Here is an 89,504-nt window from a genome sequence, read left to right as displayed (position 1 = left end):
ATACTAATTGCCCGTAAGGCTTGTCCCTATAACCTTGACGGTTATAGTCAATAACAAGCATTTACCTGTGTTTGAGATACCCCACTTTACTTCTTCCAGATTCAGCAGTGTCGTTGCCCCATCGGGAACGAGACTGTGTACAAGTCATGCCTGATGACCATAGCAAGTCGGTCCCACCCCTTCCCATCCCGAACAGGACCGTGAAACGACTTTGCGCCGATGATAGTGCTGCAACCAGTGTGAAAGTAGGTTATCGTCAGGCTGTTATATAGAGAAACCCCCGTCAGTGATCTGGCGGGGGTTTTTCGCATTCTGAAGGGTTATTCGGTTGCCGGGCCGGCCATTTGCCGACCTCACCTCCGCCAGGGATCTGGGGGTTAGCAGGATTTCCTCCTTCGGCTTCCAGACATGCACCCGTTTTCGAATAATCTCTCCCGACTATCGGCGTGCCAGTCCGGTTCCTCCCGCCAGATATTCTCCCCATCCGGTCTGCCTCATTGCTGGAGATCAATTTTAAAAAATCCGGCCCCGCTAAGCTCCCATTCTTTATCGTTTATCGGGACTGGGGGCTCAGCATGCTTGGAAAATTTCTGGCCGCAGCTGCGGCCTTCGTTGCATTCATCTCGACGGATTGCGTCGCAGAGGCGGCTGCCGGCAAAGCTCCCGCCGGGCTGAAGGGCGCCCTGGAACAGGAGGCGATCGGCCTCTTGCCTGCGGACGGCATGCGGCTCGTCTCCGGGAAGTGCCGCGACTGCAGGATGCTGAAGCAGGGCCTGTGGTACTTCGAAACCGAGGCCATCGCCGTGCCCCGCGACGGGGTACCGGTGTCGGGCTACACGAATGGCGTCGACCGACAGGCAGATGTGGCGAACTGGGCCGCAGCGTCCGGCGGGGAGAAGCTGGCCTATCCAATGCTCGCATGGATCGGCGCTCCGGCCATTTTCGAACACGCTGCGATGCTGCCGAGCGGCACCAGAGTGCAGACTGCCGACCAAACCGAACTCGATATCCGGCTGGCACCCAGGCTGGCCACCAACCGCTCCTATGCCAACGAGGCGACCGCCGCTTTCTTCTCGGGCCGTGAAGTGCGGATGCGCGGCGCCATCGACAGCAGCAGCGGGAACGACGTATTTGTCGCCCGCACGATCTGGCCGGCCGATTTCGCGTTCGATCCCGCGCGGCTGGCAGCCAGACCGCTGCAATCGCCGGCCGACCTCGCCGCATTCGTGCGCGCGCCGGTCAAGCCCGCGCGCGGCATCGAAACGCGTCTGCTGTGGGAGCGGCATCCGGGCCAGCCCCGCAACTGGCAGCGCAAGCCGGTACTGGGTTTTCTCCTGAATGGCGCACAGGGTGACGACGACGAGTCGCTGGGTGGTCATTTCGCCGTCGCCACAGGCCGGATCGGTGTGCACGGCGAATGGTTCGACTGGGCCGTCAACAATTTCTACAATCTTGACGCCGTCAGCGAGAAGGGCATCGTCGCGGCCACGCTGCCGATGGATAACTACCTGATGGACCTGAACAGCGGCCAGCAGTACTACCGCCCGTCGACGATGCTGGTGGCGGTCCTGAATCACGAGCGTACCGCCGCTGCATTCCAGGGCGGCGTGCAGCGCGTGTTCAACCACCTGTACCGCCATGATTTCCAGTACCGCCATGCCACTGCCAACTGCGCCGGCATCAGCCTGGACGTGTTCGATGCGCTCGGCTGGCGGATTCCCCGCCGCGGGCCCACGGCGCCGCTGAAATCGCTGGGCGCCTATGCCTACATCGCAGCGAAGGACGTCAGCTTGCAAAGCGGCCGCAGGATCTACGATTACCTGAACGAGGAGCAGACGCGGCTCCTGCCAGCCGTGGCTTTCGAGGCCGCCGGCCTGGATCTGCTGTCGATGGTCGGCGCATCGGGCACCGGCCGTCCTCTGAGCGGCTACGAGCGCCTGCTGGCCGGCGATGTCGAGGCCATTTTCCTCGTGCGGATTCCACAGGTGCCCTCCAGCCGCGCGACGGGTTCGGCGCCGGTCTTCTCCTTCGACGAATTTCGCGCGCGGGTACCGGCCGACCAGGCGGACTGGAAGACCGTGCCGGCCGCGGTCCGTCCTTTCCCGGCAGCGTTGCGCGATGCCCGCAGTGTGCCGGAGCAGGAGCCATCGCCTGTTCCGTTGCCGATCGCCGTCATCGTCGCGGGCATCGGCCTGGCCGGTTGGCTCTTCTGGCGCCGCAGGGCAGCGCCGCGCGCCGTCAGCAAACAACCTGCGCCGCAGCCGGAGGAAATGACGCAGTAAGTCCACGGAGCTGCACGCGCGCATACCTGTTGCGCGCGGTTGAAAAAGTTCCTACCGCGCAATTAAATAATGATAAAATTAGTAATAACTAATTAATAAGTTTATTCACGGAAGCGCGGGATGAATAAAAAAACGCTGGGGAAGGTGGCTGCCGGCATGGCAATCGTGGCGGTCGCAGTCGTGGGATATCGGACATGGGGTTGGGGGCATCTGTCGGGGAACGTCAATGCGCTTCACCTCGACCTGTCGAAGCCGGATGCGCTGATCGTCACGAAAAGCCTGTCGACGCTGCCGCGGGACCTGCTGACGATTCCCCTCGCGCGCGACGTGCTGCGCGAGGACTTCCTGTTCTACTACGAGCAGAACGACGACCGGCTGGGCCTGAAGGGCAGCCTGCGCCGCATCGCCTACGAGCACGAGCTGAACTGGGGCGACCAGCTGATCCGCACGGTCCTCGACCAGCCTGCGGACGTGGCGCTGTGGCGCGATGCAGACGGACGGCTGCAGCATTTCGCGATCGCCGTCTCGCGCAACGGGCTGACGAAGGTGCTGGAAGAAGCCGGCAAGGTCGCGCTGAAAGATTCGCAGCTGAAGATCGCCGGCGAACTGGGTGTCGACGGCGATGACGTAAAGGTCTTCGCGCTCGAATATGCCCAGGGCCGCACGCTGCTGTTTGCCGCCCATGGCGAGCGCCTGGTGATCCTGTCGCACGCCGGCATGCTGTACGGCGGCGAGGACGGCAAGAAAACCGATCGCGCAGCCGAGAAGGCCGTCATCGCGCTGCTGGCGAAAGACCCGGCGGGCCAGCGCGCTTTCCATGACCAGTTCCATCTGGCGAAAGGCCCCGTCGACGGCCACAGCGTCGCCGTGAAGGCCGACTTCCTCTCCTTCGGCTACCAGCCGTTCTTCGGCGCGCTGGAAGCCCTGCGCTTCGACTTCAGCAAGGGCGCGTGGCGCTCGCAGGCGCTGCTCGACGCGACCAGGCTGCAGAAGGGCGGCTACGACAGCACGGCGCTGTGGTCGTCGCTCCCGCACAATCCGAGCGCCTGCTTTACCGTCCCGGCGGACTGGAAATCGATGGAGCCGGTCCTCCAGCGCATCGACAGCAAGGAACCGTTGCAGCCATTGGCCGCACAGATGACCGGCCCTGCAGCGGCCTGCTGGTACGGCGATTCGCGCCTGCACACGCCGGTGTTCGTTGCAACGCGCGCGCAAGCATCGGAGGCCCTGCTGGGCAACCTGTTCGCCGCCACCGTCGGCGGCAAGGGCGAGCCACCGAAGGGGACTGCAGCGAATGGCGCGACGCAGTGGCAGCGTACCGTCGCCACGCAGCAGGGCAATGCGCAGCCGACGCTGGCCGTGTCCGGCAACGTGGTCGTCTTCTCGGCCGACGCGGCACTGGTGAACAAGGTGCTGCAGGTGCGGCGCAAGCAGGCCGCCGCCATCGCCGACCAGCTGCCCGATGCGGCGCACACCGTGGGCGTGATCGCCCCCGCGTCGCTGGCGCGGCTGATCGAAACCGAAGCGTTCGGCAGCCTGCCGCCAGGGCAGGAGCCCGTGCTGCGTGCCGCGGCGGACCAGCATCTGGTGCCGCGCCTGAACGCATTGAAAAAATATCCGGCCTACCGGATGGTGCTCAGGCAGCTGCCCGCATCGGGCATCGCCTGGGCGCCGCTGGAATGGCAGGCGATCGCGCGCTGATGGACCGCCGCACGGGCATCATGGCGATGGCGGCCGTCATCGCAGCACCCGCATGGGCATTGAAGCGCGCCGCGACGGAGCAGGTGCGCCTGACGCCGCCGCAAAGCCGCGCCTTCCGGGCCTGGATGCTGCGCATCGTCAGCGCGCAGATGGAGGGGGGGCCATCGCCGCGCTGGCATCACCGCGACTGCGCGGGCCTGGTGCGCTTCGCCGTCAACGAGGCGCTGGTCCCGCACGATGCGAAATGGCTGCGCGCGAACGGCATCGCCACCGACCGGCGCCTGCCGCCCGAGCTGGACCTGACACCGCCGCAGGCCGCGCTGCGCAACCGCTGGGTGCAGTCGGATGGCCAGGTCGGTCACTTCGTCACCGCCATCGCGCTGGTGCAGAACAACAGCCGCTTCGTGTCGCGCGAGATGGGCCAGGCGCAGCCGGGCGACCTGCTGTTCTTCGACCAGGGCGACGAGCAGCACCTGATGGTGTGGATGGGCGGACGCATCGCCTACCACACCGGTACCAATACCCCGACGGACAACGGTCTGCGCACCGTCGGCCTCCAACAACTCACGACGTGGAAGGACACCCGGTGGCAACCGACGGTCGACAATCCCAATTTCGCCGGCATCTATCGGCTCTCGTTTCTGTCCTGAAGCTGTGCGTGCTGACGGCGTGGCTGGCGTTGCTGGCCACGCCGGGCGGCGCCGTCGCGCAGGAGCCCAGCAACTACACGCCGTTCAAGGGCGAGCCGTTCTTCCTGCTGGCCGACACCGGCTTCGGTTCGGCCGAAGAGGCGCGCGTGCGGCTGGAAGTGCCGGGCCGCGACATGGCGCGCATGACGCTGGAAGCCTACTCGGGGGCGGACATCGTCGTGTACCGCGTGCCCGAGCCGCTCGAGTTCCTGAAGAAGCAGCGCAACCTGCACCGCGTCCAGGTCGAGGGCAATTTCCAGGGCGAGGGACTGGCCAACACGCTGCGCTACCTGTGGGACAGCTGGTGGAAGCAGTCGCGCCTCGCCTGGCGCAAGCTGTTCTCGAGCGATGCGCGCAAGGCCGTCACCACCGAGCAGCCACAGTTGAAGACGAATGAAGCCATCCGCCGGCCCACGGTCTTCCAGAACAATCCCCAGTACAAGCCCCTGAAGGGCTACGACATGGTGGACAGCTTCCGTTATCCGATCTGGCGCGCGCAGCCGATCCAGCCGCCGAAGGGCGTCAAGCTGGATGGCTCGAGCAGCGAATTCATCGAGGCGGGACCGGGCAATGTGATGATCCCGATCGGCAAGCGCAAGCCGGGCCTGTACCTGGTGGAGGCCATCATCGGCGAGCACCGTGCCACCACGCTGGTCTTCGTCTCCGACACGGTGGCCGTCACCAAGGTCTCGGCCGGCCAGATGCTCGTGTGGAGCACGCGGCGTGACAACAGCGCCGCCGTGGCGGGCACGAACCTGGTGTGGACCGATGGCACGGGCGTGCTGCAGTCCGGCGTCACGGGTGCCGATGGCGTCGCGTCGCTGGAACGCAGCAGCCCGGAACACACCTACGTGATGGGCGAGGACAAATCGGGCGGCGTGTTCGTCTCCGAGAATTTTTACTATGACAGCGAGATCTACAACACCAAGCTGTATGCCGTGACGGACCGCCCGTTGTACCGGCCCGGCGACGAAGTCAACGTCAAGTTCCTGGGCCGCGAATTCACCTCCGCCCGCAACTCGCAGGCCGCCGCGGCAGCACCCATCGGCCTCACCGTGTTCGACCCGAACGGCACGCCACTGCTGACGCAGACGCTGCAGCTCTCGCCCGACACGGGCAGCGAAACGCGCTTCCGCCTGCCCGAAGGCGCGACTGCCGGCGGCTATGAACTGCGCTTCAGCTACCAGGGCGGCCTGTATGGCGCTGCCTTCCGCGTGGCCGAATACATCAAGCCCCACTTCGAGATCGACGTGCAGCCCGCCAAGCCCGAGTTCAAGACGGGCGAGCGGGTCGACGGCAAGATCGCCCTGCGCTATGCGGACGGCAAGCCGGTGAAGAACGCGGCCCTCACGCTGTCGCTGCGCGGCCAGCAGAACACGCTGGTGGAAGGCGAGCTGCGCTACAGTGGCCTGTTCCCCGTCGACCTGAAGACCGTCGAACTGAAGACGGACAGCAGCGGCAATGCCGACTTCTCGCTGCCGCCGGCGGCCGATCCGTCGCGCTACATCCTCACCATCCTGGCCACCGATGGCGCAGCGTACCGCGTCAAGGCCACGCGCGAGCTGCTGATCGCCCGCTCCGCCACCACGTACCAGCTGAAGGCCGCGCGCCAGTTCTCCGACCCGGGCCAGACCATCCGCTTCGACGTCGTGCCGCAGGCGGGCGGCACCACCGACGCCAAGGCGGTGAAATGGGAAATGGTGCAGCTCGAATCGCAGACGAAGACGGAAGGCGCGTTCAACCCCGCCGCGAAGACGTGGGACGTGAAGTTCCCGGCAGCCGGCTCGTACCAGCTGAACCTGCGCGACGAACGGGGCAACCTGGTGGCCGCCACCAGCCACTGGGTCAGCGGCGCGGGGCTGAAGACGACGCCCGGCAGCATCGAGATCGTGCTGGACAAGGCACGCTACCGCGCCGGCGAAACGGCCGAGGCGCTCGTCACGTTCTCCGGCCCCGCCGACCAGGCGCTCGTGACGCTGGAACGGGACAAGGTCGAACAGTATGGCCTGCTGCAGGGCGGCGCAGCGTGGTTCAAGGCCACGCGCGTGGCGCCAAACCAGTGGCGCGTGCGCATTCCCGTCAGCGCGGAGCACGGCCCGAACATCACGTTCTCCGTGGCCCAGGTGCGCAATGGCGAATTCGTGTTCGAGAACGCCGGCCTGCAGATCATCGAGCCCCGCATCGCGCTGCAGTTCGCGACCGACAAGCCGGTCTACCAGCCGGGCGAGAAGGTCACGCTGGATGTCACGGCCACGCTGGACGGCAAGCCCGTGGCGACGCTGGTGGCGCTGGGCGTCGTCGACGAGATGATCTACGTGCTGCAGCCGGAGATCGCACCGGAGATCGGCGACTTCTTCTACCACCCGCGCCGCAACAACGTGCGCACCACGGCCAGCCTGTCGTTCATCAGCTACGACCTGGCGCAGGGCCGCCTGTCCGGCACGCCGGCGCGGCACAACTACAACGAGCGCGGCGTGAAGGTGCTGGAACGGCCGCGCCGCGACAATGTCGATACCGCGCTGTGGGTGCCGTCGCTGCAGACGGATGCCGCAGGGCGTGCCCGCGTCACGTTCACGATGCCCGATGCGCTGACGCGCTGGCGCATCACGGGGCGCGCGATGGACGCGCAGGGCCGCGTGGGCCAGCGCACCGGCTACCTGCGCTCGGACAAGGCGTTCTTCGCCAAGTGGACGGCGCCGGGCTGGATGCGTGCCGGCGATGCGCCGCGCGCCACCGTCGCCGTGTTCAACCAGAGCGGTGCGAAGGCGGCGCTGGAAGTGGCACTCACCACCAATGCCGGCATGAAGAGCGTCAAGCTCGATGCGGCACCGGGCGCCAGTTTCGTCGAATTCCCGCTGGCCGCCACGGCCGGTGCGCTGCACCTGGAAGTCAAGCAGAACGGCAAGGTGGTCGATGCCCTCGACACGGCCATGCAGGTGCAGCCGGCCGGCTGGAGCAGCCCCCGTTCGCTGACCGTGCCGCTGGCCGGTGCCGTCACGCCCCTGAAACTGCCGGCCGATGCGCGCAATGTGCGTGTCTCGTTCGCGCAGGGTGCGGCCAGCCACTTTGCCCGCATCGCGGAAGACCTGCTCGACTACCCGTTCGGCAGCGTCGAGCAGACCGCCAGCCGCATCATCCCGCTGACGATGGTGGCGCAAAGCCTGCCGCCGGATGCGGCCGGCCTGAAGGACCGCCTGATGGCCAGCCTGCAGAACCAGCGCCTGCGCCTGGTGCAGATGGCGGGACCGGATGCCGTGTTCGGCTGGTGGGGCAACGGCACGCAGGACAGCGCGCTGATGACGGCGTATGCGTATTACGCCGACTGGTACGCGGCGCGGGCGCTGAAGATCGATCTTCCGGCGGAACACTGGGACAACCTGCTGAAGGTCTACAGCGACCACGGCCTGCTGGAAAGCGTGGGCCATCGCGCGCTGACGCTGTGGATGGCGCACGACATCGGCCTGCCGACGAAGACGCTGGCCTCCGGGCTGGTGGACAGCGCGATGGCCACCACGCCTGCCACCGGTGCCGGCCGGTTGCCCGCAACGTCCAGCGCCATGCTGGGCGACGATGCCGCCACGCAGGCGATGGCACTGGGGCTGACCGCCGTCGTGGCGGCCGAGAACGGCGTCGTCCTGCCCGAGGCGCTGCAGGGGCGCGTGACGGCGGCGTGGCAAACGCTGCGCGAGAATCCCGCACCGGCCGCGCAGGCGCTGCTGCTGCTGGCGGGCGAACTGCCGGCGACGCAGGCCGAAGCGGTACTGGCATCGGTGCGCGCCGACATGCCGACGCTGGACCGCGCGCTCACGCTGCTGTGGGTGCAGAAGAAGCTGGGCGGCGCCGCATATAAAACAGAAGGCAAGGGGCCTGCGCTGGCAGCCGAAGGCACCTGGCGCAAGGTGGACACGGCCGGCGGCCAGGCGCAGTGGCGGTGGACCGATCCGAAGGCGCTGCCGGCCCAGCTGCAGGTGGCGGGTACGCCGGCCGCCGGCACCGTCGCGGTGGTGCAGTACGACAGCCGCGCGGCGGAAACGGCGGCGCTGCCGGTCACCGTCGAACGCCGCATCCTGCGCATGAAGGCCGTCAGCGGTGGCTACACCACCGAGCCCGTGAAGGCGGACGAAGCACTGCGCACCGATGAGCTGTACCTCGATGAGATCCGTCTGAAACCGGCGGGTGGTGGCAAGCAGCGCTTCGGCATGCTGGAGGTGCCGCTGCCGCCGGGCGCCAACGTGGAACAGACGACCTGGGGCATCGTCATGGCGGGCGACAAGCCCGCACCGCTGGAACGGGCCCGCCATGCGGAGCGGCCGGATGGCTACACGGTCCCCGTCGATCCGCTGGAAGGCGAAACGGTGGTGCGCCACCTGCTGCGCTTTGGCCAGAAGGGCAGTTACGTGCTGCCGCCGGCGCGCTACTACCGCGTCTACCAGCCGGAGCAGAAGGCGCTGGAAGGCAACGGCAAGCTGCAGCGCACGCTGAAAGTGGAATGATGCGACCCTCTGCCGCGCTGGCTGCCATTCTGCTTGTCCCGGCCTTGGCCGGTGCCGCCTCGCTCGACGTGGCCTGGCGCCGCGACGGGCAGACGCAGGTCACGCAGCTGCGCGACGGCGGTCCGGCACCGCAGCCGTTCGACGGCGGCCGCGCCGTGCCGCTCGGTAGCCTGTGGAAACTGTTCGTCTACGTCTATGCGGTGGACACGCGCACGCCGCTCCCGGCCTACCGTTGCACGGGCCGCGATCCGGAAGAGGTGTACTGCTGTGATGCCGGCAAGTCGGTCGAGCGCGATGCGGCGCTGGCGCAGTCGTGCGGTCCGTTCTTCGCGCCGCGGCGGCTGAGGATCGGCGATGCGCCGTGGCGCGCGTACTGGACGGAGCGGCTCGGCAGCGCACCAGCGGGCGACACCGCCTGGCTGGGCGCGCCGGCCCGCCTGTCGCCGGAACGCACGGTACGGCTGGACAGCCTGCTGGCGGTGCTGGACAGCGTGCCCGCGGCCAGCCGCGCCGAAGCGGAAAGCGCGCTGCTGCGCGTGGTGCTCGATGGCCGCGGTGCGGACACGGTGCGCTGGTTCGGCAGCCAGCTGCGCGTCAAGACGTTCTCGTGGCACGAAACGCCGCAACGTGGCGGCAGCGACCAGCGCCTGGGGGGCGCAGCCGGCTGGCTGGCCGACGGCACGCCCGTCTGGTTTGCCGGCACGGGCGCCAGCGCCGCGATCTTCCGCCAGTGGGCGCCACGCCTCGCCGCCGCCCTGCCGCCCGCGCAGCCGGAAGACAGCGGCTGCGTGACGGTCGACTATTTCACCCGCTATCCTCTGAGGAGCGTGACGGGGCCGCGCGGTCCCGTCACGAAGGGGCCGCTGAATGGCCGCCATGTCGTGCAGTTCGAGAACGGCAACAGCCTGGCGGTGCAGGGCACCGGCGACATGCTGGTCGAGCGCGATGCCGCGGGCCGGCCGCAGGTACGGGGCCGCTTCACCGTCAACGAATACGTGGCGCGCGTGGTGGACCGCGAGGGCGGCACGGCGCAGCCGGAAGCGGCCAAGGCGCTGGCCATCGCGGCGCGCAGCTATCTGCAGCAGAACGCGCAGCGCGTGGCCGGCTGCCAGCACATCGCCGACAGCAGCGCCACGCAGCGCGTCAGCCCGAATCCGCCCAGCGCCGCGGCACTGCACGGCGCGCGCTGGACCGACCAGCTGGTGATCGAGGACGCCACGGTGCGCTATCACCGCGATGCGCCCGCGCCGGACACGCTGGCCTGGACGCAGGCGGTGGCCCAGGCGCGCGATGGCAAGCGCTTCGACGAGCTGCTAGCAGCCACCTGGCCGCGTGGCACGCTGGGCATCGCCGGCAACAGCGGCACGCGCTGCCGCCGGCTGGCCAGCAACGAGGACTGGCTGGCGCGGGCCCTGCCGCGCTGGGAACGCACCCTGCGCAGCGAGGCAGGCTACGAACGGCCCGCCGTGCTGCCGCTCGTCTGTGCGCTGAACACGGGCGCGCCGTACTCGGAGCAGTCACGCAACCGCATCTTCATGCGCCCGCTGGCCTCGCGCGAGGACCGCATCACGCTGGCCCACGAATACCTGCACCTGGGCCTGCGCATGCATCCGCGCGGCCAGGACGAAGCCTATGTCGAGCGCCTGGCGCGCCGGCTGGCGGAACTGAATCCGGAGACGTTATGAACCGACTTCTGGCATGCGCGCTATGTGGTGCCCTCGGCTTTGCCCTCGCATCCACCCACGCGCAGGAACGCACCCTCACGGCGCCCACCGGCGGCTGGAACCGCGCCGGCCTGACCGACAAGTCCGCCGAACTGGCCAAGAACTATCCCTACTCGCTGATCGACCGCGGCGCGCAGAAGAACCGCCGCATGATCACGGGCCACCTGGCGCAGGCCGGCACCAAGCGGCCGTTCCCGAAGCTGGTCGTGAACGGCAACCCCACGCCGCTGTACACGGACGACGAAGGCCGCTACGCGCGCGCCTACTCGTTCGGCGCCGGTTCGAACAGCGTGGAGATCCGCGGTGCGGACGGCAGGAGCGTCAAGCGCGTGCAGTTCTACGAGGCCGACAGCGGCCGGCCGCAGCCCGTCATCCGCGTGGTCGCCGCGTGGGACGACAACCAGGCCGAGGTGGACCTGCACGTCGTCACGCCGGACGGCCAGCATGCCTTCTGGGCCCATCCGGCCCTGAGCAATGGCGGCGGGCTCGATGGCGACACGGTGGACGGCCCCGGACCTGAAAACTTCGTGATGACGGCGCCGCAGAAGGGCACCTACCAGGTGTGGATCAACTACTGGGGCAACTTCGGCGCGTCCGGCTACCACTTCGACGAGGCCACGCGCCAGTACCCCGTCGTCACCAGCCGCGTCACGCTCGTGTTCAACGAGAACACGCCGAAGGAACGGCGGGAGGACTTCGTGATCCCGCTGCGTAATATCGGCGAGCTGACGCTCGTGAAAACCTTCCGGTTCTGACCATGGCACGACGACTTTTAACCGCATTCGCCTTGCTGGCCACCGCCAGCCATGCCCAGGTAACGATCGACACGCCGCAGGGCGGCTGGCGCAATTCGGCCGGCGCGCGCGAGCTGTACACGCAGGGCATCAACTATCCGGCCAATACGGTCAACCTGCAGCCGGGCCAGGCGCAGTCGGCACAGATCCGCGGCCGCATTGCCAATGCCGTGAAGGGCAAGCCCGCCACGCTGGTCGTCAATGGCGTGGCCATGCCGCTGGAAGTGCACGAGGATGGCAGCTTCGGCCGGCCCTACGGCTTCGGCAGCGGCTCGAACAGCGTCGAAGTCCGTTCCGCCGACGGAAAAAGCCGCACGCGCACGCAGTTCGTCGACAGCTATGCCGGCAAGACGCAGGCGCGGCTGCGCGTGGTGCTGTCGTGGGACAGCGCCGGCACGGACCTGGACCTGCACGTCGTCACGCCCGGCGGCGGCCACGCCTGGTACGGCAACCGCGTGGTGCCCGATGGCGGGGCGCTCGATGTCGATGTCACCACCGGCTATGGCCCGGAGATTTTCTCCAGCGCGATGCCGCCGAAGGGCAATTACCACGTCTACGTGAACTACTACGGCAGCGGCGGCAACCAGCAGGCCGTCACCGTGGCGCAGGTCGCCGTCATCACCAACGAAGGCACGCCGCGCGAAAAGCAGCAGGTGTTCCAGGTGCCGCTGCGCGCCGCCGGCGAGCTGACGCTGGTGAAATCCTTTGTCTTCCCCTGAGAGACGACCACATGAGCAACCCCATGAGCAACCCCATGAGCAACCCCATGAGCAACCACATGAGTATCGCAAGCAAACACCTCGTCGCATTGGCCATGCTGGCCGCCTCCATCACCAACCCGGCCAGTGCCGCCGACAGGTTCGCCGTGACGACCGCCACGCTGCAATGCGGCGCCACGCGCTACGTGCTGGCCTCGACCTGCCGGCCCGGCAAGGACGAGACCGAACTCAATACCTGCAAGCCGCAGGTGCTGACCGTGAGCCATGCCGGCAAGGAGCGCAAGGCCACGCTGCCGGAACTGGGCAAGGCGCTGACGCGGGAGACCGGCAAGGCCGGCACGCTGAAGAACCTGTTCGTGGTGCAGTGGGGCTGCGGCAGGCGCGATGCGAAGGGCGGCGAGAACGCCGTGCTGTACTACTCGGTCGGCGGCGGCAATGCGGACTATTCGGAGGCGTTCGTCGTCTATGACGAGGCCGGGGTGGTCATCGAGGACGCCAGACGGGCCGACTACAAGGCCGCGCTGCAGGACGGCATGGACCGCCTGAAACCGGTACGGTCGATCATGCCGCGCTGACGGCAGGGTGCCACGGCCCGTGCCGCCCTGCCTATCGTGAAGGGGACGCGGCGTACCCGGCGGTACAATGGCCGTTCAACAGGAAGGACGTCCATGAACGAGCAGTTGGCCAGACAGGTGGTGCTGGTGCGCGCCATCGAGACCACCGACACCAAACACGAAGTCCTTAGCGACGACGACCGCCGCTACGCGAACCGCACCGCGCGCGAACTGGCGCAGTGGCAGGCGTCCGAAACGAAGTCGCCCGCCACCTCCAGCCATTTCCTGCAGCAGCGCTCCGAACAGATCATCCGCAAGCTGGCGCAGCGGCATCCGCCGTTTGCCGCCTTTGCGCAGCGCAATCCCGGCCTGCACAACATCACCTGGCTGCTGCCGCTGCTGGCGCTGATCCTGGGCGCCACGCTGGACCGCATCACCGATCCGCACCGCGTGGACCTGCTGTCCGCGCCGCTGCTGGCCATCATCGCCTGGAACCTGCTGGTGTATCTCGTGATGCTGGTCTGGCTGTGCATTCCGAAGGCCGGCACCACGCGCCTGCGCCGGGGCTGGATCCGCCGCCTGTCGGTCGGCACCTCGGCACTGCCGCGCAAGATGCCCAATGCGCTGGGCGCCGGCCTGCTGGCCTTCATGGCCGAGTGGGCACAGCTCAGCGCCAAGCTCAATGGCGCGCGGCTGTCGCGCACCGTGCACCTGTCGGCCGCGCTGTTCGCACTGGGCGCCGTGCTGTCGCTGTACGCGCGCGGCATGCTGGCGCAGTATGGCGCCGGCTGGGAAAGCACCTTCCTCGTGCCGGCCCAGGTGCACGAGCTGCTGACCGTGCTGTTCTGGCCGGCGACGACGGTGTTCCACCTGCCTGGCTTCACGCTGGCGGACGTGCAGGCGCTGAACTACCAGACCGGCACGCTCACGGCCGGCGCGGCGGGTGGCGCGCGCTGGGTGCACCTGTACGCGGCCACGATCGTGCTGCTGGTGATCCTGCCGCGCCTCGTGCTGGCCGGCTTCGCGGCGGCCCGCGCAGCCGTGCTGAAACGCCGCTTCCCCCTCGACCTGGACCAGCCGTATTTCCGCCAGCTGAGCGATGCTGCCGGCGGTGAAGCGGGGGTGCTGCGCGTGATCCCTTACAGCTACACGGTGGACGAAGCGCGCAGCCGTGGCCTGGAGGCGGTGGCCGTGCAACTCCTGGGCGAGCGGGCCACGGCACGGCTGCTGCCGGCAGTGCCGTATGGCGCGGATCTCGCGGCTGCCAATATCGACCCCGCCGACAAGAGCGCCACCTCGACCGTGCTGCTGTTCAGCCTTGCCGCCACGCCGGAGAAGGAGAACCACGGCGCCCTCATCGTGCAGGCGCTGGCGTCGCTGGCACAACGGCCGGGCGTACTGCTCGACGAATCCGCGTTCAGCGCACGCAGCACCGATCCGCTGCGGCTGCGCGAACGCGTCGAGCTGTGGCGCGAGTTCTGCATCTTCCATGGCGCGGAACCGACGGTCGTCAACCTGCTGCCCCCAGCGCCGGCGGGAGACATCGCATGAGCGGCGACAGGAACAACACGATCGAGCTGGCGCTCGTTTCGCACACCAACAATGGCAAGACCACGCTGGCGCGCACGCTGCTGGGCATGGACGTGGGCGAAGTGCGCGATGCGGCGCACGTGACGGCGCTCAGCGAGGCGCACACGCTTCAGGCCACCGAAGCGGGCGACCGCCTGCTGCTGTGGGACACGCCCGGCTTCGGCGACTCGGTGCGCCTGATGAAGCGCCTGGCCATGGCGCGCAATCCGATCGGCTGGTTCCTGCGCGAGGTGGTGGACCGTTACCGCGACCGGCCGTTCTGGCTCAGCCAGCAGGCGCTGCGCGCGGCGCGCGATGCGGCCGACGTGGTGCTGTACCTCGTGAACTCGGCCGAACGTCCCGAGGATGCCGGCTATCTCGCTTCCGAGATGCACATCCTGCAGTGGCTGGACAAGCCCGTGCTGGTGCTGCTCAACCAGATGGGGCCACCGCGGCCCGCGCACAAGGAGGCAGCGGAGCAGGGCCGCTGGCGCGAGCACCTGCGCCAGTATGGCGTGGTGCGCGACGTGCTGCCGCTGGACGCGTTCGCGCGCTGCTGGGTGCACGAGCGCGTGTTCTACGAAGCGGTGGGGCGGCTGGTGCCGGAAGAAAAGCGTGCGGCGCACGACCGCCTGTTCGACAGCTGGGAAACGCAGAACGCGCGCCGCTTCCACCAGTCGATGGCCATCATCGCGCAGCAGCTGCACGATGCGGTGCGTGACCGCCAGCTCGTCGAGACGGAAGACAAGGGCGTGGTCGGCGCGGCCCTGAAACTGGTCGGCATCGGCAAGGGCGACGAGCGCAAGCGCCAGGAGCGGGCCATGAACACGCTGGTGGCGCGCCTCAATCTCGGCATCGGCCAGGCCACGGTCTGCCTGCTGGCGCTGCACCGCCTCGATGCCAGCGCGGCGCCCACCATCAATGCCCGCGTCAGCAACAACTTCGTCGTGCGTGCACCCGTCGAGAAGGCCCAGGCGGCGCTGCTGGGTGCCATCGTTTCGGGGGCTGCGACGGGTTTGTCCGCGGACCTGGCGGCCGGCGGCCTCACGCTCGGCACCGGGGCGCTGCTCGGCGGCGTGATCGGCGCGCTGACGTTTGCCGGCGCCGCCTGGGGCTTCAATGCCGGCACGGAGCGGCGCATCCCGTCGATCACGCTGTCGGACGATTTCCTGCGCACGCTGCTCGTCACGAACGTGCTGCGCTACCTGGCGGTGGCCCACTTCGGCCGCGGCCGCGGCAACTTCGTCGAAAGCGAGGCGCCGGCATTCTGGCAGGACGAAGTGGAGCAGGCCGTGGCCCTGCGCGAGCCGGCCGTCGAGGCGCTCTGGCGCACGCTGCGCGAGGACGGCGCGGCCGATATCGGCCCGGCGACGCAGCTCGTCTCCGACATCGCGCTGCAGGTGCTGGAGCGGCTGTATCCGGCCACGCCGATCCTGCACGCGCGCACGGTCGCCAAATAAAAAGGGCGCTGCCCTCGCAGGCAGCGCCCTTTTCAATGGCAGGAACGACCGCTACGCCGTCTGCACTTCCTCGAGTGGCGGCAGGGCGATGCGGTTGTCCGTGCTGAACTGGTAGTCCTTGAAGATGTGTTCCGCCGAGGGCAGCAGGTAGTCGCCGTTCTCCAGCTTCACCGTGGTGTCCTTCAGGCGGTACGTGTAGTGGCCGCAGGTCCAGCAATTAAAATTGCGCATGTGCGTGCACAGGCAGGTCTTGTCCATCACCTTGATGCCCTTGTCGCTGCCGCCGTTGGCCACCACGTCGCGGTTGTACGAGTTGATGTACGAGCAGTTGCCGGTGGCATCGAGCAGGTAGCCGTACGACTCGCAGCCGGGGCGCGTGTTGGCGCCGATGGCCGGCGTGCTGCGCAGCATGCGCATCGGGTATCCGGTCGGCGAGATGCCGTTGACGATCACGTCCTCCTCGGAGGCCTTGGCATATTCCTGCTTGACCTTGGCGGGCAGGCCGCATTCCTTGGCGATCGTGAAGCGGGTGGCCACCTGCACGCCGGCCGCGCCCATTTCCAGGAACGACACGGCATCGCTGCCGGTGAAGATGCCGCCGGCGGCGATCACCGGCACGTCCAGGTTCTCGGCCTTCAGGTAGGCCAGCACTTCGGCGGTAATCGTGTGCAGGTCGTAGTCCTGCCAGTCTTCCAGGCCGAAGCCCAGGTGGCCGCCGGCCAGCGGGCCTTCCACGATCACGAAGTCCGGCAGGCGGTCCAGCTTGGCGTTCTTGCGCAGGAAGATCGTCAGCGCGCGCACGGACGAGACGATGATGCCCAGCTTCGCTTCGCGGAAGCGGGGATGGTCCGCCATCAGGCCGAACGAGTTGAAGTGCAGGCCGGCCGACAGCGTGATGCCGTCGATGCCCGCATCGAGCGCCGCGTTCAGGCGCACGCGCAGCGTTTCGCGCGGGCCGTTCATCGTCAGCTTCTCCATGCAGTTCACGAAGATCAGGCCGGGACCTTTTTTCGCTTCCATCGTTTTACCGATGTGCAGGCGCTGCGCTTCGGCCAGGCGGTTCAGGTCGAACTGCACCACCGCCTTGTCCATATTGTTGATGTTGAACTTGTAGAGCTTCGTCTTGTCCTTCACGAAGGTCGTGTCGAAGCGGCGGTCGGACACATCCTCGACCATCGCATCGGAGATATGGCCGATACCGCCCAGGCGTGCCGCTTCCAGCGCCAGCTCGGACGTGGAAATGTCCACGCCCATGCCGCCGATCATGATGGGTACGTATTCCTTGTCGCCGAACTTCAGGCGAAAATCGTCAACACATTTCATTGCTATCCTCTGGACTCCCGAACGTGCGGGTCAGTCGCGGAAGTTGTTGAACTCGAGCGGCGTATCGGCCACTTCCTTGCGCAGCATGGCCATGGCGGCCTGCAGGTCGTCGCGCTTGGCGCCGGTCACCCGCACGGATTCGCCCTGGATGCTGGCCTGCACCTTCATCTTGCTTTCCTTGATGATCTTGGTGATCTTCTTGGCATCTTCCGTCTCGAGGCCGTTCTTCACCTTGATCACCTGCTTGACCTTGTCGCCGCCGATCTTCTCGATCTTGCCTTCGTCCAGGAAGCGCACGTCCACCTTGCGCTTGGCCAGCTTGTTGGTCAGCACGTCCTTCACCTGCTGCAGCTGGAAATCGGAGTCGGCAAACGCCGTCAGCTCGTTTTCCTTCTGCTCGACGCGGGCATCGCTGCCCTTGAAGTCGAAACGCGTGGTGATTTCCTTGTTCGACTGGTCGACGGCGTTGCGTACCTCGATCATGTCGGCTTCGGATACGACGTCAAACGATGGCATGGTGTTTCCTTTCTGTTGTTGCCGGCGGTCGCCCGCCAAAGATGCGATATTTTAACGGACAACGGCCCGAACGCTCGATCGTTTTTGTGTGGGCCACGCCTCATTTCCCTCATATTGCCCCTATAATCGGCCAGATGACCCAGCCTGCCATGCCTTCCGCACCCGCCATTGCCAGCGATTTTCCCCTCCGTGAACTCAATACCTTCGGCATTGCCGCGCACGCCCGGCATTACGCCCGGATCGACCATGCGGAGGGGCTGCCGGCCCTGTTCGCCGCGCTGAAGGCCGACCCGGCACTGGCGACGCTGCCCCGGCTGGTGCTGGGCGGCGGCAGCAACCTGCTGCTGACGGGCGACTTCGACGGCCTGGTCATCCACCTGGCCACGCGCGGCCGGGCCATCCTGCCGGGCGATGCCGGTCACGTGCATGTGCGTGGCGAGGCGGGGGAGAACTGGCACGACTTCGTGCAGTACACGCTGGCGCAGGGCCTGGGCGGCCTGGAGAACCTGTCGCTGATCCCGGGCACGGTGGGCGCCGCGCCGATCCAGAACATCGGCGCCTACGGCCTCGAAACGAAGGATGTGTTCCACAGCCTGACGGCGTTCGACCCGGCGTCGGGCAGCACCGTGACGCTGGACCGGGCGGCGTGCCGCTTCGGCTACCGCGACAGCATTTTCAAGGGGCCCGAAGGCCGTCACCTGATCGTGACGGACGTGACATTCGCGCTGCCGCGCGTCTGGCAACCGAACCTGCGCTATGCCGAGCTGGCCAATGCCATGGCGGGGATTGTGTCGCCCACGCCGCAGAATGTGGCCGATGCCGTGGTCGCCATCCGCCGCCGCAAGCTGCCCGATCCGGCCGTGATCGGCAATGCCGGCAGCTTCTTCAAGAATCCCGTGGTCGGCAGCGAAGCGTGCAGGGCGCTGCTGGCGCGCTTTCCCGATCTCGTCCATCACCGCCAGGAAGACGGCAGCGAGAAGCTGGCCGCCGGCTGGCTGATCGACCAGTGCGGCTGGAAGGGGAAAAGCCTGGGTGCGGCCGGGGTCTACCCGAAACAGGCGCTGGTATTGGTGAACCATGGGGGCGCCACGGGTGCCGACGTGCAGCGGCTGGCCGAAGCGATCCAGGCCGATGTGCAGGCGCGCTACGGCGTGCTGCTGGAGCCGGAACCCGTGTTCGTGTAGCGAACCGGGTTCAGAGCAGCTGGGCCACGCTGACGGCGCGGTTGCGGCCTTCGCCCTTGGCGGCGTACAGCGCGCGGTCGGCGCCTTCCACCAGGTGCGAGGGCGCGGTGCCCGGTGCCGGCACGAGGGTGGCCACGCCGATCGACAGCGTGACGATGCCGTGCACCGACTGCGGATTGTCCATCTTCAGCTTCATCAGGCTGCGCAGGCATTCCTCGGCCACGATGCGGGCACCGGGGGCATCCGTATCGGGCAGCACGATGGCGAACTCCTCGCCGCCGTAGCGGGCCGCCAGGTCGGCCGGGCGCTTCAGGCAGGCCGTCAGCACGGCCGCCGTCTTCTTCAGGCACAGGTCCCCGCCCAGGTGGCCGAACGTGTCGTTGTACATCTTGAAGCAGTCGATATCGCACAGCAGCAGCGACAGGGGACGGCGCTCGCGCTGGGCGCGCTGCCATTCCTGCAGCAGCGTTTCGTCGAAGCGGCGGCGGTTGGCGATGCCCGTCAGGCTGTCCAGCGCGGCCAGCTTGTGCAGCTCGATGTTCGCCTCGGCCAGGTTCTTCTGGCTCTCGCGCAGGAAGCGGAAGGCCTCGTCGCGCTGCAGGCGGCTGATGTAGGCGCCCGAGTGATAACGGATGCGCGCCAGCAGTTCCAGGCGGTCCGGCACCTTCACCAGATAGTCGTTGGCGCCGACGGCAAAGCCGTGTGCCTTCGAGGCCGGCTCCTCCTTGGCGGACAGCACGATGACGGGCACGTGCTTCAGGTCCGGCTGGGCGCGGTAGCTGCGGATCAGGTCGAAGCCGTCCCAGCCCGGCATCATCAGGTCCTGCAGGATGACGGTGGGCTGCAGGCGCACGGCGCATTCCTCGGCACGCGCCGGGTCGGTCACGAAGTGGAATTCGATATCGGGCTGGTCCGCCACCATGCGGCGCACGGCCTCGATGACCAGCAGCTGGTCGTCGACCAGCAGTACGCGCACTTTGAACGGGGTGAGGGTGATTTCCGGTTCCGCGCCAGCGGTGAAGTCCTGCGACATCGGGCTTCCTAATAAAGTTTGAACGCTGGCGGCCCTCACGCGCTCGTGCGCTAGAATCGGCCTCCAGTGGTACTGCGCAGAAAAGGCCCGATTTTCTCGAGCGGCAGCACCAGCTGGGCTGCGTCCAGTTCGGCCGCCGCGCGCGGCATGCCGTAGACGGCGCTGGTGGCCTGGTCCTGCGCCACCGTGGTCTTGCCGGCCCGTCGCATGGCCAGCAGGCCCTCGGCGCCATCGCGGCCCATGCCCGTGAGCAGGATGCCGGTGGCATCCCCCCGCCAGTGCTGCGCCACGCAGCGGAAGAATACATCGACGGACGGGCGGTAAGCATAATCCTTCGGTACCGCATCGTAACCCAAGTGTCGCTTTTCATCCAGTACCAAGTGGTCATTGCTCTTGGCGATCATCACCGTGCCACCCATCAGCTCGTCGCCGTGCTCGATCGCGCGCACCGGCATCGCCAGCTGGTCGGCCAGCCAGCGGGCGAAATGGTCGGCGAAATTCTCGTCGATGTGCTGCACCACCACGACCGCGCAATCGGCCGGCGCCTGCCAGCCCGCCAGGATGCGTGCCACGGCCACCGGGCCGCCGGTGGAGGCGCCGATGGCCAGCAGGGTGCGCACGCCCGACTCGGGCCGCTCGGCCGGCGGGGTGGCGCTGCGCGGCGACATGCCCTGGCTGCCGCCGCTGTGGCGGATCAGCTTTTCCATCGTGCGGATCTTCGCCAGCAGCTGCGCGCCGCCTTCGTTATGGCCCGGCACGAGGATCGGCGTGGCCGTCACGTCCAGCGCGCCGGCGCCCAGCGCGCGGAACACCTGGTTCACGCTGTCCTGCGGCCGGCCCGTCACCACCAGGATCGCGCAGGGCGACTCCTCCATGATGCGGCGCGTGGCTTCCACGCCATCGAGCTCCGGCATGTTCAGGTCCATCAGGATCAGGTCGGGACGGCGCTCGGCGCACATGCGCACCGCTTCCAGGCCGGTGCGGGCGATCCACAGCACCTCGTGCTGGCGCGTGCCGGCCACCACGCGGCGCAGCGCCTCGGCCGCCATGGCCACGTCGTTGGCGATGCCGATCTTCAGGCCGTTCATCGGTAGGCGTCTCCCACCAGGTCGGCCACGGCGTCGAGCAGCGTCTCGTCGTGGAAGCTCCCTTTCGTCAGGTAGTAGTCGGCACCCGCGGCCAGGCCGCGCGCGCGGTCTTCCGGCCGGTCCTTGTACGACACGATCATCACGGGCAGGTTGTGCAAATGCAGATCCTTCTTGATCAGGTTGACCAGTTCGATGCCGTCCATGCGGGGCATGTCCACGTCCGTGATCACGAGGTCGTAATCGCCGGAGCGCACCACGTTCCAGCCGTCGATGCCGTCGACGGCGATGTCCACCTCGAAGCCGCGGCCGGTGAGCAGCTTGCGCTCCATTTCGCGCACGGTCAGCGAGTCGTCAACGACGAGGATGCGCTTCATTCTACGCCGCGTGGCGCTGTCGGCGCGCGCCAATTGCTGCAGCGACCCTTCCGCCAGCAGCTTCTCGATCGAGACCAGCAGATCCGGCACATCGAGGATCAGCACCGGTTCGCCATCATTGAGCAGCGCGGCGGCGGCCAGGTCGCGCACCTTGCCGAAGATCGGATCGATGGCATGCACGGCCAGGCTGTGCTCGCCGCGGATGGCATCGACCACCAGTGCGTAGCGCTGCACGCCGCTGCCGACGATGATCACCGGCAGCAGCTCCGGGTACGACATCTCGCCCAGCCCCAGCACCTGGGCCGCCGAGACCAGGCCCAGGTTGGCGCCTTCGTGCTCGAAGAACTGCTTGTTCTCCAGCGTGTGCAGGGCGGCGGGCGGCACCTGCAGCACGCGCTCCACCTTCACGATCGGCAGCGCGTAGGCTTCGCCGCCCACGTCCACCACCAGCGCGCGCACGATCGACTGCGTCAGCGGCAGCGTGATGTGCGTGTAGAAGCCGTTTCCGGGATCCGTTTCGAGACGCACGGTGCCGTTCTGTTCGCGGATCGCGTCGTGCACGATGTCCAGGCCCACGCCGCGGCCGGAAATCTCGGTGACCTGCTGCTTCAGGCTGAACGCGGGCAGGAACAGGAACTGCATCAGTTCCGCCACCGACATCGCATCGGCCATCGCCTGCGTGGCCATGCGGCGCGCGATGACGGCCGCGCGGATGCGTTCCGGATCGACGCCGCGGCCATCGTCGCGGATCTCGATGTTCAGCATGCCGGCCAGGTGGCGCGCTTCCAGGATGATGGTGCCGCTCATCGGCTTGCCGGCCATGATGCGGTCCTCGGGATCCTCGATGCCGTGGTCGACCGCGTTGCGCAGCATGTGGTTCAGCGGGCTTTCGATGCGCGCCAGGATGTCGCGGTCCACCAGCGTGTCCTCGCCGCGGATCTCCAGGTGCACGTCCTTGCCCAGGCTGCGCGACAGGTCGCGCACCATGCGCGGGAAGGCCTGCACGCCGTCGCGGAACGGCCGCATGCGCAATGCCAGCACTTCTTCCACCAGGCTTTGCGCCACATTGAGCTGGCGCCGCTCGTGCTGCTCCATGTCGGCGATGTGGGCCGGCACGAACTGGCGCAGCGGCTGGCTGCGCTGCTGCACCAGCGCGGCCTTTTCGCGCAGCACGGGGTCGGGAATGCGGCCGATCACCTCGTGCAGCTCGTCCAGCGCGGCAAACAGGGCGGCCTGGTTGCGCTTGTGGCGCTGCAGGCCCTGGATCAGCGGCTGCACCTGGTGCGCGCCGATGCGGGCTTCGCCGGCCAGCGACAGCAGGCGGTCGGACTGGCCGCTGCGGCGTGCCGGGGCTTCCGGCTGCGGCGCCGGCGCCGTAGCGGCGGGCAGCGGTGCCGGTTCCGGGATCGATACGGGCGCGGGAGCCGGCGCCGGAGTCGGCGCCGGAGCCGGAGCGGGCGTCACCGCAGGCGCGGGTGCGAACGCTGGCACCGATGCCGGCGCCGGTGCCGCGACAACCGGCTCCGGCAGGAAGGCGATGCCGCGGATGGCATTGAGCGTGCTGCGGATCGCGTCGCCGTTGGCGGCCAGCCAGTTCTGCAGCTCGCTTTCCTGCAGGTGCGAGCACTGCACGATCAGGTCCACGCCGGCCAGCAGCACGTCCACGCGGTTCGGCGTCAGCTTCAGGAGGCCATGCTGGGCGGCGATGAACGCATCCTCCATGCCATGCGACAGCTGGACGATCACGTCCAGCCCCACGATGGCGGCGGCGCCCTTGATGGAGTGCGCCGCGCGCATCATCGCTTCCAGGTCGGACGGGTCGGCGTGGCGTTCCACGGCCAGCAGGCCGTCCGTCAGCGTCTGCGTCTGGCTCTCCGCCTCCATGCGGAACAGCTCGATCATCGAGAACTGGCTCAGGTCGTCGCTCATCGCAGTGCCCTCGCCAGTTGATGGCCCACCAGTCCCGCGTCCAGCAGGCCGATGCGCATGTCGCCTTCCGCCACCACGCCGGTGAGGAAGCGCTGCACGCCCTTGTTGATGGTGGCCGCCGGCGCCGCCAGCCGCGCGCTGGCGTAGCGCACGATGCCGTGCAGGTCCGCCACCGGCAGCGCATAGCTGCGGCCTTCCCAGCCCACCACCAGCAGGCGCGCGAAGGTGTGGCGGCCGGTGCGCACGGCGCCGCCGTCCTCGTCGATGCCCAGCAGTTCGGCCAGGCCCACGCAGGGATGCAGCTGGCCGCCCACGTTGACGATGCCGCGCATGCCGCGCGCATTCCGGTGCGGCACGCGGTGCGGCAGCGCATGGGGCGCCACGCGCAGGAAGATCGCCGTGGGCAGGGCCAGCCATTCGGCACCTATGCGGAAGGCGACGGCCGAGGCGTCCGCCTGTTCGGTGGCCAGTTCTGGCGCACGGAAATGCTCGGCCCAGCCACGCAGGTAGGCGTCGTCGATGCTGCTGGCCAGCGTGCTGCCGCCGGACTTGCCGGGACTGCCGTCCGGGCGGCCGGCGGCGCCATGCTGTCCTGCGCTCGTCGGCTGTTCGCTCGTCGGCAATTCGCTCGTCGGCTGTTCGCTCGTCGGCAATTCGCTCGTCGGCTGTTCGCTCGTTGGCAATTGGCTCGTCGGTCGCTCGCTCATGGTTCAGTCTCGTTGGATTGGCGGCGCCGCCACACGCGTGCGGCCCGTGCCTTCAGGCTGGCCGCGGCGCCGCTGTCGCCGCGCTGGCCGGCCAGCAGCGCCAGGTGGCACAGCGCATCGTAGTGGTCGGGCGCCAGGTAGATGCAGCGGCGCAGGTGGGCCTGGGCTTCGTCCGCATCGGTGTCCTCGCTCAGCAGGCCAAGCAGGAACCAGCCGTCCGCGTTGTCCGGTTCGCGCGCCACCAGGGTACGGCAGATGGCGGCGGCTTCGGCGGGCCGGCCTTCGTCGGCCAGGCGGCGCGCCTCGTCCAGCGTCTGCCCGGACGCAGGCGCCTTGGCCAGCGGCGCGGCGGCGGCGCGGGGCAGTGGCGGCACGGCCGCCGGTGCCACCCGGATCGGGCGGGCCGGCGCCGTGACGGCAGCTGCCACCTTTTCGCTGGCGCGCGCCGCCGCCGGCCACACCGCCTGCACCACGGTGCGCCGCGCCTGGCGCCGTTCGATGGCCGGCTCGCTCCCCTCGACGGGCAGGCCGAACTGCGGTCCCTCGTCCGGCACGGTCGCCTTGCGCAGCGCGAAGGCCTGGCGGTAGGGCAGGGCCGTGAAGCCGTTCTGCATGAACGAGGGCACTTCGGCATAGCCAGCCAGCAGCACGCCGTCGTCGGACAGCAGCGTGGCCAGGCGCCCGATGGCGGCCGCCGTGGTGGGCGCATCGAAGTAGATCAGCAGGTTGCGGCAGAAGACCACGTCGTAGGTGCCGGGCGCCGCGATGTCGCTGGTGAGCAGGTTCCCCTGGCGGACCCGCACGCGCCGGCGCAGGCCGGGATCGATGCGGTACAGGCCATCGTCTTCCTGCGTGAAGTGGCGGTCGCGGAAGGCCAGGTCCTTGTTGCGGAAGGCATTGCGGCCGAACAGCCCCTCCTTGGCGCGCGCCACGCACACGGCCGAGAGGTCGATCGCATCGATCGCGAACGCGGCCGGCGGGATGCCCGCATCGACCAGTGCCATCGCCAGCGTGTAGGGTTCCTCGCCGCCGGCGCAGGGCACCGACAGCATGCGCAGCAGCTGGCGGCCGCCCCGTTCCAGGCGCCGGCGCGCATACGCGGCGGCCACCACGAAGGCCTGCGGGTCGCGGAACAGCCACGATTCCGGTACCACCACCCGCTCCACCAGCTGTTCCAGCTCCGCGGCGCCGGCCGCCTGCAGGTACTGCTCGCGGTCGGCGATGCCGGTGGCCGCCATCCGCTCGCGTACGGCGCGCTCCACCGTGTCGGGCGACAGGTTCAGGCCCGTGGCGGCGCGCAGCTGCTGCAGCATGCTCACGGTCGTGGTGCTCATTGTCTTGCTACTCACTGCGGTGCCCGCGCGGCGCCCGCGTCGGGCTGGAACAGCAGCGCGCGCAAGGGTTCGGGCAGCATGCGCGCCGGTTCCACCAGCTGCACGATGCCGTCCGCATCACCCGCCGCGCGGTCCAGGAACGGCGCACCCAGCACACCGGCCGGCACCAGGATGTCTTCTGCCACCTCCTGGATGCCCTGCACCCGCTCCATCATCAGGCCAAGCGCCTGCGTGCTGCCGTCGGGAGCGGTGTAATCGACCAGCACGATGCGCGTGTCCATGCGGTGCGCGGCCGGCGCGCTGCCGCCGATGCGCGACACGTCCAGCACGGGCACCAGCGCGCCGTGCAGGTTCATCAGGCCGGCCACGCTGTCCGGCGTGCCGGGCAGGGCCTTCAGCGCCATCAGCGGCAGCACGCTGCGGATGGCCGGCAGGCGCAGGCCGTAGCGGTCGGCGCCGATATGGAACAGGAGAACTTTCAAAGCGGGACCTTCAAGGCGAACCTTCCTTGCCGCGCCGGCTCAGACGTTGACGGCGAACGTGGCCACCGACGACTGCAGGTCGCTGGCCGCGTACTGCAGCTGGTGCACCGCCTCGCTGGTGGCCTTCAGCGATTCCACGGTCTGCTGGGTGGCGTCGTTCAGCTGCATCATCGTCTCGGTGATCTGCTGCGCGCCCACGGCCTGCGACTGCATGCCCTGCAGCACGGCGTCGAACTGCGGCGCCAGCTTGCGCACCTGGTCCATCATGCCGGACAGGTGGTCCGTCACGGCACGCACCTCGCCCACGTTGCGGCGGATCTCTTCGGAGAACTTGTCCATGCCCATCACGCTGGCCGACACGGCCGACTGCATTTCCTTGACCATCTGCTCGATGTCCCAGGTCGAGACGGAGGTCTGGTCGGCGAGCCGGCGGATCTCGGTAGCGACGACACTGAAGCCCCGGCCCGCTTCACCGGCCTTTTCCGCTTCGATGGCCGCGTTCAGCGACAGGATGTTGGTCTGGTCGGCCACCTTGGTGATCGTCGTCAGCACGCTGTTGATGTTGGACGCCTTTTCCGACAGCGCGGCCAGCTTGGCGTTGATCGAATCCGTGGCGGTCACCATGTTCTGCATCGTGGCATCCATGCGGCGCAGGTTTTCCTGCGCTTCGGCGGTGGCCGCCGTCGTGTAGTCGGCCACGGAGGTGGCTTCTTCCATCGTTTTGAGCAGCTGCGACGTGTTCGACGAGATTTCCTTGGTGGTCGACAGCACCTCGACGCTCGTCTGCGCCTGCTCGACACCGGTGGCTTCCTGTTCCTTGGCGGAGGCGGCGATCTCGGTGGCGGACGTGGTGACCTGGATGCCGGCCTTCTGCACGTTGTTGAGCAGGATGCGCAGGTTGTCGAACATGCGCGCCAGGCCGTGGCCCAGCTGGCCGATCGCATCGTTGCCGCCGATTTCCACGCGGCCCGTCAGGTCGCCGGATGCGGCCTTCGTGACGACGCCCAGCAGCGAGTCGACCTTCGCGCGCAGGTCGTCCGTGCTGGCCCGTTCGCGTTCGATATTGTCCTGGATGGCCTGCGCCATGCTGTTGAATTCCTGCGACACGCGGCCCAGTTCATCCTGCGCCATCACCTGGGCGCGGGCGCCGCGGTCGCCGGCGGCGATGCGGCCCACGGCTTCCGTCAGGTTGTTCAGCGGGTTCATGATGGCGCGCGTCAGCACGAACACGATGGCCAGTCCCAGCAGCACGCAGGCGGCGCCGCCGGCGATCAGCACGGCCGTCATGTCGCGGCGGAGCTCGGCGGCGTTCTGGGAACGCTGTGCCAGCAGCTGGTTTTCCGCGGCGCGGGCTTCCTCCAGCACCGTGTGGACGGCCGTCACGGCCGGGCTGCCCTGCTGGAACTGCGGCATGTGGCCGAGCGTGTCGGCGGCACCGGGCGTATCGCCGAGCGCCTGGCGCTTTGCCGTCTGCATCTCGATCACGTCGCGTACCCAGGTCTGGATCAGCGTTTCGAGCTTGCGGGCCCGTTCCACCTGCACGGGATTGTCGACGACCAGCTTCTGCAGCGCAGCGATGGAGGCCGGCATGCGCGCCACCTGGCTGCGCACGCGCGCCAGGCGGCTCTCGGTGCCGGTCAGGTAATAGCCGCGCGACTCGGTCTGGACCTCCATCACGTTCAGGCTCACGCCATCGATCGCGTGCAGCACCTGCATCGTGTGCCGGTCCCACTCGTTGGCCTCGGACAGGCGCGTGAAGTTGTTAAACGCCAGCACCAGCAGGATCAGGATGATGGCCAGGATGGCGCCGAATCCCGCGTACAGCTTGTTCTTGATGCCCAGATTGTTGATCATCGTGTCTCCGCACTTTGTAGAGGTCGTGTCGCGCCAAATGTAACACTTTATGGCGGAAGGGCGAGCATGCCTCGCCCGTCAACCGGACCCAAATAAAAAGGGCTGCCCGTGGGGCAGCCCTGCATCCGTCAGCCGTGCATCTTGCGAAGCGCGCTGGTCAACAGCGTTGCCCGCTTATTGGCCACGCTTCAGGCGCGCGTTGGCGGCAATGCGCATGCGCAGCGCGTTCAGCTTGATGAAGCCGCCGGCATCGGCCTGGTTGTAGGCGCCGCCGTCTTCGTCGAAGGTGGCGATGGTCTGGTCGAACAGCGAATCGGTCTTCGAATCGCGCGCCACCACGATCACGTTGCCCTTGTAGAGCTTCACGCGCACCCAGCCGTTCACGGTGGCCTGGGTGTGGTCGATCAGCGTCTGCAGCGCCACGCGCTCCGGTGCCCACCAGTAGCCGTTGTAGATCAGCGAGGCATAGCGGGGCATCAGGTCGTCCTTCAGGTGCGCCACTTCGCGGTCCAGCGTGATCGATTCGATGGCGCGGTGCGCCTTCAGCATGATCGTGCCGCCCGGCGTTTCATAGCAGCCGCGCGACTTCATGCCGACATAGCGGTTCTCGACCAGGTCGAGGCGGCCGATGCCGTGCTTGCCACCGATGCGGTTCAGTTCCGTCAGCACTTCGGCGGCGCTCATGCGATTGCCGTTCAGGGCCACGATGTCGCCCCGTTCGTATTCGATGTCCAGGTATTCCGCTTCGTCCGGCGCCTGCTCCGGCGACACGGTCCAGCGCCACATCGATTCCTCGGCTTCGGCACTCGGGTTTTCCAGGTGGCGGCCTTCGAAGGAGATGTGCAGCAGGTTGGCGTCCATCGAGTACGGCGCGCCGCCGTTCTTGTGCTTCATGTCGATGGCGATGCCGGCGTCTTCCGCGTACTTCAACAGTTTTTCGCGCGACAGCAGGTCCCACTCGCGCCATGGGGCGATGACCTTCACGCCGGGTTTCAGCGCATAGGCGCCCAGTTCGAAGCGCACCTGGTCGTTGCCCTTGCCGGTGGCGCCGTGCGAAATCGCGTCGGCACCCGTTTCGTTGGCGATCTCGATCAGGCGCTTGGCGATCAGCGGACGGGCGATCGAGGTGCCCAGCAGGTATTCGCCTTCGTACACGGTGTTCGCGCGGAACATCGGGAACACGAAGTCGCGCACGAACTCCTCGCGCACGTCGTCGATGTAGATGTTCTCCGGCTTGATGCCGAACTTGATCGCCTTGGCGCGGGCCGGTTCCAGCTCCTCGCCCTGGCCCAGGTCGGCCGTGAAGGTGACGATCTCGCAGTGGTAATTGTCCTGCAGCCACTTCAGGATGACGGAGGTGTCCAGGCCGCCCGAATAGGCGAGGACGACTTTCTTGATGTCGCTCATGCTCGTTCCAGTACTTACAGTAGGATTAATATAAATCGTTTAGTCGGTTTATTTCGTTTCGATGCGGCCCAGCGTCAGGTACTCGATCAGCGCCTTCTGCACGTGCAGGCGGTTTTCCGCCTCGTCCCACACCACCGACTGCGGGCCGTCGATCACGTCCGCCGCCACTTCCTCGCCGCGGTGGGCAGGCAGGCAGTGCATGAACAGCGCGTCCGGCGCGGCCCGTGCCATCTTGGCCGAGTCGACGATCCAGCCGTCGAACGCCTTCAGGCGCGCCGCGTTTTCCTCTTCGTAGCCCATGCTGGTCCACACATCGGTATTGACCAGGTGCGCGCCTTCGCACGCGTCCGACGGGTTGGCGAAGAACGTGAAGCGTTCGGTGGAGACCAGCGACATGTCCATGTCGTAGCCCTTCGGCGTGGACACGTTGACGTGGAAGCCGAACACCTCGGCGGCCTGCAGCCACGAGTACAGCATGTTGTTGGCATCGCCGATCCAGGCCACCGTCTTGCCGGCGATCGGACCGCGGTGCTCGTAGTAGGTGAAGATGTCCGCGAAGACCTGGCACGGGTGGTGCTCGTTGGTCAGCCCGTTGATGACGGGCACGCGCGAATGGGCGGCGAAGCGCTCGATGATCTCCTGGCCGAAGGTGCGCACCATGATGATGTCGCACATGCGGGACATCACCTGGCCGGCATCCTCGACCGGTTCGCCGCGGCCCAGCTGCGAGTCGCGCGTGTTCAGGTAGATGGCGGCGCCGCCCAGCTGGTGCATGCCGGCCTCGAAGGACAGGCGGGTGCGGGTGGAGTTCTTCTCGAACACCATCACCAGAGTACGGTCGATCAGCGGGTGGTAGATCTCGTAGTTCTTGAACTTGCGCTTGATGTGGCGCGCGCGCTCGATGACGTATTCGTATTCTTCCAGCGAGAAGTCGGAAAACTGCAGGTAGTGCTTGATCGCTTTTTGAGTAGACATATTCACAACTGTTCTGCGGCGCATCGGGAGCGGAGACGCCGGGCTGTCGAGGCGTGCGCCTGGGATGCCATTCTGGCCAGCTTGGCAAACCATTATAGAGGGTTTTGCCTGCCGCTAATAGCTTGACGGGGGCACGACGGATGGTTACCGCAGCGGGCCGGTGTCCGGGCGCGTCAGCCGCCGTCGGATGCCAGCGGCGCCACCAGCGGCAGCTCCAGCGTGAATGCGGTGCCGGCGCGGCTGCTGGCCACGGCGATCTGCCCGCCCAGCAGGCCCGTGACGATGTTGTAGCTGATCGACAGTCCCAGCCCGCTGCCGCCTTGCCCCAGCTTGGTGGTGAAGAACGGGTCGAAGATGCGCGACAGGTTGTCCGGCGCGATGCCGGTGCCATCGTCCGCGAAGGTGATGCTGACCCTGCCGTCGGCGGCGGGCAGCGCCGTCAGCCGCATGCTGCCGCCTTCGCGGCCGTCGAAAGCGTGCAGCAGCGCGTTGTTGATGAAGTTGGTGATGACCTGGCCGAACGGGCCGGGATAGCTGTCCAGTTCGATCGTTTCCGGCACCTCGAAGGCAATGCGGTGGCTCGACGCGCGGATGCGGTTCATCATCGTCGCCACGATCTCGTGCGTGACCTGCTGCAGCCGGAAGCGGCGGCGCTGCTCGGTGGTGCGGTCCACCGCCACCTGCTTGAAGCTGGCCACCAGGTCGGCGGCGCTGTGCAGGCCGCGCATCACGAGTTCGGACGCGGTGCGCGCATCGGCGATATAGGCGGCCAGGGCGGAGCGGCGCAGGCCCGCGCCGTTCAGCGATGCTTCCAGGTCCAGCGTCTTCTGTTCCAGCGTGCTGGCGATCAGCAGGCTGTTGCCGATCGGGGTGTTCAGTTCGTGGGCCACGCCGGCCATCAGCGCGCCCAGGGCCGCCAGCTTTTCCTGCGCCACCAGCTGCGACTGCGCTTCCTGCAGCTGCCGGTAGGCGTGCGCGTTGTCCAGCGCGATCGCACCGTAGGCGCACAGCGTGCGGAAGATCAGCCGTTCGCGCTCGCCATACGCATGCGGCTGGCGCGCCTGCACGGTGACGGCACCCAGCACGCGGTCGCCCAGCAGCAGCGGCACGTACAGGGCGCTGTCGCAGTCGCCGCACGCATCGGCGCAGCCGAGGCGCTGCGAGGGTTCGTGCACGCAGACCTCGGCCCGTTCACGGACGCAGCGTGCACTGAGCGATTCCGGATCGTCCAGGGCGATGCGCGAGGGCGGCAGCGGCGCCTCGTCCGCCACGCCAAAGACCAGGTCCAGCCCGCTCCCGGCCGCATCGAGCAGCACGATCGCGAACGCGTGCAGCGGCAGCAGCGCGTGCACGTGGCGGTTCAGCACGCGGTACACCGCATCGGCTTCCAGGTGGGCCGTGATTTCCTGGCCGATCGTCGACAGCCGTTCCAGCGTGGCGCCGGTCTGCTGCAGCAGTTCGGCGCGACGCGCTTCCAGCAGCGCCAGTTCGCGGTGGTGGCGGCCTTCCGAGCGCGCCTGTTCGGTCTGCTGGTGCACCTGCATCGCGATGGCGCGCGCGGTCGCTTCCTGGCTGTGCGTTTTTTCGCGCGCTTCGCTGGCCGCATGGGCCATCCGGTAGGCCGCGCGGAAATCGTCCGCACCGGCGTAGGCCTCGGCAAGCGCGTCGTACAGCTCGCCCGGCACGGTGTAGCCCTCGATCTTCGTCACGGTGGCCAGCGCGCGGTGCAGGTAGTGCAGCATCGGGCTCGGTTCCGCCATGCCGGGCGGGCCGGGCAGGGGATGGCGGCCGTGGATCAGTGCCAGCACGCGCAGGCCCGCCACCAGGTTGTAGGCATTGTGCTGGCCGCCGGCCAGGTCGACGGCCTGGCGCGCCAGCACCAGCGCCTCGGCGGGCCGGTCCAGGAAGCACAGGGCGTGGGCCTGGCCGCGCCGCGCCACCATGCGGAAATCGGCCTGCTCCAGCACGTCGGCGCGCACCGACAGCCGTTCGAAGGCGTCCAGCGCGCCGGCGTAATCCTCGCGCGTCAGGCACAGGTCGCCCAGGTATTGCAGCGCGATGGCGAACAGGCGGCTGTTGACGAACGGCTGCAGCGTGTCGAGCGCCTCGCGCAGCAGCTGGTCGGCCGCGTCCAGGCGGCCCAGCCGGCGCAGCGTTTCGGCCGTGTGCAGCAGCGCCGCGCCGGTGCTGCGTGGCCAGTCGCGGGGCCGGGCCGTGTCCACCGCGCGCTGCATCCATTCCAGTGCGGCGTGGTGGTCGTTCAGCATGGAGAATTTTTCGCCGATATTGGTGGCGGCGATGATGGCGGTGCGGACCTGGCCTGTCTCGAGCGCTGCGTCGTACGTGCGCAGGTAGTGGCGCGCGGCCGCATCGAACTCGCTGCCCTGGCTGGCGGACATGCCGAGATAGTCGCTTACCCAGCAGTCGAGCGCCGGCGAACGGATGGCCGCCGGGTCGAAGCGCGTGCCCCAGCGGGCGCGCGCCGCATCGAGGTCGCGCAGCACGGCCCAGCGTGCGCTGGCCGCCTCGGCGATGGCGGCGCGTTCCGTGTCGCCTGCCGCGTGGGCGGCTTCGACGCAGCGTTCCAGTTCCTGGTCGCGCCGCACATGGTCACCCTGGTCGACGGCGATCCACGCACATAGCCAGTGCGCATCGGCGCAGCCGGCATCGTCGGGAATGCTGCACAGTGTCTCGCGCGCCGCATCGGCCATCCCCTGCGCCGTCTCCAGGTCGCCCGTTAGCCAGCACAGCTCCGCGCGCAGCAGCTGCAGGCGCGCCGCAGTGGCCTCGCGCTGTTCGTCGTTCGCCGACTGCAGCAGTGTTTCCGCTTCATCGGCCAGCTGGGCCGCACGCGCGCTGTCGCGCTGGCGCAGATGCCAGGCCAGTTGCACCACCACGTCCAGCCGGGCCGCTCCCGCCAGCGGCGGCAGGGCCGCTTCCCAATGGGTGACGGCGGTGTCGCTGGCGAAGAGGTCCATGTGCAGGGCTGCCTAGTAGAGGGTTTGCGCCGATTCGTGCAGCAGCTGGCCGTACAGCTCGTGCCGCATCTTGGCGATCTTGCCTTCGCGGAGGGCTTCCAGCACGGCGCACTGCGGCTCCTGCAGGTGGCGGCAGTTGTAGTACTTGCAGCCGCCCAGGTAGGGCTGGAAGTCGCGGAAGGCGCGCTCCAGCATGCCTTCTGACAGGTGGTACAGGCCGAATTCCTGGAAGCCGGGCGAGTCGATCACGGTGCCGTCGCCTGCCAGGTGGTACAGGCGCGTAAATGTTGTCGTGTGCTTGCCGGTGTCGAGGGCGGCCGAGATCTCGCGGGTGGCGATGTCGGCGCCCGGCACCAGCAGGTTGATCAGCGACGACTTGCCCATGCCGGACTGGCCGATCAGGATGGTCGACTGGCCGGCCAGCAGCGGCGCCAGCGTGGCGACGGCATGCTCAAGCTGGCCGATGGCGGAGACCTCGTGCACCGGGTAGCCCATCGCCGTGTACATCTCCAGGCGCTGGCGCGTCCTGGCCAGGTTTTCCGTGACGTCCACCTTGTTCAGGATGAGGCTTGCCGCAATGCCTGCCGCCTCGGCGGCGACGAGGGAACGGGACACCAGGTCGTCCGTGTAGCCGGGTTCCGTGGCGACCACGATGAACAGCTGCGTGACGTTCGCGGCCAGCAGCTTCGACTTGTACTGGTCCGAGCGGTACAGCAGCGTCTTGCGCTCCTGGATGCGGTCGATCACGGCCTGGTCGGGCGAGGTGAGGGTGAGGTCGACGAGGTCGCCGACCGCCACATTGGTCTTCTTGCCGCGCGTGACGCACTGCAGCCGTGCGCCTTCCGATTCGGCGAGGTAGTGGCGGCCATGGGCCGCGATGATGATGCCGGTGCGTGCAGCCTGCTTCATGGGTGGCCTGCCACCCGTACCAGCACGTCCGTCTTGGCCGCGCAAATGAAATCGTTCAGAGTGAGTCCTTGAGCGGAGTGCGTTTCGAAACGCACCACGCAGTTCTTGTAGCCGACCACGAGTTCCGGATGATGGTCCTCGCAGTGGGCGATGTAGGCGATGGCGTTCACGAACGACATCGTCTGGTAGTAGTCGGCAAAGCCGAAGGCCCGTGTCAGGCGTCCCGCATCGATGGCCCAGCCATCGAGCAGGTGCAGCAGGCGGGCCGCTTCGGGCGCCTGCAATGGCACGGTGGAGTGGAGACAGTGCTGCTCGCGCAGCTGCTGTGCGCTGCTGATCATGCCATGCCTCGCCCGTTCAGGTTCAGGTTCAGGTGCTGGATGCGCACCGAGGCCGGCGGATGCGAATCGTAGAACGCCGAGTGCAGGGGATCGGGCGTCAGGGTCGACGCATTGTCCTCGTACATCTTGACCAGGGCCGTGACGAGGTCGCGCGCATCGGTATGCTGCGCGGCGAACGCATCGGCCTCGAACTCGTGCTTGCGCGAGCTGAGGGAGGCGAGGGGGCCGAGCAGGAACGTGAACACGGGCAGTACCAGCATGAACAGGATCAGCGCCAGCGCATCGTTCGACTGTCCCGGCACGAGAATCGGCGAAACGCCCAGGCCCGTGTAGAACCACACCTGGTTCTTCAGCCAGCCGAGCAGCGCCAGGAACGCCAGCGAGACCAGAAACATCAGGCCGATGCGTTTGACGATGTGCTTCAGCTTGAAGTGCCCCAGCTCATGGGCCAGGACCGCCTCGATCTCCTGCGGCGCCAGGCGCGCCAGCAGCGTGTCGAAGAAGACGATGCGCTTGCCGGACCCGAAGCCGGAGAAGTAGGCATTGCCGTGCGCGCTGCGCTTCGAGCCGTCCATCACGAACAGGCCTTTCGAGGCAAAGCCCACGCGCTGCATGAGGCCTTCGATGCGCGACTTCAGCGAGTCGTCCGCCAGCGGCGTGAACTTGTTGAACAGCGGCGCGATAACGGTCGGGAACAGCACCATCATCAGCAGCTGGAAACCGCTCCACACGAACCACGCGTACAGCCACCACAACGCGCCGGCCTTGTCCATCAGCGCCAGCAGCACCCACGCCAGCGGCAGGCCGATGACGACGGCCAGGCCCAGTCCCTTGACCATGTCGGTGAAGAACAGCGCAGGCGTCATCTTGTTGAAGCCGAAGCGCTGCTCCAGGCGGAACTGGCGGTAGTAGTCGAACGGGATGTCGATCAGGCCCGAGATCGCGGCAAACGCGGCCAGCAATCCCAGCTGGTAGACCATGCCGCCACCCGTCAGGCCGAACACCTGCACGGACAGCCACTCCAGGCCGCCCAGCAGGGTGAAGCCGATCAGCACGGCCGCGTTGACGAACATCGTCAGCGTGCCGAACTTGGTGCGGGCGATCGTGTAGTCGGCCGCTTTCTGGTGAGCGGAGAGGGGAATCGTGGCGGCGAATTCGGCGGGAACGCGGTCGCGGTGCGCCAGCACATGGCGGATGTGACGCGACGCCAGCCAGAAGCGGACGGCCAGCGTCAACACCAAAAATGCGACAAACAATAGCGAAAACGCGTGTGAATACATTCTGTGCCTGTGAGAAAATGGCGGTTTTGCCAGGTCAAGAGAGAATTATGTCACAAGCGAACGAACCTTCCGTCTCCGCAGCAGATGGTCAAGCACCCGCGGCGCCGCAGCGCCCGAACGAAATGAACCTGGTCTGGGTGGACATGGAAATGACAGGCCTGGAGCCGGACACGGACCGCATCATCGAAGTGGCCATCGTCGTCACCGACATGCACCTGAACGTGCTGGCCGAAGGCCCGGTGTTGGCCATCCACCAGTCCGATGCGACGCTGGATGCGATGGATTCCTGGAACAAGGGCACGCATGGCCGTTCGGGCCTGATCGACAAGGTGAAGGCGTCGACGATCTCGGAAGAGCAGGCGGAAGCGGAACTGATCGCGTTCATGAAGCAGTGGGTGCCGGCCGGGAAGGCGCCGATGTGCGGCAACACGATCGGCCAGGACCGCCGCTTCATGGTGCGCTACATGCCGAAGCTGGAGGCGTTCTTCCACTACCGGAACATCGACGTGTCCACCCTGAAGGAGCTGTGCCGCCGCTGGAAGCCGGAAGTCGTCTCCGGCTTCAAGAAGGCCCAGAAGCACACGGCGCTGGCCGACATCATCGAATCGATCGAAGAGCTGAAGTACTACCGCGAGCACTTTATCAAGCTGTAATGAGCAAGCTGTAATGAGCAAGCTGTAATGAGCAAGCTGTAATGAGCAAGCTGTATTGAGCAAGCTTTGATGCGCAAGCCGTGACGCGGCGACAGAGCCCGCGTCACGGCGCCCGACCCCACGCGAGGCCCTGCGCGCCACTGGCTCGGCAACAGGTGCTGAACCGTGCGCGTGCGTACGGAGCGGGGCCGGTGGTCCCTCCATGCTGTGCAGCAGGGAGGGAACCATGAAAAAAACATTACTGCGCCTGGCATTGGCCGGCGCCATCTGCACCGCACTCGCGGCCTGTTCACCATTGCGCACGCTGAGCGCACTGACGCCGGCCGGCGACAGCAGCGCCACGCGCGACGTCGCCTTCGCCCCCGGCTTGCAGCTGGACGTGTACCGTCCCGACAAGGTGACGGCCGTTCCCGCGCCGGTGGTGGTGTTCTTCTACGGCGGTAACTGGACCAGCGGCTCGCGCGGCGAATATGCCTTCGTCGGCAAGGCGCTGGCAGCGCGCGGCATCGTGGCGGTGATTGCCGATTACCGCCTGTATCCCCGCGCGAAGTACCCGGACTTCCTGGACGACAGCGCGCAGGCCGTCGGCTGGGCGGTGCGCCACGCGGCGGAGCAGGGCGGCGATCCGCACCGTATCTTCGTGATGGGCCACAGCGCCGGCGCCTACAACGCGGCGATGCTGGCGCTGGACGAGCGCTGGCTGGCGCGCGTGAAGCTGGCGCCGTCGGCACTGCGCGGCTTCATCGGCCTGGCGGGGCCCTATGATTTCCTGCCCGTGACGAGTGCCGAAGTGCGGCCGGTGTTCGACTATCCGGACACGCCGGCCGATTCGCAGCCGGTCGTGCACGTGACGCGGCACGCGCCGCCGTCCCTGCTGCTGGCCCCCATCAACGACCGCACCGTCAACCCGCAGCGCAACACCGGCGGGCTGGCCGCGAAGTTACGCGAAAAAGGCGATCAGGTCGAAGAGCGCTACTACCCGCGCGTGTCGCACGTGACCTTGCTGGCCTCGCTGGCAGGGCCGGGGCGCTGGCTGGCGCCCACGCTCGATGACGTGGTGGCGTTCATCGACGCGCACTGAGCTGCTGGCGGGGCCGTAATGCTTACTGCGCCGCCGGCTCCGCGCCGCAGCACTTCTTGTACTTCTTGCCGCTGCCGCAGGGGCAATCGTCGTTGCGGCCCACCTTCGGCTCGTCGCGCTTGACGGTGCTGACGGCGGCCTTGCGGCGCGGTACCCAGAACTTGTGGATGGCCGGCAGGTTGGCTTCGATGTCCAGCGCCAGCTTGTGCGCCTTGACCGGGTCTTCCACTTCCGGCAGCTCGTCTTCCTGGATCTCGTCCGCGCCCAGCAGGTAGATCGGGCGCATCAGCGGGGCGAGCTCGGAATCGAAGATCTCGTCCCACGAACCGGCGCGCAGTTCCATGCCTTCCCAGAAGCCCCAGCACCACGCTTCGCCGTCGATCAGCGTCTGGCCTTCGTGCTCGTGTTCGACGAACAGGGGCTCGAATTCCTTCGGCGCCACCTCGAACGTGACCAGCACCTCGTTCATGAAGCGCATGATCAGGTTGACGATGCGTTCTTCTTCCTTGCCGTTCTTGAATTTCGGCGCCTGCTTGCCGTCCTCGCCCCAGACACGCGGCAGCCATTCGGCCGGCATGATGGTCTCCGGACCGATCGCGATGGCGGTGAGGTAACCGTGCAGGTGGTCCATCGTCATCGAGTCCTCCGGGCTGCGCTCGCCCAGCAGGAAGGTGTCCAGTTCGTCGAAGTCTTTGTCGCTCAGCGGCTGATCGAGTTGCATGTGTGTCTTTCTAAAGTAATCCGGCAGTATACGCCCCCCGCCGTACAATGGCGAGATGACGAATTCCAGCCTCCCTCCCGCCGCCCATCCGTTTTCCACCCTGGGCCCCGACATGGTGCTCGACGCGCTGGCCGCTGTCGGCCTGTACGGCGACGGGCGCCTGCTGGCGCTGAACAGCTACGAGAACCGCGTCTACCAGGTGGGCATCGAGGACGGCAAGCCGGTGGTCGTCAAATTCTACCGGCCGGGCCGCTGGAGCGACGCCGCCATCGGCGAGGAACATGCCTTCATCGCCGAGCTGCACGGCGCCGAGATTCCCGCCGTGCCGCCGATGACCATCGATGGCCGCACGCTGCACACCTTCGGCCAGTTCCGCTTCGCCGTCTTCGAGCGCCATGGCGGCCGTGCGCCGGAACTGTCCGACCGCAACGTGCTGGAATGGACGGGCCGCTTCATCGGCCGCATCCACGCGATCGGCGCCACGCAGCCGTTCCGCCAGCGGCCCCCGCTGGACATGACCACCTTCGGTACCGAATCGCGCGACTACCTGCTGCAGAACGCCTTCCTGCCGGCCGACCTGGTGGATGCCTACCGCAGCGTCGCCAGCCAGGCGCTGGAAGGCGTGCGCCGCAGCTATGAACGGGCCGGCCAGGTACCGCTGATCCGCCTGCATGGCGACTGCCACGGCGGCAACGTGCTGTGGACGGATGCCGGCCCCCATTTCGTCGATTTCGACGATGCGCGCATGGGCCCGGCGGTGCAGGACCTGTGGATGATGCTGTCCGGCGAGCGTTCCGAGATGGTGGGGCAGCTGTCCGACATCCTGGCCGGCTACGAGGATTTCTGCGACTTCGATCCGCGCCAGCTGTACCTGGTGGAAGCGCTGCGCACGCTGCGGCTGATGCATTACGCGGCTTGGCTGGCGCGCCGCTGGGACGATCCGGCGTTCCCCGCTGCCTTTCCCTGGTTTAACACGCAGCGCTACTGGCAGGACCGCATCCTGGAGCTGCGCGAGCAGGTGGCGCTGATGGACGAGCCGCCGCTCTGGCCAGTCTGATAGCGCGGTGACAACCCCTGAATAAGGGGGCAAAACCCGCTTTGCTCGCCGGCTCGACCGGTGTGGCGCCGTCCCATAATGACAGCTCGAAAATCCCTCTTCAGCGAGACTGTCATGCACGCACAACTGGCCCACCCCCTGCACGTCGCCTATTCCGCTGACGAGGCCGATCTCGATCACGACCTGAGCGTCCCCGCCAACGACGAAGCCAAGCCGGCCCGTGCCGAGGCGGAGCTGCGCGCCATCCAGCAGGCGATTGCCCGCGTCGAGGCGGAAGCGAAGGCCGCGTGCGCCGCCGAGAACCGCGCCCATGCCGAGTCCCGCGCCCGCACGCTGGCCGAAGACCGCGCCGCGATGGATTCCGCCGCGGCCGCCGTCGCGCTGCAGAATGCGCAGGCTGCCGAAGACGTGATCGCCGCCAACCGCGAACGCCTCGAAAGCCTGCGCGCCGCGGCCAATGCCAGCGTGGCCAAGCTGGAAGCGGTGAAGCAGGAGACCGCCGAGCTGCGCGCCCGCGTGGAAGCCGACAACCAGATCCGCCAGGCTGCCGAACTGCGCGCCCGCGCCGAAGAGGAAAGCCGTCGCCGCGCCACCGAACAGCTGGAAGCGGAGGCGCAGTTCGCCGAGCAGGCCAGCCGCGCGGCGGACGAACTGAAGAAGGAAACCGAACAGGCGCGGCTGCAGGCCGCCGAACGCGTCGCCGCCGTGCAGGCCGCCAAGGATGAAGTGATCGGCATCGCCAGCGCCGATGCGCGCATGGCCACGCTGGCCCGTGAACGCGAACGTCACGCCTTCTCGGCCCGCCAGACGGCCCAGCAGCTCGCCCAGGTGGAAGGCGAGGCGCTGGAAGCGACCCGCCAGCGCGAGCGCGCCGACCAGGTGGCACTGGAGTCGGCCTTTGCCCGCGCCGCCGCCGAAGTGCACGCGGCCGAGGAAGCCCGCGCGCTGGCCCACCTGGAACAGGAACGCGAAGCGATCGCACTGGCCAAGGCGGAGTCGGACCGCAGCGCCGCGCTGTCGCTGCGCCTGCGCCTGCAGACGGAAAAGGAAATCCGTGACGCCGCCCAGCACCGCGAGCGCCTGGAAGCGATGGCCGCGACCACGGCCCAGGCGCGCCGCGATGCCGATGCCCGCATCATGGCCGCCACCGAAGCGCGCATCGCCGCCGACCGCGAGCTGCATGTCGTGGCCATGGGCCGCGTCGAGGCGGAGCAGCAGGCCGAATTCGCCACCCGTTCGAAGCTGGACGCCGAGCGTCACGCCACCGAGCAGGCGCAGCTGCGGCAGCAGGCCGAACAGGCCGCCGCCGATGCGGCCGCGCTGGAAGCGCAGGAACAGCAGCGTGCCGCCCGCCTGGCCGATGAGCGCGCCGAACTGTCGCACGCCGCCGTCGAACTGGCCCAGGCGAAGAACGATGCGGAAGCGGCCGAAGTGACGGCACTGGCCGAACACGCGGCCGCGCTGGATACGGCCAACGAGCTGGCGCGCCAGAAGGCCGAGCATGCGGCCCGCCTCGTCGATGCGGAGCAGGCCCGTGCTGCCGCAGAAGGTGAAGCGATCGCCGCGCTGAAGGCACGCCTGACCGAAGAAGAGCGTGCCGTGGCCGCTGCCGCCACGCGCGCCGCCGCCGAACGCGAACAGGCCGAAGCGCTGGCCCGCGATGCGGCCGCCGATACCCGTCGCGCCGAGGCACTGCGCCAGGAAGCGGCGGCACTGGCCGTGATGACCGAACAGAAGGAAGTGGAAGCGCAGCAGAAGGAAGAAGCCGCGCAAGCCGCTGCGGCGCAGGCGCGGCTGGCCGTCGAGCTGTCCGAAGTGCACCGCGAACGGGCGCAGGCGGAACAGGCCAAGGCTGCCGCCACGCAGGCCCAGGTGGCTGCCGAGCGCGACTTCGTCACGCAGGAACGCGCCGCGCTGGCGCTGCTGGAAGAACGCACGGCGCAGCAGCGCGCCACCGCCGCGGCCGACGAGGAAACGGCCCGTGCGCTGGAAAGCCGCATGGCCTCCGAGATCGCCATCGCCACCGCCGCGCGCGACAAGGCCGATGCGGAAATCGCCACCGCCACGATGCTGCGCGAACGGGAAACGCTGGAAGCCGCCGCCGCTTCGGCCGCACAGGAGAAGGCATCGCACCAGAAAGCGCTGCTGGACGCCGCGCGCGCCCACGCCGACATGCAGCGCAAGGCCGCCGACACGACCGCCGCGCTGACGGCTGCCAAGCAGGCGCTCCTCGACCAGGAAACCCGCCGCTACGAAGCCGCCCAGCGCGCGCTGGCCGCCGTGCAGCGCAAGCTGGAAGCGTAACAATCGGGGACAGCCACCTATTTCCGGGCAATCTTTCCTGAACTCGGGGACTGTCCCTCATTTCGGGAAATATTTCCTGAAAATGGGGACTGTCCCCTGTGTCGCTTATCCAACAAGCGTGTCAAAGTTGGAATCGGGAACGCGACTATCCCCCATAGCGAGCAATCTTTCTTGAAAAAGGGGACTGTCCCCGATGTCGCAGTGTCGTATCCGGTATACAGACTACCGCTGCGCCACTATCCGGCTCGGCGCAGTATCGGGCTCACCGAACGACTGCCGGCACCTCCTTGTGCTGGGCATACATGAGGTAGGCGCGCATGCCGATCGCATCGGATGGCTGCATGGCGGTCGAGGAGTTTGGGGGCGCGACCTGATTTCCAAGAAATCTTTCCTGAAAAAGGGGACTGTCCCCGATTTTGGGAAATATTTCCTGAAAATGGGGACTGTCCCCGACGGTTAAGTGTCGTTTCCGCGATACGGATTACTGCTGCACCACCACCCGCTCGACGTAGTACTCGGTCTCGCCGAAGCAGTTGGTGGGCACGCCCTTGTGCTGGGCGTACGTGAGGTTGACGCGCTTGCCGATGGCGGCGGAGAGCTGCGCGGCGATCGCGTCGTCGCGGGCGCTGAACAGGAATTTTTCCGGGATCGCGCCCGGCATCGAGGTCAGCAGCAGCTCGCCTTCCCACGTCTTGCACAGCCAGCCCACCTTCGAGAATTTCTGCAGGTAGCCGGCCCGCTCGCCTTCCGAGTACGCGAAATTGAGCGTGGAGGCCACCCAGGCCCAGAAGACGAGCGCGGCGACGACGACCAGGCCGACGAGGATCAGGAGAGGTGAGAAGCGGCGTCGCGTCATGGCATTGGCACAATGGCAAAGTTGAGATGGTGCGATCTTACTGCATCACCTCCTGTTGTGATACGCGTTTGCGGTACTTCACCGAGGAGTACAGCGACACCGCGATGAAGGCCACGCCGGACAGCCCGGTGAACCATTCGGGAATGTGGTACTTCACGCTGGCGAGCATGATGAGCGCCAGGATGCCGATCGCATAGTGGGCGCCGTGTTCCAGGTAGATGAATTCGTCCAGCGTGCCCTTGTGCACCAGGTAGACGGTCAGGGACCGCACGTACATCGCGCCGATCGCCAGGCCCAGCATGATGATGACGACATCGCTGGTGATCGCGAACGCGCCGATCACGCCGTCGAAGCTGAACGAGGCATCCAGCACTTCCAGGTACAGGAAGCCGCCGATGCTGCCGCGCTGCACGACCTTGCCGATATCGACGTCCGACTCCTTTTCCTCCAGCAGCGACGACAGCCAGCCCACGCCCACGTACACGGCGATGCCGGCCACGCCCGCATACAGCACCGAAAAATGCTTCGCTTCCGGCACCAGTTCCACGCACACGCAGATGGCAATCAGCGCCAGCAGGATCGACAGGCTTTCCGTGCCCACGCTGCCGGCCTTTTCCTCGAACCAGCCGATCCAGTGCACTTCCTTCTCCTCGTCGAACAGGAAGTTCAGGAACACCAGCAGCAGGAAGGCGCCGCCGAACGCGGCCACCTCGGCATGCACGTCCATCAGGTGGCGCGAGTATTCCTGCGGCGTCGTCGTTGCCATCGTCCAGACCTGCAGCAGGTCCAGGCCAGTCGCCACGGCCACGATCGCCAGCGGGAAGATCAGCCGCATGCCGAACACGGCCACAAGAATGCCGACCGTCAGGAACAGCTTCTGCCAGAAGGGATTCCAGTCCTTCAGCACGGAGGCATTCACCACCGCGTTATCGAAGGACAGCGACACCTCCATCACCCCCAGCACGCCCGTGATCCACAGCGCCGTGAGCAGGCCGTGTACCCCGCCATGGCTGTAGCCCCACCAGCCTGCCAGCCCCATCAGCACCACCGTGACGATGATGGAAATCCTGAAATGTTTCATTCCCCGTGTCCTTATCGTTAGGATATTTATATTGAAGTGGGGCGATTCTACCGGACCTGCTTTCGGCGCGGAGCCGGCTTCTGCGATAATGCCCGATTGCCAAGAATTAACCCTTATTCGACCATGGACCTCGCCTATCTCGTCACCCCGCTGATCACCTGGATCACCGTCGGCCCCATCAAATTCCTGATCAACAGTGCCAAGGCCCGCAAGTGGGCGTTCAACCTGGTCGGCAACGGCGGCTTCCCCAGCAACCACAGCGCCGTCGTCTCCAGCATGGCGACGCTGATCGCGCTGCGCGAAGGCATCGGCCATCCCGCGTTCGGCGTGGCCGTCACGCTGTGCTTCATCGTCATTATCGACGCCAACAGCCTGCGCCAGCACGTGGGCCGTCAGGCGGCCGCCATCAACCGCCTGGCCGACCGGGAGCCGGTGCCGGAAGCGGGCCGCAAGCGCCTGCGGGAACGAATGGGCCACACGGTGGTCGAAATCTGCGGTGGCCTGGCGACCGGGATCGCGATCGGACACCTGGTGTACGCCCTGTTCGCCCGAGCGTAAACCGGCCCCGGCGGACGTTGCCGGACGTCCGCCCGAAGCAGCAGCACACCCTTCCAACCCGGCCGCCGGCACCGGTCTTTGCAGTCTGTCCACGCTTTTCAACAGTCCAGCCACAATTTCCCGCAGTCTGGACCCGGGCGAATTGACCTCGTTTGCCCACTCGGAGATACTCGCCGCTCATGGCCGGAAAGATAACAACGGCCAGCATTCATAACAGCACTCGGTCCAAACCTTCCGGAGATTTCCCCATGTTGCGAATTACCCTGATCGCTCTCGCCATCGCCACGAGCCTCGCCGCCTGCAGCAAGCCCGACGCTGGAGGGGCCAAGGACGGTACCGCCCAGGCCGGCAAGGACGCGAAGGGACCGAAGCTGCTGATCTCGCCGGAAGACCTGCTGACCGTGCAGTCGAACGCCTTGGCGTCGGGCCCCGTCATCACCGGCTCGATCCAGCCGGAACGCCGTGCCGACCTGCGCGCGGAAGTCTCGGCGATCGTGCTGCAGGTGCTGAAGGAAAACGGCGAACCGGTGCGCAAGGGCGACCTGCTCGTGCGCCTGGACGACACCTCGATCCGCGACAGCCTGGGCTCTTCCGAGGAAGCCGTGCGCAACGCCAAGCAGGTCGTCGACCAGGCGCAGCGCATGCTGGACCGGAACAAGACGCTGCGCGCCTCGGGCATGACGTCGATGCAGGCGCTGGAAGATGCCGAGGTGCGGCTGAACACGGCGCAGAGCGAGCTGGCGGCCGTCAAGTCGCGCACGGTGGGTGCCCGCCAGACGCTTGACCGCACGCTGGTGCGGGCACCGTTCGATGGCATCGTCAGCGACCGCAAGGTGTCCAGCGGCGACACGGCGCAGATCGGCAAGGAGCTGATCAAGGTGATCGACCCGAACAGCATGCGCTTCGAGGGCCTCGTCTCGGCCGACAAGATCGGCATCGTCAAGGTGGGCCAGCCGGTGCTGTTCCGCGTGAACGGCTATCCGGGCCAGAATTTCCAGGGCAAGGTGAAGCGTGTCGACCCGGCCGCGAATGCCGTCACGCGCCAGGTGGAAGTGCTGGTGGAATTCGCCGAGCGCAACCAGCCCCGCGTGGCCGGCCTGTATGCGGAAGGGCGCGTGGAGACGGCCACGACGGATGCGCTGATGCTGCCGGCCTCGGCCATGGTTGAGGCGGGCGACAGCAAGTACGTGTGGCGCATCAAGGATAAAAAACTGTCGAAGGTGAACCTGGCGATCGGCACGCGCGACGAGCGCACCGGCTTCTGGGAGGTCAAGAGCGGCCTGGCATCTGGCGACATGGTGCTGCGCGCGCCGGGCGCCACCGTGCATGACGGCCAGGCCGTGGAGCTGGTAACGCCGAAGAACGTGGCGGCCGCGAACGGCGGCACCGGCGCCGCCAAGGGCAACTGAAGAACAACCAGGAAACCACCCAATGTTCCTCTCCAATTTCAGTATCAAGCGGCCGATCGCCACGATCGTGCTGATCATCGCCATGATGTGCCTGGGGCTGATGGCCCTGAAAAAACTGCGCGTCAACCAGAATCCCGATGTGGAGGTGCCCGTGATCGTGGTCTCCATCCCGTATCCAGGCGCGTCGCCGGAAACGGTCGAGCGGGAAATCATCAACCGCATCGAGAAATCGCTGCAGAGCATCACCGGCGTCACGGAAACCAACAGCACGGCCAACGAGGGCTCGGCCCAGATCGTGCTGAAGTTCACGTTCACCCGCAACCTGATCGAGGCATCCGACGACGTGCGCAATGCCATCGCCGCGGTGCGCTACAAGCTGCCGCTGGAGATGCGCGAACCGGTGCTGCGGCGCGTCGACGTGTCGGCCCAGCCGATCATGCAGCTGTCGCTGTCGTCCAAGACGCAGAGCCACGCCGAGATCTCGCGGCTGGCCGAGGACGTGCTGGCCGACAAGCTGCGCGGCGTCGATGGCGTGGCCAACGTGAGCGTCGACGGCTCGCTGCGCCGCGAACTGTCGGTGCTGCTGAACGCGGAAAAACTGCGCGAATACAATGTGTCGATCAGCGACGTGACGAACGCGTTGCGCATGCAGAATACCAATGCGCCGGTGGGCAAGCTGCGCGGCGCGCTGGACGAGAAGAGCATCCGCCTCGTCGGCCGCATCGAACGGCCCGAGGACTTCCAGCAGGTCGTCGTCAAGCGCAACGGCGGCGAGCTGGTGCGCCTGGCCCAGGTGGCCACCATTGAGGATGGCTTCGCCGAGATCAACGGCATGTCGATGCGTTCGAACCAGCCGAACGTGGGCCTGTCGATCATCCGCACGCGGGAAGCCTCGACGGTGGCGGTATCGAAGGCAGTGCATGCGATGGTCAAGGAAATCGAGCCCACGCTGGCCAAGGGCACCACGCTGGACATCACGGACGACGGCGGCGAGGATGCCCAGAGCAGCCTGAACAACGTGATCGAGGCGCTGGTGCTGGGCGCCGGGCTGACCATCTTCGTCGTGTACGCCTTCCTGAACTCGTGGCGCTCGACGCTGATCACGGCGCTGTCGCTGCCCACCTCCGTGATCGCCGCGTTCATCGGCGTGTGGCTGTGCGGCTTCACGCTCAACTTCATGACCCTGCTGGGCCTGTCGCTGGCGATCGGCGTGCTGATCGACGATGCCATCGTGGTGCGGGAAAACATCGTGCGCCACATGCAGATGGGCGCCGACCGCCGCACGGCCGCCATCAACGGCACGGCCGAGATCGGCCTGGCCGTGGCCGCGACCACGTTCTCCATCATGGCCGTGTTCATCCCGGTGGCCTTCATGCCCGGCATCACGGGCGAGTGGTTCCGGCCGTTCGCGCTGACCGTCACGTGCTCGGTGGCCGTATCGCTGTTCATCTCATTCACGCTGGACCCGATGCTGTCGGCCTACTGGGGCGACCCGCCGGGCCACCACGAGATGCCGCGCAAGGGTTTCGAAAAGGTGCTGGAACGGTTCAACACCTGGTTCGACCACCAGGCCGACCGCTACGGCAACGTGATCGCCTGGGCGCTGCATCACCGCCGCTGGATGGCTGTCATCGCCGTCGTCACCTTCCTGGCCGCCATCGGGCTGCAGGCCAAGTTCGGCGGGGCCAGCTTCGTGCCGTCGTCCGACTTCGGCACCATCGCCATCGATGTGCGCACGCCGTCGTCCAGCAGTGTCGAGTACTCGCAGCTGAAGATCATGAAGGCGGCCGAGATGGCCCACTCGCTGCCGGAAACGACGGAGACGAACAGCTACGTGAACCTGTCCGGCGGCCGCATCTACGTGAAGATCGGCAAGAAGAACGAACGCGAGCGCTCCGCCGCCGAAGTGGCGCAGGACCTGCGCGGCAAGCTGGCCCAGCTGGTGGGCGCCGAGTACACGGTGCTGGACGACCTGGCCAATGGCGCCCGCAAGCCCGTGCAGATCGAGTTCACCGGCGAGGATTCGCGCAAGCTGATGGAACTGACGGGCCGCTTCATGGACGAGCTCAAGAAGGTGCCGGGCGCCGTCGACGTCAGCCTGTCCGAGCAGGATCCGAAGGACGAGCTGCAGATCGAGCTGAACCGCGGCCTGGCCAACTCGATGGGCATCGGCGCCGGTGATGCCGCTGCCGCGCTGCGCGTGGCCTTTGCCGGCATCGAAGTGGGCGACTGGGTCGATCCGACGGGCGAGACGCGCGACGTGGCCGTGCGCCTGGCGCCGGAAGACCGCACCAACGCGGCCAGCATCGAGCGCCTGCCGATCGCCGTCACGGGCACCAACCAGATGGTGCCGCTGGACCAGATCGCCACGATCACGATGGGCAAGGGTCCTTCGCAGATCAAGCACAAGGATGGGAAACGCGTGATTTCCGTGTCCGCCAACGTGCAGGGCCGTTCGCCCGGCGAGGTGACGGCCGATGCGATGAAGCTGGCGCGCAGCATCGACTTCCCGCCGGGCTACGGTCTCGCCGTGGCCGGTTCGGGCAAGGACATGCAGGAAGTGTTCACGGAGATGGCGATCGCGCTGGTGGCCGGCATCGGCCTGATGTACCTGATCCTGGTGATGCAGTTCGGCTCGTTCACGGCGCCGCTGGCCGTGATGCTGTCGCTGCCCCTGTCGCTGATCGGCGTCGTCATCGCGCTGCTGGCCACGAAGAGCACGATCAACCTGATGAGCCTGATCGGCGTGATCATGCTGATGGGCCTCGTCGCCAAGAACGCCATCCTGCTGCTGGATGCGGCCAGGAAGCGGGAAGAGGAAGGCTTCGGCCGCGAGGACTCGCTGATGTATGCCGGCCGCATGCGCCTGCGCCCGATCCTGATGACGACCTTCGCGCTGATCGCCGGCATGCTGCCGGTGGCGATCGGCCACGGCGAGGGCGGCGAGTTCTACCGCCCGCTGGCGATCTCCATCATCGGCGGCACGATCACCTCGACCTTGCTGACCCTGCTGATGGTGCCCACGTTCTACGACAGCATCGAGATCACCCGCGACCGCATGTACGCCAAGTTCGGGCGCCGCGCGGCGCGCTGGAACACGGCCGTTGCCGGCGTGCTCACGTTTATCGAAGCCATCCTCGCGCTGACGCTGGTCCGGCTGGTGTTCCGCCTGATCGTGCGCGGCGGGCGCTTCGTCACGGGCCGCAAGCAGACCCCGCCGCCGCCACCGCCGCTGGCCGAAGCGGCGTAACGTCCCGAAGGCCGCTTCCAGCGGCCTTTTTCATTCCCGCCACTGCCAAGCCCGTGTCCCGGTGCCAGGCACCGTGCCAACGCATTTTCCCCACTGCCGAGCCCGTGTCCCGGTGCCAGGCACCAGGACATTCCCTCCGCTGTCGCGCCCGTGTCCCGGTGCCAGGCACCGTGCCATTTTCCCGTACTGCCGAGCCCGTGTCCTGGTGCCAGGCACCAGGACATTGCCTTCTGATTAACCCTTGTTTTGCAACGAAAAATCCGCGCCTGTCCAGTCGGGCACGGCAGTGAATCGCCCCATAAGCACATTTGATACATCCTGCGTTGCGAAAAGCGAACGTTCGTATCAAAATTTTTCCGGCTGGTGTATTCTTGCGCCGGGCGGCCCCAACGTTGGAGGGCGCACCGAACCGTTTTGCCCGCAGGGACCGCAAGCAGCATCTGCAGCCAGCATCAGGCATTGAGCAAAAAGAAACAGGAGCGAGACTCGTGAACAAGCATTCCCTTACCCTCATCATTGCGGCTGCCCTGGCGGCCGTTTCCGCATCGGCCGGCGCTTCCGGCTACCGCTTCGGCTCGCAGAGCGTGTCGTCGCAGGGCACCGCCGAAGCGAACGGCGCCGAGGCGGCCGATCCGTCGACCATCTTCGCCAACCCGGCCGGCCTGTCCCGCCTGGAAGGCCGCCAGCTGCAGGGCGGCGTGACGGCACTGGTGCCGCATTCCACGTTCAACGACAGCGGTTCGACCCGCTTCACGGGCGGCCGTACGGGCGGCCTCACGTCGCAGGACGACTACGCGCCGGAAGCGGTCGCCGCACCGTCGCTGTACTACAGCCAGAAGATCAACGACCAGTGGACGGCCGGCTTCGGCATGTTCGTGCCTTACGGTACCAACCTGTCGTACGACTGGAACTGGTCCGGCCGTTACGCGCTCACCAACATCAAGCTGACGGCCATCACGCTGAACCCGTCGGTCGCGTTCAAGGTCAACGAGCGCCACTCGTTCGGCTTCGGCATCGATGCGGAATTCATGAAAGCCAGCCTCGGCCAGGGTGTCGACGTGCCGGGCTCCATCATCGCCGCGCAGGCCACGGGCACCGGCGTCGTGCTGGCCCGCCAGATCGCCGCGCTGGGCGGCAACCCGGCCCTGCTGGGCACGGCAGGTGACGCGCACGCCAGCGTGGAAGGCAAGGACTGGGGCTACGGCTTCAATATCGGCTACCTGTACCAGCCGGCCGAGGGCACCCGTTTCGGCGTGGCCTACCGCTCGTCGATCAAGCACGAGCTGCGCGGCGGCGCGATCTGGGACTTCTCCACGATCACCAGCGACCAGGTCGTGAACCGTGTCGTGCAGGCTGCATCGCACCACGTGAATTCCGCCGCGCTGGTGGAACTGCGCACGCCGGAAACGCTGTCGCTGAACGGCTACCACGAGTTCAACAGCCAGTGGGCCGGCATGGCCGACCTGACGTGGACGCGCAACTCGCGCATGCAGAACATCGACATCCAGTTCCTGGGCACCACCTCGGGCGACGAAGTGATCCGCCAGCAGTGGAAGAACACCTGGCGCTTCGCGCTGGGCACCAACTACAAGCTGAACGAGAACGTCACGCTGCGCGGCGGTATCGCGCATGACCAGGCACCGATCAACGGCGTCGCGCTGCGTCATGCCGCGCTGCCGGACGCGGACCGCAACCAGCTGTCCTTCGGCGCCAACTGGAAGCTGTCGCCGCAGTCGTCGATCGACGTGGCGTATTCCTACCTGGACTTCAAGGACGCCACCGGCAACTACACGAACCTGTGCCGTCCTGGCCTGGAAACCTGCACGGGCAATGGCGAAACGACGCGCGGCACGTGGCGCACGCACATGCAGCTGCTGGGCCTGGCGTACAACTACAAGTTCTAAGCCGTACGCAGCAAAAAAAAAGCCGGCACCTGCGAAGGTGCCGGCTTTTTTACGCCAGGCGTTTTACGTGCGCGGCTTTACATCCGCCGCTTACGTCCACCGTTTACGTCCACCGTTTTACATCGACCGTTTTACATCGACCGTTTTACATCGACCGTTTTACGTCGGCCGAGTTACGTCGGCCATTATTGCGGTGGGGTGGTGGTGCCGCCCGTGCCGGTGTTGGTGCCGCCCGGGGTGGTGGTGGCGCCTGGCGTGGTGGCGGTGCCCGGCGTGGCCGCCGGCGTGGTGGTATCGCCCGGCATCGGCGTGGTGGCCGGTGCGCCGCCCGTGGTACCGGCATCGCCGCTGGTGCCGCTGGCCGGTGGCGTGGCAGGGGCCACCGGCGTCGTGCTCGTATCCGGCGTGGCGGCCGGGGTGGTGGCCGTCGTGTCGGCCGCTGGGTGATCCGCATCGCGGTTCTTGCAGCCGGCCAGGGCAGCGCTGCCGATGACGGCAGCCAGGATCAGTGCGGACGTTTTGCTCAGCTTAATCATGTCGATTCCTTTCAAGTGGGTGGTGCGACAGCATGCCGGCACGGTGATGGGCTACCGTTGGACCGCCAGCATGGTTGCCGGTTCGAGATGTGCCTGATCGTCTTGCCGCTTGTTCCCTCAGGCTGGGGCAAGCGTCCTCAACAGCGCCGGTACTTCGGCCGAGATTTCCCGTGCCAGGTAACCCAGCACCCCGTACCGGATGGACAGCTGCTCGCCGGCGGACGCATGCAGCGCCACGCCCCAGGCAGCCGCCTGTTCCAGTGCCGCCCCGCGGGCCACGAGACCGGCAATGATGCCGGCCAGCGCGTCCCCGGAGCCCGAGATCGCCAGGCCGACATTGCCGCCCTGGTGTTGCCACTGCCGCCCGTCGGGCGCGGCGATGACGGTCGTGGCACCTTTCAGTGCCACGATCGCGTTCCAGCGCTGCGCGGCTTCCCGTGCAGCTTCCTCCGGCGCGGCCGCGATGTCCTTCTTGTCGCGGCCGGTCAGATAGGAAAGTTCACCCGCGTGCGGTGTCAGCAGCACCGGTTCCGCAAAGCGAAAATGCTTCATGTCCTTCGTCTCGTCCAGCAGATGCGGTTCACCCTGGGATTTCACCGCCCCCATGGCCGCCGCATCCAGCACGACAGGCGTGCCGGCAAAGCGGGGCAGCAGGGCATGCACCAGCTCGGCCGTGGCCGCATCGTCCTGCATGCCCGGGCCCACCAGCAGCGCGCTGGCCTTGCCGGCCAGGTCGCCCAGCTCGCGGGCCGCCGCCAGCGTGAAACCGCCGCCGGCCGTTTCGGCCAGGCCGATCACGCGCGACTCCGGAATCGCCATCGCCACCAGCGGTGCGATGGAGGCGGCCGTGGCGATGGTCAGCTTGCCGGCCCCGGCGCGCAGGGCGGCGGTGGCCGCCAGCATCACGGCGCCCGGCATCTCCTTCGCGCCGCCCACGATCAGGATATGGCCGCGGCCTTCCTTGTCGTCGTCGAACGACGGTTCCGGCAGGGCCCACTGGCGCAGCGTGCGGGCGGTGATGTCGATGGTGTCCTGGTTCATGCTTAGGCTTTCGGTGCGGCGGGTTGGTCCTTGCTCACGGTGACCGGCGTGCCGGTTTCCGTCAGCGGCGCCACGAAGTTCTGCAGGTCCAGCACCAGCTTGCCGCGCTTGCCGGCAGCCGGGTCGAACCGGTAGGAGGTGACGCTGCAGTTCGGCACGTCCGCGGCGCGGTCGGTGGCGAGGATGGTTTCCTCGTCCATCCGTTCCAGCAGGTAGCGGAAGCAGTTGACGATCACCTGGTGGCCCACGATCAGCACGCGCTCGTTGCGGTATTCGCGGGTAAGCATGTCCAGCATGCTGCGCAGGCGCAGGATCACGTCGCACCAGCTTTCGCCGCCGGGCGGGCGGAAATAGAACTTGCCCACGTGGCGGCGCTGTTCGTTCAGTTCGGGATACTTGTCGGCGATGCCCAGCGGCGTGAGGCGGTCGACGATGCCGAACTCCTTCTCGCGCAGCCGCTCGTCGGTGACGACGGCCAGCAGGTCGTCGCGCTCCAGCTGGTCCACGATCGCGCGTGCCGTCTGGCGCGCCCTCACGTACGGCGAGAACAGCACCACGTTCGGGCGCTCCTCCGGCGGCAGGGCGGCAAACCACTGGCCCAGCGCCTCGGCCTGGCGTTCGCCCAGGGCGGACAGGGGCACGTCCATGTCGCGTTCCGCAATGTCGATCAGGAACTGCGAAGCCGCTTCCGCCGCTTCACGGGCGACGTTGCCGGCACTCTGGCCGTGCCGCACGATCCAGATCTGTTGGGGCCACTTTTGTTCCATTGCCATCCGTCCTGTGATTCGGTGGGCGAATACTAGACGAAAGCGCAAAACCGTGGCGCAAGCGTACACGCCGGCTCGGGGCCGGCGTGCTGGTGGTGAAGGGAGGAAAGATTACGCGGGCTGCACGTCTTCGTCCGGCTCGACATCGGCGTCGAACACGGCATTGTCCGTCTCGCCCAGCACGCGCGACGTGAGCGTGCCGGCGGTAATCGAACCGGAGACATTGAGGGCCGTGCGGCCCATGTCGATCAGCGGCTCGATGGAGATCAGCAGGCCCGCCAGCGCCACCGGCAGGTTCATCGTTGAAAGCACGATCAGCGCGGCAAACGTGGCGCCGCCGCCCACGCCGGCCACGCCCACCGAGCCGATGGTGATCACGGCCAGCAGCGGCAGCAGGAACGACGCCGTGAATGGGTCGATGCCCACCGTCGGCGCGATCATCACCGCCAGCATGGCCGGGTAGATGCCGGCGCAGCCGTTCTGGCCGATGGTCGCGCCGAACGAGGCGGAGAAGTTGGCGATGCCTTCCGGCGTGCCCAGGCGGTTCACCTGCGTCTGCACGTTCATCGGGATGGCGCCGGCGCTGCTGCGCGAGGTGAACGCGAACGTGAGCACGGGCAGGATCTTCTTGGCGAAGCGGAACGGGTTCAGGCCCGTGCCGGCGATGATGGCCAGGTGCACGCCGAACATCAGGGCGAGTGCGCAGTAGGAAGCCACCACGAAGCCGAGCAGGTTCAGGATATCGGTGTAGCTGGACGTGGCCACCACCTGCGCCATCAGCGCGAACACGCCGTAGGGCGTCAGGCGCAGTACCAGCGTGACGATGCGCATCACGATCGCATGGGCCACTTTCACGAAGTGATCGAACGACACGAACAGTTCCGGCTTCTTGTCGGCGATGCCGTGCGCGGCGATGCCGATGAAGACGGAGAAGATCACCACGGCAATGGTCGACGTCTTGCGCCCGCCCGTCATGTCGAGGAAGGGATTGGCGGGGATGAACGACAGGATCATCGACGGCAGCGAGATGGCCTGCGCATCGGCGACCTTGCCCTGCAGGTAGGTACCCCGCGCTACTTCCGCCGCATTGGCGGCCAGGCCGGCCGCCGTCAGGCCGAACAGCTTGGCCATCAGGATGCCGATGGCGGCGGCGATGGCCGTGGTGATGATGAGCGTGCCGATCGTCAGCACGCTGATCTTGCCCAGCGAGCTGGCGTTGCGCAGCTTCAGGATGGCACCGATGATCGACACCATGATCAGCGGCATCACGATCATCTGCAGCAGCTTGACGTAGCCGCTGCCCACGATGTCCAGGTAGTCGCCGGTGGTCTTGATGACGGCACTGTCCGCCCCATACACGGCCTGCAGCACGGCGCCCAGCGCCACGCCGAGGCCGAGCGCCGTGAACACGCGCACCGTGAAGGTGGCATGCACGCGCTGCTGGCGGTAGAGGAAGCCGAGCAGCAGCACGGCCACGGCAAGGTTGAGCAGGACGGCGGCAGTCATGGAGGGCCTTCTTGGGTGAGGTTATGAAATGATGTAAATAGTTTATTCGGTAAAGCGGTTTGGCATTGCTCGCCGGATTTTACCGCCGTTGACGGAATGGCGTGCGGCCCCGTTCGGTCGAAGCATGAGAATATTGCCGCATATCGATATTTGTGGAATGTTATGAAATTCATGCTGAAGCTGTTTGGCGCGGGCTATATCGCCGTGTCGGTGTTCTTTTTCATCTGCGGCGTGTGCCTGGTGGGCATGGCGGGATGGGAGATCTGGGATGCGCTCACGACGACGGAAAGCGCGCATCCGCGCTTCGTCTCCATCCTTGAATGTATCGGCCTGCTGACCATCGCCGTGGCCGCGTTCGAGCTGGGCCAGACGGTGCTGGAAGAAGAGGTGCTGCGCGAGGCCAGCATCAGCACGCCGACCCGCGTGCGCCGCTTCCTGTCGCGCTTCATGATCGTGGTGATCGTGTCGCTGTCGATCGAGTGCCTGGTGGCCGCGTTCCAGACGCTGCATGGCCGTGCCGACCTGCTGCCGCAGGCGGGCGTCATCGGTGCCTGCGCCGCCGCGCTGCTGCTGGCGTGGGGCGGGTTCGTGTGGCTGAATGTCTCCGCCGAGCACCTGGAACCGGAGGCCATGGAGGATGTGAAGGCGGAGGACGACAAGGTCGAGGCCTGAGGCGGCTGCGCACCGCGTCGTCAGGCCCGGCCTATCAGCATATCAGGCCTTGGGGGTATCGGGCCTGGCCTGGCGTGTCAGTCCGGCGTATCTGGGGCCGGCGTGTCAGGTCCGGCGTGTCAGGCCCGGCGTATCAGGTCCGGCGTATATTCTCCCGACCCTCAGGCGAGGGCCGGCTGGCGCAGGGCGCGCATGGCATGCAGCATGCGGCCGGGCAGGATGCCGCTGAGGGCGCCGGACAGGGTGCAGGCGGCGATCGCGAAGCCCGTGCGTGCCAGCAGTTCGGGATGGGTGGCCGAGAGTATGGCCAGCGCATATTTCGTCGCAAAGATGGTCATCATCAGGGCCAGCGGCAGCCAGCTGCCCGGCACGAACGCCAGGCCGGTGGCGCGTTCGATGCGCAGCGTGGACGGCACGTTCGCGGCCAGCAGCGCCGTGGCGGCCGCACCGGCCAGCCAGGCCACCGGCGGCAGGCCGTGCAGGCCGAAGCGCGAGGACAGGTCCGAGACCGACAGCGCCAGCAGGGCCAGCGGCAGGATGAACAGCTGGCGCACCGGCACGATGCGGTCGCGGCTGGCGGCGATGCCGCGCCATACCAGCACGCCGAGGATGATCCAGACGAAGGTGGGGGTGCGGGACAGGATGTGCTGGATGGCTTGCATGGCGGGCTCCGTGGTTGGGTTGCGATGGAGCCAGCATGCGGTTTTGCCGGGACGTGGGCGAGGGGAATGCGACGAAAGCGGGTCACCGTGGCGTGAAACGGGTGACCCCGGCGCCGAACACCAGTGTCATGCACTCGTGTCCGGCGCTGGCGTGGTCGTGCGCTTCAGAATCCCGGCGGCCGCTCGTTCGCCACGCCGGCCAGCCGCTCGATGGCGATGCCGGCGCGGGCCAGCGTGCCTTCGTCGAACAGGCGGCCGATCAGGGTGACGCCGTGCGGCACGCGGCGCGGCGGCGCGAACTTCGGCAGCGGGCGGGAAGGGTGCGGGGCCCAGTCGCTGCGCGCCTCGTCCACCTGCACGAAGCCGGTGCGCAGCGTGAGCGACGGGTGGCCCGTGTTGTTCGACACGATCAGCATCTCCTCGCGCAGCGACGGCACCAGCAGCACATCGACCTGGCCGAAGATGGCGGCCATGCGTTCGGCCACCAGCCGGCGCAGGCGGTCGGCCTGCACGAAATCGACGGCGGACAGGAAGCGCGCCTCGCGCAGCAGGTTCGGCCAGGCATCCGGTGTCTGTTCGGACAGCATGTCCATGCGGCCGTCGCGGGTCCAGTCCTCGAACGCGGCGGCCGCCTCCGCGAACAGGATCGTGTTCAGCGCGTGGTACGGCCAGTCCGGCAGCGCCACCGGCACCGGTTTCATGCCGGCCTTCCTGGCCAGCTCCAGCGCCGCGCGGTCGACGTCCGACGCCTCGCGCTGCCACTCGGGCAGGTAGCCGATGCGCAGGCCCCGCACGGGCGCGGCGGCATCGAAGTCCAGTTTTGCCGGCACGCTGGCCAGGTCGCCCGCATCCGGGCCGGCGATGGCATCGAGCACCAGCATCGCGTCTTCCACCGAGCGCGTCATCGGGCCCAGCTTGTCGAGCGACCAGCACAGGGTCATGGCGCCCGTGCGCGGCACGCGGCCGAAGGTGGGGCGCAGGCCCGTCACGCCGCAGCGCATGGCCGGGCTGACGATCGAGCCGCCCGTCTCGCTGCCGATCGTGAAGGCCACCAGCGCGGCCGCCATCGCGGCGCCCGGGCCGGCGCTGGAGCCGGAAGCGCCTTCCTCGGGCAGCCACGGGTTCATCGTCTGCCCGCCGAACCAGATGTCGTTCATAGCCAGCGCGCCCAGCGACAGCTTGGCCAGCAGGATCGCGCCGGCGTCGTTCAGCCGCGCCACGACGGCGGCATCGGTGACCGGCACGCGGTTCTTCAGCGGCTCGGCGCCCCAGGTGGTGGCGATGCCGGCCGTGTCCAGCAGGTCCTTCACGCCGTACGGGATGCCGTGCAGCGGGCCGCGGTATTTGCCGGCGGCGATCTCGCGGTCCGCCGCGCGGGCCTGTTCCAGCGCGCGCTCGGGCAGCAGCGTGATGATGGCCTTCAGTCGCGGATCGAAGCGGCGGCAGCGCTCCAGGTAGATTCCGGTGAGCCGTTCGGACGTGAGCTGCCGGCTCTCGATCCAGCGCGACAGCTGCGCCACGCTGGCAAACGCGATATCGGCGTCGCTGGCCGGCAGCCTGCCCGGATCGGCGAAGCTGCGCACGAAGCGGGCGCGCGCCGGGCCGGCCTTGGTGCCCGGCAGCACCGGCTCGAACCGTGACATCGGTACCACGCTGTCGCCGATCTTCAGCTTGCCCGGCGCCGTGCGGCGCTTCATCAGGCCGGCCAGCGACGTGGGCCAGGCCGATGCGGCCATCTGGCGCTGCGCCGGCGTCAGCGTCACCTGCATCAGCTTTTCCGCCTCGGCGAAGGTAGCTGCGGTGATCTGCGGGCCGGTGGGCGGCAGCGTGCCGAACGTGGGCGGCGCACCGGCGGTGGCGGGCGTGGCAGGCGCGGGCGGCTGGGCCTGCACAGGCGAAGAAACGGCCGAAGCGGTGGCAAGCAGGCCCAGGGGAGCGTTGATCAGGAAGCGGCGGCGGTCGGGCATCGAGCATCTTTCTAATGGCAGAGCTTTCATCTTAGCGTACTGCCGGCAGCCATGGGCAGGCGTATGCTAGGGGTCCCGACCGTGAAAGGAATCATCCATGCCCACCCTGAACATCAATGGCACCGATACCGCGCTGGACGTGCCCGACGATATGCCCATCCTGTGGGCCCTGCGCGACGTGGCCGGCCTCACCGGCACCAAGTTCGGCTGCGGCGTGGCGCTGTGCGGCGCCTGCACCGTGCACCTCGACGGCCAGGCGATCCGCTCGTGCGTGACGCCCGTCTCGGCCGCCGCCGGCAAGAAGATCACCACGATCGAGGCGATCGGCAAGGACCCGGTCGGGGCGAAGGTGCAGGCCGCATGGACGCAGATCGACGTGGTGCAATGCGGCTACTGTCAATCGGGCCAGGTGATGGCCGCGACGGCGCTGCTGCACGCCACGCCGAAGCCGTCCGATACGGACATCGACAACGCCATGTCCGGCAATATCTGCCGCTGCGGCACCTATGGCCGCATCAAGGCCGCCATCAGGATCGCGGCCGCGGCGGGAGCACCGAAATGAACGCGCCCACCGAACCGAAAAACGGCCGCCGCCGCTTCCTGCAGATCGGCGCTGCGGCGGGCGGTGGCCTGCTGGTCGGCTTCATCCTGCCGGGGTGCGACCGCAAGGAGAGCGACCGCAAGGAAGCCCCGCCGGAAAAGGCCGTGGGCCATGCCGCCACCGCCGTGTCCGACCGCGCGCCGGGCCTGGCGCCGAATGCCTTCATCCGCATCGACCGGCAGGGCATCGTCACGCTGGTGATGCACAAGGTCGAGATGGGGCAGGGCACGTACACGTCGATGCCCATGCTGATTGCCGAGGAACTGGCGGTCGATCTGGCCAAGGTGAAACTGGAGCACGCACCGGCCGACAACAACCTGTACAGCGATCCCCTGCTGGGCGGGCAGGTGACGGGCGGTTCGACCTCCGTGCGCGGCGCGTGGAAGCCGCTGCGCGAAGCCGGCGCCGCGGCCCGTGCGGTGCTGGTGCAGGCCGCCGCGCAGACGTGGAACGTGCCGGCCGATTCGTGCCAGGTCGCCAACGGTGTCGTCACGCATTCGTCCGGCAAGTCCCTCCATTACGGCGAACTGGTGGACGCGGCCGCCAAGCTGCAGCCGCCCAAGACGTTCGCGCTGAAGGACCCGTCAGCCTACACGCTGATCGGCAAGCGTCACGCGCGGCTCGATTCGCCGATCAAGGCGGATGGCTCGGCGCAGTTCGGCATCGATGCGAAACTGCCGAACATGGGCATCGCCGCCGTCGCCGCCAGCCCGACCATCGGCGGCAGGCTCAAGTCCGCCGACGACGCCAAGGCGCTGGCCGTGAAGGGCGTGCGCGAGGTGCTCAAGATCGAGAACGCGGTGGCCGTGGTGGCCGACCACATGTGGGCCGCCAAGCAGGCCCTGGCCGCGCTGGCGCCGCAATGGGACGCGGGCCCGAACGCGGGCGTATCGACCAAGACGATCGTGGCGGACATGCTGGCCAAGTCGAAGGCCACGGGCGCCGTCGCGACGGACAAGGGCAACGCCCTCAAGGAACTGGGTTCGGGCCGCAAGGTGGAAGCGCTGTACGAGCTGCCGTTCCTGGCCCACGCCACGATGGAACCGGCCAACTGCACGGTCGACCTGCGCGCCGACGGCTGCGACCTGTATGTCGGCACGCAGGTGCCTAGCCTGGCGCAGGGCGCCGCCGCCAAGGTCACGGGACTGGTGCTGGAGAAGGTCAAGGTCCACAACTTCTACCTGGGCGGCGGCTTCGGCCGGCGGCTGGAAGTCGACTACGTGGTGCAGGCCGTCGCCTTCGCGAAAGCCCAGGCCAAGCCGGGGCCGGTGAAATTCGTGTGGAGCCGCGAGGAGGACATCCAGCACGATATGTACCGCCCGTACTATGTGGACCGCATCGCCGCCAAGCTGGACGACAAGGGTTACCCGCACGCCTGGTTCCATCGCGTGACGGGGTCCTCGATCATGGCCCGCTTCGCGCCGCCGGCCGTGAAGAACGGCGTCGATCCGGATGCGGTGGAAGGCGCGGCCGACCTGCAGTACTCGATCCCCGAACTGCGCGTGGAATACGTGCGCCACGAACCGCCCGTGCCGACGGCGTTCTGGCGCGGCGTGGGCCCCACGCACAACGTGTTCGTGGTCGAGAGCTTCCTCGACGAGCTGGCGCATGCGGCGAAGCAGGATCCGGTGGCCTACCGCCGCGCGCTGCTGGACAAGTCGCCGCGCCTGCTGGGCGTGCTGAACCTGGCGGCCGAGAAGGCGGGCTGGGGCAAGCCGGTGCAGCAGATCGCCGGCCGCAAGGTGGGCCGCGGCGTCTCCGCCCAGTTCGCGTTCGGCAGCTACATGTGCCAGATCGCCGACGTGTCGGTGGGTGCCGAGGGCGACGTGCAGGTGCACCGCGTGGTGTGCGCGCTGGACTGCGGCCAGCCGATCAACCCGGATGGCATCGTGGCGCAGATCGAAGGCGGCATCGTGTTCGGCGCCACGGCGGCGCTGTGGGGCGAGATCAACCTGGAAGGGGGCAAGGTGGTGCAGTCGAACTTCAGCGACTACCGCGTGATGCGCATGAACGAAACGCCCCAGGTCGAGGTGCACATCGTGGCCAGCCATGACGATCCGGGCGGCATCGGCGAGCCCGGCACGGCCGGCATCGCGCCGGCGCTGTGCAACGCGATCTTCGCCGCCACCGGCCAGCGCATCCGCCGGCTGCCCGTGTCGGCGTCGCTGAAGAAGGCGTAGCGAAGAAGGGAGCCGGCCGCCGCAGCATGGGTGGCCCGGCTGCCGCAGATTGGGGACGCCGGCTACGGCCGGGTGCGTCAGCCGGCGCGCCGGCTGCGGCAGGCTTCGGAGGAGATCAGTGCCAGCAGGCTCTCCGGCTTGACGGGCTTCACAAGATAGTCGTCGAAACCCGCTTCCAGCGCATTGGTGCGGTCCTGCGCCTGGCCATAGCCGGACAGGCCCACGGCGAACACCTTGCTGCCGCCCGCACGCAGGCGGCGGATCACTTCCAGGCCGTCGATGCCGGGCAGGCCGATATCGCAGATCAGCACGTCGAAGCCGCCTTCCTGGGCCAGCGCCAGGCCGCTCAGGCCATCGTAGGCGGCCGTCACCTCGTGCTCGTCGAGCATCAGGAAGCCCTTCAGCGTGTCGCACACGTCCACGTTGTCCTCGATCAGCAGCACGCGGCATTCCTCGTGCGCCACGGCTGCAGCGGGTGCCTCGGGCGCCGCGGGCAGCGTATCGCCCAGTGGCAGCGTGACGGTGAAGCGGCTGCCGCGGCCCGGGCCGTCGCTGTGGGCGTGCACGGCGCCGCCATGCATCTGCACCAGGTTGCGCACCACGTTCAGGCCCACGCCCAGGCCGCCCTCGGAGCGGGCCAGCGAGCGGGGACCCTGGGTGAACAGGTCGAAGATATGCGGCAGCACATGGGCATCCATGCCGGTGCCGTCGTCGCTGATCGTGACCTGGACGTTCTCGCCGCCGTTGCCACGGCTGCCGGCCTGCGGCGGCAGCACGGCAAGCACGATCTCGCCGCCGTCGGGTGTGTATTTGGAAGCATTGGCGAGCAGGTTGGAGAACACCTGCATCAGGCGCACGCGGTCGCCGTTCAGCGAGAACGCCTCTGCGCCGGGCTGCACCACCAGGCGCTGGGCCCGTTCGGCGATGCGCGGCTGCACCGTCTCGACGGCCTGTTCGATCACGTCCGACAGCAGCACCGGCGCCAGCGCCAGCGTGATGCGGCCGCTGGAGATGCGCGCCGCGTCCAGCAGGTCGTCCAGCAGGCGCGCCATGTGTTCCGTCTGGCGCGTGATGATGCTGCGCAGCGTGACGGTGTCGGGCGACATGTCCGGCATGCGCTCCAGCATCGCCGCCGCCATGCTGATCGGCGCCAGCGGATTGCGCAGCTCGTGGGCCAGCATGGCCAGGAACTCCTTCTGGCGCAGGTTGGCCGCTTCCGCCTCGTCCTGCAGCGTCTGCGCCATCACGGTGGCGCGCACCAGGTGCGAATTGGCTTCGCGCAGCTGGTCGTTCTCGGCGCGGGCCCGCTGCAGCAGCGCGCGCAGGCCGGCCACGTCGTTCGGCTCGCCGCCGGAAAGATCGCCGGGTGTGCCCTGCTGGAGATGCCCCAGGTCCGTCATCCTAGCTGCCGGCGCGGTGCGCGGAAGGATGGCCGGACAGGATGCCGTCGAAGCGCACGCGCGTGTCGTCGATCTCGATGCCGTTGTCCGTGATGTGGAAGCGGCGCAGCGCATGGCTGTGCGCGCAGCCGCGCAGCTTGACCACGGCGATCACCTTGGCCAGCTCGCCGTCCATCTCGACATAGCGGGTGGCGATGATGCCGTCGGTCAGGAAGGCGATCTCCGCTTCGGAGAACGTGAGCTCCGTGAAGCGGTCCTCGATGCCCATCGTGACGACGACCGTCACGCCCAGCTTGGCCAGCGAGGACAGCATGCGGAACACGGTCTGGCGGAACTCGGCGCGGAACTCGGGGGCCAGGTACAGCAGCACCTCCGACAGCGAATCGATGACCACGCGCTTGGCATCCGTCGCGATGATGGTCTGCACCAGTTCGTGCAGCAGCTCGTCGGTCGTCAGGTCCAGCGAACGGCTCTCGATGATGGCCACGTGGCCGGCCTGCACCATGCCCGCCAGCGCCGCATTGCGCAGCCGCGACGTGCCTTTTTCAAAGGTGGCGGCCACGCCTTTTTCGCCCTGGCGCACGCCTTCGGCCAGGAACTGCGTGCCGAGGATCGTCTTGCCCGAGCCGGAGGGGCCGGTGACCAGGAGCGAATGGCCCTGCGGGATGCCGCCATGCAGCAGCACGTCCAGCGTGGGCACACCGCTCGGGATGCGGCGCGGTTCGGTGTCCACGGGCACGCCGGGCAGGCGGTCCGCCGCCAGCGGCGGCAGCAGGCGGGGGAAGATGCGCACCCCGTCGTCGCCGATGCGGAAGGTGTGCATGCCGGCCATATGGGCCTGGCCGCGCATCTTGACGACGCGGATCTTGCGCACGATCGTGTTGTCCTGCTGCGACTGGGCCAGCGCCAGCACGCCATCGGCCACCGTCATGATCGGGTTGGCTTCCACCTCGATGTGGGCGTATTCGCCGATCAGGAAGGTGGTGGCCTGCCAGCTCGTCATGCGCGTGCCCAGCTCCTGGATGAAGTGCTGCAGGTCGGCCACGCCCTCGCTGCCGTTGCGGGCCGTCTGCACCACCGAGCGGAACGAATCGACGAACACGAGGCTCGGCTCGAAGTCCTCCACCTCGCGCATGATGCGTTCCAGCACGCCGGAAAAATCGCCGTTGCGCAGGTCGTCGGCCAGGTTCACGTAGCGGATCGCGCTGCCGACCTTGTCCAGCTCGAAGAAGGTGTACTGCTGCTGGTAGCGCAGCATCTTCAGCGGCGGCTCGCCCAGCACGGTGAAGAACAGCGCACGGCGCTGCGCGGTGGCCAGGGCGAACATGATCTGGTGCGCCAGCGTCGTCTTGCCGCTGCCCGGCGGCCCGGCGATCAGGTTGAACGAATACTCGCCCAGACCGCCGCCGAGCAGGGTGTCCAGTCCCGGCACGCCGGTCTCCAGCATTCCCAATCTTACTTTGTCGCTCATTTACTTCTGCTCCCCTGCATTTTCTTGTGTCCGCGCGTCGTTCCACGCAGTGTCGATCAGCCTCGTGGTCAGCGCAGCGCCGATCAGGTCGGAAAGTAGTCGCGTAAACGTGCCCAGCAGCGCCTCGTTGGCGAGCGCCGCCTGGGCCGGATCCGCGCCGGCGAGGTCTTCTTTCAAGGTTTGGAAAAGGGCATCCAGCGTCTGGGTGGACGGCCGTGGCGAGAGCCAGCCGAACTGCGGCGCGAGCAGGCGGCCCGTGCGGCCGTACAGCGCCCCGAACCCGCTATCGCCGATCAGCGGAATCAGATGTACGGCCAGCGCACGCCATGGGCGCAGATGGCCCTCGGCGTCGTCCGGGTCGCCGGGCTGCGCGAGCATCGCGTGTATCAGCTGTCGGCGCTTGTCGTCTTTGTTATCCATGCATCCTGATCAGGGTGTAAGTTTGAGCGGCCAGTTGCCGCTGCGAGCTTGCCATTATAACGGTGAGGCATGGGCAATCGGTCAATGCTGCCGATCACGGCAAAATTGTAGTTTGCCCCGGTCCGCGGCACCGTAGCGGCATCGTCGCATTGTTAGGTGGATAACACAACGGACGATTGCACGCAGGCATGCAAAGCAGCCTGTCAGGCGGCCTCCAGCACGATTGCGCGGCCCATGCTATCCTGCCCGGCTTCATTTTTCACGCCCCCTCCCGTCCCCATGCAAGCAGCACTTCCCGATTCCAACATCCCCACCATCGTGGCGCCCCGCGGCGCCGGCATGGCCGAAGTGGCCCTCGGCCTCGGCGGTCTTGCCATCGGCACCGGCGAATTCGCCTCGATGAGCATCCTGCCGCTGGTGGCCAATGACCTGGGCACCACGCTGCCGCAGATGGGCCACATGATCAGTGCCTATGCGCTGGGCGTGGTGATCGGCGCGCCGCTGATCACCATCTTCATGGCACGCATGCCGCGCCGCATGATGCTGATGTGCCTGATGCTGATGTACGCCGTGGGCAACCTGCTGGGCGCGTTCGCGCCGACGGCCGGCCTGCTGATCGTGGCGCGCTTCATCGCCGGCATTCCGCACGGCGCCTATTTCGGTGTCGCGGCACTGGTGGCCGCCGGCCTCGTCACGCCCGACAAGCGCGCCCAGGCCGTGGGCCGCGTGATGCTGGGCCTGACGATCGCCAATATCTTCGGCGTGCCCCTGGCCACCTGGCTGGGCGCGATGCTGGGCTGGCGCTCGCTGTTCGTCATCGTCGGTGCCCTGGCCCTGATCACGGTGACGATGGTGATGATCTGCCTGCCGTTCATCCCGGCCGGCAATGCCAGCATCCGCGGCGAACTGTCCGTGTTCCGCCGCCTGCAGGTCTGGCTGACCCTGCTGATGGTGGCGATCGGCTTCGGCGGCATGTTCTCGATGTACACCTACGTGACGCCGACGCTGCAGCAGATCACCCACGCCTCGCCGGTACAGATTTCCTTCCTGCTCGGCCTGATCGGCGTGGGCATGACGCTCGGCAGCCTGGTGGGCGGCTGGATGGCCGACCGCAACCGCACGGCCACCATCTTCGGCGTGCTGGTGTGGAATGCGCTGGTGCTGACAGCCTTTGCCTGGACCAGCTCGAACCTGTGGCTGGCCGGCCTGAACCTGTTCCTGATCGGCACCGGCATCGCCGTGGTGCCGGCCGTGCAGACCCGCCTGATGGACGTGGCCGGCGATGCGCAGACCGTCTCGGCGGCGCTGAACCACTCGGCCTTCAATATCGCCAACGCGCTGGGCGCCTGGGCCGGCGGCATGGCCATCGCCGGCGGCCTGGGCCTGGAATCGACGGGCCCAGTAGGTGCCGTCCTGGCGCTGGGCGGCATCGTGGTGCTGGCGATCTCGCTGGCGGTCGAGCGCAACGACGTGGCACGGGCAGCCGCCACCGCCTGACCCGCCGCGCGCCGGCGCGGCTTCTGACGTGCTGCGCCGGCCATGCCTGAAGGGCTATACTCGTGGCCCGTTCGACCCCTGCCGCCACCATGACCACCGACACGCCTTTCGACGACGACGAGCAACTGAGCCTGGACCTGGACCTGCCGCGGCGCGGGATCGCGCTGGTGAAGCTGGAGGGCCGCGTGTTCCTGCGCTTCGACGGCAGCGTCGATGCGGCCGGCCTGCACGTGCCGTATGCGCTGGTGCCGTCCCAGGGCGTCCTGGCCAAGCCGTCCAAATGGCGCAAGCTGGACCGCGAGGCGCGCGCCGCCCTGATCACGGAACGTTCCACCGACCGCGCGCTGCGCGAGCTGCACGACCACACGCTGGCGTTCGTGCGCGAGATGGCGGCCGAGTGCGAGGAATTCGGCCTGGCGCCCATGGATTTTCTCCATTCCCTGGCCGACGTGCAGACGTCGGAACCGGCCGGCGCCGTGTTCGACCGCATCCGCCAGCGCCTCGGCCACGCCGTCGAACGCCAGCGCGAGGAACAGCATGCCGAACGCACGCGGCAGAGCATCAGCCTGGCCGAATATCCCGCCTCGTTCGAGGTGGCGCGCCGCATGCCCCGCAAGTTCATTGCGCTGCTGGGCCCCACCAATTCCGGCAAGACCCACAAGGCGATGGAAGCGCTGGCGAAAGCGCCCAGCGGCGTCTACCTGGCCCCGCTGCGCCTGCTGGCGCTGGAGAACTACGAGCGGCTGCTGGAGGTCACGCAGCACGGCAAGCCGCTGGCGGTGAGCCTCGTCACGGGCGAGGAGCGCCGCCTGGCCGAAGGCGCCACCCACGTGGCCAGCACGGTGGAGATGCTCGATTCGCGCACGGCCGTCGACGTGGCCGTGATCGACGAGATCCAGATGCTGGCCGACCGCGACCGTGGCGCTGCGTGGACGGCTGCCGTGTGCGGCGCGCCGGCCCGCACCGTCTACCTCGTGGGGGCCCCGGAAGCGCGGCGCGCCATCGAGGCGCTGGCCGAGCGGCTGGAGTGCCCGCTGGAAGTGCATGTCCTGAAGCGCAAGGGCCCGCTGGCAATGGAGTCCGGCCCGGTGCGCAAGGTGCAGAACCTGCGGCCCGGCGATGCGCTGATCGCCTTCTCGCGGCGCGACGTGCTGATGTGGCGCGACATGGTGGCCGAGATGGGCCACTCGGTGGCCACCGTGTACGGCAACCTGTCGCCGGAAGTGCGGCGCGCGCAGGCGCAGCGTTTTCGTGACGGCGCGGCCGACATCGTGGTGGGCACCGATGCCATCGCGATGGGCCTGAACATGCCGATCCAGCGCATCGTGATGACGAGCACCGTCAAGTTCAACGGCTACGAGGAGGAAGAGATCCCGGCCCCGCTGGCGCGCCAGATCGCCGGCCGGGCCGGGCGCTACGGCATCCACGAGGAAGGCCTGGTGGCGGGCTTCGATGGCGAGAGCCACGAAGTCATGCGTTCGCTGCTGAAGGAAAAGCCGGTGCCGCTGAACACGACCGGCTTCGCGGTGGCCCCCACGCTGGAGCACCTGCACCGCATCGCCGCCGTCACGCGCGAAACCTCGCTGGCCCGGCTGCTGAAACGCTTCATCCACAACATCGACGTGCCGGACGGCTTCTTCTACCCGCGCATCACGGAAGACCAGATGGACCGCGCCACCTGGCTCGACACGCTGCCGCTGACGGTGGCGGAAAAGTTCGCGCTGTCGCTGGTGCCCGTGTCGACCAAGGTGGTGTCGCTGCAGCACGCGTGGGAGCACTGGTGCGTGGGCCTGTCGAAGAAGCGCATCACGCACCTGCGGCCGGACGACCAGGCGCTGTTCCACATGACGCTGCAGGAGGTGGAAGACGTCTGCCGCAAGTATTCCGCCTACGCCTGGCTGGGCTACCGGCTCCCCGACTATTTCCCCGACATCGAACTGGCGCAGGAGCTGTCGCGGCAGGCTTCCGAGCGGGTCGATTCGATGCTGCAGGACCAGAACACCAACGCGCGGCGGCGGCACCACCGGCGGCGCTGATTTTTTCTACGATGCGTCGTCCGGCCAGGCGATGCGGCCGTGGCCTGCTTCGTTCAGCCGGACCACCAGGCCCGCGGCAGCCGTCTCGGCCAGGCTGAAGTCGAACGTCACGTCATCCCCATGCGCGACCTGCAGCAGCTCCGCACCAGCCGCATCGAGTTCGCGGCGCAGCAGGCCTTCCAGCGCATACGGCACCACACAGCGCAGTGCGCGCAGCCTGACGATGGCCACGCGCTCCGCGCCCAGCAGCGCCTGCGCCACGCCGTCCGTGTAGGCGCGTACCAGGCCGCCGGCGCCCAGCTTCACGCCGCCGAAATAGCGCACCACGGTGGCCAGTACACCCTCCAGGTCCTGGTGGCGCAGCACGTCCAGCATCGGCCGGCCCGCCGTGCCGCTCGGTTCGCCATCATCGACGGCGGCCGACTGCCCGCCGGCCAGCAGCGCCCAGCACACGTGGGCTGCACCGGGGTGTTCCGCCTTCAGGCGCGCCACGACGGCCTGGGCGGCAGCGCGGTCCGTCATCGGCTGCACGCAGGCGATGAAGCGGCTTTTCTTGATGATCAGTTCGGCGGAGCAGGGGGCGGCGAGGGTGTGCGGCATGGATGGCGAAACGTGCGGTGAAGCGGGGATTGTACCCGGCAGCACCGGCCCGGCCAGCTAGGGCCGGGCATTGCCGCATCAGGCATAGCTGCGCAGGCGCAGGGCGAAGTCGCGCAGCCGGCCGATGCCGGACCGCTCCGCCTGTTCGCACCACTGCCGCAGATGGGCCAGCAGTTCCTCGGGCGCGGCATGCTTGCGCTGCCACAGTTCGGTGAGCTCGGCACGCAGCTGCTGCATGCGGTGCAGCACGCTGCGCTGGTCCAGGAACAGCGCCAGCGAGGCGGCCTGGTCGCCCGTCACCAGGGCCGGATCGCGCCGCAGCAGCCGGGCGACGTGGGCCAGGAAGGGCTTGTCGAAGGCGATCGCATGCTCGCGCTTCGCCTCCTCCCGGAACGAACGGCGCAGCATGCGCGCATAGCGGGCCATCACCTCGTGGCGGTTGGCGATGACCGCCTGCAGCGTGGCCAGGTCGAGCGAGCGGGAGGCGTCCAGGCGCGGCGTGGGTGCCAGCCGCGTCACGTGCGCCAGCCGGCAGGCCTGCAGCAGGCGGATGTACAGCCAGCCCACGTCGAACTCGAACCAGCGCGCCGACAGCTTCGCCGAGGTGGGGTAGGTGTGGTGGTTGTTGTGCAGCTCCTCGCCGCCGATCAGCAGGCCGAGCGGGCCGAGATTGGTGGCCGCATGGGGACCGTCGAAATTGCGGTAGCCCCACCAGTGGCCCAGGCCATTGATGACGCCGGCCGCCGTGACGGGAATCCACAGCATCTGCACGGCCCACACGGTAAGGCCCAGCACGCCGAACAGCAGCACGTCGAGGATCAGCATCAGGCCCAGGCCCTGCCAGACGAAACGGGAGTAAACATTGCGCTCGACCCAGTCGTCCGGCGTGCCCGTGCCGAACTGCGCGACCGTCTCCGCGTTACCTGCCTCATCACGGTAGAGCTCGGCTCCCTGCCACAGCACGCGGCGGATGCCGAACACGGCCGGGCTGTGCGGATCGCCCGGCAGTTCGCAGCGGGCATGGTGCTTGCGGTGCACGGCCACCCATTCGCGCGTGACCATGCCCGTCGTCAGCCACAGCCAGAAGCGGAAGAAGTGGCTGGCCGCGGGATGCAGCGTGAGGGCGCGGTGCGCCTGGCAGCGGTGCAGGAAGATGGTGACGGTGGCGATGGTGACATGCGTCAGGGCCAGGGTGCCGGCGACGACGGCCCAGGGGCGCCAGTCGAGCAGGCCGTGGGACAGGAAGGCGAGAAAGGCAGGAAGGTCCATGCTGATCGCTCCGGTTGCGCGGTGCTTCAGCATAGCCGCATTCGCGGCGCGCGTCGATGGCGGCGCGGCAAGCCGGGGCCGCTGCTTGGCCGATGACAAGCCGGGCCACGGGTGGCCCGGCCGGTGGTTCAGGCGGCCTTCGGATGGTCCTCAGGCCGCCCTCGGGCAGCCCTCGGCCGGACCTCAGGTGCGCGCGGCGATCTGGCGGCGGCGCAGCGCCGCCACGCCGAGCAGGCCCACGCCCAGCATCGCATAGGTGGCCGGTTCCGGCACGGCCGAGACCGTGATGGGGCTGCTGGCAACGGTGATGGGGATATCCACGTCGCCGCTGCCGATGAACAGCACGTCCGAGAAGCCCAGCGCGGACGTGCCGGACGCCAGCGTTTCGAACGTGACGTGCAGCAGGCTGCCGCTGCCCGAGGCGCCGGGGAACGGCCCGATCAGCGTGTTGGTGACGTAGCCGATGCGGCCCGCCGCATTGTCGACATCGCCCGTGAAGCCGTAGGTGGCGCCAGCACCACCGAGGAAGCTGCCTTCCGTCACGCTGGTGACGCGCAGCAGCGATGCATCGAAGGTGAGCGAGAACTGGTAGCCAAACAGCTCGCTGACATCGCCGATCGTCACGTCCAGCTCGACCACCTGGCCGGGCAGTGCCGGGTTCGGGCTGGCCGAGGTGCCCAGCGTGGCCGCCTGGGCCTGCCATGCCGCGGCGCTCAGCAGTGCGGCGCCGAGGACTTTTTTCCATCCATTCATCTGATTCTCCTTGTTGCCTTGTGGGCAGTGTGAAGGGAAGGGCGGCCACCGTTGCGGTGGCCGCACCTGGCTATTGCTGTTGCGTTACGGTGCTTCAGTTGCAGACCGTCCCGGCCGGCACGCGTTGCGCCACGTAGGTCAGGTCGCGAACATTGATGATGCCGTCCGTGACCACGTCGGCGCGCGCATCGAAGCCCGCCTGGCCGGTTGCCTTGCCCAACGACGCCTTCACCACGGCAAGGTCGCCACAGTTTACGGCGCTATCACCGTTGATGTCGCCCGTCAGGCGGATCGTCAGGTTGGCATTCGACACGTCGAAGAACACGTTGTCGACCGCCGCCACCTTGATGCGCGCCGTGCTGGACGTAATGACCGGCAGGCGCACCGCGGCGCTGCCGTCGTTCGGCGTGCTTTCGGCCAGCGTGTACGGCCAGGTATGGCCGCCATCGACCGACAGCGTGATCGCCACGTTGGCGGTGCTCACCGGCGCCACGTCCGTATTGGCCACGCTCCAGGTGACGGTCTGCGTCGAGCCCGCTTCCAGCGTGACGGCCGTATTGGGCGACGTGACGAGGAACGGGCCGGCGGCCGGTGCCAGCACGAGCTGCGTGTCGGCGCTGCTGACGCCGCCCTGGCCGTCGCGCGCCGTCAGCCGGAAGTTCAGCGACGGCGGATTGGCATTCGCGCCCACCCGGCCCAGGTAGGCGGCCGTCGGCAGGAACTCGGCAAAGCACTCGATATCCGTGGCCGTCGGCGTGGCGGCGGGCGTCGGGCAGGCGCCGGTCAGCGCGTTGGTGTTGTTCGCCAGGATCTGGTCGATATCCGGGAACACGCGGGTCGGATCGGTGGTCACGTGGTTCTCGCCGGGCGAGTTGTATTGCAGCGTATCGGTCGCACTGACCACGGCGCGCTTGCCGAACTGGCTGAACAGCGGCCCGTTGGTCTTGATGTTGCTGACCAGGCCCGTGCCGTTGCGTTCGCCGATGTCGTTCTGCTCCCACAGGTAGGTGACCGCATCGCCATCGGCGTCCGTGGCGCTGCCCGTCAGTGCGAACGGCGTGCGAACCGGGATCGTGTAGCCGGCCGGCGCACTGACCAGCGGCGCGCTGTTGCCGGAGCTGCTGATGGCGCCGCGCCGCGTGGTCGGGCCGCCCACCGCGACCTCGCCCACGTAGCCGGTCGCGCCGCCGCTCAGGTTGACGACCTGCAGCGACGGCACGTTGGTGCCGGCCAGGCTGCCGCCGAACGTGACGGTGAAGCCGGTGTCGGTGAGCGCGCTGACGCTCGCCGTGGCACCCGCCGGCCAGCCCGGTATCGCCTGGATGGCGGCACGCACGCCGGCCGTCGTGTAGCTGGTGCCGCGCACGATCGGCGTGGACAGGCTGCCGTTCCAGCTTACCTGGAACTGCGCGCCGGCCGTCGCGAAGCCGCGCAGCACGGCCACCTGCACCTCGTTCACCGTGGCTTCCGCGCCGGACGTGTAGGTGACGATCTCGTCGAAGCTGCGCTGCGACCAGTACGGATCGCTGTGCGGCTGCAGGTTGTCCGTGCCACAGATGCCGGCATAGGCCATGATGGACGAGCCGCTGCCCGGTTCCACCGAGGTTTCCTCGTTGCGGTTGCCGCCGCTGCAATTGGAGTTCACGCCGTTGAAGGTGTGGTTGCCGGAGAACTGGTGGCCGAGCTCGTGCGCCACGTAGTCGACGGCGTAGAAATCGCCTTCCGGCGTGGGGATGCCCGTGCAGCCCTGCGACTTGCTGTTGCCGCCGACGACGCCCAGGCTGGCCACGCCGCCGCCGTTCACGCCCAGTGCCAGGTGGCCCACGTCGAAGTTGCCGGCGCCGGCCAGCAGGCCCGTGACGATGCGGTTGCGCGTCAGCGAACTGCTGGTGCAGCTCGATGCCTGGGCCTGCGTGAAGCAGGCCGCGCCGCCGCATGGCCCGTTGGTGCCCGTCATCTGCGCCGCCGTGTCGAGGTTCAGCGCATCGGTCGCATCGATCAGCACCAGCCGGATCGACGTTTCGTCCTCGTAGATCTGGCTGACGCGGTTGATCAGCGAGACCTTGGCCGCCGTCACGTTGGCGGCGCCGCCGAAATAGGTGGCGTAGGAAGGATCGGTGACGAGCGCCAGCCGGTAGGTGCGCAGCTGCGTGCCCACGGCGGCATTGGCGGCGCTGTCGGTGTCCACCACGTGGTAGGACACGGCGCTTTCGCTGCGGCCATCGGTGGCCACGACTTCGAAGGCGCCGGTACCGGCGGTCGCATTCGGCAGCGTGAGCGTAACGACGCCGTTGGCGTCGGCCGTGGCATTGGCGCTCTGCAGCGCCGTGCTGTCGCCTTCGCTCCGCACGGTGATGCGCACGCTGGCGCCCGGCGTGAAGTTCAGGCCGCGCACCTCGAGATTGTCGCCTTCCTTGTAGAAGCCGCGCGACAGCGTCAGCTGCGCGTCGCCCAGCGCGCCTTCCACCAGCGGGCCGTGCTGGTTGACCAGGTCATGGCTGTGGTAGCTGGCGTACAGGCTGTCATCGAGGCGGTAGTAGGGATCGACATACCAGCCGCCGTTCGGCGAGCGCACCGATGCATGCAGGCCCAGCTGGGTGATGTCCATGCGCAGCGTGGCCGCAGGATCGTCGATGCCCTTGCCGCGGTAGGTCTTGATGCCGGGGTGTTTTGCCGCCAGGCCCGCTTCCATGATGGGCGACTCCACGAGCGTGAAGCGCTGGTAGCCGCCGTCCGGGTGGGGCAGGGAGATCGTCAGCGTGCTGGCCGCGGGACTGGTGGTGCGTTCCTGCGGCGCGCCGGCCGTCAGCGCCTTCATGCCGCTCCGGTCGAGCGTGGCGCCATGGTAGCGGCGCAGCTGCAGCGCGGCCTTCTTGCCGGTGCCCGCGGCCAAGGCATCGGTGCGCGCGGCCACGTCCTGCCAGTACGGTGCGGCGCGCACGTTCGAGACGGGCGCCACCTCGGCTTTGGCGGCCTGCGCGGCGGGCGCGGCGCCGGACAATGCCAGGGAAATACAGAGGGCCAGGGTGGCGGGAACGCCTGGGTGCTTGCGCTGCAGCTGGCCCCGGTCGGGCGTGCTCCACTGGTTCGGTCTCGGCTTCAGTCTCATGCGATGTCCTTTCGCTTCGGTTGTCTACGCTTCGGTGGGTGGTATCGAACGTTCCTTGGCAGTGACGGCGCTTTCGGCGGCGCTTTCGTCGTGTAATTTTTATAATGAAGCTCAACCATGCTATGCCCGTGGAAGAGTTGACTCAAGTTTAATTTTTTGACTGTTGTAAAGTGGCTCTTCAAGAAAAAGTTACGGTCTGTAAGGCCCATGTCAACTTCCCGTTGCGGCCGGGCACGGCTACAATCCCAGCCCACCCTTTCAACACCGACCATTCGTGAGCACCCCATCGCGCCGGCATGCCGGCTTCCGCACGGACCTGCCGCGCTGGCGCCAGCTCGTCGCGCCCGGCTGGCTGGCTGCCGTGCTGGCGGGCGAAGCGGTGGGCGCGGCGCCGGCTTCCGGCTGGCTGCTGATCGAGGCGGGCTGCGGCGAGCGTGCCGGGTTCGTGGCGGGGCACATTCCCGGTGCGGCCTACCTCGACACGGCGGAAGTCGAGGCGCCGCCGCTGTGGAACAAGGTGGCGGACGACGCGCTGCTGGCGCTGCTGCTGGCACGCGGCATCCGCCACGACAGCACGGTGATCCTGTATGGCCGCAACCAGCTCGCCGCGGCGCGCTGCGCGCACCTGCTGCTGTATGCCGGGGTCGCCGACGTGCGGCTGGTCGATGGCGGCTTCGGGGCGTGGCAGGCCGGCGGCTTGCCCTGCGAGGGTGGCGCTGGCCGGGCCGCGATGCCCGCCACCGGCTTCGGTGCCGCGTTCCCGTCCCGTCCCGACTACCTGATCGGCATCGGCGCCGCGCGCGCCCTGCTGGCGCAGCCGGGCGGCGTGCTGGCCAGCATCCGCAGCGAGGCGGAATTCCTCGGCAGGATCTCGGGCTACAGCTATATCGCCGCGCGGGGCGACATCCCGGGCGCGCGCTGGGGCAGGGCCGGCGAGGATGGCGACATCAACAGCATGAGCGCCTACCAGGAAGCGGACGGCACCATGCGCCCGGCCGCCGACATCGCCGCGTTCTGGGGCCAGGCCGGCATCGTGCCGTCGCGGCGGATCGCATTCTATTGCGGCACCGGCTGGCGCGCCTCGCTGGCGTTTTTCTATGCCTGGCTGATGGGTTTCGAAAACATCTGCGTGTATGACGGCGGCTGGCTGGAGTGGAGCGCGGACGGCGGCGCGGGCACCGCCTGCCGCGTCGCGTGAGCGTCCTCGGGTCGCTGCGCGCACGGTAGCGCAACGCAACATTTGCCGAGCTCGGCTATCATGTCGAATTGTTGACAAAGACATCATTCGCTCCCGGGAGCACGGATGGCTTTGCAAACGTTTCACATGGCGGCAGAGGTGGCAATGAAGGCAGGCGCATTATCGACGGCAGGCACGGCAGTTCCGGCACAGTTTGGCTTGATCAACCTGTTGAAGGCCGGTGCCGCGCAACTGATCGTTCTGCATCACCTGGCGTTCTACGGGCCGATGGCCGACCGCGCCCGCCCTTTGTTTCCCGAACTGGTCGACTGGCTGGGCGATTCCGCGCGCATTGCCGTGCAGGTGTTCCTCGTCATCGGCGGCTTCCTCGTCGCCAAGTCGCTGTCCCCGGACGGCTTGCCGGGATTGGCCGATCCGCTGCGCGCCATCTGGAAGCGCTATGCCAAGCTGGTGCCGCCGTTCCTGGCCGCCACGCTGTGTGCCGTCGTCGCCTCCGCCTGGGCGAGCGACTGGATGGTCCACGATTCGATTTCCCCGCCGGCCACGCCAGGCCAGCTGATCGCCCATGCCCTGCTGCTGCATGGCGTGCTCGGCTACGAATCCGTGTCGGCGGGCGCCTGGTACGTGGCCATCGATTTCCAGCTGTATGGCGTGATCGTGCTGGCGCTGTGGCTGACGGGCCAGATGGCCGGCAGCCGCCGCCCCGCCTGGCTGATGCCGCTGGCGACGGCCGGCGGCATCGCCGTCTCCCTGCTGTACTACAACCTCGATGGCGACTGGGACGACTGGGCGCCGTACTTCTTCGGCAGCTACGGCCTGGGCCTGATGGCCTGGTGGGCCAGCGATCCGCGCCGCAAGCCGGGCGCCGTCGTGCTGCTGGCGGTGATGACGCTGGTGCCCGCGCTGGTGGCGCTGACGGTCGAGTTCCGCAGCCGCATCGCGCTGGCGCTGGCCGTGGCCTGCGTGCTGTTCCTGTTCGGCCGCGTGCGCACCACATCGACGGGGCGCGGCTGGAGCATCGTCAACCGCCTGGGCCAGATTTCCTACTCGGTGTTCCTGATCCACTTTGCCGTGTCGCTGCTGGTGAACGCCGCCTTCACGCGCTTCATGCCGCTGGAGCCGGGCTGGCAGGCGCTGGGCATGCTGGTGGCGTGGGCGTCCAGCCTCGCGGCCGGCGCCGTGTTCCATCACTGGGTGGAGCTGCCGCTGGGCCGCGCGGTGCGCTTCCTGGGCGAGCTGGTCATCATGCGGCCGGTGCTGGCCGAGCGGCCGTTCCGGCAGTTTGCCCAGGCGGGGGAGCGACGGCCGGGGTAATTGGGGCGATCACACGATCCTTTGCTACGCCACCGCCAACATCCGGGCTCGCACCGCAAGGTTATCGAGCTCGTCCTGTCACAACGCGATAAAGTAAATCACCAAACAAAAACGCCAGCCCGAAGGCTGGCGTTTCTGATGAATCTTGGTAGGCCGTGCGGGGCTCGAACCTGCGACCAACGGATTAAAAGTCCGCTGCTCTACCAACTGAGCTAACGACCCAAGATAAAACGCTTTACTGCTGATTTACTGCTGACAGCTTGCGAATGGTAGGCCGTGCGGGGCTCGAACCTGCGACCAACGGATTAAAAGTCCGCTGCTCTACCAACTGAGCTAACGACCCTCCGAAAGAAGCGGGATTATAAGTCGGCCCGACGGTACTTGTCAAATGCTCGGCAGCATCGAATCACCAACGGCAGAGCCCGTGTCCACCCTGGGGTCAGACCCCGACATGGACACGAACTGAGCTATACAGCGCTGCAATGGAGCTCCATGTTCAAACGCGGGCCGGGCAGGTAGGCACAAAAGTCGAGCTCGTGTCTTAGTCGGGGTCTGAAAGGAATGCAGCCCTGCATGGCTGCATCGCTCCACAGGCGCCGAGCTGTGCTCGACGAAACCCCTGTTTCGCCCCCAACGTGGACACGGGCTGGACCGTGGAGGCTTACTTGCCGCCGAGGCGTTCCTTGGCGGTGCGGGCGGCGGCGGTGTTCGGGTAGGTCTTGATGAGGTCGTTGAGCGTCTTCTTGGCGTTGTTGACGGCCTTCAGCTCGGTCTGGCAGGCGGCGATGTTCAGCATGGCGTCGGCCGCTTTCGGGCTGTCGCCGTAGTTCTTCACCACGGCCTGCTGGGCAACGATGGACGCCTTGCAGTCGCGCTGCAGGTAATAGGCGTTGCCGAGCATGTACTGGGCGTTGGCGGCGTACGCGGAAGCGGGGTAGCGGCGCACGAACGCCTGCAGCGCGGTGGCGGCGCCTTCGTAGTCGCCTTCCTTGAACTTCTGCATGGCGGCATCGTGGGCGTTCTGTTCGGCCTGGTCGACGGAGGCCGTCTGGCCGTCGATCTCTACCTGGCGCGGTTCGAGGGCGCGCAGGCGCTTGTCGAGGTCGGCGTAGAAGTCCTTCTGGCGCTTCGAGGAGACTTCGATCTCGTTCTGCAGCACTTCCACCTGGCCGCGCAGGCGGGCGATTTCCTGCATCGTCTGTTCGTGCTGGTTGATCAGGTCCAGCGTGGCGCTCTTGTCCGCTTTCGTGTCCAGGCCGGTGCTCAGGCGCGTATTGACGTCCTTCGACAGCGCCTCGAGCTTGGCGCGCAGGTCGAGGATGGCGCGGCGCGCTTCATCGTCGTCGAATACGCCGGCGGCAGCGTGGAAGGACAGGGACGCCAGGGCCAGCACCAGCGCGGTCTTGGTGAATTTGATCATGTTCTAAACGCTTTCCATAAAAAAAACGGGGCAACGCACAAGTATAGCGCGCTGCCCCGTCCGTACGTGAAGCGGAATTACTTGTAGACGATGTCCGCACGGCGGTTCTGCGCCCATGCTTCTTCGTTGTGGCCTTCGGCCTTCGGCTTTTCCTTGCCCAGCGAGACGGCTTCGACCTGGCCTTCCGACACGCCCAGAGCGACCAGCGACTTGCGCACGGCTTCGGCACGTTTCTGGCCCAGGGCCAGGTTGTACTCGGCGCCGCCGCGTTCGTCGGTATTGCCCTGGACCAGGATGTTGCGGTTGGTGTTTTTCGTCAGGTAACCGGAGTGGTTCTGCACGACGGCCTTGCCATCGTCACGCACAACGTAGCTGTCGAAGTCGAAGTACACGCTGCGATTGGCCAGCACGCCTTGCGGATCGTCCAGCGGGTCGATCGATTTCGTTTCCACCGGCGCCACGTCGCGTGGGTTGGCCGACGCGGTTGGTGCGGCTTCAGCCGGCTTGCTTTCCACCACTGGTGCCGGCTCGGCGATCTTTACCGGGCTGGAGCAGGCGGACAGCAGTGCTGCGCTGGTGATGAGGAAGGCGATGCTCTTTACGTTACGCATTTTATTTCTCCTGGTCGTTGTGAAAGGTCTTTACTACTTTTTTTACTTCATGAAAGGACCCCAGGTGGGCTCCTTGATTGCTCCCGCCTGGATGGTCAGGCGTTGCTTGACGCGGCCGTCCACCGACACCACCGCCAGCGCCTTGCGGCCGCCCGATTCGGTCGAGTACAGGATGTACTTGCCGTTCGGCGCGAAGCTCGGTGCCTGGTCGTTGGTGTTGTCGGACAGCCGGAGTTCCTGGCCGCTGGCGAGATCCAGCACGTACAGCTGGAACGCGCCGCCGCGTTGCGAGATGTAGGCCAGCGACTTGCCGTCCGACGAAACGCGCGGGCTGATGTTGTAGCCGCCCTTGAATGTAACGCGCTGCGCATCGCCGCCGTTGGCACTCATCTTGTAAATCTGCGGATTGCCGCTGCGGTCGCTGGTGAAGTAGATCGACTGGCCGTCCGCGGAGAACTGCGGTTCGGTGTCGATGCCGCTGCTGTTGGACACGCGGCGCAGGCCGCCGCCGGAACTGTTGGCAACGAAGATCTGCGTATTGCCCGTCTTGGACAGGGCGACGGCGATGCGGCTGCCGTCCGGCGACCAGGCGGGTGCCGAGTTGCTGCCTTTTTCATTGGCGATCACGGTGCGCTGGCGGGTGATCAGGTTCTGCACGTAGATCACGGGCTTTTTCTGCTCGAACGACACGTAGGCCACCTTGGTGCCGTCCGGCGACCAGGAAGGCGAGATGATCGGCTCGTTCGACGACAGCGCCAGCTGGATGTTGTCGCCGTCCGAATCCGCCACTTCCAGGCGGTACGAACGGCCCTGCTGCGTCACGTACGCGATGCGGGTGGCGAAGATGCCGCGCACGCCGGTCAGCTTTTCATACACGTCGTCGGCGATCTTGTGGCCGGCCAGGCGCGTGAACTGGGCCGGCGCCTGCTGGTCCAGCTGCGACAGCTTGCTGTTCTGCACCGTGGACATCAGCTTGTAGCGCACGTCGAAGGCGCCATTGGCCCCCTTCTGCACGGTGCCGACCACCAGCGCATCGGCGCCGCGGCCCTTGTACGAGCTTAGGTCGATGTTGTTGATGTCGCTGACGGTGCCGGCATCGATCACCTTGAACGCGCCGCTGCGCTCCAGGTCGGTCTTGATGACCTGGGAGATCTTGGTGGGCGACTGGCCTTCGTCGACGAAGGCGGCCACGGCGACCGGGATCTGGTTGCTGCCGACGCCGGAGATCTCCACGCGCAGCTGGGCATTGGCGGCACCGGCGATGAGGCCGGTGGCAAGAATGACGAAGTTAAGTTTTTTCATGGTGCGCATCAGGGCAAGTCCTTCAAATTGAATCCGGCGTTAATGTCCCGTTCCACGGTACCGTCCTTCTTTTTCGGCAGGGGCGACGATTTTGCAATCGCGTTCTCCACCGCGGTATCGTAGGCGGGAATACCGCTGCTTTTGACCTTTCGGACGCTTACGATTTCCCCAGTTGGCAACTGCGTGATCTTGAACTCGGCGCGCGGGTTGCCCGGCGCGTCGCCACCGCTGTAGGCGATGTTGCTCTTGATCTTGGCCGTGATCGCTGCCACGTAGCCGCTGTCCATGCGCGGTGCAGTCGATTTCTCGGCTGTGCCGCTGCTGCCGCCGGCAGCGCCCATGATGCGGCGCATTTCGTCGGCACGCTGCTTGGCCAGCTTGTCCGCGGAAGCTTTTTCGGCCGCTTTCTTTGAGGCTTCTTTCGCTGCCAGCTTCTTCTTGTCTTCTTCGGCCTTCTTCTTTTCGGCCAGCTCTTCTTCTTTTTCCTTCTGCTTCTCGGCCTTCTCTTCGGCCAGCTTGCGTTCCTTCGCTTCTTCTTCGCGTTTCTTTTTCTCGTCGAGCTTCTTCTGCTCAGCCAGCTTGCGATCGTCTTCCGCTTTCTGCTTGCGCTTTTCCTCGGCCTTTTCGGCCGCGACGCGTTTTTCTTCTTCCTTCTTCTTCTCGCGCTCCTTCTTCAGCGCGATTTCCGGATCGACCTTCGGCGGCGCAACCTTTTCAGGTGGCGCCGGCGTGGGCGGCGGCGGTGGCGGCGGGGCGCGCACCGGCTCGGGTTCCGGTTCCGGCTCGGGTTCCGGCGCGGTCTTCTGCGGCTCCGGCTGGGATTCCGGCGGCGCGGCCTGCTGCGTCGTCAGGTCCCACACTTCCGCTTCCACCGCCACCGGCTGGGTGTTCTGCCAGTTGATGCCGCCCCACAGGAACACGAACAGCAGCGCGTGCGTGGCCACGGCGAACGCAAATGCGCGCCAGCCGTTTTCCCGCCGCGGCACCCGGTACGGTCCGCCCCTGCTTGCTTCGGTCATCGCCATGCCTTACTTGGTTGCCAGTCCAACGCGCGCGATCCCCATCTTCTTCGCTTCCGAAATCAGCTGGATCACGTCGTCGTACTTGCTTTCCTTGTCGCCCGCGATCAGCACCGGATAATCGGGATTGTCCTCGTGCAGCGTACGCAGCTTGCGCACCAGCGCTTCCCGGTTCGGTTCCGTCTCCGGCGCATCGGCATTCTTGCCCGCGATGCCGATCGAGAGCGCACCGTTGGGTTTCAGGGTGACCTGGATGTAGGCATCCGGCGGCCGCACCGATTTCTCGGCATGCGGCAGGTCGATCGAGCTGGGGTTGTTCGAGCTCGGCATGACCATGAAGATGATCAGCAGGCACAGCATCACGTCGATGTACGGCACGACGTTGATCTCGGATTTCAGCTTGCGGCCCCGGCCGCCGCGCATGCCACCGCTGTTGAAGGAGGAAGCCATCGTGGTCTCTCGCTAGTCCAGTCCTGCCGTTAGCGCGACTGGCGCTGCAGGATGTTGGAGAATTCCTCGACGAAGCTCTCGAAGCGGATCGCCAGGCGGTCGACATCGTGCGAAAAACGGTTGTAGGCGACGACGGCGGGAATCGCGGCGAACAGGCCGATCGCGGTGGCGATCAGCGCTTCGGCGATGCCCGGCGCCACGGCCGACAGCGTGGCCTGCTGCACGTTGGCCAGGCCGCGGAACGCATTCATGATGCCCCACACGGTACCGAGCAGGCCGATGTACGGCGACACGGAACCGACGGATGCCAGGAAGGCCAGGTGCGATTCGAGTGCATCCATCTCCCGCTGGAAGGCGGCGCGCATGGCGCGGCGGGCACCGTCCAGGATGGCGCCCACGTCCAGCGCATCGCGGCTGGCGGCGCCGGCCTGCTTGCCCTTGATGAATTCGCCCATGCCCGCCTCGAAGATGCGCGACAGCGCCCCGTGGTTGGCGCGGTTGCTGCTGGCCGACTGGTACAACTGGTGCAGGTTGCCGCCGGCCCAGAAGGTTTTCTCGAAGTCGAGCGTCATGCGGCGCGCGGCGCGCACATCGAACAGTTTCTTGAAGATGTAGGTCCAGCTGATGAGCGATACGCCGAGCAGCAGCGCCATGATCAGCTGGACGATCAGGTGCGCGTTGGAGATCAGGGCGATGAAGGAAAGATCTTGGGTACCGTTCATTATTTCTCAGTGGGTTGGGATTGCACCGGCTTCGGCGTCGTGCGCCCGGCCTGGACTAGTTCGCGACAAAGCGGCCCATCTCGGCCGCCACGGCATCCGGCAAGGCGCGGGGACGCAGCGCGCCATCGACACAGCCGACCTTCACATGCGCCGTGTTCAGCAGCGTCGTGCCGCACCATGCCTGCTGGCGGAACACGACGGATGCGCGGCCGAGCTTCTCGATAACGAGTGTTAATTTTAGTGCATCGTCCAGTCTGGCCGGCGCATGATAGTCCGCGCTCACGTTCTTGACCACGAACATGGCGTCATGCTCTTCCAGAAGCTTCTGCTGGCCAACGCCGATGGCGCGCAGCCATTCGGTGCGCGCCCGCTCGAAGAACTTCAGGTAATTTGCATAATAAACAATGCCGCCCGCGTCCGTATCCTCGTAGTAGACGCGGACTTCCCAGCTGAACTCTGATGCCATGAAGGACGAGGTAAAAATATCAAAGGTGTAATTAGGCAACATTCTAAGCGATTTGCTCACATCGTTGCCAGAAATTACTGCACATTCCACAAGCTGGGCAGTAAAGCAAAACTATTTCGTTAATGCAATATCGGTAACAAAGGCTTACGTCTCAGGCCCGCTTGATGGCGAACGGCGAGAAGCCCTGGCAGGTAGGCATCAGCTCGATCGAATTGACATTGACGTGCGGCGGCAGCGTGGCGATCCAGTAGGCGGTGGCGGCAATGTCCTCGGCCGTCAGCGGCGTGGTGCCTTCGTAGACCTTCGCCGCTGCCGCGTCGTCGCCCTTGAAGCGCACGTTCGAGAACTCGGTGCCGCCGCACAGGCCGGGCGCCAGGTTGGTGGCGCGCACGCCGGTGCCCACCAGGTCGGCGCGCAGGTTCAGCGTGAACTGGTCGACGAAGGCCTTGGTGGCGCCGTACACATTGCCGCCCGGGTAGGGATAGGCGCCCGCCACGGAACCCAGGTTGATCACCAGTCCCGTGTTGCGCTCCACCATGCGGGGCAGCACGGCGCGCGTCATCGTCACCAGGCCGCTGCAGTTGGTGGCGATCATGGTGTCCCAGTCGTCCAGCGAGGCTTCCTGGGCCGGCTTGATGCCCAGCGCCAGGCCGGCATTGTTGATCAGCACGTCGATATCGCGCCAGTCGGCCGGCAGGGCGTCCAGCGCGGCGTGGATGGCCGCCTTGTCCGTCACGTCCAACGGCACCGTGCGCACATTGGCGCCCAGTTCGGCGGCGATGGCATCGAGGCGGTCTGCGCGGCGGCCGGCGATCAGCACGCGGTGGCCGTTGGTGGCGAACGTACGCGCCATCGCGGCGCCGAAGCCGGCGGTGGCGCCGGTAATGAAGACGATCATGTGAGCAGTTCCGTGGGTAGCAGGGTTGAACCGGCTGATTGTAGCCGAACTGGCAGCATTGCCGCGGCTTCGTCCCGCACGGCGGGGTGGATTGCCATTCACGGCCCCGTCACATACAATCTCGGCTCCATTTATGTCTCACGTAACTGGCGAAAAGCGGCTCCCCCCACGGGACGGGCGCCGCGAAAGGTGGGTCTCCACCGGGGAACGTGAGATTTCAATCAGCCGTTCGCCTGGGCAGCCACCGATGGAATCGTTGCGAAGAGGCTGCCTTTGCCGCACCCGGCATTCCTGTTCGATCCTTGTCGTGTCCTACTCAGTACGGAGCAATAACCATGTTCGCAAAAGATCACACCCTCGCCAACGTCGACCCTGAGCTGTTCGGCGCCATCCAGAACGAAAACCGCCGCCAGCACGACCATATCGAGCTGATCGCCTCGGAAAACTACACGTCGCCGGCCGTGATGGAAGCGCAGGGCTCGCAGCTCACGAACAAGTACGCCGAAGGCTATCCGGGCAAGCGCTACTACGGCGGCTGCGAATATGTCGACGTCGTCGAGCAGCTGGCCATCGACCGCCTGAAGCAGCTGTTCGGCGCGGAAGCGGCCAATGTGCAGCCGAACTCGGGCTCGCAGGCCAACCAGGGCGTGTTCTTCGCCGTGCTCAAGCCGGGCGACACGATCATGGGCATGTCGCTGGCCGAAGGCGGCCACCTGACGCACGGCATGCCGCTGAACATGTCCGGCAAGTGGTTCAACGTGGTGTCCTACGGCCTGACCGCTTCGGAAGACATCGACTACGATGCCATGGAAAAGCTGGCCCACGAGCACAAGCCGAAGCTGATCATCGCCGGCGCCTCGGCCTACTCGAAGAAGATCGACTTCGAACGTTTCGCCGCCGTGGCCAAGGCCGTCGGCGCCTACTTCATGGTGGACATGGCCCACTACGCCGGCCTGATCGCCGCCGGCCTGTACCCGAACCCGGTGCCGCACGCCGACTTCGTCACGTCGACCACGCACAAGTCGCTGCGCGGCCCGCGCGGCGGCATCATCCTGATGAAGGCCGAGCACGAGAAGATCATCAATTCGGCGATCTTCCCCGGCATCCAGGGCGGCCCGCTGATGCACGTGATCGCCGGCAAGGCCGTGGCGTTCAAGGAAGCGCTGGGCGAGGACTTCAAGGCGTATCAGCAGCAGGTGGTGAAGAACGCCGACGTGCTGGCGAAAACGCTGATCAAGCGTGGCCTGCGCATCGTGTCCGGCGGCACCGAGTCCCACGTGTTCCTGGTCGACCTGCGCGCCAAGAACCTGACCGGCAAGGAAGCCGAAGCCATCCTGGGTTCGGCACACATCACGACGAACAAGAACGGCATCCCGAACGACCCGCAGAAGCCGTTCGTGACGTCCGGCATCCGCCTGGGCAGCCCGGCCATGACGACGCGCGGCTTCAAGGAAGCCGAGGCGGAAGAAGTGGGCAACCTGATCGCTGACGTGCTGGACAACCCGAACGACGCCGCCACCATCGAGCGCGTGAAGGCGGCCGTGAAGGTGCTGGCCGACAAATACCCGGTTTACGCATAACCCCCGCGTTGTTACCATCGGGGCGCCGGGCTGCGAGGTCCGGCGCCTTTTTCATACTTTTGCGACTGATCCACCATGAAATGTCCGTTTTGCCAGCATGACGACATCCACGTCCTCGATACCCGCGTATCGGAGGAGGGGGACGCCATCAAGCGCCGCCGGCGCTGCGGCAAATGCGACAAGCGTTTCACGACGTACGAGCGGATTGAACTTTCGATGCCGTTCGTGGTCAAAAAAAACGGCAGCCGCACCGAATACGCCGAAGCGAAGCTGCGTGGCAGCCTGATGCTGGCGCTGCGCAAGCGGCCCGTGGAAGCGGCGGCCGTCGACCGCGCCGTGCAGTCGATCGAGGAAAAGCTGCTCACGAGTGGCAAGCGCGAGGTGGACACGAACTACATCGGCGAACTGGTGATGGGCGAGCTGAAGCGTCTGGACAAGGTGGCCTACATCCGCTTCGCTTCCGTCTATAAGAATTTCGAGGACCTGGCCGAGTTCCAGGATGCCATCGAAGAGGCCGGCAAGCGGGCCGAGTAAGGCTGCGGTTCGTCGGCAACGGTGGTCAAGCGACCAAACCGGTGTCCGACGCCAGCACGGCCGCTGGCTTACGGGGGCGCCCGCGGCATGTGAGCTTGCCACCGCCGCCAGCGGGGTGTCCGACGCCGGCTTCATCGGTGTGGGGCAGCGGTTTTTGCTTGCAGCACCTGTTACCAGCACGTCAAACGAGCGGGTGTGGCTTCCGGCAGCGTTTCCCGCCTGCCTGCCCTGAATCATTCCTCTGCGCAATCCGAGCGCGCAACCGCCGTCCGGAAATCTCCCGTCAGCCACCTCATCCTTGACCCGCCTCAACCGCTAACGGCCGTCCCCGCCTATCTTGTACGGCAGAGTTCAAAGGGGAGGCCGCCATGCGCCAAGCTGCCGGGTTCACGCTGCTGGAAATACTGATCGCCGTCTTCGTGCTGGCCCTGGGCCTGATCGGCGGCACGGCGATGCAGCTGCATGCCATGCGCACGCGCCACGAATCGGCGCTGCTCTCGTCCGCCGTGCGCGTTGCCTCCAGCCTGGCCGACCGCATGCGCGCCAACGCCGCCCAGCTGCCGGCCTACCTCGCCATCGATTACGACGCGCACGCCGAGCCGTCGCCCGCGCCGCCCGCCAACCTGTGTCTCGCCACGCCCTGCGATGCCGCCGGACTGGCCAGCCTGGATGCCTACGAACTGAAACGGCAGGTGCGCGCCACCTTTCCCGCCGGCCGCGCACGCGTCTGCCGCGATGCGCAGATGTGGGCCGGCGGCAGCCTGCGCTGGGACTGCAGCGGCGAGCCATCGGCCCCCGTGGTGGTGAAGGTCGGCTGGCGCGGCAAGCGCCCGGACGGCACGCCGGACACCGATGCGGCCGGCAGCTACGCGCCGGGCGTCGCGATTGCCGTCGGGGCCGCGCCGTGAGCGCACTTGCATTCACGCGCCCCCAGCGCGGCATCGGCATCGCCGAGATCCTCGTGGCCCTCACGCTCGGCCTGCTCGTCACGCTTGCTGCATCGGCCATGCTGCTGGTGGCCAACCGGGACTTCGTCAACCACGGCGCCAATGCGCGGCTGACCGATGGCGGACGCTATGCGCTGGAACTGGTCGAGCAGGGCCTGCGCCAGTCCGCATGGACGGACCTCGAAACGGGCACCGGCACCGCGGCGGATGCAGCACCCGCCATCACGGGCCTGGACAACCGCAGCCTCACGCGCACGGCTGCCGGCCTGGGCGGCGCGGTGGCCGGCATCAACGGCAGCGATGTGCTGGCGCTGCGCTTTTCCGGCGCCGGCAACGTGGCCGGTTATGCGTCCGTGATCGACTGCGCCGGCTTTGCCGCCGGCACGGCCCAGGACGGCTGGAGCATCTTCTATGTGGGCATGGCGGACGATGGCGAATCGGAGCTGCGCTGCAAGTACGTGGCGCAGTCCGGCAACTGGAATGCCGACGCGATCGTGCGCGGCGTGGACAGCTTCCAGGTGCTGTATGGCGTCGATACGGACGAGCCGCGCGATGGCATTCCCAATCGCTACCTGAACGCATCCGGGATCGCGGCACTCGATGGCGCACTGGCGCTGGCCGGCGCCACGCCCGCCGAGCAGGCCGCCGACCTGCGCCGCCGCACGTGGTGGAAACGTGTGGCGACCGTGCGCGTGGCGCTGCTGCTGCACGGCGAAACGGGCTCGCGGCCCGCCTCGCTGCCGGCGCGTTACGAGCTGTTCGGTGCGGCCTATGGGGATGCCCTGGATGCGGGAACGCAGATCGACGAGGCACGCCTGCCGGAGGCCCTGCGATGGCGGGCGCGCCGCGTGTTCGAAACGGCTGTCCTGCTGCGCAACCGGGACGGCTGATGGCCAGGCTCGCAGGGACCCGGGGACGCGAAGCCGGCATCACGCTGATCGTCAGCCTGCTGATGCTGGTGGCCGTGATGCTGCTCGCGGCCGCCGCGGCGGGCACCGCGCTGATGGGAGAGAAGGCGGCACGCGCCGAGCGGGACCGGCACGTGGCGCTGCAGGCTGCGGAGGATGCACTGATGGATGCGGAACACGATCTCGATACGGCGGCAGCGGAGCGGGCGGACCTGCTGGCAGCGCCCGCATTTGCGCCGGGCTGCGGCACCGGTTCCGCGCTGGGCCTCTGTGCACGCTCTGCGCCGGGCGACCCGCCGCCATGGCAAACGGTCGACCTGGCCGGCGCCAGCGCCGTGCCGTTCGGCCACTTCACCGGTGCTGCGATGGAGACGGGCAGCGGGTTCGCGCCCTTGCGCCGGCCGCAGTACATCGTGGAACGGCTGCCGTATCACCGTCCCGGCGAGGAGGCCGGCGGCCCGCCGCGCTATTTCTACCGGGTGACGGCCATCGGTTTCGGCAGCCGCGCGGCGACGCAGGTCGTGCTGCAGACGGCCTACCGGCGCCCGGAAGATTGAGCATGAACGGCATCGCTTCTCGCCAGGCCGGCCGCCCGTTCTCCGGCAGCGGGATGGCTGCGGCACTGGCCCTGGCGCTGCCCCTTGCGTGTGCCGCGCTGGCCGCTGCCACGGCGACGCCGCCTGCAGTGGAACTGGATGACGAAGCAGCGGCCCTGGCCTGCCGTTCCGGTGCCCGCATGGTGGCGGGACAGTCCCTGGCCGTGCCGGCGGAAGATCTCACGCCCCGCCGGCCCCCGCCGGGCGTGCCTGCATCGGACGCCACGGTGTTCCGCACCACCTACGACATCGCCAGCGGCAGCGGCACGCTGGCCCGTGTACCGCTGGTGCAGGACGATGATGGGAGCGTGCGGCTCCTGCCGCCGTTGTGGGAAGCGTCCGCGCTGCTGAGCGGTACCGCACCGGCAGCCAGGCAGATCTACACCCTGAACCCGGACAGTTCACCGGCCGGTGCCACGATCCCGTTCGAGTGGCCGCGCTTGTCCGTCGCGCAGCGCGCCGCCCTGAACCGCCCGCCGGGCGCGGTGACGGGCGCGGAAAGCGGTGCCGATGGACTAGGCGAAGCGCGTGTCGCGTACCTGCGCGGCGAGCGCATACAGGAAGGCACCGTGTTCCAGCCGCGTGCGGGCCTGCTGGGCGACGCGGTGCACGGCGTGCCGGTGTATGTCGGACCCGGCGCCAGCCAGCCCGGCGACAGTGCGCACGCCGCCTTCTACAGCCGCACGCTGCTGCGGCGTGACGCGGTCTACCTCGGCACCAACGACGGCATGCTGCACGCCTTCGATGCGGCCACTGGCGCCGAGCTGTTTGCCTATGTGCCGAACATGCTGGTTCCGGCGCTGAACGAACTCACAGCGCCGGGCCGCGCCCACCGCCCCTATGTCGACGGACCGCTGACGGCCGGCGAGGCGCTGGTCCGCGGGCAGTGGCGCACGGTGCTGGTCGGCTCGCCCGGTGCCGGCGCGCAGGGCCTGTTCGCGCTGGATGTCACCGATCCCGCAGCCTTCGCGGGCGGCGCCGGCGCCATGTGGGAATTCACGCAGCAGGACGATCCGGCGCTGGGCAACGTGATGCAGCCCGTGCAGGTGGGGCGCCTGCAGTTGCGCTCCACCGCGGCCGGTCCGCAATACCGCCACTTCGCCTTGACGGGCAATGGCGTGAACAGCTACGTGGCCGATGGCGCGGCCGGCGCGGGGCAGGGCGCGCTGTTTTTGCTGGCGCTGGACAAGCCGCCGGCCGAGCGCTGGCGCCTCGATACGAATTACTACCGCCTCGATACGCCGCCGGGCGAACCGTCGCTGCCGGCCGGCCTCGGCGCGCCGGCCCTCGTGGCCGATGACGACAATATGGTGCGCCATGCCTACGCCGGCGACCTGCAGGGCAATCTGTGGCGTTTCGATTTCACGGGGCGGCCACCGTGGCGCACCGACCCGTCCATGCAATCGCTCTTCGTGGCGCGCGACGCCGCGGGCCACCGCCAGCCCGTCACGCAGCAGCCGAAGATCGTCCATGCGGAAGGCGGCGGCTACCTCGTGCTGTTCGGCACGGGCAGCCTGTACGGCCGCGAGGAACGCGCGCCGGACACGTTCACGCCGCAGTCCTATTACGCGATCTACGACGACCCCGCGGCGCGCGCTCGGCCGGTGCCGCTGCGGCGTGCCGACCTGGTCCAGCGCAGCGTGGACGGCGCGTCCGGCGATGCCGACTTTCTCGTCACCGGGCGCATGGCCACCATCGGCGCGGGCGACCGGCCGCAGGGCTGGTACCTCGATTTCGCGGATGTGGCGCAATCGGGCGAGCGCAGCATCGCCAGCGGGACCCTCGCCGATGGCAAGCTGGTGTTCGGTACCGTGGTGCCGGGCCGCGATCCCTGTGCGGACAGCGCCGGCCGCGTCTACGTACTCGATGCGCTGGCCGGGCTGGCGACGGATGCCGATGGCGCGGCACTGCTGTCCGGCAGCACGGGCACGCTGCTGCCGGACTTCCTGGGCGCACCCCTGATGCTGCGCGGCGACCGTGTGCGCACGGGGCGCGAAGCGAACGGACGGCTGCGCATCCGTCGTGACACCGTCATCGTGCAACCGGGCGAGGTACCGCGTGTGGTGGCCGGTAGCGCCGCCAGCTGGCCGGCCGGGCGCCTGAGCTGGCGCGAAGTGGCCAACTGGCGCCGGCTGCATCGCGCGGCAGGCGGGCCGGCCCCATGAAGGTGTGCCGGTGACGGGCGCCATGGCGAGCCGTGGCGGTTTTACCCTGCCGGAGCTGCTGGTGGCGCTGGCCATCGCCGGCATCCTCGCCGCCGTCGCGCTGCCCTCCTGGCGGGAGTACGTGATCCGTACCAGGCGCACGGAGGGGCAGGGCGCGCTGCAGGCGCTGATGGGGCAGCAGGAGCGCTATTTCACGCAGCACAACCGCTACATCGCCTTTGGCGCGGACGCACCGGAACCCGAGGCGCAGCAGTTCCGCTGGTGGTCCGGCACCACGGCGGCCAGCAGCGCTTATGAAATCGCGGGGCGCGCCT

At 67.4% G+C, this 89,504-nt stretch carries 72 protein-coding genes, 2 tRNA genes, 1 rRNA gene and 1 riboswitch (1 of these 76 only partly in view); of the genes, 34 read left to right on the top strand and 41 right to left on the bottom strand.

The window, feature by feature from the left end:
* Nucleotides 1-149: 149 nt before the first annotated feature.
* The 11 genes from rrf (at nucleotide 150) to IP91_RS06795 (ending at nucleotide 15,985) form a co-directional block, all read left to right on the top strand.
* Nucleotides 150-262 (top strand): 5S ribosomal RNA (gene rrf / locus IP91_RS06845).
* A 235-nt stretch (nucleotides 263-497) separates the two neighbouring features.
* Nucleotides 498-2,282 (top strand): hypothetical protein, encoded by a 1,785-nt coding sequence (locus IP91_RS06840; RefSeq protein ID WP_145647948.1) that lies wholly within the window; start codon nucleotides 498-500, stop codon nucleotides 2,280-2,282.
* A 120-nt stretch (nucleotides 2,283-2,402) separates the two neighbouring features.
* On the top strand, nucleotides 2,403-3,983 hold the full coding sequence (locus IP91_RS06835) for a DUF2138 family protein (protein WP_145647947.1): 1,581 nt from the start codon (nucleotides 2,403-2,405) through the stop codon (nucleotides 3,981-3,983).
* Nucleotides 3,962-4,633, top strand: a complete 672-nt coding sequence (locus IP91_RS06830) for a DUF1175 domain-containing protein (RefSeq protein ID WP_145647946.1) — start codon at nucleotides 3,962-3,964, stop codon at nucleotides 4,631-4,633. The genes IP91_RS06835 and IP91_RS06830 overlap by 22 nt, the downstream gene beginning before the upstream one ends.
* 8 nt (nucleotides 4,634-4,641) lie before the next feature.
* Nucleotides 4,642-9,165: an alpha-2-macroglobulin family protein gene (locus tag IP91_RS06825; RefSeq protein ID WP_229473955.1), complete on the top strand. Its 4,524-nt coding sequence runs from the start codon at nucleotides 4,642-4,644 to the stop codon at nucleotides 9,163-9,165.
* Nucleotides 9,162-10,850, top strand: a complete 1,689-nt coding sequence (locus tag IP91_RS06820) for a DUF2300 domain-containing protein (RefSeq protein ID WP_229473953.1) — start codon at nucleotides 9,162-9,164, stop codon at nucleotides 10,848-10,850. Before IP91_RS06825 ends, IP91_RS06820 begins: the two co-directional genes overlap by 4 nt.
* On the top strand, nucleotides 10,847-11,644 hold the full coding sequence (locus IP91_RS06815; protein WP_145647945.1) for a YfaP family protein: 798 nt from the start codon (nucleotides 10,847-10,849) through the stop codon (nucleotides 11,642-11,644). Before IP91_RS06820 ends, IP91_RS06815 begins: the two co-directional genes overlap by 4 nt.
* 2 nt (nucleotides 11,645-11,646) lie before the next feature.
* Nucleotides 11,647-12,402 carry a DUF2135 domain-containing protein gene (locus tag IP91_RS06810; protein ID WP_145647944.1) on the top strand — a complete coding sequence of 252 codons (756 nt, stop codon included), beginning with the start codon at nucleotides 11,647-11,649 and terminating at the stop codon, nucleotides 12,400-12,402.
* Nucleotides 12,403-12,461: 59 nt separating this feature from the next.
* Complete coding sequence (locus IP91_RS06805) at nucleotides 12,462-12,977, top strand: hypothetical protein (protein ID WP_145647943.1); 516 nt, start codon at nucleotides 12,462-12,464, stop codon at nucleotides 12,975-12,977.
* Between the two features lie 93 nt (nucleotides 12,978-13,070).
* On the top strand, nucleotides 13,071-14,507 hold the full coding sequence (locus tag IP91_RS06800) for a DUF2868 domain-containing protein (protein WP_145647942.1): 1,437 nt from the start codon (nucleotides 13,071-13,073) through the stop codon (nucleotides 14,505-14,507).
* Nucleotides 14,504-15,985 (top strand): DUF3482 domain-containing protein, encoded by a 1,482-nt coding sequence (locus IP91_RS06795; RefSeq protein ID WP_145647941.1) that lies wholly within the window; start codon nucleotides 14,504-14,506, stop codon nucleotides 15,983-15,985. The genes IP91_RS06800 and IP91_RS06795 overlap by 4 nt, the downstream gene beginning before the upstream one ends.
* Before the next feature lie 51 nt (nucleotides 15,986-16,036).
* Here the strand turns inward: IP91_RS06795 and IP91_RS06790 are convergent, their stop codons facing one another.
* Together IP91_RS06790 and IP91_RS06785 are read right to left on the bottom strand one after the other, a co-directional pair.
* A complete protein-coding gene (locus tag IP91_RS06790; RefSeq protein WP_145647940.1) occupies nucleotides 16,037-17,308 on the bottom strand; it encodes a nitronate monooxygenase in 1,272 nt (423 codons plus the stop codon).
* 30 nt (nucleotides 17,309-17,338) lie between these two features.
* Nucleotides 17,339-17,824: a YajQ family cyclic di-GMP-binding protein gene (locus IP91_RS06785; RefSeq protein ID WP_145647939.1), complete on the bottom strand. Its 486-nt coding sequence runs from the start codon at nucleotides 17,822-17,824 to the stop codon at nucleotides 17,339-17,341.
* A 149-nt stretch (nucleotides 17,825-17,973) separates the two neighbouring features.
* Here IP91_RS06785 and murB point away from each other — a divergent pair, with 149 nt between their 5' ends.
* Nucleotides 17,974-19,008: a UDP-N-acetylmuramate dehydrogenase gene (gene murB / locus IP91_RS06780; RefSeq protein WP_145647938.1), complete on the top strand. Its 1,035-nt coding sequence runs from the start codon at nucleotides 17,974-17,976 to the stop codon at nucleotides 19,006-19,008.
* 10 nt (nucleotides 19,009-19,018) lie between these two features.
* Here the strand turns inward: murB and IP91_RS06775 are convergent, their stop codons facing one another.
* From IP91_RS06775 to IP91_RS06715, 13 genes are all read right to left on the bottom strand, one after another.
* Nucleotides 19,019-20,041: a diguanylate cyclase domain-containing protein gene (locus IP91_RS06775; protein WP_145647937.1), complete on the bottom strand. Its 1,023-nt coding sequence runs from the start codon at nucleotides 20,039-20,041 to the stop codon at nucleotides 19,019-19,021.
* Between the two features lie 50 nt (nucleotides 20,042-20,091).
* A complete protein-coding gene (gene cheB, locus IP91_RS06770; RefSeq protein WP_145648065.1) occupies nucleotides 20,092-21,120 on the bottom strand; it encodes a chemotaxis-specific protein-glutamate methyltransferase CheB in 1,029 nt (342 codons plus the stop codon).
* A 5-nt stretch (nucleotides 21,121-21,125) separates the two neighbouring features.
* Nucleotides 21,126-23,432 (bottom strand): hybrid sensor histidine kinase/response regulator, encoded by a 2,307-nt coding sequence (locus IP91_RS06765; protein WP_145647936.1) that lies wholly within the window; start codon nucleotides 23,430-23,432, stop codon nucleotides 21,126-21,128.
* Entirely contained in the window at nucleotides 23,429-24,139 is a 711-nt protein-coding gene (locus tag IP91_RS06760; protein ID WP_145647935.1) for a chemotaxis protein CheW, read from the bottom strand. Before IP91_RS06760 ends, IP91_RS06765 begins: the two co-directional genes overlap by 4 nt.
* On the bottom strand, nucleotides 24,136-25,473 hold the full coding sequence (locus tag IP91_RS06755; RefSeq protein ID WP_229473951.1) for a CheR family methyltransferase: 1,338 nt from the start codon (nucleotides 25,471-25,473) through the stop codon (nucleotides 24,136-24,138). Before IP91_RS06755 ends, IP91_RS06760 begins: the two co-directional genes overlap by 4 nt.
* 11 nt (nucleotides 25,474-25,484) lie before the next feature.
* Complete coding sequence (locus tag IP91_RS06750) at nucleotides 25,485-25,955, bottom strand: chemotaxis protein CheW (RefSeq protein ID WP_145647934.1); 471 nt, start codon at nucleotides 25,953-25,955, stop codon at nucleotides 25,485-25,487.
* Between the two features lie 39 nt (nucleotides 25,956-25,994).
* On the bottom strand, nucleotides 25,995-27,809 hold the full coding sequence (locus IP91_RS06745) for a methyl-accepting chemotaxis protein (protein ID WP_145647933.1): 1,815 nt from the start codon (nucleotides 27,807-27,809) through the stop codon (nucleotides 25,995-25,997).
* Between the two features lie 174 nt (nucleotides 27,810-27,983).
* The gene (locus IP91_RS06740; RefSeq protein ID WP_145647932.1) at nucleotides 27,984-29,216 is read right to left on the bottom strand and encodes an argininosuccinate synthase; all 1,233 of its coding nucleotides are present in this window, start codon (nucleotides 29,214-29,216) and stop codon (nucleotides 27,984-27,986) included.
* 48 nt (nucleotides 29,217-29,264) lie between these two features.
* Nucleotides 29,265-30,191 carry an ornithine carbamoyltransferase gene (gene argF, locus IP91_RS06735; protein ID WP_145647931.1) on the bottom strand — a complete coding sequence of 309 codons (927 nt, stop codon included), beginning with the start codon at nucleotides 30,189-30,191 and terminating at the stop codon, nucleotides 29,265-29,267.
* A 173-nt stretch (nucleotides 30,192-30,364) separates the two neighbouring features.
* On the bottom strand, nucleotides 30,365-33,169 hold the full coding sequence (locus IP91_RS06730) for a sensor histidine kinase (RefSeq protein ID WP_145647930.1): 2,805 nt from the start codon (nucleotides 33,167-33,169) through the stop codon (nucleotides 30,365-30,367).
* A 12-nt stretch (nucleotides 33,170-33,181) separates the two neighbouring features.
* Nucleotides 33,182-34,078, bottom strand: coding sequence for a ribosome small subunit-dependent GTPase A (gene rsgA, locus IP91_RS06725; RefSeq protein ID WP_145647929.1), 897 nt, complete (start codon nucleotides 34,076-34,078; stop codon nucleotides 33,182-33,184).
* The gene (locus tag IP91_RS06720) at nucleotides 34,075-34,419 is read right to left on the bottom strand and encodes a 4a-hydroxytetrahydrobiopterin dehydratase (protein WP_145647928.1); all 345 of its coding nucleotides are present in this window, start codon (nucleotides 34,417-34,419) and stop codon (nucleotides 34,075-34,077) included. The genes rsgA and IP91_RS06720 overlap by 4 nt, the downstream gene beginning before the upstream one ends.
* Nucleotides 34,416-35,699: a M48 family metallopeptidase gene (locus tag IP91_RS06715; protein ID WP_145647927.1), complete on the bottom strand. Its 1,284-nt coding sequence runs from the start codon at nucleotides 35,697-35,699 to the stop codon at nucleotides 34,416-34,418. The genes IP91_RS06720 and IP91_RS06715 overlap by 4 nt, the downstream gene beginning before the upstream one ends.
* A 47-nt stretch (nucleotides 35,700-35,746) precedes the next feature.
* Here IP91_RS06715 and orn point away from each other — a divergent pair, with 47 nt between their 5' ends.
* Nucleotides 35,747-36,352 (top strand): oligoribonuclease, encoded by a 606-nt coding sequence (orn, locus tag IP91_RS06710; protein ID WP_199754501.1) that lies wholly within the window; start codon nucleotides 35,747-35,749, stop codon nucleotides 36,350-36,352.
* Nucleotides 36,353-36,578: 226 nt separating this feature from the next.
* On the top strand, nucleotides 36,579-37,433 hold the full coding sequence (locus IP91_RS06705) for an alpha/beta hydrolase (protein WP_145647926.1): 855 nt from the start codon (nucleotides 36,579-36,581) through the stop codon (nucleotides 37,431-37,433).
* A gap of 22 nt (nucleotides 37,434-37,455) precedes the next feature.
* On the opposite strand, the gene IP91_RS06700 is transcribed toward IP91_RS06705, so the two are convergent.
* Nucleotides 37,456-38,154, bottom strand: a complete 699-nt coding sequence (locus IP91_RS06700; RefSeq protein WP_145647925.1) for a UPF0149 family protein — start codon at nucleotides 38,152-38,154, stop codon at nucleotides 37,456-37,458.
* A gap of 55 nt (nucleotides 38,155-38,209) precedes the next feature.
* On the opposite strand from IP91_RS06700, the gene IP91_RS06695 reads away from it, so the two are divergent.
* Together IP91_RS06695 and IP91_RS06690 are read left to right on the top strand one after the other, a co-directional pair.
* Nucleotides 38,210-39,211 (top strand): serine/threonine protein kinase, encoded by a 1,002-nt coding sequence (locus IP91_RS06695; protein WP_145647924.1) that lies wholly within the window; start codon nucleotides 38,210-38,212, stop codon nucleotides 39,209-39,211.
* 114 nt (nucleotides 39,212-39,325) lie between these two features.
* The gene (locus tag IP91_RS06690) at nucleotides 39,326-41,515 is read left to right on the top strand and encodes a coiled-coil domain-containing protein (RefSeq protein ID WP_145647923.1); all 2,190 of its coding nucleotides are present in this window, start codon (nucleotides 39,326-39,328) and stop codon (nucleotides 41,513-41,515) included.
* Nucleotides 41,516-41,996: 481 nt separating this feature from the next.
* Here IP91_RS06690 and IP91_RS06685 read toward each other — a convergent pair whose 3' ends face one another.
* Together IP91_RS06685 and IP91_RS06680 are read right to left on the bottom strand one after the other, a co-directional pair.
* The gene (locus tag IP91_RS06685) at nucleotides 41,997-42,371 is read right to left on the bottom strand and encodes a hypothetical protein (RefSeq protein WP_145647922.1); all 375 of its coding nucleotides are present in this window, start codon (nucleotides 42,369-42,371) and stop codon (nucleotides 41,997-41,999) included.
* 37 nt (nucleotides 42,372-42,408) lie between these two features.
* On the bottom strand, nucleotides 42,409-43,452 hold the full coding sequence (locus IP91_RS06680) for a DUF475 domain-containing protein (protein ID WP_145647921.1): 1,044 nt from the start codon (nucleotides 43,450-43,452) through the stop codon (nucleotides 42,409-42,411).
* Nucleotides 43,453-43,575: 123 nt separating this feature from the next.
* On the opposite strand from IP91_RS06680, the gene IP91_RS06675 reads away from it, so the two are divergent.
* From IP91_RS06675 to IP91_RS06660, 4 genes are all read left to right on the top strand, one after another.
* The gene (locus IP91_RS06675; protein ID WP_145647920.1) at nucleotides 43,576-44,010 is read left to right on the top strand and encodes a divergent PAP2 family protein; all 435 of its coding nucleotides are present in this window, start codon (nucleotides 43,576-43,578) and stop codon (nucleotides 44,008-44,010) included.
* A 248-nt stretch (nucleotides 44,011-44,258) separates the two neighbouring features.
* Entirely contained in the window at nucleotides 44,259-45,419 is a 1,161-nt protein-coding gene (locus IP91_RS06670; protein WP_145647919.1) for an efflux RND transporter periplasmic adaptor subunit, read from the top strand.
* Between the two features lie 22 nt (nucleotides 45,420-45,441).
* Nucleotides 45,442-48,669 (top strand): efflux RND transporter permease subunit, encoded by a 3,228-nt coding sequence (locus tag IP91_RS06665; RefSeq protein WP_145647918.1) that lies wholly within the window; start codon nucleotides 45,442-45,444, stop codon nucleotides 48,667-48,669.
* Nucleotides 48,670-49,157: 488 nt separating this feature from the next.
* A complete protein-coding gene (locus tag IP91_RS06660) occupies nucleotides 49,158-50,573 on the top strand; it encodes an OmpP1/FadL family transporter (protein ID WP_145647917.1) in 1,416 nt (471 codons plus the stop codon).
* A 185-nt stretch (nucleotides 50,574-50,758) separates the two neighbouring features.
* Here IP91_RS06660 and IP91_RS06655 read toward each other — a convergent pair whose 3' ends face one another.
* The 4 genes from IP91_RS06655 to IP91_RS06640 form a co-directional block, all read right to left on the bottom strand.
* On the bottom strand, nucleotides 50,759-51,109 hold the full coding sequence (locus IP91_RS06655; RefSeq protein WP_145647916.1) for a hypothetical protein: 351 nt from the start codon (nucleotides 51,107-51,109) through the stop codon (nucleotides 50,759-50,761).
* Between the two features lie 117 nt (nucleotides 51,110-51,226).
* Nucleotides 51,227-52,150: an NAD(P)H-hydrate dehydratase gene (locus IP91_RS06650; RefSeq protein WP_145647915.1), complete on the bottom strand. Its 924-nt coding sequence runs from the start codon at nucleotides 52,148-52,150 to the stop codon at nucleotides 51,227-51,229.
* Nucleotides 52,151-52,152: 2 nt separating this feature from the next.
* Nucleotides 52,153-52,917, bottom strand: coding sequence for a histidine phosphatase family protein (locus tag IP91_RS06645; RefSeq protein ID WP_145647914.1), 765 nt, complete (start codon nucleotides 52,915-52,917; stop codon nucleotides 52,153-52,155).
* Nucleotides 52,918-53,028: 111 nt separating this feature from the next.
* Entirely contained in the window at nucleotides 53,029-54,423 is a 1,395-nt protein-coding gene (locus IP91_RS06640; RefSeq protein WP_145647913.1) for an L-cystine transporter, read from the bottom strand.
* A gap of 162 nt (nucleotides 54,424-54,585) precedes the next feature.
* Here IP91_RS06640 and IP91_RS06635 point away from each other — a divergent pair, with 162 nt between their 5' ends.
* Nucleotides 54,586-55,095 (top strand): hypothetical protein, encoded by a 510-nt coding sequence (locus tag IP91_RS06635; protein WP_145647912.1) that lies wholly within the window; start codon nucleotides 54,586-54,588, stop codon nucleotides 55,093-55,095.
* Between the two features lie 161 nt (nucleotides 55,096-55,256).
* Here the strand turns inward: IP91_RS06635 and IP91_RS06630 are convergent, their stop codons facing one another.
* Both IP91_RS06630 and IP91_RS06625 read right to left on the bottom strand, forming a co-directional pair.
* Entirely contained in the window at nucleotides 55,257-55,757 is a 501-nt protein-coding gene (locus IP91_RS06630) for a DUF6622 family protein (RefSeq protein WP_145647911.1), read from the bottom strand.
* Between the two features lie 164 nt (nucleotides 55,758-55,921).
* Nucleotides 55,922-57,724: an amidase gene (locus IP91_RS06625; protein ID WP_145647910.1), complete on the bottom strand. Its 1,803-nt coding sequence runs from the start codon at nucleotides 57,722-57,724 to the stop codon at nucleotides 55,922-55,924.
* A gap of 97 nt (nucleotides 57,725-57,821) precedes the next feature.
* On the opposite strand from IP91_RS06625, the gene IP91_RS06620 reads away from it, so the two are divergent.
* Both IP91_RS06620 and IP91_RS06615 read left to right on the top strand, forming a co-directional pair.
* A complete protein-coding gene (locus IP91_RS06620) occupies nucleotides 57,822-58,286 on the top strand; it encodes a (2Fe-2S)-binding protein (RefSeq protein ID WP_145647909.1) in 465 nt (154 codons plus the stop codon).
* The gene (locus IP91_RS06615) at nucleotides 58,283-60,505 is read left to right on the top strand and encodes a xanthine dehydrogenase family protein molybdopterin-binding subunit (protein WP_145647908.1); all 2,223 of its coding nucleotides are present in this window, start codon (nucleotides 58,283-58,285) and stop codon (nucleotides 60,503-60,505) included. The genes IP91_RS06620 and IP91_RS06615 overlap by 4 nt, the downstream gene beginning before the upstream one ends.
* Nucleotides 60,506-60,582: 77 nt before the next feature.
* Here the strand turns inward: IP91_RS06615 and IP91_RS06610 are convergent, their stop codons facing one another.
* The 3 genes from IP91_RS06610 to IP91_RS06600 are packed head-to-tail and all read right to left on the bottom strand — an operon-like array spanning nucleotide 60,583 to nucleotide 63,796.
* Nucleotides 60,583-61,905, bottom strand: a complete 1,323-nt coding sequence (locus tag IP91_RS06610) for a hybrid sensor histidine kinase/response regulator (RefSeq protein WP_145647907.1) — start codon at nucleotides 61,903-61,905, stop codon at nucleotides 60,583-60,585.
* Nucleotide 61,906: 1 nt separating this feature from the next.
* Entirely contained in the window at nucleotides 61,907-63,376 is a 1,470-nt protein-coding gene (locus IP91_RS06605) for a DUF7125 family protein (RefSeq protein ID WP_145647906.1), read from the bottom strand.
* Nucleotides 63,377-63,796 (bottom strand): hypothetical protein, encoded by a 420-nt coding sequence (locus IP91_RS06600; protein ID WP_145647905.1) that lies wholly within the window; start codon nucleotides 63,794-63,796, stop codon nucleotides 63,377-63,379.
* Between the two features lie 279 nt (nucleotides 63,797-64,075).
* On the opposite strand from IP91_RS06600, the gene IP91_RS06595 reads away from it, so the two are divergent.
* Nucleotides 64,076-65,293 carry an MFS transporter gene (locus IP91_RS06595; RefSeq protein WP_145647904.1) on the top strand — a complete coding sequence of 406 codons (1,218 nt, stop codon included), beginning with the start codon at nucleotides 64,076-64,078 and terminating at the stop codon, nucleotides 65,291-65,293.
* Nucleotides 65,294-65,382: 89 nt separating this feature from the next.
* Nucleotides 65,383-67,329: a helicase-related protein gene (locus IP91_RS06590; RefSeq protein WP_145648062.1), complete on the top strand. Its 1,947-nt coding sequence runs from the start codon at nucleotides 65,383-65,385 to the stop codon at nucleotides 67,327-67,329.
* 6 nt (nucleotides 67,330-67,335) lie between these two features.
* On the opposite strand, the gene IP91_RS06585 is transcribed toward IP91_RS06590, so the two are convergent.
* From IP91_RS06585 to IP91_RS06570, 4 genes are all read right to left on the bottom strand, one after another.
* Nucleotides 67,336-67,929, bottom strand: coding sequence for an IMPACT family protein (locus IP91_RS06585; protein WP_145647903.1), 594 nt, complete (start codon nucleotides 67,927-67,929; stop codon nucleotides 67,336-67,338).
* A 78-nt stretch (nucleotides 67,930-68,007) separates the two neighbouring features.
* Nucleotides 68,008-69,198 (bottom strand): DesA family fatty acid desaturase, encoded by a 1,191-nt coding sequence (locus IP91_RS06580; RefSeq protein WP_145647902.1) that lies wholly within the window; start codon nucleotides 69,196-69,198, stop codon nucleotides 68,008-68,010.
* Between the two features lie 183 nt (nucleotides 69,199-69,381).
* Entirely contained in the window at nucleotides 69,382-69,951 is a 570-nt protein-coding gene (locus IP91_RS26395; RefSeq protein WP_145647901.1) for a cohesin domain-containing protein, read from the bottom strand.
* A gap of 94 nt (nucleotides 69,952-70,045) precedes the next feature.
* On the bottom strand, nucleotides 70,046-73,060 hold the full coding sequence (locus IP91_RS06570; RefSeq protein ID WP_199754500.1) for a reprolysin-like metallopeptidase: 3,015 nt from the start codon (nucleotides 73,058-73,060) through the stop codon (nucleotides 70,046-70,048).
* A 274-nt stretch (nucleotides 73,061-73,334) separates the two neighbouring features.
* Between IP91_RS06570 and IP91_RS06565 the strand changes: the two genes are divergently transcribed.
* Both IP91_RS06565 and IP91_RS06560 read left to right on the top strand, forming a co-directional pair.
* On the top strand, nucleotides 73,335-74,258 hold the full coding sequence (locus tag IP91_RS06565; RefSeq protein WP_229473948.1) for a sulfurtransferase: 924 nt from the start codon (nucleotides 73,335-73,337) through the stop codon (nucleotides 74,256-74,258).
* A gap of 144 nt (nucleotides 74,259-74,402) precedes the next feature.
* Nucleotides 74,403-75,572, top strand: coding sequence for an acyltransferase family protein (locus IP91_RS06560; RefSeq protein WP_145647900.1), 1,170 nt, complete (start codon nucleotides 74,403-74,405; stop codon nucleotides 75,570-75,572).
* Nucleotides 75,573-75,718: 146 nt separating this feature from the next.
* On the opposite strand, the gene IP91_RS06555 is transcribed toward IP91_RS06560, so the two are convergent.
* The 10 genes from IP91_RS06555 to IP91_RS06510 all read right to left on the bottom strand — a co-directional run bounded on the left by IP91_RS06555 (nucleotide 75,719) and on the right by IP91_RS06510 (nucleotide 82,460).
* A tRNA-Lys gene (locus IP91_RS06555) sits at nucleotides 75,719-75,794 on the bottom strand.
* A 45-nt stretch (nucleotides 75,795-75,839) separates the two neighbouring features.
* Nucleotides 75,840-75,915, bottom strand: a tRNA-Lys gene (locus IP91_RS06550).
* 318 nt (nucleotides 75,916-76,233) lie between these two features.
* Nucleotides 76,234-76,992 carry a tol-pal system protein YbgF gene (gene ybgF, locus IP91_RS06545; RefSeq protein ID WP_145647899.1) on the bottom strand — a complete coding sequence of 253 codons (759 nt, stop codon included), beginning with the start codon at nucleotides 76,990-76,992 and terminating at the stop codon, nucleotides 76,234-76,236.
* Between the two features lie 77 nt (nucleotides 76,993-77,069).
* Nucleotides 77,070-77,603 carry a peptidoglycan-associated lipoprotein Pal gene (gene pal / locus IP91_RS06540; RefSeq protein WP_145647898.1) on the bottom strand — a complete coding sequence of 178 codons (534 nt, stop codon included), beginning with the start codon at nucleotides 77,601-77,603 and terminating at the stop codon, nucleotides 77,070-77,072.
* A 42-nt stretch (nucleotides 77,604-77,645) separates the two neighbouring features.
* Nucleotides 77,646-78,914 carry a Tol-Pal system beta propeller repeat protein TolB gene (gene tolB, locus IP91_RS06535; protein ID WP_145647897.1) on the bottom strand — a complete coding sequence of 423 codons (1,269 nt, stop codon included), beginning with the start codon at nucleotides 78,912-78,914 and terminating at the stop codon, nucleotides 77,646-77,648.
* Complete coding sequence (gene tolA / locus IP91_RS06530) at nucleotides 78,914-79,924, bottom strand: cell envelope integrity protein TolA (RefSeq protein ID WP_145647896.1); 1,011 nt, start codon at nucleotides 79,922-79,924, stop codon at nucleotides 78,914-78,916. Before tolA ends, tolB begins: the two co-directional genes overlap by 1 nt.
* Before the next feature lie 9 nt (nucleotides 79,925-79,933).
* Nucleotides 79,934-80,374, bottom strand: coding sequence for a biopolymer transporter ExbD (locus IP91_RS06525; RefSeq protein WP_229473937.1), 441 nt, complete (start codon nucleotides 80,372-80,374; stop codon nucleotides 79,934-79,936).
* 29 nt (nucleotides 80,375-80,403) lie between these two features.
* Nucleotides 80,404-81,096 carry a protein TolQ gene (tolQ, locus tag IP91_RS06520; RefSeq protein ID WP_145647895.1) on the bottom strand — a complete coding sequence of 231 codons (693 nt, stop codon included), beginning with the start codon at nucleotides 81,094-81,096 and terminating at the stop codon, nucleotides 80,404-80,406.
* A 55-nt stretch (nucleotides 81,097-81,151) separates the two neighbouring features.
* Nucleotides 81,152-81,562, bottom strand: a complete 411-nt coding sequence (gene ybgC, locus IP91_RS06515) for a tol-pal system-associated acyl-CoA thioesterase (RefSeq protein WP_145648058.1) — start codon at nucleotides 81,560-81,562, stop codon at nucleotides 81,152-81,154.
* Nucleotides 81,563-81,713: 151 nt separating this feature from the next.
* Nucleotides 81,714-82,460, bottom strand: coding sequence for an SDR family oxidoreductase (locus tag IP91_RS06510; protein WP_145647894.1), 747 nt, complete (start codon nucleotides 82,458-82,460; stop codon nucleotides 81,714-81,716).
* A 132-nt stretch (nucleotides 82,461-82,592) separates the two neighbouring features.
* Nucleotides 82,593-82,706: riboswitch (ZMP/ZTP riboswitch) on the top strand.
* A gap of 89 nt (nucleotides 82,707-82,795) precedes the next feature.
* Here IP91_RS06510 and glyA point away from each other — a divergent pair.
* From glyA to IP91_RS06475, 7 genes are all read left to right on the top strand, one after another.
* Complete coding sequence (glyA, locus tag IP91_RS06505; protein WP_145647893.1) at nucleotides 82,796-84,040, top strand: serine hydroxymethyltransferase; 1,245 nt, start codon at nucleotides 82,796-82,798, stop codon at nucleotides 84,038-84,040.
* Between the two features lie 75 nt (nucleotides 84,041-84,115).
* Nucleotides 84,116-84,574, top strand: coding sequence for a transcriptional regulator NrdR (nrdR, locus tag IP91_RS06500; protein ID WP_145647892.1), 459 nt, complete (start codon nucleotides 84,116-84,118; stop codon nucleotides 84,572-84,574).
* 368 nt (nucleotides 84,575-84,942) lie between these two features.
* Nucleotides 84,943-85,482, top strand: coding sequence for a type IV pilus modification protein PilV (pilV, locus tag IP91_RS06495; RefSeq protein ID WP_145647891.1), 540 nt, complete (start codon nucleotides 84,943-84,945; stop codon nucleotides 85,480-85,482).
* Nucleotides 85,479-86,411 (top strand): PilW family protein, encoded by a 933-nt coding sequence (locus tag IP91_RS06490; RefSeq protein ID WP_229473934.1) that lies wholly within the window; start codon nucleotides 85,479-85,481, stop codon nucleotides 86,409-86,411. The genes pilV and IP91_RS06490 overlap by 4 nt, the downstream gene beginning before the upstream one ends.
* Nucleotides 86,411-86,986 carry a pilus assembly PilX family protein gene (locus tag IP91_RS06485; RefSeq protein WP_145647890.1) on the top strand — a complete coding sequence of 192 codons (576 nt, stop codon included), beginning with the start codon at nucleotides 86,411-86,413 and terminating at the stop codon, nucleotides 86,984-86,986. The genes IP91_RS06490 and IP91_RS06485 overlap by 1 nt, the downstream gene beginning before the upstream one ends.
* Nucleotides 86,987-86,988: 2 nt before the next feature.
* Entirely contained in the window at nucleotides 86,989-89,190 is a 2,202-nt protein-coding gene (locus IP91_RS06480; RefSeq protein ID WP_145647889.1) for a pilus assembly protein, read from the top strand.
* A 10-nt stretch (nucleotides 89,191-89,200) separates the two neighbouring features.
* On the top strand, nucleotides 89,201-89,504 hold the 5' portion of the coding sequence (locus tag IP91_RS06475; RefSeq protein ID WP_229473931.1) for a type IV pilin protein. 173 nt of this gene lie beyond the right edge of the window; only the first 304 of its 477 coding nucleotides appear in the window; it begins with the start codon at nucleotides 89,201-89,203; its stop codon lies off the right edge, out of view.

This window comes from Pseudoduganella lurida, from assembly GCF_007830455.1.
GTDB classification, from domain to species: Bacteria; Pseudomonadota; Gammaproteobacteria; order Burkholderiales; family Burkholderiaceae_D; genus Rugamonas; species Rugamonas lurida.
The sequence above is the reverse complement of the archived record's forward strand: the minus strand, read 5'-3'. Positions and strand labels throughout refer to the sequence as shown.

Excerpts from the sequence above, each read along its gene's own strand:
- IP91_RS06835 (WP_145647947.1), top strand. The coding sequence starts at position 2,403 with ATGAATAAAAAAACGCTGGGGAAGGTGGCTGCCGGCATGGCAATCGTG.
- IP91_RS06830 (WP_145647946.1), top strand. The coding sequence starts at position 3,962 with ATGGCAGGCGATCGCGCGCTGATGGACCGCCGCACGGGCATCATGGCG.
- IP91_RS06820 (WP_229473953.1), top strand. The coding sequence starts at position 9,162 with ATGATGCGACCCTCTGCCGCGCTGGCTGCCATTCTGCTTGTCCCGGCC.
- IP91_RS06815 (WP_145647945.1), top strand. The coding sequence starts at position 10,847 with ATGAACCGACTTCTGGCATGCGCGCTATGTGGTGCCCTCGGCTTTGCC.
- IP91_RS06810 (WP_145647944.1), top strand. The coding sequence starts at position 11,647 with ATGGCACGACGACTTTTAACCGCATTCGCCTTGCTGGCCACCGCCAGC.
- IP91_RS06805 (WP_145647943.1), top strand. The coding sequence starts at position 12,462 with ATGAGTATCGCAAGCAAACACCTCGTCGCATTGGCCATGCTGGCCGCC.
- IP91_RS06800 (WP_145647942.1), top strand. The coding sequence starts at position 13,071 with ATGAACGAGCAGTTGGCCAGACAGGTGGTGCTGGTGCGCGCCATCGAG.
- IP91_RS06795 (WP_145647941.1), top strand. The coding sequence starts at position 14,504 with ATGAGCGGCGACAGGAACAACACGATCGAGCTGGCGCTCGTTTCGCAC.
- IP91_RS06790 (WP_145647940.1), bottom strand. The coding sequence starts at position 17,308 with ATGAAATGTGTTGACGATTTTCGCCTGAAGTTCGGCGACAAGGAATAC.
- IP91_RS06785 (WP_145647939.1), bottom strand. The coding sequence starts at position 17,824 with ATGCCATCGTTTGACGTCGTATCCGAAGCCGACATGATCGAGGTACGC.
- murB (WP_145647938.1), top strand. The coding sequence starts at position 17,974 with ATGCCTTCCGCACCCGCCATTGCCAGCGATTTTCCCCTCCGTGAACTC.
- IP91_RS06775 (WP_145647937.1), bottom strand. The coding sequence starts at position 20,041 with ATGTCGCAGGACTTCACCGCTGGCGCGGAACCGGAAATCACCCTCACC.
- IP91_RS06765 (WP_145647936.1), bottom strand. The coding sequence starts at position 23,432 with ATGAGCGACGACCTGAGCCAGTTCTCGATGATCGAGCTGTTCCGCATG.
- IP91_RS06760 (WP_145647935.1), bottom strand. The coding sequence starts at position 24,139 with ATGAGCGAGCGACCGACGAGCCAATTGCCAACGAGCGAACAGCCGACG.
- IP91_RS06755 (WP_229473951.1), bottom strand. The coding sequence starts at position 25,473 with ATGAGCACCACGACCGTGAGCATGCTGCAGCAGCTGCGCGCCGCCACG.
- IP91_RS06745 (WP_145647933.1), bottom strand. The coding sequence starts at position 27,809 with ATGATCAACAATCTGGGCATCAAGAACAAGCTGTACGCGGGATTCGGC.
- IP91_RS06740 (WP_145647932.1), bottom strand. The coding sequence starts at position 29,216 with ATGAGCGACATCAAGAAAGTCGTCCTCGCCTATTCGGGCGGCCTGGAC.
- argF (WP_145647931.1), bottom strand. The coding sequence starts at position 30,191 with ATGTCTACTCAAAAAGCGATCAAGCACTACCTGCAGTTTTCCGACTTC.
- IP91_RS06730 (WP_145647930.1), bottom strand. The coding sequence starts at position 33,169 with ATGGACCTCTTCGCCAGCGACACCGCCGTCACCCATTGGGAAGCGGCC.
- rsgA (WP_145647929.1), bottom strand. The coding sequence starts at position 34,078 with ATGAAGCAGGCTGCACGCACCGGCATCATCATCGCGGCCCATGGCCGC.
- IP91_RS06720 (WP_145647928.1), bottom strand. The coding sequence starts at position 34,419 with ATGATCAGCAGCGCACAGCAGCTGCGCGAGCAGCACTGTCTCCACTCC.
- IP91_RS06715 (WP_145647927.1), bottom strand. The coding sequence starts at position 35,699 with ATGTATTCACACGCGTTTTCGCTATTGTTTGTCGCATTTTTGGTGTTG.
- orn (WP_199754501.1), top strand. The coding sequence starts at position 35,747 with ATGTCACAAGCGAACGAACCTTCCGTCTCCGCAGCAGATGGTCAAGCA.
- IP91_RS06705 (WP_145647926.1), top strand. The coding sequence starts at position 36,579 with ATGAAAAAAACATTACTGCGCCTGGCATTGGCCGGCGCCATCTGCACC.
- IP91_RS06700 (WP_145647925.1), bottom strand. The coding sequence starts at position 38,154 with ATGCAACTCGATCAGCCGCTGAGCGACAAAGACTTCGACGAACTGGAC.
- IP91_RS06695 (WP_145647924.1), top strand. The coding sequence starts at position 38,210 with ATGACGAATTCCAGCCTCCCTCCCGCCGCCCATCCGTTTTCCACCCTG.
- IP91_RS06690 (WP_145647923.1), top strand. The coding sequence starts at position 39,326 with ATGCACGCACAACTGGCCCACCCCCTGCACGTCGCCTATTCCGCTGAC.
- IP91_RS06685 (WP_145647922.1), bottom strand. The coding sequence starts at position 42,371 with ATGACGCGACGCCGCTTCTCACCTCTCCTGATCCTCGTCGGCCTGGTC.
- IP91_RS06680 (WP_145647921.1), bottom strand. The coding sequence starts at position 43,452 with ATGAAACATTTCAGGATTTCCATCATCGTCACGGTGGTGCTGATGGGG.
- IP91_RS06675 (WP_145647920.1), top strand. The coding sequence starts at position 43,576 with ATGGACCTCGCCTATCTCGTCACCCCGCTGATCACCTGGATCACCGTC.
- IP91_RS06670 (WP_145647919.1), top strand. The coding sequence starts at position 44,259 with ATGTTGCGAATTACCCTGATCGCTCTCGCCATCGCCACGAGCCTCGCC.
- IP91_RS06665 (WP_145647918.1), top strand. The coding sequence starts at position 45,442 with ATGTTCCTCTCCAATTTCAGTATCAAGCGGCCGATCGCCACGATCGTG.
- IP91_RS06655 (WP_145647916.1), bottom strand. The coding sequence starts at position 51,109 with ATGATTAAGCTGAGCAAAACGTCCGCACTGATCCTGGCTGCCGTCATC.
- IP91_RS06650 (WP_145647915.1), bottom strand. The coding sequence starts at position 52,150 with ATGAACCAGGACACCATCGACATCACCGCCCGCACGCTGCGCCAGTGG.
- IP91_RS06645 (WP_145647914.1), bottom strand. The coding sequence starts at position 52,917 with ATGGAACAAAAGTGGCCCCAACAGATCTGGATCGTGCGGCACGGCCAG.
- IP91_RS06640 (WP_145647913.1), bottom strand. The coding sequence starts at position 54,423 with ATGACTGCCGCCGTCCTGCTCAACCTTGCCGTGGCCGTGCTGCTGCTC.
- IP91_RS06635 (WP_145647912.1), top strand. The coding sequence starts at position 54,586 with ATGAAATTCATGCTGAAGCTGTTTGGCGCGGGCTATATCGCCGTGTCG.
- IP91_RS06630 (WP_145647911.1), bottom strand. The coding sequence starts at position 55,757 with ATGCAAGCCATCCAGCACATCCTGTCCCGCACCCCCACCTTCGTCTGG.
- IP91_RS06625 (WP_145647910.1), bottom strand. The coding sequence starts at position 57,724 with ATGCCCGACCGCCGCCGCTTCCTGATCAACGCTCCCCTGGGCCTGCTT.
- IP91_RS06620 (WP_145647909.1), top strand. The coding sequence starts at position 57,822 with ATGCCCACCCTGAACATCAATGGCACCGATACCGCGCTGGACGTGCCC.
- IP91_RS06615 (WP_145647908.1), top strand. The coding sequence starts at position 58,283 with ATGAACGCGCCCACCGAACCGAAAAACGGCCGCCGCCGCTTCCTGCAG.
- IP91_RS06610 (WP_145647907.1), bottom strand. The coding sequence starts at position 61,905 with ATGACGGACCTGGGGCATCTCCAGCAGGGCACACCCGGCGATCTTTCC.
- IP91_RS06605 (WP_145647906.1), bottom strand. The coding sequence starts at position 63,376 with ATGAGCGACAAAGTAAGATTGGGAATGCTGGAGACCGGCGTGCCGGGA.
- IP91_RS06600 (WP_145647905.1), bottom strand. The coding sequence starts at position 63,796 with ATGGATAACAAAGACGACAAGCGCCGACAGCTGATACACGCGATGCTC.
- IP91_RS06595 (WP_145647904.1), top strand. The coding sequence starts at position 64,076 with ATGCAAGCAGCACTTCCCGATTCCAACATCCCCACCATCGTGGCGCCC.
- IP91_RS06590 (WP_145648062.1), top strand. The coding sequence starts at position 65,383 with ATGACCACCGACACGCCTTTCGACGACGACGAGCAACTGAGCCTGGAC.
- IP91_RS06585 (WP_145647903.1), bottom strand. The coding sequence starts at position 67,929 with ATGCCGCACACCCTCGCCGCCCCCTGCTCCGCCGAACTGATCATCAAG.
- IP91_RS06580 (WP_145647902.1), bottom strand. The coding sequence starts at position 69,198 with ATGGACCTTCCTGCCTTTCTCGCCTTCCTGTCCCACGGCCTGCTCGAC.
- IP91_RS26395 (WP_145647901.1), bottom strand. The coding sequence starts at position 69,951 with ATGAATGGATGGAAAAAAGTCCTCGGCGCCGCACTGCTGAGCGCCGCG.
- IP91_RS06570 (WP_199754500.1), bottom strand. The coding sequence starts at position 73,060 with ATGAGACTGAAGCCGAGACCGAACCAGTGGAGCACGCCCGACCGGGGC.
- IP91_RS06560 (WP_145647900.1), top strand. The coding sequence starts at position 74,403 with ATGAAGGCAGGCGCATTATCGACGGCAGGCACGGCAGTTCCGGCACAG.
- ybgF (WP_145647899.1), bottom strand. The coding sequence starts at position 76,992 with ATGATCAAATTCACCAAGACCGCGCTGGTGCTGGCCCTGGCGTCCCTG.
- pal (WP_145647898.1), bottom strand. The coding sequence starts at position 77,603 with ATGCGTAACGTAAAGAGCATCGCCTTCCTCATCACCAGCGCAGCACTG.
- tolB (WP_145647897.1), bottom strand. The coding sequence starts at position 78,914 with ATGCGCACCATGAAAAAACTTAACTTCGTCATTCTTGCCACCGGCCTC.
- tolA (WP_145647896.1), bottom strand. The coding sequence starts at position 79,924 with ATGACCGAAGCAAGCAGGGGCGGACCGTACCGGGTGCCGCGGCGGGAA.
- IP91_RS06525 (WP_229473937.1), bottom strand. The coding sequence starts at position 80,374 with ATGGCTTCCTCCTTCAACAGCGGTGGCATGCGCGGCGGCCGGGGCCGC.
- tolQ (WP_145647895.1), bottom strand. The coding sequence starts at position 81,096 with ATGAACGGTACCCAAGATCTTTCCTTCATCGCCCTGATCTCCAACGCG.
- ybgC (WP_145648058.1), bottom strand. The coding sequence starts at position 81,562 with ATGGCATCAGAGTTCAGCTGGGAAGTCCGCGTCTACTACGAGGATACG.
- IP91_RS06510 (WP_145647894.1), bottom strand. The coding sequence starts at position 82,460 with ATGATCGTCTTCATTACCGGCGCCACCGCCGGCTTCGGCGCCGCGATG.
- glyA (WP_145647893.1), top strand. The coding sequence starts at position 82,796 with ATGTTCGCAAAAGATCACACCCTCGCCAACGTCGACCCTGAGCTGTTC.
- nrdR (WP_145647892.1), top strand. The coding sequence starts at position 84,116 with ATGAAATGTCCGTTTTGCCAGCATGACGACATCCACGTCCTCGATACC.
- pilV (WP_145647891.1), top strand. The coding sequence starts at position 84,943 with ATGCGCCAAGCTGCCGGGTTCACGCTGCTGGAAATACTGATCGCCGTC.
- IP91_RS06485 (WP_145647890.1), top strand. The coding sequence starts at position 86,411 with ATGGCCAGGCTCGCAGGGACCCGGGGACGCGAAGCCGGCATCACGCTG.
- IP91_RS06480 (WP_145647889.1), top strand. The coding sequence starts at position 86,989 with ATGAACGGCATCGCTTCTCGCCAGGCCGGCCGCCCGTTCTCCGGCAGC.